Genomic DNA, 113647 nt, shown 5'->3' with positions numbered 1-113647 from the left:
AGCGGGTGCCGCTCCTCGGCCCGAGCTGAGCCGGACCCGCGCCCGGCCCCGTACACGCGTCGGCCCCCGCCCTGTCATGGGCGGGGGCCGACGTGCGGGACGCTCAGGTCACCGGTTCGGGACCGGGGCCCGGCGGGGGCAGCGGGCCGGGCTGCGGGAAGGGGTCCGGGGGCGGCGTCGGCGCCGGCGGGTCCGGCTCGGGCTGGGGCGGCGCGGGCGGAACGGGGTCCGGGCCGCCGGGTCCGGGGACGGGCCCCGGCAGCGGCCCAGGACCGGGAGCGGGGCCGGGCCCGGGCGGGGGCGTGGGGCTCGGAGGGACGGGATCGTTCGGGGGCGTGCTCATGAACCCTCCTGACGGTTCGACGCGGTCTCGCTGTCGACCCGCGCCTACCCGCGTCCGGAGCGATCACTCACCCTGCGGGCCCGACCGCGCTCCTGCGGTCACCCGCTCTCCGAGTCCGGCCGCGTTCCCGCGGTCACCCGCCCTCCGAGTCCGGTCGTGCTTTCGTGGTCACTCGGCCTCCGGGCTCGGCCGTGCCTTCACGATCACTCTCCCCGGAGTCGGGTCGTGTTCCTCCGCCGCGTCCGCTCGGGTGCCACTCGGTGAGCAGGATGGTGGCGTCGTCGCGCAGTTTGTGGCCCTGGTGCTGCCGCAGTCCCTGGACCAGGCGCCGGAGCGCCTCGGGGGCGGGGGCGCCGGCCGCCGTGGCGCGGATGACGGTGTCGGCCAGCCGCTCCTCGCCGTAGAAGTCGCCTCCGGGCGAGCGCGCCTCGGTGACGCCGTCGCTGTAGAGGAGGATCCGGTCGCCGGGCTGGAGGCGCGCGGTGTGCTCGGTGGGCGGCGTGTCCCTGAGGAAGCCCCAGCCGAGCGGCAGATCGGGTTCCCGGTCGAGGACGTGCGGGAGGACCCTTCCGTGGCGGATCAGCAGGGGCGGCGGGTGTCCGCAGTTGATCCAGGTCAGCCGTCCGTCGGAGGTGTCCAGATGGGCGACGACGGCGGTCATGAGGCGGTCGGTGAACCAGGTGTCCAGGATCTGGTCGATCGAGGTGACGATGTCGGTCAGCGAACCGCCGGACCGGCGGGCCGCCCGGCAGGCGGCGAGCCCGGCCGCGCTGGCTCCGCCGGAGGCGAGGTCGTGGCCCATGGAGTCGATGACGGTCAGGTGCAGGCCGCCGTCGTCCAGGGTGTGGTCGAAGGTGTCGCCGCCGATGTCGTAGGCCGGTTCGAGGACCGCCGAGGAGGTGACCTCCGACGTGCCGATGGTCCGCGGCGGCAGGAAGGCCCACAGGAGTTCGGCCTGCACCGTCATCGCCCGCGCGCGTTCCGTCTCGACCAGCAGGTCGCTGTGGGAGGACTTCGACACCACGAGCAGGGCGGCGACCCCGGCGAGCGCCTCGACGCGTCCGAGCAGGGCGTCGTCCAGGGCGGACGCCGCCACCATCAGGACGCCGATGCGTTCGACCCCGTCGATCATCGGCAGCCAGGCGGTGGCCCCGTCCCTGGACCGCTGCGCCTGTTGCGTGCGGTAGGCGAGGCCCGCCAGCGAGGTGTCGACGTCGAGTGTCGGCCGGTCGACGGCGTCCGGCTGGGGCAGCGGGATCAGCCGGATCTGCTGGAGGTCGGTGACATACATGGCCGTCGCCCGGAGCCCCATGCGGCGGCCCGCGTCCTGGACGAGACCCGCGAGTTCCCGTACGGACCGCAGGTGGGAGCTGGCCAGCAGATCGCCCAGGGCGTCCTCGTACGTCGACACACGACCTCCGCGGCTCTTCCCCGGCGTGGAGCGGCCCATCCTCCCCGGTGCCCCCGGGGTGGCTCCCAGGCTACGCAGGCCCTCCGGTGATCGCACTCCTCACGCGCGCGTGCGTACGGACGCGTTCCCTCGGTCCCGGTCCGCCGAGGGGAGCTTCTCGCCGGGCCGGGACGGGGGACGGCGCGCACCCTGGGAAAAGGAAAACTCCAGGCGGATGGGATGCCGACCTGTGGGAAAGAGGACGCCATGGCTGAGGACGAGATACCCGACAATGACCGGCGGACCAGAAGACGCGAGACGCCCGAGGAACGGGCGGACCGGCGCTGGACCGAACTCATCCAGGAGATCAGGGTCGCCCAGACCGGCGTACAGATCCTCCTGGGCTTCCTGCTCACCGTGGTGTTCACGCCACATTTCCAGGGACTGGAGCAGACCGACAAGACGATCTACATCGTCACCGTCGTGCTCGGCTCGCTGGCCACCGGCGCCCTCATCGGCCCCGTGGCCTTCCACCGCATCGTGTCGGGGCGCCGCATCAAGCCCCAGGCGGTCGTCTGGGCTTCCCGGCTGACGTTCCTCGGCCTCATCCTGCTCCTCGCGACGCTGATCTCGGCGCTCTTCCTGATCCTGCGCGTGGCCACGCACGACGGCTACGTTCCGTGGCTGGTGTCCGGGGTCTTCGCCTGGTACCTGGTCTGCTGGTTCCTCCTTCCGCTGTGGGCGCGGTTCCGCTACACGAACGGGGACGACAACGGGGACGACGCGTCGTCCGACCGGTGAGACGGTGTCCGGGCGGGGTGGCGAGCCGGTTTCCCCCGTCCGGACCGGAGGAGGGCCGCGATCGGGTGGTTGGGCGGGCCGGTGCGTCAGGGAGCGGAGGGCACGGGTCAGGAATAGGCGCATGAGTACCTCTCTGCGACATCGACTGCGCGGCCCGGCCGTCGCCTGCCTCGCCGCGTCCTGCGCCCTTCTGCTCGCCGCCTGCGGCTCCGAGCAGAAGGAGACCACCACCACGTCCGCCCGCATCGCGCCGGCCCAGACCGAGGGCACCGCCTCCCCGTCGGGCTCCCCTTCCGCTTCCCCTTCCGCCTCCCCGTCGGGGTCCGCGTCGCCGCGGCTCACCGACGACCAGGCCGAACGCCAGCGGCTCGTCCCGGCCACGAAGGTCACCTGGGACAAGGCCACGCAGGCCGCCGTGGCCGCCGTCCCCCAGAGCAAGCTGGTCGAGACCGAGCTCACCTGGGCGCCGCCGAACGCCACCGCGAGCGGCAGCGCCACCGCAACCGCCACCGCCTCCGCTTCCCCCTCCGTCAGTGCCGACGCGTCCGCCAGCGCGAGCCCGTCGGCGGGCGCGGGCGGGCGTACGCCCGCGTGGCACACGAGCGTCGCCACGTCGGACGGCACCCTCCACGACGTCTGGGTCGACGGCGTCAGCGGCAAGGTCATCAGCGACAAGCCGGACGCGGACCAGGACGCCGAGGACAAGCAGGAACTGGCCGACCGGCTGAAGCGGGCCACCGTGACGCCGGAGCAGGCGGTCCAGACGGCCACCCAGGACAACAAGGGCACCGTGACGGCCGTGGAACTGGACGACGACGCCTGGTCGGTGGACGTGGTCGACACCGGCAACTGGGACAAGACGACGTACGAGGTCTCCACGACCGAGCGCCGAGTCCTCCGTCAGGAAGTCGACCGCGACTGACCGTTCGTCCCGGCCCGTTTCCTTCCGTCCTTCTCCTTCCGCCCGTTCCGGCCCGTCCGGCCGGAACGGGCACCACCTCCGGTCTCCGGTCACCGGTCACCGGTCACCGGTCACCGAGGGAAAACCTCCTCCGATTTCCAGCTTTCCGGCATGTCATGCGCCGTCCGGCGAATTGCCTTCGATCGTGTACAAAACCCGGCTTCTGTACACCGATGGCACCTCGGCACCCCGATAGTGGATCAACAGCCGGGCACGTGTCCCGGCGTCATCCTCATCCTCACCGAAAGCCGGGTGCATCCCCATGCCCACCACCGAGGCCACCGACCGTGTGCAGCTCGTGTTCTCCCTCTTCGACGCCGACGGGAACGGATTCCTGGAGCCGGCCGACTTCGAACTGATGGGGAACCGGACCGTCGCGGCGCTGCCGGCGGCCGACGAGAAGGCCGGGACGAGGCTGCTCCGCGCCTTCCGCCGGTACGGGGACACGCTCCTGTCCGAGCTGGACGCCGACGGCGACGGGCGGATCAGCCCCGAGGAGTTCACCGCCGTCGTGCTCGACCCGCAGCGGTTCGACGCCGCCGTCGACGAGTTCGCCGAGGCGCTGTCCGCGATGGGCGACGTGCACGGCGACGGCTTCGTCGCCCGCCCCGACTTCCTCGCCCTGATGACCGCCATCGGCTTCGACCGCCCCAACATCGAGGCGCTGTTCGAGGCCTTCGGCCCGGTGGACGGCGACCGCGTCCCGGTGGCCACCTGGGCGGACGGGATCCGCGACTACTACCGCCCCGAGAAGGCCGGCATCGCCGGTGACCACCTCGTCCCCGGCGCCTCCCGATGACCGGGGAGGTCGGGCAAGGGGCCGCGGGAGCCTCGCCGTCAGGCCGCGTCCGGCCCGCGATCGGCCTGGCCGTGGGCCACGGCACGGGCCCGGAACTGGCGGACGTCTTCGAGCGCGTACTGAACGCCTTCGCCTCCGGCCGCCCGGACGGCGCGTGCGGCCCGGGCGCGGGCGGCCCGGGCGTGGACGTGATCCGCTCGCCGCGCCTGTACCACTCCTACGTCTCGCTCCGCCGGGGCCACGACGTCGCCGCCACGCAGCGGCTGACCGCCGAGGACGCCGAGCACTACGAGGCGTGGTGCCGGGAGTTGGCCGGGCGCGGCACCACGGCGGTCTTCCGCACCGCGATCAACGCCCAGTCGCTGTACCTCGTCCGGCGCCGCCTGCGCGCCGTGAAGGTCGACCTGCTGACGGCCGACGGACGGTCGCTGCTGCTGGTCCGGGACCAAGCCCAGGGCTTCTACACCGGCGAGAACACGCACACCCCGGGCGAGGTCACCCGCACCCTGACCTTCAGTCACGAGATCACCGGCGCGGTCGTCGAGCACGCCCTGGAGCGGGCTCGGCGCACCTGGCCGGACAGGCGGATCGGCCGGATCGTCATGGCGTACAAGTTCCATCTGCTCGACGGCGCGTTCGACGCGTGGGTGGCCGACCTGTCCGAGCGGCTCGGGGTGCGGATCGAGGTGTTCCAGCCGGACACGGTCAATCGCAACCTGCTCGCCCACGGGCTGCCCGACCGCACCCTGCTGATCGCCGGGAACGAGTGGGCCGACATCATGCACGTCATGCTCCTCGACCGGTACGGCTCCGACCGGCAGGAGAACCGCTGCACGGAGAACGTCTGTCTCGACCCGGCGCTGCGGGGCCTGGTGGAGTACCAGACCGTGCACGGGTCGGCCGACGACCTGGCGGGCCGGGACCTGGTGAACCCGGTGGCCACGGTCCGGGCCGCCGCGCTCGTCGCCGAGCACCACGCCGGGTGTCCCGGTGTCGTGGCGGCCACGGAGGCCGCCCTCGCGGTCCTCGACGAGCGGGGCGTGCGCACCCCCGACCTCGGCGGCCGGCACTCCACGAGCGACGTGGTCGACGCGCTGATCGACACGCTCGACGTGCCCGGGGCGGGCAGTGTCCCCCGGGACGCGGTCCTGGTGGGCGGCCCGTGACCGGGTCGGCGCGCACGGCCCTGGTCGTGGTGGACCTGCAGAACGACTTCTGCGCGAGTCCCCTGGCCAGGGCCCGGTTCCGCGGCGATCCCGCGATCCTGGACGCCGTCGTCTCCTCGGCCGCCGGAGCGGTCGAGGAGGCCCGGGGCCGGGGCGTGGAGGTGGTGTTCGTCCGGTTCGCCGGCGACCCCTCCCACCAGGGGGCGAGCTGGCGGCTGCGGGACCGGGCCCGGGGCAGGCCGCCGAAGTGTCTGGAGGGCACCTGGGGCGCGGAGTTCCACCGCGTCCTGCCCGCCGCCGGAGAGGCCGTCTTCACCAAGCGGGCCTGCTTCGACGCCTTCCTCGCGGCGGGCTTCGAGGAGCACCTGCGCGTCCGGGGCATCGAACACCTGGTGTTCGCGGGCCTGTTCGCGGACGTGTGCGTGGACTCCACGGCCCGCACCGCGTTCCAGAAGGGCTTCCACGTCACCGTACTGGCGGACTGCACCACGTCCCTGCACCTGCCGTACGAGGAGGTTCTTTCGTTCATGCGCGTCCTCTACGGCGCCCGTACCCCCGCATCGGACGACCCGTCCGCGTGGGCCGTTCCCGAGGCGGAGCCTCGGCCTCAGGAAGAGGAGGAGACGTGCGCACCGCAGCCTGTCCGCCTCCGGGGGTGACGGCGGGGGTGGGCCGCACCGCCCTCCTGGTGGCCGCCGCCCGTGCCGTGGAGACCCATCGTCCCGACGCCCTCGCCCGCGATCCGTTCGCCGCCGCCTTCGTCCGGGCGGCGCCGGACGCCACCGACTGGCCGCTCCATCCCGACGAGGTCCCCGGCGGTGCCTCGGACCCGCTGTGGGGCAGGCTCGGCCGGTACTTCGGGCTGAGGACCCGCGTCCTGGACGATCACCTGCTGGCGTCCGCCCGGTCGGGTGTGCGCCAGGTGGTGCTCCTCGGTGCGGGGCTCGACTCCCGGGCCTTCCGGCTCGACTGGCCCGCCGGGACCGTCGTCCACGAGATCGACTCGGCCGACGTGCTGGGTTTCAAGCAGTCGGTGCTCGACGGCATCGGGGCCGAGCCGGTCGCCGAACGCCGCCCGTGCGCCGCCGACCTCCGGGGCGACTGGACGGAAGCGTTGCTCGGTTCCGGAGCCGGTGGCGGTTCCGGAGCCGGATTCGACCCGTCCGTCCCGACCGCCTGGCTCGCCGAGGGCCTGTTGCTCTATCTCCCCGCCGAGGCCGAGCGGCGGCTGATGGACGACGTGGACCGGCTCAGCGCCGCCGGCAGCACGCTGGCGTACGAGGTCAAGGAGGTGACTGCCGAGTCGGGGCGGGTGCGGAGCGGCCCCGTCTACACGACGACGCGCGAGCGGATCGGCATCGACCTGCCGGGCCTCTTCGCCGCGGGGCCGCGTCCCGACTCGGCCGGGTCCCTCGCCGCCCGTGGCTGGCAGGTGGCCGTGCACCGCCCGTACGACTTCACCGCGCTCCACGGCCGGGGCCCGCTTCCGGAACCGGACGATGCCCTGGAGGCCAACCGCTGGATCTTCGCCACGGCCGATCGTCCCGCCCCGGGGCGGGGACGTCCCTCACGGGATTGAAGGGACCGAGCCGCACCCCGGAGGGCCCGTACTGTTGGTGTGATCATCACCAGGACGAGGATTCACGGGGGCACGCGTGACCATCCACCGACCGGGGCTTCCGGAGGACCTTCCGCCGGGCGAGGCGCTGTGGGGCCGGTGGGCGCTGCTCGCGGCCATCGGCGCGACCACCGCGGAGGAGCGGCGCGCGAGCGGCTACCGCACCGGTCTCTGGGTCGACGCCGAGGGGCTCCACCACGACGACTCCGGCTGCACCTGGTGGACCATGTCCCGGAGGGGCGAGGGCCGCTTCGTGCTCTACGGCGAGGACGAGTCGAGCGGGGTGAAGTGGCACAGGACGCCGATCGACATGCTCGCGGGCGGGCCGGACTGGCTCCCGTACGACGAACTGCGCGACCTGATCGAGGGGGACGAGCTGGGTTGTGTCTACTGGTACGAGGACGGGGTCTGGGCCCGCGCGCCGTACCCCGAGGGCCTTGGGGACGACGGTCTGGACTGCGGCATGAGCGGATTCGTCGACCGGGCGCAGGTGCTGGGAGAGCTGTCGGACCACCTCGACGGCACGGACGGCGACGGGACGGGCGCGGCGGGTTTCCTGGCGGACGCCGAGGCGCACCGGCTGCGGCCGGAGCTTCTGCTCGCACGCTTGCGGCCCGCCCGTCACGACGACGCGCCGCTCGATCTGCCCGCCGTGGCCAGGGCCCTCGACCTGGCGGGCCTCACCGTCGCCCCCTGACGGCACGGGCCGGAGCCGTGGCGCTCAGTCCGCCCGGGGCAGCAGGGGGCCGAGCGGGCCGAGGTCGAGGTTGAGGTCCTGGAGCGTGTAGCCGTGCTCGGCGCAGAGGTCGGACAGGGCGTCGTGCAGGGCCATCAGGGTGGCGCCCAGCTCCTCCTCCTGGTCGTCGGTGAGGTCGCCCGCGTCGACGCGCCGCAGGGCCTGTCGCTCGATGAGCTGGCGCAGGAGTTCCACGACGGTGAGGACGAGTTTGAGCAGGTCCTCCTCGACCGATTCGTGGTCGGTCCGGAGGCGGCGCGCGGGGCGCGGAGGGCCGTCGGCCGGGGTGGGCGGGGCCTGGAGGAGGCGGAAGGCGTCGTTCAGGGCGGTGCCCGCCCGGTCCAGGGGCGCGGACGCCTCCGGAGATCGGAATGTCTCCAGCGACCGGGGCGCCTCCGGAGACCGGGACGTCTTCCGGGGCCGCTCGGGAGGGGGGCTCCGTTCCTCCGGTGCCGGGATCGCCTCGTCGCTCACGCCTCCTCCCGATGCACCGGTGCCAGGGGGTCCGCCGCCGAGTCGACGGACACGATCAGGGCGCGGAGGGAAACGCGGACGAGGTCGATGTCCGCGATCGACAGGACGATGTCGCCGGAGAGCACCACTCCCCCGCTGAGCAGCCTGTCGAGCAGGTCGACCAGGGCGACCTGCCGGCCGGGCAGCGACTCGGTGGGCCGGGAGACGGTCACGGCGCACGCCCCTGCCCTGTCCCTCCGGTCTCCCCGGCCTCTCCGGTCTCCCCGATGGCTTCGGGCGCGGGCGGCGGTGACGGCGTGGCGAAGGAGTAGGGGGCCCACGGGCCGGTCACCTCGACGCGTACGCCGTCGAGGCCCTCCACCGCGGCGGTGAGCGCCGTACGGAACTCCTCGGCGCGGTCGTACGGGACGAGGTAGGCGTCGTTGAGGACGTTCTCCTCCGGGCCCGCCAGAGCCCCGCGCTGGGCGGGGTGGCGCACGCGGTGCGTGCTGAACCGGGAGGCCAGGGCCTCGACGCGGTCGGCGGCCTCCTGGGCGTGCCGGTAGCGGACCTCCTGGGCGCTGTGCTGGGCCCGGCGGCTTCGCAGATAGGCCTTGCCGGGGGTGAGGGAGCTGTCGGCGGCGCTGCCTTCGCGGGGATCAGGGGGGCCGGTGGGGCTGAGGTAGAGCTTGACGCCGAACTCGCTCCGGTCGCGGAGGAGAGCGATCCGTTCGGCGAAGACCCGGCGCTGGGCGGCGAGGGCGCGGCGGGCACGGTCGTCGTTCTGGTAGACGGTCGCCAGGCGCAGCGGGAGGACGGTGTCGTGACGGGCGACGGTCTGGACGACCTCGTGGTGGGCGCGGGCGACGCCCTCCAGCCACTCCAGGTCCTCGAAGCGGGCCTTCAGCGTCCGCTCGTCGAACTCGTCCGGCGCGACCCGGCTGACGACGAACGCGACGGGATCGGATGCGGAGGCGGGTCCGGCACCGGGCTCGCCCAGGAGGGACACGGGAGCGCCCGACACCCCTCGGAGATCCTTGAGGGACGCGCGCACCTCCCGCGTGTCCGGAGCCGCGGCGTACACGTAGGTGAGGTCTCCGGGGCCGTTCATCTGCTGCGCTTCCGTGGTGTCCTCGCTCCCGTCCCACGGCGGGGAGCCGCTTCCTCGTCCGGCTCCTCCACGTCCTCGACGACCTCCCCGGTCACGGGTCTTTCGCGCCTCAGCGCCTCCAGTTCCGCGCGCAGCCTGCGGTTCTCCTCCGCCAGCGGGCCGCCGGTGTGCTTGGAGGAGAGCGAGGGGTCGTGCTCCCACCAATCGATGCCCATCTCCTTCGCCTTGTCCACGGAGGCGACCAGGATCCGCAGTTTGATCGTCAGCAGTTCGATGTCGAGCAGGTTGATGCGGATGTCCCCGGCGATGACGATGCCCTTGTCGAGCACCCGCTCCAGGATGTCCGCGAGGTTGGCGGAGGAACTCGGACCGTACGGCGACGGCGCCGCCCGGGAGGGGACGGATCCGAACCGGTCGGGCAGGGGGTCAGACACGGCGGCCTCGATTCCGGGTCACGGCAGCCCCCTCCGGTAGGCGTCGATCTCGTCCAGCCGGTCGAGCAACCCGTCCTCGTACCGGTCGAAGGTCTCCTGGTCGATCTCCCCCCGTACGAGCCGGCCCTCCAGCTCCCTGAGCTCCCGCCAGACGGGGGCCGGGTCGTAGTACTCCTCCTCGGCCTCCTCCACGACCCTCCGGGCGATCCAGACGGCGCCGCGCACCGGGGCGACGGGAAGCGTGAGCAGCTGCGTCAGCAATCCCATCCTCCACGTCTCCTTCCTTGTCCGTCCCCGTCTCCGTTTTCCGCTACTGGACGAAGCTGTACGGAGGCAGGGGGCCGCTCAGGCGGAACTCCACTCCGTCCCCGAGCTGCCGGACGAGACCCGCCTGCGCCGAGAGGAACTCCTCCTTCCGGTCGTCGGAGATCAGCAGCGAGAGGTTGAGGAAGTCGTCGCCGGACGCCGGCCGGACGTTGTGCTCCCTGGCGTACGGGACGAGCGCGTCGGCCAGTCCGGCCGCGAGCGCGTCCTGCCGTTCCTGCACCTGCGCGGCGACCATCCGGCCGAGGGTCAGCGGGAGCTGGGGGTCCGGGTCCCCGGCGCGGATCCGTTCGTTGAGCTCCCGGGTCTCGGGGGTCTCCCGCAGGATCTGCCGCAGGAGCTCCTCCTCGTTCTGGGAGGCCCTCACGTGGTACTCGGCGCAGCCGTCGAGCCGTTCCAGGTTGGCGAGGTAGCCGTCCGCGTCCTCGCGGAGCGCTTGCTCGACCGTCGCCTCGTCGGCGGCGGTGTAACCGAACTGGAGGGGCAGGACGGGGCCGCCCTCCATGAGGCGTTCCTGCACCTCCTGGTGGATCAGCAGGTCGCGCCGCTTGGGCCGGATCTCCTCGGAGACGTCGCTGACCACGGCGTACAGCGGTCCGGACGCGAGGGCGCGCACGGGGGACGGCTCGGCTCCGACGCCGGTCATGTCCTCGACGGCGAGGGGGTGGTCCTTCCCCGTGATCGCGTAGACGTAGAGGGCCATCGGTCACTCCTTCTCCCGGCGCGCCGCACGTCGGGCGGGAGGCCGCCGGCGTCGGGGTGCGGGCTCCTCCTCCGCTTCCTCCTCCTCGTCCGGCTTGTCGTCGTCGCGGGACTTCCCGGTCAGGGACTCGGTGACGGCGTCGACCGCCCCGCTGAGGGCTCCCTTGGACTTGCCGTGGGCCCCGCCCTCCATCATTCCGCCGACGACCTCGGGGAGCTGCGCCGGAGCCTTGCGGCCGGATTCGAGGTCGAGCCGGTTGCAGGCCTCGGCGAAGCGCAGGTAGGTGTCCACGCTGGCCACCACGATCCGGGCGTCGATCTTGAGGATCTCGATCCCCACCAGCGAGACGCGGACGAAGACGTCGATCACGAGGCCCCGGTCCAGGATGAGCTCCAGGACGTCGTAGAGGGTGCCCGAGGAGCCTCCGCCCCCGCCCTTGCCGACGGCGCTGCCGCCGCCCTGCGGCACCATCGTCATGGTGCCTCCCTTCACGGCCGAACCGTTCTCAGAACGGCCGATCGATCATCCCGCGGCTGTAGCGGCGGGTGCGTTCGAAGGAGATCAACGCGCCTTCCTCGTCGAGTGAGACCTTGTAACTGGCCAGCACGCTGGTCGTGTCGGGGATGCGTTCCAGCTCCACCACTTCCACCTGCGCCTCCCACCCCGAATCGGTGGGTTTGAGCGAGGAGACCGACTCGGGCGGTCTGCCGAGGAGCTTCGCCAGCTGCTCGGCGGCCGAGCTCATGGCCGAACCCGCGTCGACGGCTTTCGCCCTGCGCGGCGCGGGTCTGCGCCGGGCGGGCGGACGCTCCCGCCGCTCGTCGTCGGCGCGCGGGGCGGGCCGCCGGGGGCGGTCCGGATCTGCTGAGGCCATGTGGCACTTCCAGAAGACGTACAGCCGGTTACGGCTAGAATTTCATGATATAGGGACAAATGCCATGCCCGGGAGAGCAGGCTCGTTCCCCACCGCCCGAACGGGGCGTCCTTCACGGGGGCACAGCGGAGGTGCGGCCCGGTACGGAGAGTTCCGTACGGGGCGACGGCGAGGCCGCGGACGCCCGGTGAAGGGACAGAGGTCATGGAGGACACGTCCAAGATCGCCCTGGCGGCCGCAGTGGCCGGGGGCTACGTACTGGGACGGACGAAGAAGGGGCGCCTCGCGTTCACCGTGGCGACCTACCTGGCGGGGCGGCGCTTCGGCCTCGAACCCCGGCAGCTCATGACGGAGGGCCTGAGCAAGCTCAAGGAGATCCCCCAGGTCGCGGAGATGGGCGACCAGCTGCGGGGCGAGGCCCTGGACGCCGGCCGTCAGGCGCTCAGGTCGGCGGCCGACCGCAAGCTCTCCGACCTCGCCGACTCGCTCCACGAACGGACGCTGGCGATCGGCAGTGGCGGGAAGTCGGACGACGAGGACGAGGACGGGCGCTACGAGGACGAGGAGGAGCAAGAGGACTACGAGGACGAGGAGTCGGAGCCCGAGGAGGAGGACGAGGAAGAGGACGCGTGGGAGGAGGAAGAGGAACCGGAAGAGGAAGAACCGGAGGAGGACGAGGAGGAGCCGGAGGAGGACGAGGCCGAGCAGGAGGAGTCACGGCCGCGCCGCTCCTCGCGTTCGTCGTCCCGGACGGGCAGCACGTCCCGGGCACGCGGTACGGCCGCGTCCGCCGGGAAGAGCGCGCCCGCCAAGAAGGCGGCGGCGAGGAAGCCGGCCGCGAAGAAGACCGCCCCTGCGAAGAAGACCGCTTCCGCCGGGAAGGGCGCCACCGCCAAGAAGGCCGCTCCCGCGAAGAAGAGCGCTCCCGCCAAGAAGACGACGGCGCGCAAGACGACGGCGAAGAAGACCGCACCCGGGAAGACCGCGGCCAAGAAGACCACGGCACGCAAGCCGGCGGCGAAGAAGACCGCCTCGAAGAAGACGGCCGCGCGCAAGCCGTCGGCGCGGAGGTAGGTCATGGCATCCGAGAACCGCACGTCCGGCAAGGAGTCGGGCTCCGGGATGGACCGGCTGCTCGGCGAACTCGGCGACTACCTCTCCGCCCAGACCGGTCAACTGGCCGAGAAGGCCACGGACAAGCTCGGGGACGTCACCGGCCAACTCCAGGACGTGGCCGACAACGGCGGCAGCCTCGCGGACATCGGCGGGCGCATGATCCAGGGGGACTCCCCCGTCAAGGCGATGGTGGGGCATTCCCTCGGCGGCCTGAAGGACAAGGTCACCGACGCCGCGTCGAACCTGTTCGGCAAGGGGAAGGGCAAGCGCAAGAGCGGGACCCAGAAGATCACCAGCATCGTCGAGACGATCGACGTGGGCGCGCCGATCCGGAGGGTGTACGACCACTGGGCCCAGTACGAGGACTTCAGCGGTTTCACGAAGGGCGTGCGCAACGTCTCCCAGGGCGACGAGACCTCCAGCGACTGGAAGGTCAAGGTGGGTCCCTCCACCCGGAGCTGGAAGGCGACGGTGCAGGAGCAGGTGCCGGACGATCACATCATCTGGACCTCGGACGGCGCCAAGGGGTCGACCCGGGGCTGCGTCAGCTTCCACGAGCTGGGCCCGTCGCTCACCCGGGTCCTGGTCACCGTCGAGTACTACCCCTCCGGTTTCTTCGAGAAGACGGGCAACGTCTGGCGCGCCCAGGGCCGTCGGCTGCGCCTCGACCTGAAGCACTTCCGCCGTCACGTGACCCTCACCGACGACGAGCCGGAGGGCTGGCGCGGCGAGATCCGCGACGGCGAGGTGGTCCGCACGCACGAGGAAGCCCTGGAGGAGGAGCAGGAAGAAGAGGACCAGGAGCCGGACGAGTTCGACGAGGAGGAAGAGGAAGAGGGGGAGGGGGAGCCCGAGGAGGAGTACGAGGAGGGCGGAGAGTACGAGCCCGGGGAAGAGGACGAGGAGGAGTACGAGGACGAGGACGTCGAGCCCGGCCAGGAGTACGACGAGGGCTACGAAGAAGGGGACGAGGACGAGGAAGGGGAGGAAGCCGACTACGAGTCCGCCGGCCGGGGACGGCGCGGGCGCTGATCCTCCCGGCCCCCCGGACCCCCCGGACGCGAACGGGCCCGCCGCACCCCCTTGTGAGGGGGCGCGGCGGGCCGTCGTCGGCCGGTTCCGGTTACTCCACGATCTTCAGGAGCTTGTTGGCGGTGCCGGGAGAGGCGTTGCCGATCTTGTCGGCGCTGGCGCCGCCGACCAGGGCCTCGGCGACCTGGGCCGGGGTGGCGTCGGGGTGGCCGGCGAGGTAGACGGCTGCGGCGCCGACGACGTGCGGGGTGGCCATGGACGTACCGGAGATGGTCTTGGTTCCGGTGTCGCTGTCGTTCCAGGCGGAGGTGATGTCCGAGCCGGGGGCGTAGATGTCCACGACGGCGCCGAAGTTGGAGAAGCTGGACTGCTGGTCGTCCTTGGTGGAGGAGGCGACGGTGATCGCCTCGGCCACGCGGGACGGGGAGCCCTGGCCGGCGTCGGAGGACTCGTTGCCGGCGGCGACGCCGAAGGTGACGCCGGAGGCGATGGCCTTCTTGACCGCTTCGTCGAGGGCCGGGTCGGCGCTGCCGCCCAGGCTCATGTTGGCGACGGACGGGCCCTGGTGGTTCTCGGTGACCCAATCGATGCCGGCGATGACCTGCTCGGTGGTGCCCGAGCCGTTGTCGTCGAGGACGCGGACGGCCACGATCTTCGCCTTCTTGGCGACGCCGTGGGCGCTTCCGGCGATGGTGCCGGCGACGTGGGTGCCGTGGCCGTTGCCGTCCTGGGCGGTGTTGTCGTTGTCGATGGCGTCGAAGCCGTCGGAGGCGCGGCCGCCGAAGTCGCCGTGGCTGACGCGGACGCCGGTGTCGATGACGTACGCGGTGACGCCCTCGCCCGCGGCGTCGGGGTAGGTGTACTTCTGGTCGCCCGCGGTGTCCGCCTGGTCGACCCGGTCCAGGCCCCAGGACGGCGGGTTCTCCTGGGTCTCGTTGATGCTGAAGGTCCGGTTCTGGACGACCTTCGCGACGGACGGGTCGGCGGCGAGGCGCTTGGCCTCGGTCTCGGTGAGGCTGTTGACGGAGAATCCGTTGACCTCGGAGTCGTAGCTGCGGCGCAGCGTGCCGCCGTACTCCTTCGCCAGCTCGGTCTTGCCGGCCTTGTCGGTCTTCTCGTCGAGCAGGACGACGTAGCTGCCCGCCACGGCGTTCTCCGCGCCGAGGCCGTAGACGGTTCCCTCCGCGGGGGTGGGGGCCGCGCCGGCGAACGGGCCGGCGGCGACGGTCACTCCGGCCGCAGCGGCGATCGCGGTCGTGACGGCGATGATCCTGAACTTGCGGGCACGCTTGTGAGTTGCCATGAAAGAGGGCTCTCCTCGTCAGGATTTGTGGGGGGTTGGGCCACCGGAAGGAAACTCTCCGGCGGCTCGCTCGAAACCCTGACCGATTGACGAGTGCAAATCAACGGGCCTTCACAGAGCTATGACTTTCTCAACAAGGTTTCTTAAAAAGTGAAGGGACAAGTCGTCACAACTCGCCCGCACAGGTCGACGCTCCTTGTTCATGCGACGACAACGAGCGGTTTCGGAAAGGCCGTTGAGGGCCCCCATGCCTGAACGACTCCGTTTCGTACGCCTCCGGTCGGGCTCGGCGTCGCAAAGTCCCCGCACACGCGCAGTGCGGCCGGGAGTCGCCCACCACCGCACAGCCGCCCCCCGGTCCCGTACTCGAAGCGTTCGGGCGGGGACATTCCTCTTTCGGCCATGTGGACGGCGAGGCACGACCCCCGCGCCGCAGGGATCGGTGTACCCGGCACGAACGCCCATTCGCCCGTCCATGCGGTTCGCGCCGCGTCCGAAACACATGTGTTCGACACGCGCGGCGGTCTCGTTGAACCTGACGACACCCCACCTCCTCGCTTCCGGAGGCCGCCATGCGTCCCGTACCGATCCCCCCGACTCCCCCGCCCGCCATCCCTCTCGGCCGCCGCGCCGCCGACACCTTCCCCCCGGTGCGTCCGGAGACGAGGGGGACGGCATGAGCCACGGCGACAGCCCTCCGGGAACGGCCTCGGCAGAGGGCACCTCGGCCTCCGAGCAGCTCCTCTTCGGCGGCGAACTCACCTACGACTACGGCTGGGGCGCCCACAACGGCGCCTGGCTCGAGCTCAGCCTCCGCTCCATGGCCGCCTCGCTGCCCCGGCAGGTCGCGGTCGCCGTCCGGCTGGCCCGCCGGGCGGATCCACGGGCCCTCACCACCGTCGCCGTCGGCGAGGTCGTGCGCGGCATCGCCCAGGCCGTCTCCCTGATCGCGGTCAACGCCCTGCTCGTCGAGCTGCTCGCCCCCGGCGACATCACCGGCCGGCTGCGGGCGGCGCTGCCGTCGCTGGTCCTGGTGGCCGTCCTCGCGGTCGTCGGGTCGGCCTGCAAGTCGGCGTCGACCGCCGCGACCGGGGTCCTGGAGCCGAAGGTCCAGCGGGCGGCGACCGAGCGCTACCTCGGCCTGGTGGCCCGGGTGGAGCTGGAGGCGATCGAGGACGACGTCTTCCACAAGCTGATGGACTCCGCCCAGTGGGGAGCCGAGTCGGCCCGGCGGATGGTCGTCTACTGCACCGCCGTCGTCACCTCCGCGATCTCCCTGGTCGCCGCGGCCGGCGTCCTGACCGTGCTGCACCCCGCGCTGCTGCCCCTGCTGATCTGCATGGCGCTGCCGAGCGCCTGGGGATCGCTGACGATGGCCCGTCACCGGTACGTCAGCTGGCACCGCTTCGTACAGCACGTGCGGGCCGGCCAGCTCATCAGCCGGCTCCTGATCGACCAGCAGGCGGCGGCCGAGGTCCGCGTCCACGGCGTGGCGCCGTTCCTCCTGAAGCACTATCGGCAGATGGCGGAGACCAGCGAGCGCGAGCAGACCCGGCTCGCCTGGATCGGCGCCCGCACGGGCCTGTTCTCGGACTCGGCGCGGGGGATCGCGACCGTCGCCACGTACGGCGTCCTCGGGCTGCTGCTGTGGAACGGGCGGATGGACCTGGCCGTGGCCGGTACGGCCGTACTGGCGATCCGCACCGGATCGGCGAGCATCACCGACCTCGTCCTGCGCGTCACCGAGGTCCAGGAGGAGGCCCTGTTCGTCGCCGACCTGGAGACCCTGTGCGACGAGGCCGTACGGCGCGCCATCCCCGCCGGCGGGCGCGACCTGCCCGAGCGGTTCGACGAGATCCGGTTCGAGAAGGTGACCTTCACCTATCCCGGCGCGGACAAGCCGTCCCTGCACGAGGTGGACCTGGTCATCCCCCGGGGCCGGACGGTCGCTCTCGTGGGCCGCAACGGCAGCGGCAAGTCGACCCTCGTCCGGCTGCTGAGCGGGGCGCGGCTCCCCGACGCGGGCCGGGTCCTCTGGGGAGGCGTCGACACGGCCGAGGCCGACCGCGCGCAGGTCTTCGACCGTGTCGCGATGGTCGCCCAGGACTTCTACCGCTGGCCCTTCACCGCGCGCGTCAACGTGGGCATCGGCCGTCCGGGGACCGCGATGGACGACACCGCGATCGGGGCCGCGGCCGGGTACGCGGGGGCGGACGAGGTCGTCGGGAGCCTTCCGCGCGGTCTGGACACCCTGCTCGCGCGCGGCTACAAGGGCGGGCAGGAGATCTCCGGCGGCCAGTGGCAGAAGATCGGTCTCGCCCGCGCCCGGTACCGCGACGGGGCCGTCCTGATCGTGGACGAGCCCACGAGCGCGCTCGACCCGGCGGCCGAGCAGCGGGTCTTCGACCAGATCCACCGGCTGGCCGGCACCGGGCAGACCACGGTCCTGATCACCCACCGCCTGCACAGCGTGCGCCACGCGGACCTGATCTACGTCCTCGACGAGGGCCGGGTCGTCGAGCAGGGGACCTTCGAGCGGCTCATGGACCCGGCGACGGGCACGGGCGCGTTCCGGACGGCGTACGAGCTGCAGGCCCGTCAGTTCACGTCCCCGTCGGTGCCGGCGCAGCCCGCCCCGGCGGCGGACGGCGCGGGCGGGTCCGCCGCCCCGCTCGGCGAGGGGACGGCACCGTCGTGACGCCCGCTCCCTCCGAGGCCTGGACCTCCCGGGTGACCTTCCTGCTCCGCGACGCCTTCGGCATCGTGCCCGTCGCCGTCGAGACGGGCCCGGCGGGGACCGACACCCTGAACTTCGTCGTCACGGGTGACGACGGACGGCGCTGGTTCGTGAAGACCTCCCCGCACGGCGCGGACGTGTCGGAGGCCGAGGGCGCCGCCGCGCTCGCCGCGTACGCGGGGCGGTGCGGGGTGCCGGTCGCCGCCGCCCGGCCCACGGTGGGCGGGGACCGGTTCGTCGCCGCGCACCGGGGCACGGCCGTGTCGGTGACGGAGTACGTCCCCGAGGCGGTGACGGCGGACGGGCGGCTGGACGGCGGGCTGTGGGAGGAGGTCGGCGATGTGGTCGGCCGGCTGCACCACGGCCTGGCCCGGCACGCGTTCGGGCCGCCGGAGCCTGGGCCGAGGGACAAGACCGTCGACCTCGCGCGCAACCCGGCGCGGCTCGCCGACCTCGTCCGCCGGTACGAGGCCGCTCCCCCGGCCACGGAGTTCGAACGGTGGGCGGTACGGACGGCCCGCGAGAAGCTGGCCCGGCTCCCGGAGGTCGAACGGCTCCTGGAGAAGGTCCCGCCGAGGATGCTGACGCAGCTGGTGCACGGGGACCTGTCGGGTCCGAACCTCCTGCTGAAGGACCGGCGGGTGGCCGCGCTGATCGACTTCCGTCCGCCGGGCCGGCGGGGGCCGGTGTGGGAACTGGGCCGGCTGGCGCTCGACCCCCGCACGGTCCTCTCGCAGCCGGACTGGCCGGACGGCCTGGGCCGGCTCGCCGCCGCCTACCACGCGCGGTACCCGGCGGTGGGGGTGGAGGAACTGGTGTGCGTGGCGCGGGTGGCCGCCGTCGCCCTCGCGCTGTCGGTGTATCCGCTGAACACGGTCGTGGCCGGTCTCGGCCCGGCCACCGACTCCCTGGAGTGGTACGCCCGGGACCGGCACCGGGCCGCCGCCGTGCTGCGGGAGCGGCTGGACGAGGCCGAGGAACTCCTGCGCGAACATCTCCGGCCCACCGCCCCGGCGGGCGGACCACGATGACCACGGTCTCCCCTCTCCCGAACTCCGCGAGGTTCTGACATGCCACTCGTTCTTTTCCACCTCGGTGACCTGCTGGCCGGGTACCTGGAGCGGTATCCCGACGAACGGGGCGCCCTGGGGGCGCTGTGGGACGCGCTCGACGAGGGCGGCGATCCGGCGAGCCGCGTCGCCTTCCCCGGGGGTCTCACGTGCAGCGCGGTCGTGGTCGACCGCGAGCGGCGGGTCCTGCACGTCCACCACCGGGAAACCGGGCGGCTGTTCCTCCCGGGCAGCCGGGTCGAGGACTTCGACGGGACGCTGTCGGCCGCCGCTCTGCGGACGGCCGGGGAGGAGACGGGGCTCCCGGCCTCCTCCCTCACGCCGATGCCGGATTTCGAGGCCGGGCCGATCGACATCGACGTCGCCCCCGCTCCCGCCGGAGAAGAACCGGCCCACCCGCGATACGACTTCCGCTTCGCCTTCCGGCTCGCCGAGGACGCCCCGGAGCCCGTCCTGGGGTCCGGGGAGGCCGACGGAACGTGCTGGCTGCCCTTCGACCGGGTGGCCTCGCCCGGGCTGCGGGCCAAACTGAACGGCTCGGGTACGGCCGAAGGGGTCGTCCCGCCGTCCCCCTTCCCGTCCGGGAGCGTGCCGCAGATCGTCGGGGTCCATCTCTGGCTGGAGCGCGACGGAAAGGTGCTGCTCGGTCTGCGGCACCCGGACTCGGCGTACGCGGGGGCCCTGTGGCACTTCCTCGCCGGGCACTGCGAGGCGGAGTCGGCGACCGCCTGTCTCGCCCGTGAGGCGCACGAGGAGGCCGGGCTCGTGATCGACCCGGCCGACCTGGACCTCGTGCACGTCGTCCACCTGCTGCACCGGCCCGGGGTCCCGCCGCGCGTCCAGTTGTTCTTCCGCGCCTGCCACTGGGAGGGCGTCCCGGAACTGCGCGAGCCCGACAAGTGCGTCGCCTGGCGGTGGTGGGACCCCAAGGACCTTCCCGACGCCCTCGTTCCGTACGCCCGCGCGGCGATCGAAGGAATCGGGGCAGGCCGTCTCTACACCGAGGCGGGGTGGCCGCGTTGACCGGCGGTCGTACCGCTCCCGCGATCTCCGGACGGCGGAAAGGCGTCATGCACCCGATCCGGTCACCCGCGCACGGGACCTCGGGCCCGGTGCGGAGTTCACCCTCTATGCTTCTACACGCATGTAGACAAGAGAGCGTCGCAGCTCAAGTGCTGCGTCGCGCCCGTGACATGAAGGAGTGAACGCCCGATGGTGTTCAAGCGTCTGCTCGGCTCGCTCGGCGTGGGGGGTCCCTCGGTGGACACCGTGCTCGATCCGGGCGCGGTGGCGCCGGGCGGTGTCCTCGGTGGGCAGGTCCACCTCCAGGGGGGTGACGCCGATTTCACCGTCGAGCACATCACCCTGGAGCTGGTGGCCCGGGTGGAGGCCGAGCACGAGGAGGGGGAGTCGGAGGGCACGGTCGTGTTCCACCGGCACGTGGTCGGCGGGGACTTCCGCCTCGCGGAGCACGAGCGGCGCAGCGTGCCCTTCTCTTTCCCGCTGCCGTGGGAGACCCCGATCACCGAGCTGTACGGGCAGGGCCTGGGCATCGTCCTCGGGGTGCGCACCGAGCTCGGGATCGCCGGAGCGCGGGACAAGGGCGACCTGGATCCGCTCGCGGTGCGCCCGCTGCCCGTCCAGGAGGCGATCCTGGAGGCCTTCGGCCAGTTGGGGTTCGGCTTCAAGTCGGCCGACCTGGAGCTGGGCCGCATCAACGGCACCGGGCAGCAGCTGCCCTTCTACCAGGAGATCGAGATCACCCCGGCCCCCCGGTACGCGCATCAGGTCAACGAGATCGAGTTGACGTTCCTGGCCGGACCGGCCGGTCTGGAGGTCGTCCTGGAGGCCGACAAGCGCGGCGGCCCCTTCTCCGGGGGCCACGACGTGCTCACCCGGTTCACCGTGGGCCACCACGAGGTCGAGGGGGTCGACTGGAACGCCCGGGTCGAGGAGTGGATCGGCGGCCTCGTGGACCACCACGCCTCGTACCGCCCCCAGGACTCGTACCTCGATCACGGGCACGGGCACGACCACGGGCACCGCTCGGGGCCCGGCGTGGGCACCGCGGTCGCGGCCGGCGCGGCCGGGCTGGCCGTCGGGGTGGTCGGCGGCATGGTCGCCGCCGAAGTCGTGGACGAAGTGGGCGACTTCTTCGAGGGTGACGACGAGGACGAGGGCGACGAGGAGTAGAACCCTCCACCGCCGGGGGCTCGGGGCAGCATACGGTCACGAGCCCCCGGCGGGACCGGGAGCGCACACGGGCACACGGGCACATACCGTAATTTTCTACACTGCTGTAGATTTCTAGGCACTGGTACTCGATGATCCGGGGCCGGGCCCGGCCCGGTCCCGTACGAAGGGATGCGGCATGGGTGTGAGCCTGGCCAAGGGTGGCAACGTCTCGCTGAGCAAGGAGGCCCCGGGACTGACCGCGGTCGTGGTCGGTCTGGGCTGGGACGTGCGGACGACCACCGGCTCCGACTACGACCTCGACGCCAGCGCGCTGCTCCTGAACGAGGCCGGCAAGGTCGTCTCCGACCGGCACTTCGTCTTCTACAACAACCTCACCAGCCCCGACGGTTCGGTCGAGCACACCGGCGACAACCTCACGGGCGAGGGCGACGGCGACGACGAGAGCGTCAAGGTCGCCCTGTCCGCCGTTCCCGCCGAGATCCAGCGGATCGTCTTCCCGGTCTCGATCCACGACGCCGCGAACCGCGGCCAGAGCTTCGGCCAGGTCCGCAACGCCTTCATCCGCGTCGTCAACCAGGCCGACGGCGCCGAACTCGCCCGCTACGACCTCTCCGAGGACGCCGCCACCGAGACGGCCATGGTCTTCGGCGAGCTCTACCGGCACGGCGCCGAGTGGAAGTTCCGCGCGGTGGGCCAGGGATACGCCTCCGGCCTCGCCGGCATCGCGGCCGACTTCGGCGTGAACGTCTGACCCTCGCCCGCCCACCGCCTCACGCCCGCACCCACGCCCCTCGCCTCACCGAAGAGGACACGGACACCATGTTCGGCATCAGCGAAATCGCCATTCTGCTCATCGTCGTCATCCTGCTTCTCGGCGCCAAGAAGCTCCCCGACCTCGCCCGTTCGATGGGCAAGTCGGCCCGGATCCTCAAGAGCGAGGCCGCCGCGATGAAGGCCGAGGAGACACCTCCGTCCACGACCGAGGGGCCGACGGTGATCACGGGGATCGTCCACCCCGCCCCGGGCGACACCACCCGTCCCCCGGCGGGCCCCGCCGGCCCCGACGCGCCCCGCGCCTGAGCCGGCAGCCGGGCAGGCACCCCGACAGACACCGCCCCGACGCCGTACGGAAGGCAGCCTCCCCTCCATGAGCATCATCAGCTGGATCGTCCTCGGACTCCTGGCCGGAGCCATCGCCAAGATCCTCCTGCCGGGCCGCGACCCGGGCGGGTTCATCGGCACCACCCTCATCGGCATCGCCGGTGCCTTCCTCGGCGGCTGGCTCTCCGCCCGGTTCCTCGACCGGCCGATAGAGAACCAGTTCTTCGACCTGGCCACCTGGGGCGCCGCCATCGCCGGGTCGTTCGTCCTCCTGGTCGCGTACCGGCTGCTGTTCGGCAACTCCCGCGACTGACCCGGCGGCGGGGAGCGCCGCGCGGACGGCGTTGTCACACCCCCGCCGTACAGTCCGTCGCATGAGCGTTTCCCTGTACTACAACGCACACCGCGCGACGCCGCTGACCGAGGCCGAGTCGGCCTCCGTCGCGCGCGTCGCCGCCGCGCACCTGGCGTCGTTCCCGTACGACGACGAGGAGAGCCTGTACCTGTACGACGGCTCCACGGGCGGGCCCGGCGAGATCCTCGCCGGGTCCACCAAGATGCCGACGGACCCGGGCCGCCTGCTGCCGGTGATCGCCCACGTCCTGGACTCCGTGACGGAGCTGCGCCGGGCCCTCCCGGACGCGGAGTGGCACGTGCACCTGGACGACGGCGACGTCCCCTGGGACGAGGCCGAGGGGTACGCCCTGCCCGGGATGCGCGACGCGGACCTGATCGCGGAGCTCGCGGCGGTCCACGACACCGACGGGTAGGGCGGCGCGTGCCAGCGAACCGTCAGCGGTGTGCCAGCGGGAGACGTGCCCGGCGGTGAGCGGAGGGCGGTGGAATGGTCCCGTACCGGTACCCACGAGGTCACCGGCCGCGGCGATCCGCCCTGACCCATCGGGAGGCACCATGAACAAGGACCTGAGCACCCTCGCGGACGAGATCCTGGAGCTGGAGGCCGAGACCTTCGAGATCTCGGACTACTCGGACGCCAGCGAGGTCGTGCTGGCCGGCTGCACCAGCACCAGCTCCACCTCGACCTCCAGCTCCACCTGCAGCACCACCTCCTGCTCCGCCTGACCCACGGTCGGGGCGGCAGCGTCCGCCGGCCCGTGGCCGGCGCGGACCGCGCCCGGTCGGCGCCCTTCTCCGCGAGGAGAGGCGCGCCGGCCGGGCGTTCGCCATGCCCTCGTGGCCCTTCCCCCGCCGCCCCGGCCGGGTGCGCGTGAATACCGCGACAACGCCCGGGAAACGCCGTACAGATGCCAAATCGCCTATGAGGTGGGCGAGTTCGTCCGGAAGGCGACGGGGCCTCCCCCACCAGTGACGCTGCCGCCGCGCGCCCCGTCCCGCGCTCCCTCCGTGCCCCTCCGGCATTTCACGGCCCCCCCTTGACCGTGCGATCTACGCAGGTAGACACTCACCACTGCCACACGGCCGAACCACGCGTGAAGACGGCTTCACAGGCGCTCCGTCCTGCCTGCGGCCGTAAAGCGCGTTTCCCGGAAGTGCCGTGGCACATGCCGTTCCGGTAGGGGTTCAACCGTCAACGGAGGGAACTCAGTGCGCTTCCAGTTGCTCGGTCCGCTCAGCATCACCGACGGGCGTGACGTGGTGGTCCTCCCGCCGGCCAAACCGACGTCGCTGCTCGCCGCGCTCCTGGTCCGCCCCGGCGAGGTGGTGCCGACGTCCCGCCTCCGGCAGGCCGTCTGGGGCGAGGAGCAGCCGGCGACGGCGAAGGCGGCCCTGCAGAGCTGCGTCCTGCGGCTGCGGCGGCTCTTCGCGAAGTACGACATCGAGGACCAGGCGGTGGTCGCGGTCGCCGGCGGTTACCTCCTCCCGGCCGACGGGGACACCCTCGACCTGCTGCACTTCCGCCGTCTGACCGCCCGGGCCGAGGGGGCCGGGGAGGACGAACTCCCCCTGCTGCGCAGGGCCCTCGACCTGTGGCGGGGCCCCCTCCTCACCAACGTCCCCTCCGAGCTCCTGCACCGCGACGAGGTGCCCCGGCTGGTCGAGGAGCGGTTACGCGTCCTGGAGCGCGTCTGCGAGATCCAGCTGGCCAGGGGCCGATGTCGCGACGTCCTGGTGGACCTGTGGGAGGCGACCCGGGCCCGCCCCCAGCACGAGGGGCTCGCCGCCCAGTTGATGCGGGCGCTCTACCGGGCGGGGCGGCAGAACGAGGCACTGGCCGAGTACCGGAGGATCAGGACGCACCTCCGGGAGGAGCTCGGCGTCGACCCCGGCACGGAACTGCAAGAACTGGAACTGGCCATTCTGCGCGGCGACGAGCCCCGGGGGCCGGTTCAGGACACCGCGTCGCCCGCGTCCCTGTCGCTCGCACCCGCACCGCCCGCGTCCGTACCGCTCGCACCCGCACCGCACGCGTCCGCGCCGCTCGCACCCCCCTCACCCGCACCCTCCGCACCCGCACCCGCACCGCCCGCGCCGGCGCCGCCCGCCGAGAACGGCCACCCGGGGCCGCGCCTCCCCCACGTCCCCGGCTTCACCGGCCGCACCCGGGAGACCGCCGCCCTGGTGAGCCATCTGAGCGGGGACCGGCAGGGCGGCTCCGCCCCGGTGCTGGCGGTGGTCTCGGGCGGTCCGGGCATGGGCAAGACCGCGCTGGCCCTGCACGCCGCGCACCTGGTGGCCGACCGGTACCCGGCGGGCGCCGCGCTGCTGTCGCTGAGCGGGCCCGACGGCACGCCCCGGTCCGCCGACGAGGCCGCCGCGGAACTGCGGGCGCTCCTTCCCTCCGCGGCCTCCCCCGGCACCCCGCCCGGCGCGTCCCTGGTGATACTCGACGACGTCGTGCACCCCGACCAGGTGCGGCGGTTCCTCGACGTCACCGACTGCGGCGCCGTCGTCGTCACCAGCCGCATGGGCCTGGCCGCCCTGGTCGCCACGCACGGACCGGCGGTGCTCCAGCTCGGCGCCCTGACGCCGCCGGAGTCCCGCGCGCTCCTGACCGCCGTCCTGGGAGAGGAGCGGGTGGCGGCCGAGACCGCCGCCGCGCACGCCCTCACGGAGGCCTGCGGGCACGTGCCGCTCGCCCTGCGAATCGTCGCGGCCCGGCTGCTCACCCGGCCGAGGATGCGCCTGGCCGACCACTCCGCGTGGCTGCTGCGGGACCTGCCCGCCCGGCTCGCGCTGCCCGACGACCCCCGGATGTCCGTGCCGCTCGCCCTCGACGGGGCCCTGCGCCGGCTGCCCGCCCCGCTCGCCGACGCACACCTGCGGCTGGCGCGCCTCGACGGGCGGATCACGGCGCCGGACGCGGCCGGGGCCCTCTCCGTCCCCGAGACGGACGCCGAGGAGGTGCTCGAACGGCTCCTCGACACGGGGCTCATCGAGGAGGACCAGCCCGGCGCCCTCCGGATGAACCCGCTGTTCCGCGCCCACGCGCTGCACCGTTCCGGCCGCGCCGGCGGCGTCCCCCAGGCCGTCGTCGCCACGGTCCGGCACGCGCTGCCGTCCGGGGCCACCTGACCGCCGCCCCGCCCCCGCCCCGCTCCACCCCACCCCGCTCCACTCCACTCCATGACGGAGAGCGGCTACCCGGCCCGTCCTCCGCGCCCCCGTACGTCCCGCCTTTCAGTTCCGCGCGGCCCACGAGGTCCCGACCCGGAGGTGCGTTTCCCCCATGCCCACGACGCCGTACGAGGAGACCGCCGGCACCCGGCCCAGGGTGCGCCGCGACGTGCTGTTCACCGAGACGCCCAAGGGCGTGATCTTCCACAACGCCGACGGCGGTTTCCAGGTCGCGTCTCCTTCCGCCTACCGGTTCGCCACCCTCCTCGTGCCCCACCTGGACGGCGGCCGGACCGTGGCGGAGATCTGCGAGGGCTTCAAGGAGCCGCAGAAGGCGATGGTGGGCAGCCTGGTCAAGGCGCTGTACGCCCGGGGCTTCGCCCGGCCCGTACCGGACCGGGCCGAGGGGGAGGCGTCCGTGGACCCGGCGGTCGCCGCCCGGTTCGCGCCGCAGATCGCGTACGTCGACCACTACGCCGACGGCGCCGAGGGCCGGTTCGCCGCCTTCCGGAACACCCGCGTCGCCGTGCTCGGCGAGGGCCCGGCCGCCCGCTGGTGCGCGCTCTCCCTGATCCGCAACGGCTGCGCCTCCGTCGGCGTCGAGGCCGCCCTCGCCGAAGGGCCCGCCACGGCGGCGGAGTTCGGCGCGCTCCGGGCGGAGGCGGAGGAGCTCACCGCCGGGGGCAGTCCGGCGGAGGTGGCGGTGCTGCCGGACGCCGGCTCCGGAGCGGTCGGCTGGGACGCGTACGCGGGGTACGACGTGGTGGTGGCCGCCGCGGGCCGTGACGCCTTCGGAACGTCGGTCGCCCTGCTGCGGCAGGGCGTCCCGGAGGGCCGTCTCCTGCTTCCCGCCTGGATCTTCGGCGGGCGGGTGGTGGTCGGGCCGACCGGTACGCCGGACGCCGAGGGCTGTGTGGCCTGCGCGGCCCTGCGGCTCGGCGCGACGGGGGACGCGGCGGTGGCGGCCGACCTCTGGAGCGGCCTCGCCCTGAACGGGCCCGCCTCGCACGGGGGTTCCGGGACCGCTCCGCGCGGCCCGCTCGCCGCGATGGTCGGCAATCTGCTCGGGTACGAGGTGTTCCGGCTGGTCACGGAGGCGCTGCCGGCCGAGACGCGGGGGCAGGTGCTGCTCCAGGACACGGCCTCCTTCGACGTCCTGGCGGAGCGGCTGCTGCCCCATCCGCGCTGCCCGTTCTGCCGGACGCAGGCCGCCCCGGCCGAGCCCGTCGACCTCGCGGAGGCCGCCGGGCGGTCCGTCTTCCGGCCGGTGGTCGCCGCCGCTCCCGAGGACGGCGCGACCGAGGGCCCGCTCGCGGACCTCGACCGCCGCTCGCTCGCGGTCCGGCCGTCCGTCGGGGTCTTCACCCGGTACGCGGACGAGCCGGTGACCCAGACCCCGCTGAAGGTCGGCGCCGTGGAGGTCGGCCTCGGCGCGGCCGGGACGCGGACCGTCGTCGCCTTCGACGTCCAGCACACGGCGGGCGCCCGGCTGCGGGCGCTCGACGCCGCCGCCGCGGTGTACGCCGAGCACGTCGTCCCCACCGTCCCCGTGGGGGCGGGTTCCCCCTCGGGTCACGAGCAGGCGCCCCACCGGGTGGATCCGGACGCGCTGACCACGGCCACCGGTGCCGGTGGCGATCCGGTGGCCTCCTGGGTCCTGGCCACGTCGCTCCTGACCAAGGAGCCGGTCCGGGTGCCGGCCGGTGCGGTCCGTCCCTTCGGGCCGGACAATCCGGACCGCCGCTTCGAGCCGTCCCGTGCCGGGGCGGGCGCGGGTCCCGGTCTGCCGGAGGCCTCGGCGGCCGGTCTGCTGTCCGCGCTCGCCCACGACGCGCTGCGGCGGTCCGTACGGGGGGCGGGGCGTACGGCGGTGATTCCCCCGGCCGTGTTCGACGAGGCCCCCGAGACCCGTTTCCTGCTGCGGTCCGCCGGGCACCTGGGCCTGGACGTCGAGCTCCTCGACCTCGGGGAGGAGGAGCACACGGGGGTGTCCGTCGTCCTCGCCAGGACCCGGACGACGGGGCCGGACGGACCGGGCGGGTGGGCGGTCGGCGCCGCCCTGGCCCGGGCCGACGCGGCCACCGACGCCCTGCGCGACCTGCTCGGCGCGGCCCAACTCGCCGCGGAGGGCGCCCTCGGCGCGGAGGACGCGTCCGGCGCGAAGCGCGCACCCGACACCGGCGACCCGCTCCTCGCGGACCTCGACCCGGCCCTGGTCCCGGTGACCGCCGACGCCCCCGCGCCCGCGCTCCCCGCCGTGACCTGGGCGGACGTACTGGAACGGCTCGCCGCCTCCGGCCGGGACGCCCTCGTCGTGCCCACGCACGCCGCCGACCTGCCCGCCGCGGGCATCCACACCGTCCGGGTCCTGCTCACCAGGGCGGCCGGCGATGACCGCTGAGCTCGCCGAGGCCCCGGTCGACGGGACCGGGGAACCGAGACGCGAGGCGTGCCGCCTCTTCGCCGAGGACCTGCGCCGCGCCCTGGCGGAGCTGCCGTCCGCGCCCGGCCGCCCGGTCCCGGACCTCGCCGTCTCGGCGCTGGGCGTACGGGACGCCTTCCGGGTGCGGCGGGAGGAGGCGGCCGCGCGCCCCGCGCTCCCCGTCCACCTGTACGGCGGTCAGGCGCTGGTCGGCCCCTGGCCCGTGGCGGACCGGCCCGGCTGCGGCACCTGTCTGGAGCGCCGCTGGCAGGGCGTGCGCTCGGTGGGGCTGCGGGAAGGGCTCGAACTGCGCGGCGGCACCCGGGAGGCGGGTCCCTGGCCGTACCGGACGCCGTTCGCCGCGCGGGCCGTCGCCGCCCTGGTCGCCGGGCTCGCCGCCGCTCCCCCGGACGGCCGGGCGCCCTTCCCGGACGTGTGGCTGGTGGACCTGGAGCGGCTGACCGTACGGCACCATCCGCTGGTGCCGGAACCGGACTGTCCCGGCTGCGGCGTCCCGGAGCCGGTGACGGCGGAGGCGGCGGCGCTCGTCCTGCGGCCCGCGCCCCCGTACCGGCCGGGCGCCGGGCGGGTGCGGCCGGTGGAGGCGTACGGCCTCCCGGTGGACGCGTTCGCCAACCCGCACTGGGGCGCGGTGGGTCCGTCGGTGGTGTGCGACGTGACCTCGCCGACCACCTCGGCCACCGTCGGCTGCTTCTCCAGCCGCTCCGGGGAGTACCTGCGGGAGACGTTCTGGGGCGGCCACGCCGACGCGTACCGCGCCAGCACCCTGATCGGCGTCCTGGAGGGGCTGGAGCGCTTCGCGGGGATGCGGGCACGGGGGCGCGCCGTCACCCTGACCGCGACCCTGGACGAGCTGGGGCCGACCGCCGTCGACCCCCGGGAGACCGGTCTCTACGCGGAGGAGTTCCACCGGGCCAACCCGTGGGTGCCGCCGTTCGCCCCGGACCGTCCCGTCCCGTGGGTGTGGGGCTGGTCGCTGCGGGACGGGATCCCCCGTCCCGTGCCCGAGGTGCTCGCGTACTACCACAAGCCGGGGATCGAGCACCGGTTCGTGCAGGAGAGCTCCAACGGCTGCTCCTCCGGGGGCAGTCTGGAGGAGGCCGTGCTCGGCGGCCTGATGGAGGTCCTGGAGCGGGACGCCTTCCTGCTCGCCTGGCACGGGAGGCAGCCGCTCCCCGAGATCGACCCGGCGACCAGCGCCGACCCGCACACCCGGGTCATGGTGGAGCGGATGGCCCTGTACGGCTACCGGGCCCGGTTCTTCGACACCCGGATCACCTTCCCCGTACCCGTGGTGACGGGCGTGGCCGAGCGGTTCGACGGGGGTCCGGCCCGGATGTGCTTCGGGGCCGGGGCGTCCCTCGACCCGGAGGCGGCGCTCGCCGCGGCGCTGTGCGAGATCGCCACCGACTCGGTGCAGCTCCTCCAGCGGTTCGAGCGGAACGAGGCCGGATACCGGGCCATGGCCGAGGACTTCGGGCGGATCACCAGCCTGCACGACCATCCGCTGGTGTACGCGGTGCCGGAGATGGGCCGCCACGCCGACTTCCTGCTCCGCAGGCCCTCGCCCCCGGAGCCGGTGGCCGTGGCCGGGCTGCGTCCGCCCGGGTTCGACCGGACGGGGGCGGACGTGCGGGACGACCTGCTCGTGGCGGTGGAGGCCGTGACCGCCGCCGGGTTCGACGTGGTGGTCGTCGACCAGACCGCGCCCGAGCAGCGGGCCCTGGGGTTGCACACCGTGAAGGTGCTCGTGCCCGGTCTGCTGCCGCTGGACTTCGGCTGGACGCGGCAGCGCGCCCGGCACATGCCCCGCACGCGGACCGCGCTGCGCGAGGCGGGCCTGCGGCCGGACGACCTGACCGCGACCGATCTGAACCCGGGCCCGCACCCCTTCCCGTGACGCCCCGACGGGCAAGGCCATCCGACCGGGCGAGTACGCCCGACGCCCGGGGAAACCCGGAGAAAGGGGGATCCCATGGGGTACGCCCATGAGTACGCGCACGCCGTCCTGCACCGGGGCCGCGTTCCGATGGAGCCCACCGACCACGTCGTGAACTGGGCCGACGGCCCGCGCCGGGGCAAGTTCCACCCGGACGCGGAGGCGTTCGCGCTGCCGGACACCGAGGACCTCGCGGACGTCCCGGTCGCGCCCGGTCTGCTGCCCGGCGCCGCCGGGGTCCCCGCGCCCGGGGCGCATCCGGGGTTCGGCCTCCCGCTGCTTTCCGCGATGCTGAAGGACTCGTACGGGCTGACCGGCCGCCGTCTCGGCGTGCAGGCCAACACCGATCTGGCCGGGCTGCCGTTCTACCCCCACGCCAACTGGTCGCGCGGCACGGCCGGCGGCGGCGGGCTCTACCCGGTGAGCGTCCACTGGGCGTCGGGCCCCTCCGGCCCCCTCGTCCCGGGCCTGCACTACTACGACGTCCAGCGGCACGCCCTGCAACGGCTGCTGACCGGCGACGTCACGGGCCGGGTGCGCGAGGCGCTGGGTCCGGACGCTCCCGACGGGGCCCTCGACACCGACCAGTACCTGATCCTCGGCGTCAAGTACTGGCAGAACTCGTTCAAGTACAACAGCTTCTGCTTCCACGTGGTCTGCACCGACCTCGGGACCCTGGCGCAGACCTGGCGGATCTGGGCCGCCGCCCGGGGACTGCGGCTCGCGCCCGTGCTGTGGTTCGACGAGCCCGCCCTGAACGGGCTGCTCGGGGTGCCGGGCGAGGAGGAGGCGGTGTTCGCGGTCGTGCCGCTGCACTGGGACGGGCCCCGGGCGGCGCACGCGGAGACCGCGCGCACGGACCCGCGTCACCGGCCCGCCGTGCGGCACCGGGACACCGAGCGCTCCCGTACCCTCCTCGACTTCCCGCAGGTGGGCGCGATGCACCGGGCGACCCTGGAGAGGGCCGCCGCACGACCCGCCCCGGGCGCGCTGGCCGCCGCCGCGGCCCGTACGGACGCGGCTCCCGCGAACACGGACGGCGGGGGCGCGCGGATCCCGCTGCCCGCACCGGCCTTCCCGGACACCGGGGTGCGCCGGGCCCTGCGGGAGCGGCGTTCCAGTTTCGGCCGGTTCGACGCGCGCCGGGAGGTGTCCGCCGGGCACCTGTCGGCGGTCCTGGCGGCCTGCGCCGGGACCCGGCTGGCCGGTGACACCGATCCGGCCGGGGAGCACCGGCTCGCCCGGCTCTACGCCTTCGTCAACCACGTGGAGGGGATCGGGCCGGGCGCGTACGCGTACGACCCCGACCGGGGCGACCTGCGTCCGGTCGTCACCGGGCCGCAGGGCGCGTTCCTCCAGGAGAACTACTTCCTGGCCAACTACAACCTGGAGCAGGCCGGAGCGGTCCTGGTGCCCACCGTGCGGACCACCGCCGTCCTGGACGCCGTCGGCGACCGGGGCTACCGGCTCGCCGTCGCCACCGCCGGGGCCGTCGCCCAGGGCTTCTACCTGGCGGCCTCGGCCCTGGGCCTGGGCGCGGGCGTGGCGCTGGGCTTCGACAACGTCTCGTACGCCGAGCGGCTCGGGCTCGCGGACGGCGACGAGGCACCGCTGCTCATCATGGCCCTCGGTCACGAACGGCCCGGGCCCGCCGACTTCCGCCACGAGATCGCCTGACGGCCCCGGAGGATTCCCCATGACACGCACAGAGTCCGGCGTCACGGACGCCCGGGACGGGACCGGGGCCGCCTGGGAGCCCGGCAGGCGCTTCGTGCTCCGCGCGGCCGGCCTTCCGGTCGAGACGGTCCACGGGCTGCGCTGCCCCGCCACCCGCCGCTGGGCCGACGCCGTCCTGGACGAGGAGGAGCGCCTGGCCGCCGAGGGGGCGCGGCTCAGCGACCTCCTGCACGCCCTGGTCGGGGCGACCGCCGCGCCCGGGGACGGTGACGCCGGAGCGCGTCGCGCGCTGCTCGACCTGCGGCGGCGGATCTTCAACAACCGGCTGCCGGCCGACCCCGGCGCCGCCGTGCGCCTGGTGACGGGGCTCGATCCGGAGACCGGCGGGCGGACCGCGCGGTGGCTGCGGGACCGGGCGCGGCTCGCGGAGCTGACGGCCGGCGGCGCGGAGCTGCTCGACGGCGAACTCCGTGAGAGCCGGGGCGCGTTGCGGCGCGCGCTGTCCGAGGAGCGGCTGCGCCACGGCCTGCTGCTCGCCTCGCCCGCCCTCGACGCGCGCCTCGACGCCTATCTGCGGGACACGAGCCCCCGGCCGGGCAACCGGCTGCGCAAGATCGAGCGTTCGGCGCTCACCTACCTCTACCGCACGGCCTGCAAGACCAGCCCCTTCAGCACCTTCACCGGCGTCGGCCTCGCCTCCTTCTCGGGCGATCCGGCGGACGACCGCGCCGGTCTGCGCGTGGACGGGGAGTGGGTGAGCCACGTGCGGCTCAACGTGGTCGTGCTGACCCGGCTGACCGAGCTGATCACCGACGACCCGGAGCGCCGCCGGGACCTGCCGGTGGTCCTCTCGCAGGGCTGGGAGCGGGACGCCGACCGCATCCGGTACGTGCGCCACGTGACGACGGCGGGCGACGACGGGGCCGCCGTCACCTTCGACGCGGTCCGCGACCGGCTGTTCTTCCTGCGCGGCAGCGGCACCCTGGACCGGCTCCTGGAGTGGCTCGGCGGCGGGGACGGGAAGGTGCGCCACCGGGACCTGGTGGACTGGCTGGAGGCCGAGCACGGGGCCGGCCGCGAGGAGTGCGAGCGGTACGCGTCGGCCCTCCTGAACGTCGGCATGGTGCAGGTCCCGGTGCTCCGCACGGACGTGCACGGCGGCGATCCGCTGCGCTCCTACCAGGACGCCCTGCGTTCCCTCGGCGTGCCGTGGGCCGACCGGCTCGCGGACCTCCTCGACGGCCCGGCCGACTGCCTCGCCCGCTACCCCGGGGCGGGCACCGACGAGCGGCGCGCCCTGCTGGGCACGCTGCGGAGCCGGCTCCAGGACGTCCAGCGGGAGCTGGGGGCGGCCGATCCGTCCCTGCCGCAGACGCTGGTGTACGAGGACGTCGGCGCGGGTGACGGCCTGGTCTGCGGGCCCGGCGTGCTGGGCGGGGAGACCGGCCGGGCGCTGCGGGCCGTCGAGGGGGTGCTGCCGCTCTTCGACCTGACGCTCCCCCAGCGGATCACGCTGCTCGGCTTCTTCGTCGCCCGGTACGGGCGGGGCGGCCGCTGCGACGACCTGCTGGGCCTGGTCCACGACTTCCACGAGGACTTCTTCGACCAGTACGTGTCCTTCACCTCCCGGCGGGTCCCCTTCGGGGAGGACGGCGCGTACCGGCCGGAGGAGAACTGGCTGGGACAGGAGGAGATGCGGACCCTCGACCGGGCCCGCCGCCGCTTCCACGAGGGGATGCGGGCCCTGTGGGAGCGGGACGCGACGGACCGGGACGTGGCGGAGGTCGAGCTGCCGGGCGGGCTGCTCGCGGAGACGGCCGGGGAACTCGCCCCGCTCACCGGGCACTTCGTCCCGCAGAGCCATCACCTCCAGCTCTCCCGGCCCGCCGGCGGCCGGCCGCTCGTCGTGCTCAACAAGTCGTACGGCGGTCTCGCCTTCCCCTTCAGCCGCTTCACCCACCTGTACGAGGGCGCCGGGGCGACCGGGGCCGGGCTGTCCGGCGCCCTGCGCGAGGAGACGGCGGCGCGGCGGCCGGAGGGGGCGGTGTTCGCGGAGGTCACCGGGGGTCCGGTCAGCAGCAACCTGAACCTGCACGGGCGGCTGACCGACCACCAGATCGTCTGTCCGGGCGAGACCAGCACCGTGCCCGAGGAGGCCCGGATCCACCTGGACGACCTGTACGTCGAGCACGACGAGGCGGCCGAGCGGCTGGTGCTCCGCTCCCGGCGCCTCGGCCGCGAGGTCGTGCCGGTCTACCTCGGCTACCTCGTGCCGATCGCGCTCCCCGACATCCCCCGCACCCTGCTCCTGCTCTCCCCCAGCACCATGGCCCCCTTCGACGTGTGGGCGGGCGTGCCCGAGGGCACGGCCGTGGCCGGGGTGACCCGCAGGCCCCGGATCCGGCACGGGGACGTGGTGGTGGGCCGGCGGAGCTGGACCGCGCTCGCGGAGGTCCTGCCGGTCCGCCGCCCGGGGTCGGGCGAGGAGGAGCACTATCTGGACTGGCAGCGGTGGCGGCGGTCCCACGGCCTGCCCGACCGCTGTTTCGCCACGGTCTCCCGGGCGGACCGGGGGCCGGTCGGGGCCAAGCCGGCCCACGTCGACTTCGACAGTCCGCTCTCCCTGGCCGCGTTCGACGCCCTGGTGGAGCGGAAGCCCGGCGTCCGGGTGGTGTTCCAGGAGATGCTGCCCGCCGAGGACGGGCTCCACGTCGTCTCGGAGCGCGGCCGGCACGTGGCCGAACTGGCCGTGGAGACCTTCACCACCCGCCGGGCCCCTGAAAACCGTTCCGCCCCTCGATCCCTTCCCGTTCCGTCGTCCGGCCCGGAGGTCGTCCCGTCATGCCCGAACTGACCGAGCCCGCGGCCTTCCGCCCGGCCCCGGAGGGGACCGGCCCCTCCCCCTGGCTGGCGCTGCACGTCTTCTACGCCGCCAACCCCCGGCCGCTCCTCGTCGACTGCGTCCGCCCGCTGGTCGACGGGCTCACCGGGGACGGCCTGCTGGCCGGGCACTTCTTCATCACCTACTGGCTGGAGGGGCCGCACGTGCGGCTGCGGCTCCGCCCGAGCGGCCCTGCGGCCGAGGCCGAGGTGCGGCGGCGCGCCGAGGAGGCGATCCAGGGCTTCCTGCGATCCCGTCCCGCCCTCTACGAGGTCGACTCGGGCTTCCTCAAGGACTTCTACGACTCGCTCTTCGACATCGAGTTCCCGGGCGAGGACCGGGCCCGGTACATGGGCCCGGACGGGCGGATGAACCTGCGGCCGAACAACTCCTTCTCGTACGAGGTGTACGCCCCCGAGTACGCCAAGTACGGCGGCCCCGCCGGGGTGGAGCTCGCCGAGTGGCACTTCCGGCACTCCAGCGACCTGGTCCTGGAGGCGTACCGGAGCATGAACCTGCACCTGCGGACGGTGCTGCTCGGGACGTCCGCGCAGCTCATGATGGTGATGGCGAGCTGCTTCCTCCCGGAGGAGGAGCGGCTCGCGGACTACCTCGACTCGTACTACGCCTTCTGGCACCGGCTGTTCCCGGGGACCGGTTTCATCGGGTCCGCCGAGTACGAGCGCACGTACGAGCGGATGGCGCCCTCGCTCGGGGTCCGGTTCGCGCGGATCCGGGAGGCGGTGGCGGGCGGCGATCCGTCCGGGCTCCCGGCGTTCCTGCGCCGCTGGGCCGAGCACTGCCTGGAGCTGCGGGAGCGGGTGGTGGACCTCGCCGGGCGCGGCGAGCTCGCCTTCCCCGTCCGGGAGGGACCGGCCCGCGAGGACACCGGGCAGGAGCGCGCCGAGGACCCGGACGCGGCTCCCCTGGTGCCCGTCACGCACGTGCCGGCGGTGCTGCCCCGGCTCCTCTCGCCGTACATGCACATGACGAACAACCGGCTGCACGTGACGATCCGGGACGAGGCGTACCTGTCGTTCGTCCTGGGCAGGGTCCTGCGGGAGCCCGACCACGGGAAGCAGGACGTCTCTTGAGCGCCGTCGACCGGACGAGCAACGACCGCTCCGCCGGGGGCCGTTCCGCCGCGCGCGCCTACCGGCCCCTGCTGCGGCCTGGCGTGCTGGTCGGTCCGGCGGTGCTGCGCGGACCGCGCACCGTGCACCTCGTCAAGCACCCGGTGAGCGGCGCCGCGTTCGAGGTGGGACCCAAGGAGCACTTCGTCATCGGCCTGCTGGACGGCACCCGGGACGTGGACGACGTGGTGGCCGCGTACGCCGAGCGGTTCCGGCTCCGGCTGCCCGAGGAGCAGTGGACGCGGCTGCTGGGCCTGCTCGGCGCCCGGGGGCTGCTCGCCGGGGCGCCGGACCCCGCGCCGCCCGAGCCGCCGCCCGCCCGTACCGGCACCTTCTGGAAGGGCAGTCGGCGGACCGTGGCCGACGCGCACGCGACCGCCGGACACCTGCACCGGCTGCTGTCGCCGCTGCTGCGGCCGTGGGTCCAACTCCCGCTGTTGACAGCCTCTTTGGTGATGATCTTTGCCGTGTTCGCGGATCCCGCCGCGCTCCTCGACGGGCTCTCGGCCCTGCTCTCGCGCCCCCTGGTCCTCGTCCCGTTCGCCGTCCTGCTCTGGTTCAGCGTCTGTCTGCACGAGCTCGCGCACGGCGTGGCGGCCCGGCACTACGGCGGGGTGGTCACCGAGATCGGGCTGCGCTGGCGGTTCCCGGCGATGATGATGTACTGCACGGTCGACAACTACCCCTTCCTGCCGGGGCGCCGGGCGAAGCTGGTGGTCGCGGCGGCCGGTGCCCACGTCAATCTGGTGCTCCTGCTGCCCGTCGCGCTCTGGTGGGCGCTCCTGGACGCGGCGGACCCGGCGCGGCCGGTGCTCACCGGAATGCTCTTCGCGGGGATCGTGCAGGCGCTCGGGAACCTGGTCCCGCTGCCGCCGCTCGACGGCTACCGGATCCTCAGCCACCTCCTGGGCGTCACGCACCTCGCCCCGGAGACCCGGACCTATCTGGCGCTGCGCCGGCGGGGACGGGGGGCGGTCGCCGCCTATCCGCCGCGCGCCCGCCGCATCCACACGTCCTACGCGGTCGCGTCGGCCGCCCTGGTGCTGCTCGCCGTCGGCGGCACCTGCGCGGCCGTCGTCCTGCTGCTGTTCCGATGACGCGCCCGCCCGCCCCGAAGGCGAAAGACCCGCAACCCACGAATGAGGTACCCGTATGAGCTCCTCCCCCACCACCGACCCCGCCGGGTCGCCCCCTGCGGCCGTCGAGGTCACCGACGTGTCCAAGGTCTACGGCGACCGGAAGGCCGTCGACGGGGTGTCCCTGAGCATCCGGCGCGGCGAGTTCTTCGGACTGCTCGGGCCCAACGGGGCGGGCAAGTCCACCCTGGTGGAGATCATGGAAGGGCTGCGCAGGGCGGACTCCGGCACCGTCTCGGTGTTCGGCGAGTCGCCCTGGCCGCGCAACACCGCCCTGCTGCCGCGCATGGGCGTGCAGACCCAGTCCTCGGCGTTCTTCGTGCGGCAGACCGTCCACGAGCACCTGCGGACCGTCGCCGCGCTGTTCGGGGCGGACCGTGCGGCCGTCGACGCCACCCTGGAGTCGGTGGGGCTCGGCGGGCGGCACGGCGTCCGGGTGGACGACCTCTCCGGCGGGCAGCGGCAGCGGCTCGCCATCGCCTCGGCGCTGGTCCACGGCCCCGAGCTGATCTTCCTGGACGAGCCGACGGCCGCGCTCGACCCGGAGGGCCGGCGCGACCTGTGGGAGGTGCTGCGGGGCCTGAAGGCGGCGGGCCGGACCATCGTGTACACCACGCACCACCTGGACGAGGCGGAGGCGCTCTGCGACCGCGTCGGCATCCTGGTGGCCGGCCGGCTGGTCGTCACCGACGCGCCGCAGCACCTGATCGGCACCTTCGGCGCGAGCAGCCGGCTGCTCGTCCCGCTCGGCCGGATCGACGAGGAGCGGGCCCGGTCGCTGCCCGGCGTGGACGGCGTGACCGTGCGGGGCGGGCACCTCGTCCTGGAGACCCGTGCCACCGGCAAGGTGCTCTCCGCCCTCGACGCCGTGTCGGGCCTCGACGGCGTGCAGACCCGTACGCCCAGCCTCGAGGACGTCTACCTCGACCTCACCGCCCGGCGGGACCCCCTCGCCCCGAACACCCAGGAGCAGCAGGCATGAGCGCCTACTCCGCGCTGACCGCGGCGGGCTACCGCGCCCAGGTCCGGGACAAGACGACGGTCTTCTTCACCTTCGCCTTCCCGCTGCTCTTCCTCGTCGTCTTCGGGCTCGTGTTCCGGGGCAAGGCGGTCGAGGAGAGCGGGTTCTCGTACCTGTCGTACACCGCGTCCGGGGTGCTGTCCTGGGGCGTCGCGAACGCCGCCGTGTTCGGCATCGCGTTCACCCTGATGCAGTGGCGCTCGGACGACATCCTGCGGATGATCCGGATGTCGCCCGCGCCGCTGTCCTCCGTCATCGGGTCCCGGTACGTCCTCGCGCTCGGCGTGGGGCTCGTACAGTCGGTGCTGTTCGTCGGAGTGGCGATGCTCCCCGGGTTCGGGCTCGTGCCCGCCTCCCGGTGGCCGCTCCTGATCCCGGTCCTGGTCCTGGGCATCACGACCTTCCTGCTGCTCGGGGTGATCATCGGCAGCATCGCCGACACCCCGGAGTCGGTCGCGGGCATCGCCAACTTCCTGATCCTGCCGATGGCGTTCCTCTCCGGCTCGTTCTTCCCGCTCGATTCCATGCCGGAGTGGCTGCGGAACGTGTCGCGGGTGCTGCCGCTGCGCTACCTCAACGACGCGGTGTCGGCCGCCCTGACGGGCCGCGGCGACCTCTCCGACATCGGGGTGGGGTGTGCGGGGCTCGTCGTGTTCGGCGTGCTCTTCGGGGCCGTGGCGGTGCGCTTCTTCCGCTGGACGAAGACCTCATGACCGCCGTCGCCCTCCCGCACCCGCTGGCGGGGGCCCGGGACGCCCTCCAGGACTTCCTGGACGGCCGGTTCGGCGCCGGCGCGCCCCGGGTCGTACCGGTGGGGGCCGTCGGCGCCGGGGGCGGCCGGGCCCCGGACCCGTGGGCCGCCGACCGGCCGGCGGCGCTCGTCCACCTCAGCGCCTCCGCGGTGCTCCTCGGCCCCTGGGGAGGCGACGGGAGCGCGCCCGCCTGCGGCCGCTGCCTGGCCCTGCGGTGGCAGCGGCTGCGCAGCCGGAGCGAGCGGGACGCGCTGGAGACCGGCGGTCCCGACGGGCCCCGTCCGGCCGCCGCCTGGCCGCCGCTCACCGGGCACGTCCACGACACGGTGGCCGCGCTGTGCGAGGCGCTGCTGCGCGGGCCGCTTCCGGTGCCGCCCGCCGCGCACCCGGCGGACCGCGCCCTGCCGCAGGTCACCCGGGTCGACCTGGCGAGCCTGCTCGTCCGGACGTATCCGCTGCTCGCGGACCCGCTCTGCCCGGACTGCGGGCCGGGAGGGGACGACGGCGTCCCGGCGCCCGGCCTCGTCCCGCGCCCCAAGCCGGATCCGGACGGCTACCGGCTGCGGTCGGCCTTCGCGTACCCGCTCCCGGTCGAGGCCCTGGCCAATCCGGTCTGCGGCGCGCTCGGGGCCGGGACCTGGACGGACGTCACCTCGTCGACGACCGCCCCGGTGGCCGGAAGCGTCTTCGTCCGGGGGTACGCGGGGCTCCACGACGTGACCTGGAGCGGGCAGGAGAACTCCTTCGCGACCAGCCGCCGGCTGGCGTTCCTGGAGGGCCTTGAACGGTACGCGGGCACCCGGCGGCGCACCGGCCGGGCGCCGGTCGTCGCCCCGTACGACGCGCTGGGGGACGAGGCGGTCGATCCGGCGGTGTGCGGTCTGTACGCCCCGGAGACGTACCGGGACGACCCCATGGTCAGGCCCTTCGACCCGGCCCGGCCCATCCCCTGGGAGCGGGGCCGGTCGCTGCGGGACGGGCGGTCCGTCCTGGTGCCGTCGCGGCTGGTCTACTACAGCATTCCGACGGCCGACGACGACTTCGTCTTCGAGTGCTCCAACGGCTGCGCCATCGGCGGCTGCCTGGAGGAGGCGGTCCTGGGCGGCCTGCTCGAACTCGTCGAGCGGGACTCCTTCCTGAACGGCTGGTACGGGGCGGCCCGGCTGCCCCGGATCGACCTGGCGACGGTCGGCGGCCCCACGGTCGCCGCCATGGTGGAGCGGGCCGCGCTCCAGGGCTACGACGTGCACGCCTTCGACAACCGGATCGACCTCGCGATCCCGGCGGTCACGGTGGTCGGGGTGCGCCGGGACGGCGGTCCGGGCACGCTGTCCTTCGCGGCGGCGGCCTCGCTGGACCCGCGGTCGGCCGTCGAGGGCGCCCTGTCGGAGGTGCTGAGCTACCTCCCGCACCTGGCCCGCCAGACGGCCGGGCGCCGGGCCGAACTGGAGGCGATGGCCGACGACTTCTCCCTCGTACGGCACCTCAAGGACCATCCGCAGCTCTACGGGCTGCCCCGGATGGCCGCGTACGCGCGCGCGTACCTGGAGCCGTCGGAGGCCCGCCCGTTCGACGAGGTGTACGCGGGGTGGGAGAGCGGCGGGCGGCCCCGCACCGGGGACCTGCGGGACGACGTGGGCGTGGTCGTGGACGAGCTGGTCCGGGCCGGGCACGACGTCGTGGTGGTCGACCAGACCACGCCCGAGCAGGAGCGGACCGGGCTGCGGACGGTCGCCACGGTGGTGCCGGGGCTGCTGCCGATCGACTTCGGCTGGAACCGGCAGCGGGCCCTGCTGATGCCCCGGCTGCGCACGGCGCTCCACCGGGGCGGGCACCGGTCCCGCGACCTGACGGACACGGAGCTGCTGCGGGCTCCGCATCCGTTTCCGTGATGCGCCGGTCCGGTCGCCGGGCAGGCCCTACCGGGCTATGCCGTGGGAGCGGGCCGTGGCGGTGACGGAGGCCCGGGACAGCTTCACCGCCCTGCCTCGGGCGGTCTCGAACACCGTCTTCGGGTCTCCTTCCCTGCGCCAGGGCTCGGCACCGCACCACGGGCCGATCAGGCGGAACTGCTCCAGGGCGGGCCCGTACATCCTCGACCGGAGCATGTAGTGCGCGAGGAGGTGGCGCAGGGCGGGCAGGCGCTCGTCGTCGGGGTCGGCCTCGGCGAGGGAGGCCGCGACCCGCTTCAGGTGCCCCCTCACCACGGGCGTGAAGGAGAGCGCGGCGGCCGGACGGCCCGCCAGCTCCTCCAGGGCGTGCACGTACATGCCGGGGAGCGGGCTGCCCTGAGGGGCCTTGCGCACCGCCTTGCGGGCGAAGCGCATCATCAGCCTGTCGTTGCCGTACCACTTGGCGCACCAGTACTGGAGGGCCTGCCAGTGCCCCTCGTAGTGGTGCGGCGCCCGGGCGACGAGACCGTCCCAGAGCGGCCGGAACCGGGCGCGGCGGTACTGGGCGCCCCGGGCGGCGGTGACCATGACGACCCAGGGTCCCGGGTTCGCGGGGTCGAGCAGCGCGGCCCGCCGCGCCTCCTCGATCGCGGCCGGGAGCATGGCGCGGAAGCTTTCCATCCGGTCCTTGGAGACCTTGTAGGCGTACTCGCTGCCGCGGATCTCCCAGGCCTGCTGGACCATGATCCGGGCGTGGAGGGTCGCCGCGTCGCAGTTGCCGGGCTCGGCCGCGCGCCACGCGTCCAGCCAGGCGTCGTCCTCGCGGGCGACCTCCCGGAGGAGTTCGGTGCGGGACCAGCGCTCGTCCCAGTCGTCGCCCGCCGCGCGGACGTAGGCCTCGGCAGCCCGCCAGTTCCCGTCCCACGCCGCGTCGGCCACGGCCTGCCGCTCCTGGCGCCGGTGCGGCGGCGAAGGCGGGCCGGGACGGCTCGGGTCGAGCTGTTCGCGGGGGGCGAGTCCGTAGTCGGAGGCGACGAAGTGTTTGCGGGCCCAGCGGTCGGCCAGGTCGGGAATGACGAAGAGGAAGTAGACCGCGCAGAGGACGACGCAGAGGACAACGATATGGAAGATCGGCACGGCTGCGAATGATCCCCCACTCGGTCACTCTCTGCAATAGCCAAGGCCAACAATAAGGCGAGGTCAGGAGCGGGGCGCGGAGGAATCGGCGGCCCGCATCCGTCCGCGTGTTTTCCCCTGGAGCCGTCGGGCAGGCGCGTTCGTGCCAGTAATTCTGGCCGACTCCTCCGCCCCCTACGGAACGGATACGGGTGATCCCCATGACCACGGCACGCGAGATGATGACGCCGGACGCGACCTGTGTGAAGGCGAGCGAGACCGTGCGCGACGCCGCGCGGAAGATGGCCGAACTCGGGGTCGGGGCGCTGCCGATCTGCGGCGCCGACGAGAAGCTCAAGGGCATGGTGACGGACCGCGACATCGTTTTGAAGGTGGTGGCCGAGGGCCTCGACCCGGCGGAGTGCCGGGTGGGCGACCTCGCCCGGGACGAGATCGTCTACGTGCGGGCCGACGCGGATGCGGACGAGGTCCTCGACGTCATGAGCGAGCACAAGATCCGGCGCGTGCCCGTCATCGACAGCCACGTCCTCGTCGGGATCATCGCCCAGGCCGACGTGGCCCGCGCCCTGCCCGACCGCAAGGTCGGCGACCTGGTCGGGGCCGTCTCCGCCGACTGACCGGAGGAGGCCGCGGCCCCGGGGCCTGTGGCAGGCTGACGGCGTGACGTCGGAGACCGCGCAGCACCTCGCCCCGGACGACGGCGGTGACGGCGGGACCGCCACCGCCGACGCGTCGGCCGCCGAGTTCACCGCCCACCGGCCCAGGATGTTCGGCCTGGCCTACCGGATGCTCGGCTCCGCCGAGGAGGCGGAGGACACCGTGCAGGACGCCTACCTCCGCTGGAGCGGGGCCGACCGCGCGGCCATCGCCCACCCGGCGGCCTGGCTCGCCACGGTCGTCACCCGCCTCAGCCTCAACCGGCTCGCCTCGGCCCGCGCGAAGCGCGAGGAGTACGCGGGGCCCTGGCTGCCCGAACCTGTCTTCACCCGCGACGGCGCGCTCGGCCCCCTGGAGTCCGCCGAGCGGCGCGACGCCGTCTCGACGGCCCTGCTCGTCCTCCTCGAACGGCTCACCCCGACGGAGCGGGCCGTCTACGTGCTGCGCGAGGCCTTCGCCTACAGCCATCGTGAGATCGCCGGGGTCCTCGAACTGGGCGAGGCCAACTGCCGTCAGGTGTACGGAAGGGCGGTCCGGCGCCTGGAACGGCCCGAGGCCCGTTTCGCGCCGGCGCAGGAGCAGCGGCACCGGCTCGTGGAGTCCTTCGTCGGCGCCGCCCGCGAGGGCGATCTGGCCGGTCTGGAGCGGCTGCTCGCCGAGGACGTCGTCTGGTGGAGCGACGGCGGCGGCAAGGTCTCGGCGGCCCGGCGTCCGGTCGTCGGCCGGGACGCCGTGCTGCGCTTCCTCGCGGGCGTCGCGCGGCGCACGGAGGAGGGCACGGAGACCGCGCTCGCCGAGGTCAACGGGGCGCCCGCGCTGGTGAGCCACCGGGAGGGGACGCTCCTCGCCGTCGCCACCTTCGACCTGCGCGACGGCGCCATCGGCGGCGTGCGGGTCGTGATGAACCCGGACAAGCTCGCCTTCGCGCAGCGGCAGCTCGCCGCAGGAAGCCCGTGGGAGTGAGATCCTTCGGGGCCGGTTGTCACATTCCCGGGGGCTCGCCGGTTCTCAGCTGACGACGCGCGCTCCACCCGGGAGCGCGCACCCTGCGGAGGGAAGACGCACGATGACCACGATCCTGGTGACCGGGGGTACGGGAACGCTCGGACGGCTCGTCGCCGAGCGCCTGCGCGGAGACGGCGCCGAGGTGCGGGTGCTGAGCCGCCACGCCCAGCCGTACGCGGTGGACCTGCGCGAGGGCACGGGCCTGGACGCGGCCGTCGAGGGCGTGGACACGGTGGTGCACTGCGCGAGCACGCTGCGCGGGGGCGACGACCTGGCGGCGCGCCATCTGATCGAGGCCTCGCGCCGGGCCGGGGTCCGGCACCTGGTCTACATCTCGATCGTCGGCGTCGACCGCGTGCCGCTCGGCTACTACCGGACGAAGCTCGCCGTCGAGAAGATGATCGAGGGGTCCGGGCTCGGCTGGAGCGTGCTGCGGACCACGCAGTTCCACGACCTGGTGGTGGAGGTCCTGCGCAACGCGGCCCGGCTGCCGGTCGTGCCGGTCCCCGCCGGCGTCTCGGACCAGCCGATCGAGGTGGCCGAGGTCGCCGCCCGGCTCGCCGGACTCGCGGCCGGGGAGCCCGCGGGCCAGGTGCCGGACATGGGCGGGCCCGAGGTGCTTCCGTTCGCGGAGCTGGCCCGGACGTATCTGCGCGCGATCGGCCAGCACCGCCGCCTGGTGAACGTGCCGCTGGCCGGGAAGGCCTACCGGGGGTTCCGGGCGGGCGGGCACCTGACGCCGGAGCGGGCCGTGGGCAAGGTGACGTTCGAGGAGTTCCTGGCGAAGCGGCTCCCTCCGCGCCCCTGACGCGCGCCATGACCGGATCCTGACCCACCCGGTCGTACGCATCTGCGCATTCGGACGAACGGGCCGCCGGGCGACCGGCGGCCCGTTCGTCCGCCCGGGGGCGGAGCCGGGCGGTCGGCCGTCCAAGGCCGACAGCCGTGGCAGGCGCCGCGAGGCCGATCCACCGCCGTCGCGTTTTTGGTATGGACCTGCCAAGTCAATGCCGCTACCGTAACGGCCGACGCTCTCTGAGAGCGCTCTCAAGCGTTCGATCCCCCACACCAGGAGGCTTCGTGAAACGCACCACCCCCCTGGGCGCCGCCATCGCGGCCCTGTTGCTGACCCTCGGTCTCGGCGCCGCCCACGCCGGGGCCGCGCACGCCGCCCCGCTCCCCGAGCCACGCCCGTCCTCCGCCCCGGCGGCCTCGGACGGCCTGCTCGACGCCCTGCAGCGGGACCTCGGCCTGACCCCGGCGCAGGCCGAGGCGCGGCTGCGCGCCGAGAAGGCCGCGACGGACGTCGAGAAGGCCGCCCGGCAGACGGCCGGAAGCGCGTACGGAGGCGCCTGGTTCGACGCCTCCTCGGGGCGGCTCGTCGTCGCCCTGACCGACCGGGCCGAGGAGGCCGGGGTGCGGGCGCTCGGCGCCGACACCCGGGTGGTCCGCCACAGCGCCGCCGCCCTGGACCGGGCCAAGGCCCGCCTCGACGCGCTCTCCGCGCCGAAGGGCGTGGCCGGCTGGCACGTCGACCCGAAGACGAACAGCGTCGCCGTCACGGTCGTCCGGGCCGAGCGGGACGCCCCCGCCGTGCGCGCCTTCGTCGAGAAGGCGCGGGCGAACGGGCCCGTCACCGTCGCCGAGGCGGCCACCGCGCCCCGTACGTACGCGGCGGGCACCGTCGGCGGCGACCCGTACTACACCGGCAACGTGCGCTGTTCGATCGGCTTCTCCGTGCACGGCGGGTTCGTGACGGCCGGTCACTGCGGCCGGGCCGGGGCCGCGGTGCGCGGCTGGGACGGCTCCGCCATGGGCACTTTCCAGGGCTCCTCATTCCCCGGTGACGACTACGCGTACGTGAGCATCCACAGCGGCTGGTGGACCGTGCCCGTCGTCCTCGGCTGGGGCGTCACCTCCGACCGGCTGGTGCGCGGTTCCGCCGAGGCGCCCGTGGGCGCGTCGATCTGCCGCTCCGGCTCCACCACGAAGTGGCACTGCGGCACCGTCCTCGGCAAGAACCAGACGGTCAACTACAGCCAGGGCGCCGTCCACCAGATGACGAAGACCAGCGTCTGCGCGGAGGGCGGCGACTCCGGCGGCGCGTTCATCAGCGGCGACCAGGCCCAGGGCGTCACCTCCGGCGGCTGGGGCAACTGCTCCTCCGGCGGCGAGACGTGGTTCCAGCCCGTGAACGAGATCCTCGGGCGCTACGGCCTCACCCTGCACACCGCCTGACGGGAGCCGGTGCGCGGCCGTTCCCGGCGGCCGCGCACCGGCGCTCCCGCGCGCCCGGGTCCACCCATCCCGGTCCGCCCCGGTCCGTCCTCCCCGGTCCGGGCGGCGCCGCTCTCCCGGTGCCCGGTACCCTGGACCCGCGACCGTCCCCGGACCGTCGCGCGGCGGTGGGGCCCGCCGTACCCGAACCGCGGCACGCGCTGCCGCCAACGGTCCCTACTCGTGACCCGTCCCCGCTCGTATCCGCGCGCGGGGCACCACGCGTAGGGAGAGGTATGCGTTCCGACGAATCCCCGCAGGGCGCGGCCGGCGAACCGGACGGCCCGGAACCGAACGGCTCCGAGCCGGTCGACCCCGACGTCACCCCGGCGGACGTCCGCCGGTGGCGCGAGTCCCGGCGTTCGCGCCACGGCATCCTCGCAGTGATCGCGGCGGGCGGCTCGCTCGGCGCCCTGGCCCGCTTCGGGGCGTCGCTGCTGTGGCCCACGCCCGCGGGCGCCTTCCCCTGGACGACGCTGACGGTGAACGCCGTCGGGTGTCTGGTGATCGGCGTCTTCCTGGTCGCCGTCACCGAGGTCTTCACGGCCCACCCCCTCCTGCGCCCGTTCTTCGGGACCGGGTTCCTGGGCGGGTTCACCACCTTCTCCACGTACTGCGTGGACATCGAACGCCTCGTCGACGCGGGCCGCACCGCCACCGCGCTCGTCTACCTCGCGGCGACCGCGGTCGCCGCGATGGCGGCGGTGTCCGCCGGCGCGTTCGGCACGCGCCGGCTCCTGTCGCACCGGAGCGCGTCATGACCTTCCGCACCCGTCCGGCGGTCCGGCCGGCCGGTCCCGTCGACCGCACCGGGGAGGGCCCGCGGTGAACGACTTCCTCCTGGTGGCCGCCGGCGGCGCCGTCGGCGCGCCCCTGCGCTATCTGACCGACCGCGCCGTCCAGGCCCGCCACGACACCGTCTTCCCGTGGGGCACCTTCACCGTGAACGTCGTGGGCTCCCTGGTCCTCGGCCTGCTCACGGGCGCCGCGCTGTCGGGGGCGGCCGGGCACACCGTGCAACTGCTGCTTGGAACCGGGTTGTGCGGCGCGCTGACGACGTACTCAACGTTCTCCTACGAGACGCTGCGGCTCGCGGAGACCGGCGCGCGGTTCTTCGCCGTGGCGAACGTCGTCGTCTCCGTCGTCGCCGGGCTCGGCGCGGTCTTCGTCGGCCTCGCCCTCGCCCGGGTCCTCTTCCCCTGACCCGGCCGCCGGGACCGGACCAGGAGAAGGGGGCGCCTCCTAGCGGCCCTGGAGCGCCTTGACGTTGTCGCCGAAGGTCCAGCCCTTCGAGCCGTCCCAGTTCGCCGACCAGGTCATCAGGCCTTTGAGGGCGCCCTTGTAGTGGTTCCAGGCCTGGGCCACGGCCGACGGGGCCATGTGGCCGCCGCCCGCGCCGGGCTGGGCGGGCAGGCCGGGGACCTGCTTGTCGTACGGGACCTTGATCGTGGTGCCCTGGATGACCAGGCCCTTGTTCAGGCAGTCGGTCTGCGCGACGAACCCGGCGACGGTGCCGGCGGAGTAGGAGTCGCCCGCGCAGCCGTACATGCTGCCGTTGTAGTACTGCATGTTGAGCCACCACAGGCGCCCGTTGTCCGCGTACTTCTTGATGACCGGCAGGTACGCGCCCCAGATCGAGCCGTAGACCACGCTGCCGCCGGTGACGTACGCGGTCTCCGGGGCCATCGTCAGGCCGAAGCCGGCGGGCATCCGGGCGAGGACGCCGTCGATGATGCGGATCAGGTTGGCCTGGGAGGTGGAGAGGGTGGCGATGGAGCCGCTGCCGACCAGGCCGGTCTCGATGTCGATGTCGATGCCGTCGAAGTTGTACTTCTTCAGGATGGGCACGATGGTGTCGACGAAGCGGTCGGCGACGGCGGTGGAGTTCAGGTCGATGCCCGCCGTGGCACCGCCGATCGACATCAGGATCGTCGCCCCGGCCGCCTTGGCGCGACACATCTCGGCGGGGGTGGCGACGCGGACGGTGCTGTCCATGCCGTCCTCCCACAGGACCGTCCCGTCCGAACGGATCACGGGGAAGGCGGCGTTGATGACGTTGTAGCCGTGGGCGGCGAAGCGCGGGTCGTCGATGGGGGCCCAGCCGAAGGGCGGGTGGACGCCGTTGGCCGCGCCGTCCCAGTTCTCCCAGTACCCCTGGAGGACCTTTCCGGCGGGCTTCGGCTTGAGGGCGCAGGTGTCGGCGGCGGCGTCCGCGGCGGACACGGCGGTGCGTACGGGCTTCGCGCCTTCGGCGGCGGCGGGTGCGGCGAGGCCGGCGGCCGCGAGCAGGGCGGCGAGGCCCGCTCCGAGGACGCGGGTGATCCGAGAGCCTGACATGCGTGCTCCTTGGGACGTGGGGGGATGGGTCCTGGGGAATGGCGCGCGCTCCAGCAGACCGTAGGTTGGTCCAGACCATTCGTCAACCACTGCCGCACATAAGGGAATTGGCGTTCACCCCCGCATCGGAGGACACGGGGCCGGCCGCCTCGGAGTTCCGGCCGGGTGGGTCCACAGGGAGGGCGCGCGCCCGCGAGGCGTACACCCGCAAGGATGAGACGTCGCAGGTCACCGCTCCACCTGCGCCCTTCGGGCGAGGGGGCGTAGGACAGTGGGCGGACGATCCGCCGGGCTCTTTCGAGCAGGGAAAACCAAGGGAACCAGATGGGCCGTCGCCTGATGCTCCGCTGCCGTCACGTCCTCCTCCTCGTGGCGCTCGTCGTCGCGACGGCGGTCGCGCCCGGCGCGCTCTCCCCCGGGGGCGGGGCCGTGTCCGCCGCCGCGCCCGCCTTCGACACGGCGCCCGCGCGGGCGAGTCTGGAGCGCCTGCTGTCCTCGCGGGCCCAGCAGTTCGTCCTGGTGCCCGTCGAGCGGCCGGAGTCCGGCGACTGGTTCGCGGTCTCCGGCGGGGCGGGCCGGATCCAGGTGCGGGGCACCTCGCCGGCCACGCTGCTCGCCGGGGCGGGCTGGTACCTGGAGCGGGTCGCCGGGGTCGACATCGGATGGCCCGGCGACAGCCTCGGCCGGCTGCCCGCCGTGCTCCCCGGGGTCCCCGGGACCCTGACCCGGTCGGCGAACGTGCCCCACCGCTACGCCCTGAACGACACCGACGAGGGCTACTCGGGCGCCTACCGGGACTTCGACGCGTACCGCCGCGACATCGACCTGATGGCGCTGCACGGCGTGAACGAGGTCTTCGTGCCCACGGGGGCCGAGTACCCGTACCACCGGGCGCTCCAGGAGTTCGGCTACGACGCCGCCGAGCTGCGGCGCTGGATCCCCGCCCCCGCCCACCAGGCCTGGTGGCTGCTGCAGAACATGTCGGGCTTCGCGGGCCCGGTCTCCGAGCGGCTGATCGAGGACCGCGCCGCGCTCGGCGGCCGGATCGCACGGCAGCTGCGCTCGCTCGGGATGACCCCCGTGCTCCCCGGCTTCTTCGGCACCGTGCCGCCGGGGTTCGCCGCGCGGAACCCGGGGGCGGTCACCGTCCCGCAGGGCAAGTGGGTCGGGTTCGACCGGCCCGACTGGCTGGACCCGACCGGCCCGGTCTTCGACCGGCTCGCCGCCGCCTACTACCGGGTCCAGCGGGAGCGGTTCGGCAACAGCGCCATGTTCAAGATGGACCTGCTGCACGAGGGCGGCACCCCCGGCCCGGTCGACGTCGGCGCGGCCGCCGGGGCCGTCCAGCGGGCCCTGGAGACCGCGCGCCCCGGCGCCACCTGGGTCATGCTCGGCTGGCAGAAGAACCCGACCGCCGCGTTCCTGAGCGGGGTGGACCGCGACCGGGTCCTGATCGTCGACGGCCTCTCCGACCGCTACGACGGCCTCGACCGCGAGGCCGAGTGGGGCGGCACGCCCTACGCCTTCGGCTCGATCGCCAACTTCGGCGGTCACACCAGCATCGGTGCCAACGCCGGCGTCTGGGGCGAGCGCTTCCACGCGTGGCTGACCAGGCCCGACTCCGCGCTGCGCGGCATCGCCTACCTGCCGGAGGCCACCGGCGGGAACCCCGCCGGGTTCGACCTGTTCACCGAACTCGCCTGGGAGCCGGGCCCCGTCGACCAGCGGGCCTGGTTCGCCGCGTACGCGGACCGGCGCTACGGCGGGGCCGACCCGCACGCGGCCGCCGCCTGGGAGCAGTTGCGCCTGGGCCCGTACGGCATGGCGCCGGGGACGTGGAGCGAGCCGCAGGACGGCCTCTTCACCGCGCGGCCGAGCCTCACGGCGACCAGGACCGCCCGCTGGAGCCCGGCCTTCTCGCGGTACGACGCGGCCACCGTGGAGCGGGCGCTGTCGGAGCTGCTGCGGGTCGCGCCCGCGCTGCGGACCACGGACGCCTACCGGTACGACCTCGTGGACGTGGCGCGCCAGGCGCTCACCAACCGCGCCCGGGTGCTGCTGCCCCGGATCAGGAGCGCGTACGAGACGAAGGACCTGGAGCGGTTCCGGACGCTGGTGCGCGAGTGGAACGCGGACACGGAGCTGCTCGGGCGGCTGGTCGGCTCCGACCGGCGGTTCCTCCTCGGCCCGTGGCTGGAGGACGCCCGCGCCTGGGGCTCCGACCCGGCCGAGCGCGACCGCCTGGAGTACGACGCCCGCTCGATCCTGACCACCTGGGCCGACCGGGGGCCGAGCGAGACGGGGCTGCGGGACTACGCCAACCGCGAGTGGGACGGGCTCGTCCGGGACGTCTACGCGCCGCGCTGGGCCGCGTACTTCGCGGGTCTGGACACCGCCCTGGTCACCGGCACCGCGCCGGTCGCCGTCGACTGGTTCGCGCGGGACGACGCCTGGGCCCGGGAGCACCGGAGCTACCCGACCGAGCCGACCGGCGACCCCTACGCGCTCGCGGAGGAGGTGCGGGCGGCCCTGGCGGCGGCGTCCACGGCCTGAAGGACTCCTCCCGGCACCGGATCGCGGCCCGTCCGCGTAGGCTTCGACCCGTACGACGGACGGGGCAGGGGGCGAGGCGCATGTCGGAGGAGACGGCCCGGAGGTGGGGGTCGACCCTCGATTCGGTCGTGGTGTACGCGCAGGGCGCGGTCTGCCGCCGGCTGGCCCGGGGCACCGTGCCCCCGGACGGCCGGGTGCGGGTCGCGGGACTGCCCCGCACCCTGGATCCGGGCTCGCTGCGGGCCCGGATCCTGGGTCCCGCCGGCGTCCGGGTCACCGAGGCCCGGGTGACGGTCGCGGCCGCGCCGCTCGACGGCGACGCGCCCGACGAACTGCGGCGCGAGGTCGAACGGCTGCGTGACGCGCACGCGGCGGTCGAGGCGCGCCGGGACCGGCAGCGGACCCTGATCGAGGAGGTCAAGGGGCTGCACCCGGTCCCTCCGGCCCGCAAGCGCGAGGACCCGCACCGCCGGACCGCGGTCGACGCCTGGCTGGACCTCGCCGACTTCGTCGACGAGCGGCTGGCCCGTCTGCACGCGGGGCTCGGGGAGGTCGAGGAGGAGCTGCGCCGCGCCGAGCACGCGCTCTCCGTCGCCGCCGACCGGCTCGCCCGGGCCTCCACCGACGCCCCCTCGTCGCACGTCGAGACCACCGTCTCCGCCCTCCTGACCCTCGACGGCGCGGCCGGCGGAGAGGCTCCGGCGGAAGTGGAACTGGAGCTGGAGTACGGGGTGCCGGGCGCCGTCTGGGTACCGGCCTACCGCCTCTCGCACCGCCGGGGCGACGACGGAGGACAGCTCGTGCTGCGCGCCTCGGTCGCCCAGCGCACCGGCGAGGACTGGACCGGGGTGCGCCTCGCCCTGGCCACCGCCGACCTGCGGCGCCGCACCGACCTGCCCCGGCTGCGTTCGGTACGGATCGGGCGCCGGCAGGCGGCCCCCGCGCCGTCCGGCTGGCGCGAGCCCCCGGCGGGCCTCGACGACCTCTTCGCCGGGTACGAGGCGGCCGGGCCCCGGCCCGTCCCGGCCTCCTCCCTGCCCGGCGGTGCCGTGGCGGGCTCCGCGGCCGTGCCGGTCGCGGCCGGTCCGGTCCCGCCGCCGCCCCCGGCTCCCGCGCCCCCGGCCTTCGCCGGGCCGCCGGCCCTCACCGGCGCGCCCCCGCCGCCCGGCGCCGCGTACGGCTTCGCCCCCGAGGCCCACGGCGGGGCTCCGGGAGCGGCGCCGCAGGGCTACGGCGGGGCGCCGGGACCGGCCCCCCAGGCCTACGGCGGCGCACCGGGGTCCGCGCCGGGGTCCGCCCGGCGTGCCATGGCGCCCGCGGCCCCCGGCGCACCCGCAACCGCGCCCGCCCCGCCGCCGCTGCCGTCCGGTCCGCCGAGGCCGAGCGGCGACGAGCTGGACTACGCCTCCCTCGTCCTGTCCGGCCCCGACGACCGGGGGGCGCGCCGGGGACGGCTGTTCCCCGACTCCTCCTTCGACGCGGTGGCGACCGAGTACCGCCGCCGTGCCGAGGGGGTGGCCGCGCTGCCGCTGCCCCGGCACGCCGTGCGCCCCCGCGAGTCGGCGGGGTCGTTCGACCACCGCTTCGACGCCGCCGCCCGCGCCGACGTCCCGTCGGACGGTACCTGGCACACCGTCACGGTCGGCGAGATCCCGGTCGGCCTGCGCACCGAGTACCTCTGCGTGCCGTCCGTGGAGGAGACCGTGTACGCGACGCTCGTGGTCTCCAACGCCACCGGCCAGGCCCTCCTGGCCGGCCCGGTGGAGGTCACCGTCGACGACGAGTTCCTGCTGACGGCCGCGCTCCCGACGCTCGCCCCGGGCGGGGTGCGGTGGCTGGGCCTGGGCCCGGCCGAGGCGATCCGGGTGAAGCGCGGCAGCCATCTACGGGAGTCGACCGCGGGCCTGCGCAACAACGTCACCGTGCTCGACCACCAGGTGCGCGTGGAGCTGGTGAACCGCCTCGCCGGGCCCGCCGTCGTGGAGGTCCGCGAGCGGGTGCCGGTCACCTCCGAGTCCGACGTGCGGATCGAGGAGCGGGCCGGCTGGGCGGTGCCCGGGGACGGACCCGAGGAGCACGCGCCGGGCACCCGCGTCCGGCGGGTCGAACTCCCCGCCGGGGGCACCGCCGTCCTCGAAGGCGGCTACGAGATCCGCATCCCGGCCGGCAAGGCCCTGGTCGACGGCAACCGCAGGAGCTGACCCCCACCATGACCACGGAACCCCGACCGATCGCCCTTCCCGTCACCGCCGTCACCTGTCTGGAGGACCGCGCCCACGTCGAGCGGACCGCCGATCTCGACCTGGCGGCCGGCGTCCAGCGCCTGCGCCTCGGCCCGATCGGCGCACTGGCCGTCGACCGCACCCTCCACGCCGAGCTGACCTCCGACCGCCCGGCGACCGTGCTCGGCACGCGGATCGTCCGCACCTGGACGCCGCGCGGCCCGGTCCCCTCCCCCGGCGACGACTCCCCCCTCCGGCTGCGCCTGCACGCCCTGGACCGGGAGCGGGATGCCGTGGAGCGGGAGCGCGACCGGCTGCTCGCCCGGCTCGACCTGCTCGGCCGGCTCGCCGCCGACCTGCTGCGGGAGATCCGCGAGGGCGTCGGCTCCGGGGAGAGCGAGGGCGAGCGCTGGGGCCGGGAGCTGGACCGCGTGGACGCCGAGCGCGACACGTACGCCGAGCGGCTCCGAGCCGTCGGCGTCCGGCTGACCTCGCTCGAAACCGAGTACGACACGACCTTGCGGGCCATGGCCGAGGCCGAGGAGGAGCCCGCCGAGCTGGTCGCCCACGTGGAGCTGACCGTGGAGGCCGCGGAGGCCGGGCCCGCCCGGCTGCGGCTCGGTCACCTCACCCCGTGCGCGCTGTGGCGGCCCGCCTACCGGGCCGTGCTCGACGGCGGCTCCCTGACCCTAGAGACCGAGGCGGTGGTCTGGCAGCGCACCGGCGAGGACTGGTCGGACGTGCGGCTGACGCTGTCGACGGCCCGCTCGGCGCTCGCCACCGAACCGCCGGGCCTGGTCGAGGACCGGCTGACGCTCAGGGACCGCTCCGCCGCCGAGCGGCGCACGGTCGACGTCGAGGTGCGCGAGGAGGCGATCGGGGACCTCGGGCCGGCGCCGGTGCTCGGCCTGCCGGGGGTCGACGACGGCGGCGAGGCGCGCGTCCTGAACGCCCCCTCGGCGGTCTCCGTGCGCGGCGACGGGCGCGCGCACCGGGTGTCGCTCTCCGTCTTCACGACGGACGCGGGCGGCGAGTACGCCTGCTCCCCCGAACTGTCCCCGCTGGTCACCCAGGTGGTGCGGTTCGACAACCGGTCCGGTCACGCCCTGCTGGCGGGGCCGGTGGACCTGGTGCGCGGCAGCGGCTTCACCGGTCGCGGCACGCTGGACTTCACCGCCCCCGGCGCCCCGGCGGAACTCGCCTACGGCAGCCGGGACGACATCCGGGTCGTCCGGTACGCCGAGGAGTCCCACGACACCACGGGGCTCACCCAGCGGACCGTGGTCACCCACACGGTCCGGCTGCACCTGTCGCGGTTCTCCGCCCCGGGCGAGGAGGGCGAGCGGGTGGTGGCCCTGCGGGAGCGGATTCCCGTCTCCGAGGTCTCGGCGGTGGAGGTGCGGCTGCGCGAGGAGTCCTGCTCCCCGGCACCGGCCTCGGTGGACGCGGAGGGCGTCGTCCGCTGGGACGTCCCGCTGCCCCCGGGCGGCCGCCGGACGGTCACCCTGGTGTACGAGGTGTCGGCGGCCGCGAAGGTCGTGGGGCTCTGAGGGCGGGCGGCGCCGGCCCCGTGTCGCGGAGGGTCGCCCCGGGGTGACTCCTCGTGGCCGTGGACGTACTTGCGCAGGTTGCTTCCTCATGCCTGATGCACTGCGGCCTCTTCCGGTGCAGACTGTGCAGCAGATGGCGTCACACCCTGTCTGGAGGCCGAAAGAGTGAACGGCGGGAGCGACAGGCGGCGCCTGACCAGCCGCGCCTCGGCCGGGAGCAATCCGTCGGCCCACCACCCGGCCGGCGCGGGCGCGCGGTTCCGCAGGAGCAGGGGTCTGCTGCCGCCCGACCGGTTCACCACCCGCAGTCAGTTGGCGTGGCTGAATTCCGCCACCTCCAGGATCGGCACGACCCTGGATCTGGAGCGCACCGCGCAGGAACTGGCGGAGTTCACGGTGCCCCGGTTCGCCGACGGCGCCGCCGTGGACGTCCTGGAGAGCGTCCTGCGCGGCGAGGAGGGGGCCCGGTGGACGGGGGAGGGCATCCCGCTGCTGCGGGCCACGGCGCTGTGCGCCATCGAGGAGCTCTCCTCCCTGGAGCCGACCCCGGTGGGCGAGACCTACGTCCAGACCGAGGAGCGGCACGAGACGCTGCTGCACCGGTACTGCCTGCGGCAGGGCAAGCCGGTCCTGCTGAGCCGGATGCGGGGAGACGACTTCTCCCGCGTCGCGCCGACGGCGAGCGCGGCGGCGCAGATGCGCGCCGCCGGGGTGCACAGCTATCTGGCCGTGCCGCTGATCGCCCGCGGACTGCTGCTCGGGAGCGCCGACTTCGTGCGCGGGCGCGGGACGCCGCCGTTCTCCTCCACCGACCTGGCCCTGGCGGAGCAACTCGCCTCGAAGGCCGCCGTCTTCATCGACAACGCGCGGCTCTACGGGCGCGAGCGCGAGCACGTGGTCTCGTTGCAGCGCAGTCTGCTGCCGCGCGCGACCCCGGTGACGCCGGGGCTGCGGCTGCACTCGGAGTACGCGCCCTCGACGGCCGGCCACGGGGTGGGCGGCGACTGGTACGACGTGATGGCGCTGCCCGGCGGGCGGACGGCCCTGGTGGTGGGGGACGTGATGGGGCACGGGCTGCCCGCCGCCGCCACGATGGGCCGGCTGCGGGCCGTCGCCCGCACCCTGATGACCCTGGACATGGCCCCGGAGCGGGTCCTGGCGCGGCTCGACCTGGCCACCCGAGACCTGGAAGACGAGCAGGTCGCCACGTGTCTGTGCGCGGTCTACGACCCGGCGGACTCCAGCTACACGCTGGCCAGCGCCGGGCACCTGCCGCCGCTGCTGCTCGACGGGCGGGGTGCGGCCGACTTCGTGGACGTGCCGGCGGGCGCGCCCCTGGGGGCGGGCGTGATCCCGTACGACCCGATCCGGCTGAAGGTGCCCGACGGCGGTCATCTGGTGATGTACACGGACGGGCTCATCAAGACCCGGACCGAGGACCTGGACGAGCAGCTGGACCGGCTGCGGTCGGCCGCGCTCGGCCTCACTCCGGGGGCCCTGGAGGCGGGCGGTCTGGTGGAGCGCGCCCCGGCCGGGGCCGAGCGGTTCGACGAGGCGGTGCTGCTGGTCGCGACGGACTCCCCGTCCCCGCGCGACGACCTGCGGGTGTGGGAGCTGCCGAAGGACGGGCGGGCGGCCTCCGTCGCCCGGAACCTGGTCACCGGCCAGCTCGCCGCGTGGGGCCTGGACGAGCTCGCGGACGTCTGCGAGCTGGTGGTCTCCGAGCTCGTGGGCAACGCGCTGCGGTACGGCAACGGGCCGGGCGAGCTGCGGCTGTGGCGCGGCGAGCGGCTGGTCGTGGAGGTCTCGGACACGGGTCCCGACCTGCCGCAGATCCAGCACGCGGACCTCAGCGACGAGGGCGGGCGGGGGCTCCAGCTCATCAACATGCTCTGTCGCCGCTGGGGTTCCTGTCGCACCGTCACCGGCAAGGTGGTCTGGGCGGAGCAGAACGTGCCGGTCGCCCAGGAGTCGTAGCAGAACAGGGCAGAGTACCAGCGCGGCGCCGTTCCCGTACGAAGTACGCATACTCTCCACACACGCGCGAACACATGGGGTAGTCATGGAGGCCAGGAGGGAACACCTTGGTCTTCAGTCTGCGACGCCGGCGGAAGCCGGCACCCGTCGGCGTCTGTCCGTTCACGTCCGACACCGTCCCCGGCCCGGAAGGGCCCCCGCGAGCGCCGGAGGCGCCGCCGCACGTCACCGACCGGCGGGAGGCGGAGAGCTTCGTCCGGCAGTTCCACCAGGAGGAGCCGCGGGCGGGTGACGCGGAGCGCCGGGTCCGCGAGGTCCTCGCCGAGATCGACCGGACCGGCACCTACGAACACACCCCGGACGAGCTGGCCTTCGGCGCCCGGGTCGCGTGGCGCAACGCGGCCCGCTGCATCGGCAGGCTCTACTGGCGCAGCCTCGTGGTGCGCGACCTGCGGCACGTCGCCTCGGCCGACGGGGTCGCCGACGCCTGCTTCGAGCACCTGCGGCTGGCCGGCAACGACGGGCGGATCCGTCCGGTGATCTCTGTCTTCGCGCCGGACCGGCCCGGCCGCCCCGGGCCCCGGATCGTCAACGACCAGCTGGTGCGCTACGCGGGGCACCGCACCCCGGAGGGGAGCTGGGTCGGCGATCCGCGCGGCGCGGAGCCGACCGCGCGCGCCCGCGAGCTGGGGTGGAAGCGGACCGACGACCCCTTCCAGATACTGCCGTTGATGGTGCGGGAGCGCCCGGACGCGCGGCCGGAGTGGTACGAGCTGCCGGACGGGTGCGTCATGGAGGTGCCGCTGCGGCATCCGGACCACCCGTGGTTCGCGGAACTGGGCCTGCGCTGGTACGCGGTGCCGGCGATCAGCGACATGCCGCTGGAGATCGGCGGGGTGCGCTATCCGGCGGCGCCGTTCAACGGCTGGTACATGGGGGTGGAGATCGGCGCCCGGAACCTCGCCGACACCGACCGCTACGACCTGCTGCCGGTGGTCGCCGAACGCCTGGGCCTCGACCGCTCGTCGGAGCGGACGCTGTGGCGGGACCGGGCGCTGGTCGAGCTGAACGTGGCGGTGCTGCACTCCTTCGAGGAGGCCGGGGTGACGATGGCGGACCACCACACCGAGTCCGAGCGGTTCCTCCGGCACATCGACCGGGAGACCCGGCACGGCAGGCCGACCCCCGCCGACTGGAGCTGGATCGTCCCGCCCGTCTCCGGCTCGGCCACCCCGGTGTTCCACCGCTACTACGACCCGGTGGACGACTCGCTGCGGCCCGCGTTCGTGGCGCGCGAGCGGTAGGCCGGGCGCCGGCCGTAAATCGGAGGCCGCGGCCCGGCGGCTCCGTCTAAGGTGCGGCGACGGCGGGTGAAGGGGAGACGTGGAACAGCGGGTGCGGGTGCACAGGGTCGGTCTGGACGGGCGCGAGGTCCGGGTGGTGCGGTCGGACCCCGGGCCGGACGCGACGGGGCCGGCGCTGCGCGACGACGGGCACTGGCTGTCGATGTACGCGGACCGGGACGGCGCCGAGCGGCTCGCCGCCCTGTGGGCGCTGGCCGCCCGGTCCGCCAGGTCGCTGGTGTACCTGCCCCTCCGGGGCAATCCGGCGCCCCACGACGGCGCCGGCGAGGTCGAACCGGTCGCCCTCGACCTGGTGCTGGTCCATCACAGCCTGCAGTTTCCGACCTCGGCGTGGAAGGGGGTCAGGGCGCGGCTCGGTGCGGGCGTGCCCGGCACCGTGTCCCTGCCGGACGACGACCTCCCGGACGAGGGCTCCGTCGACCACGAGCGGCGGCGCCACCGGACGTACCGCGACCACCTCGCCTTCGACATCGCCGCGCACACCCTGTTCGTCGTCGGTAGCTCCCTCGCGTTCCGCGAAGAGGGCGCCGCACTGCGCCGGTTCGTCGAGCGGGCTCCTTCCCACGCGCGGCGCCACCCGGAGTCGGGGCACTTCTGCGTGGAGTTCGTTCCGGGCCCGTGGGGCCGGGAGCGGACGCGTCGGCACGTGCCCGGCAGTCTGCACGTCGAGTACCTCGGCGGCTGACGGCCTGATGGCCCGACAGGGAGCGGACGCGGTCCGGCCCTTCGATGAACCCTGAGTAAATTCGATCACTCTTGATTGCATAAATGGGGCAGTTGAACCTTTATCTGGGTACCGATCCGATCAAGCCAGTTCCTAACTGATCAACAACGCCTCTATAGTGCCGTCGTTGCGACTCCCTTCCCGCGTGCCCGTTCTCGAGAGTCTGGTTGATGTCGGCGCCGTCCACCCCCTTCCGCCCTGCCCTGCTCGCCTCGTTGCTGACAGCCGCCGCAGGTGGTGCGCTCGCCGCGGCGGCGACCGCCGCGGCGCCGGCCGGGGTCCGTCCCGCGCTCGCCTGGTTCGCCGTCTGCTGCGGCCTGCTGCTCGCCGCCTCGGCCTTCGCCGTCACCTGGTACGGGCGCACCTCGCGCGCCCTCGGCCGCCGGGTCGAGACGCTCACCGCCGAACTCGCCTCCCGCGAGGCGTACGCCACCGCGGCCGCGGCCTCCGCCGAGCGGGAGACCGCGGCCCTGAGGGAGCGGTACGCGGCGGAGACCGCGGCCGCCGAGGCGGCCCGTGCCGCCCGGACCGAGGAACTGGTCCGGGCCCACACGGCCGAGACGGCGGAGCTGACCCGGACCCGGGCCGCCGACGTCGCGCGCTTGGAGGAGAGGCTGCGCCGCGCCGAGTCCGGCCGGTCCGCCGCCATGGCCGCCGCCGCCAACGCCGCCGGCCGTATGCAGGCGCTCGCCACCAGCATGTTGGCCGACCTGCGGGAGATGGAGCACCGGCACGCCGACGAGGACGTCCTGACCGACCTCCTCCACCTCGACCACCGCACCGCCCAGGCCGGCCGGCTCGCCGACTCCATCGCCGTGCTGACCGGAGCGCGCTCCGGCCGCCGCTGGGCCCGCCCGATCGTCATGGAGTCGATCCTGCGCGGCGCCATAGGCCGGATCGGCGGCTACCAGCGGGTGCGGCTGCACTCCAGCAGCGACGCGGCCGTCGCGGGCCACGCCGCCGAGGGCGTCATGCACGCCCTGGCCGAACTCATGGACAACGCCGCGAACTTCTCGCCGCCCACCGCCGAGGTCCACGTCTACGTGGAGGAGGTCCCCGCCGGCGTCATCATCGCGGTGGAGGACAGCGGCCTGGTGATGAGCGACGTCCAGCTGCGCCGTGCCGAGGCCGCCGTGAGCGCGGAGAACCAGGACCTGGCCGGTCTGTCCGGCACCCGGCTCGGCCTGGCCGTCGTCGGCCGGCTGGCCCGCAAGCACGGTCTGACCGTGTCGTTCCGCCCCTCGGCGCGCGGCGGCACCGGCGCCCTGCTGATGCTGCCGCAGGACCTGATCAGCCACGTGCCCGCGGAGACGCCGGCCGCGCCCGCCGCCGTCCTGCCCCCGGTGTCCGCCCGCGGCCTGTCCGCGCCCGCGCCCGACCGGGCACCGGCCGAGGCCCCGGCGCCGGCCCCCGCCGGTGCGCGGGTCCGGGAGCCCGAGACCGTGCACGAGCCCGACACCGCCCGGGAGACCGCCGGTGAGGGCACCGGCGAGCACCCGCAGTTCGGCGAGAGCGGTCTGCCGCGCCGCCGTCGCGGCCGGGCCCTCGCCGCCGCCCACCCGGAGGGTCCCGACGCCGCCGCGAAGCCGCGCGCGGCGGGCCCGCGCAGCGGCGCGGCGGCCGGGGCGGCGTCCCGCTTCGGCACCTTCCGCCGGGCCGTCCGCGCCGCCGAACGGTCCGACGCCGGCACCGAAGCCGACGCCTCCCCGGCGTCCGACACCTCTCCGGCGGCGGACGGCTCCCCCGCCGCCCCGCCCGCCCCGTCCGACCAGGCCGGCCGGACGTCCGCCCCCCGGACGTCGCCGTCCTCGAACTCCCCGCACCCGGAAGGCACCCCGTAAATGACCGGCACCACCACCGACGAGAAGCTCAGCTGGCTCCTGGAGGGCCTGCTTGAACGCACCCCGGGCACCCGACACGCCCTGGTGCTCTCCCGTGACGGCCTCAAGCTCTGCCGTACCCCCGAGCTCTCCGTCGACCAGGCGGACCAGCTCGCCGCGATCGCCGCCGGCATCCAGAGCCTGTCGCACGGTGCGTCCGTGGAGTTCGGCGACGGCACGGGCGGCGTCCGTTCCGCGATGGCCGAGTTCTATGGCGGCATCCTGTTCATCGTGGAGGCCGGCGAGGGCGCCCACCTCGCCCTCGTCGCCGACGAGGACGCCGACGCCGGGCTCGTCGGCCACAACATGTCCGAACTGGTCGAGCAACTGGGCGAGTACCTGGTCGCGAGGCCCCGGGGATGAGCCGATCCAGGCCGGGCAGGGACGACTCCCCCGACCGGCTCTACACCCTGACCGGCGGCCGCAGCCGTGCCGGGTCCGACGCCTTCGACCTGGTGACCCTCGTGGTCGCCGAGAGCGACCCGGTCCCCGGGATGCAGTCCGAGCACGCCGCGATCCTGCGCATGTGCCGCTTCCCCACGGCGGTGGTGGAGGTGGCGGCCGGACTCGGCCTGCCGGTGTCGATCACCCGGATCCTGCTGGCCGACCTCCACGACACCGGCCGGATCAGCGCACGGCACCCCCGCGCGTCGTACCGCCTTCCCGATCACGACATCCTGGAGCAGGTGCTCGTTGGACTCCGTAACCTCTGAACAGCGCCAGACCCTGCACAGCACCGCCGACAACGGACTGAAGATCGTCGTCGTCGGCGGTTTCGGCGTCGGCAAGACCACCCTGGTGCGCTCGGTCAGCGAGATCCGTCCGCTGAACACCGAGGAGACCATGACGCAGGCGGGCGAGGGCGTCGACGACACCGTCGGCGTCGCCGCGAAGACGGCCACCACCGTGGCCTTCGACTTCGGCCGGATCTCGCTGGACGCCCACAACATCCTCTATCTGTTCGGGGCACCCGGCCAGGAGCGGTTCTGGTTCCTCTGGGACCGGCTGTTCTCCGGGACGCTCGGCGCGGTCGTGCTCGTCGACACGCGCCGGCTCGCCGACTCCTGGTACGCGATCGACCGCCTGGAGCACCACGGCACGCCGTTCGTCGTCGCCTGCAACGACTTCGGCGGCCCCGCTCACACGACCGAGCAGATCCGCGAGGCCCTCGACCTCTCCGACGGGGTCCCGCTGGTCTTCTGCGACGCCCGGTCCCGCGAGTCCAGCAAGCAGGTCCTGATCACGCTCGTCGAGCACCTGCAGTCCGTCGTCGCCCAGGACCCGACGCCGCAGCCCATCCCGGAGCCCGCCCCGTGACCTGCCCCGTGCCCCACTCCGAGCCCCGGCCCGTCCCACTGGGCGGGCCCCGGTTCCAGACCGACCCCACCGAGCTGTACCGGCAGATGCGCCGCGAGCACGGGACGGTCGCCCCGGTCGTCCTGGACGGGGACGTGCCCGCCTGGCTGGTCCTCGGCTACCGCGAGCTGCACCAGGTCACCAGCGACCCGGTCCTCTTCTCGCGCGACTCCGACCTGTGGAACCAGTGGGACCGCATCCCGGCGGACTGGCCCCTGCTGCCCATGATCGGCCGCAAGCAGCCGTCCATCCTCTACACGGTCGGCGAGCGGCACCGCGAGCGCGCGGAGGTCGTCTCCGGCGCCCTGGAGGCGATCGACCCGTTCGTCCTGAGGCAGCGCGCCGAGCGGTTCGCCGACGAGCTGATCGACGGGCTGTGCGGCAAGGGCTCCTGCGACATCATCGCCGAGTACGCGATGCTGCTGCCGGTCCGGGTCCTCGCCAGCGTCTACGGCTTCGCCGACGAGCAGGGCCCCGGGCTCGTCAAGGCCCTGAACGACATGATCAACGGCCAGGAGGGCGCCCTGGAGGGCCAGCGCCACCTGGGCGAGTCCATGTTCGGGCTGCTCACCGCCAAGGCGGCGGCGCCGGGCGACGACGTCGCCTCGCGGATGCTCGGCAACACGGCCGGCTTCACGGTCGAGGAGGTCGCCCAGGACCTCATGGTGATGCTGGCCGCCGGCCACCAGCCGACCGCCGACTGGATCGGCAACTCGCTGCGCCTGATGCTCACCGACGACCGGTTCGCGGCCTCGCTGTCCGGCGGCCGGCACAGCGTCGGCGAGGCGATGAACGAGGTGCTGTGGGAGGACACCCCCACCCAGAACGTCGCCGGGCGCTGGGCCTCGCGCGACACCCACCTCGGTGGGCGCCGGATCGGCGGCGGCGACCTGCTGCTGCTCGGCCTGGCCGCCGCCAACTCCGACCCGCACGTGCGGACCGACTCCGGCGCGCTCACCGGCGGCAACAACGCCTACCTGTCCTTCGGGCACGGCGAGCACCGCTGCCCGTTCCCCGCGCAGGAGGTCGCCGAGACCATCGCCCGGACGGGCATCGAGGTGCTGCTCGACCGGCTGCCGGACGTGGACCTCGCGGTGCCCCCGGAGGACCTCGCCCGCCGCCCCTCCCCCTGGCTGCGCGGCCTGACCGCGCTTCCCGTGACCTACACCCCGACCCCCGCCCTTGGAGCCCTAGGATGAGCTGCCCGTACGACCACACCGCCGCGTCCGGCACCGGCGTCATCGACCTGGACCCGTTCGTCGGCGACCTCGACGGCGAGAGCGCCCGGCTGCGCGCCGCGGGGCCGCTGGCCCGGGTCGTCCTGCCGGGCGGGGTGCCCTGCTTCGCCGTCACCCACCACGCGGAGGCCCGGAAGCTGCTCACGGACCCCCGGCTGGTCAAGGACATCGATGTCTGGGGCGCCTGGCAGCGCGGCGAGATACCCCTGGACTGGCCGCTGATCGGTCTGGCCAACCCCGGCAAGTCGATGCTGACGGTGGACGGCGAGGAGCACCGGCGGCTGCGCGGTCTGGTCGCGCAGGCGCTGACCGCGCGCCGGGTGGAGCGGCTGCGCGCCGGCATCGAGGCCCTGACCACGGAGATGCTGGACCGGCTCGCCGAGCGCCCGGCGGGCGAGACCGTGGACCTGAAGGCGGAGTTCGCGTACCCGCTGCCGATGAACGTGGTCTGCGAGCTGATGGGCGTGGACCGGGCCGACCAGCCGCGGATGAAGGAGCTGTTCGACAAGTTCTTCTCGACGCAGACCCCGCCCGAGGAGGTGCCGCAGATGATGGCGGACCTGGGCGCCCTGTTCTCGGGGATCGTGGCGGGCAAGAAGGAGGCGCCCGGCGACGACCTGACCAGCGCGCTGATCGAGGCGTCGGAGGACGGCGACCGGCTCACCACGGAGGAGATCACCAACACCCTCCAGCTGATGGTGGCCGCCGGTCACGAGACGACCATCAGCCTGATCGTGAACGCCGTGGTCGCCCTGAGCACCCACCCCGAGCAGCGCGACCTGGTGCTCAAGGGCGAGGTGCCGTGGGAGAACGTGATCGAGGAGACCCTGCGCTGGTCGACGCCGACCTCGCACGTCCTGATCCGGTTCGCCGCCGAGGACATCGAGGTCGGCGACCGGGTCCTGCCCAAGGGCGAGGGGCTCATCGTGTCGTTCGGCGCGATCGGCCGGGACGAGGCCCAGTTCGGTCCGACGGCGGGCGACTTCGACGTGACCCGCACGCCGAACCGGCACATCTCCTTCGGCCACGGCCCGCACGTCTGCCCGGGTGCGGCGCTGTCCCGCCTGGAGGCGTCGGTGGCGCTGCCCGCGCTGTACGCGCGCTTCCCCGAGCTGCGTCTGGCCGTACCGCGCGAGGAGCTGCGCAACAAGCCGGTCGTCACCCAGAACGACCTCTTCGACCTGCCGGTCGTCCTGGCCTGACGCCGTCCGCGCGTGCGTGCGCGCGGAAGACCGCGAAAGACGCGGAAGAACCGGGCCCCGTTCTGAGTAGCCGTACTCATGCCGGGGCCCGGTTCCGTCGGAACCATGGCCCCAGGGTGTGCACCGGTTCTCGTGCACCGGTCCGGAGGGGGGCGGCATGGGCAAGGTCGTGGGCGCGTTCGTGGTGGCGGGTCTCGCGGTCGGGGTGCTGGTCCTGGCGTACGCGGTGGGGGCGCCGCCCGGGGCGGTGCTCGCCGTCGGGGCGGGCGTCCTCGGGCTGCTCTGGCTCCTGCTGCTCCTGACGGCGCCGTGGAACCTGTACTTCCGGGCGCACGCGGTCCTCGCGGAGATCGCGGTCAGCCGTGAGAAGGGCCTCGTGGTCTCCGGGGAGCGGGACGTCGAGGCGCGGCGGATCGCGCGCGTGATGCTGCGGGTCGCCGTCGCCGGGCACGTGGCCACGGCGGCCGGTGTGCTCGCCGTCGCCCTCGCGACCGGCCGGGAGGCGGCGTACTGGTGCGCCGGGTTCTTCCTGCTCAGTACGGCCTTCCGGCCGGCCGGGGCGTACTTCGGGCAACTGCGCGGCAGGCTGGGCACGTTGCTCCGGGAGGTGACGTACCCGAGGGACGACGTGGTGGCGCTGCGGGAGCGGGTCGCCGCGCTCGAAGCGGGTGCCTCGGTGCTCCAGGACAAGGCGGAGGAGCAGTACCGGGCCCTGGCCGAGCTGCGCAGGACCGTGGACGCGGTCGGGCTCTCCGCGCACGAGCGCGCCGAGCGGACGGACCGGGGCGTCGCGGCCCTGGCCCGCGAGTTCGAGGCGACGGTGAACCGGCTCACCGACAACGAGGAGATCATCACCGGTCTGAAGGCGTTCCTGCGGCTGCTGCGCGCCACCGACCTCACCGCAGGACCCGCTTCCGGGCCCGTCTCCGGCCCGGGTGACGCCCCCGTCTGACCGGGGGCCCGCTTCACCCGCTTGCCGGTCCCCGGGTTGCGACTAATGTCGATATGTAGGCCATGTGTGCCCCCCGCGTTCCCGTGCTCGCGAGGCGCGGGAGAGGGGGCGTACGGAAGGAGCCTTCCATGAGCCGTACATTGCGGGGCGCGATCGCCCTCGCCGGGGCCGCGGCCCTCTCCCTGGGCGCGGTGGCGACGACCGGAGCGGCGCAGCCGGCCGCGGCGCAGGACGAGGTCAGGATCGGGCTGCTCCTCCCGGAGAGCAAGACGACCCGGTACGAGAAGTTCGACCGCCCCTACATCGAGGCGAAGATCAAGGAGCTGGCGCCCGGAGCGCAGATCGACTACTACAACGCCGCCGAGAGCGCCACCACCCAGCAACAGCAGGTGAACACCGCGCTCGCCAAGGGCGACAAGGTCCTCATCCTGGACGCCGTGGACGCCAAGTCGATCCAGTCCTCCGTGCAGAAGGCCCACGACGCGGGCGTCAAGGTCGTGGCGTACGACCGCCTCGCGCAGGGCCCGGTCGACGCGTACGTCTCGTACGACAACCGCAAGGTGGGCGAGCTCCAGGGCAGGGCGCTCCTCGACGCGCTCGGCGACAAGGCGGGCAGCGGGCAGATCGTGATGCACAACGGGTCGCCGACGGACCCGAACGCCGCCGAGTTCAAGGCGGGCGCGCACGCGGTCCTGGACGGCAAGGTGAAGATCGGCAAGGAGTACGACACGCCGAACTGGGACCCGAACAACGCCAACCAGCAGATGTCCGGTGCCATCAGCGCGCTGGGCAAGGAGAACATCGTCGGCGTCTACTCGGCCAACGACGGACTGGCCGCCGGCATCGCCACCGCCCTGAAGGCGGCGGGCATGAACGTGCCGCTGACCGGCCAGGACGCCCAGCTCGACGCCATCCAGCGGATCCTGCTCGGCACGCAGACCATCACGGTCGAGAAGCCGTACAAGCCGGAGGCGGACATCGCCGCCACCATGGCGGTCAACCTGGCCGAGGGCAAGCCGATCCCCTCCGACCTGACGCCCACCACCGTCACCAGCGGCAGCGGCCAGAAGGTCCCCGCCTCGCTGCTGACCCCGGTCGTGGTCGACAAGTCGAACATCAAGGACACCGTCGTCAAGGACGGGCTCTACACGGTCCAGGAGATCTGCACCCCGACCTACGCGGCCGCCTGCGAGGAGGCCGGTCTCCAGTAGTCGCGAGCCGTCCGCCCCCGCCGGGGCGGACGGACGGAGGAGGCGGTTCCCTTGCCGGAGTCACCCGTGCTCACCCTGCGGGGGGTCTCCAAACGGTTCGGCGCGGTCCAGGCCCTGAAGGACTTCGACCTGGAGGTCCACCCGGGCGAGGTCGTCGCGCTCGTCGGGGACAACGGCGCGGGCAAGTCCACCGCCGTCAAGGCGATCGCCGGGGTCAACCCGCCCGACGAGGGCGTCATCGCCTGGGAGGGCCGGCCGGTCTCCCTCACCCGGCCCCACGACGCCCAGGACCTCGGGATCGCGACCGTCTACCAGGACCTCGCGCTCTGCGACAACCTGGACGTGGTCGCCAACCTGTTCCTCGGCCGCGAGCTGCGCAGGTTCGGGATCCTGGACGAGGTCCGGATGGACCGGCGGGCGCGCGAGCTGCTCGACACCCTGTCGATCCGCATCCCGAGCGTCCGCATCCCCGTGGCGTCCCTCTCCGGCGGGCAGCGCCAGACGGTGGCGATCGCCCGTTCCCTGATCGGGGACCCGAAGGTGGTGATCCTGGACGAGCCGACCGCCGCCCTGGGGGTGGAGCAGACCGCCGAGGTCCTCGACCTGGTGGAGCGGCTGCGCGACCGGGGCCTGGGGACCATCCTGATCAGCCACAACATGGTGGACGTGATGGCGGTCGCGGACCGGATCGCCGTGATGCGCCTCGGCCGGAACAACGGCTTCTTCGACCGGCGCTCGACGACCACCGAGGAGATCGTCTCCGCCATCACGGGGGCCACCGACAGCGCCGTGACCCGGCGCCGGGACCGCAAGCGGGAGGAGCCGTGAAACGGGACCGACTCTCCGGGAACGCCGGCGGAGCCGCCGACAACGCCTCCCAGGAACCGGCCCCCGGCTCCGTGCCCGCCGTGGACACCCGCCTCCTGGTGCGCGAGGAGGGCCTCAAGGGGTACGTCGGGGAGTTCCGGCGCAAGCTGCGCGGCGGGGAACTGGGATCGCTGCCCGTCGTCCTCGCCGTGATCGTCATCTGGACGGTGTTCGGCAGCCTGGACAGCACGTTCCTCTCCGCGCAGAACCTGTCCGACCTCAGCCAGCAGATCGTCGGGACCGGCATGATCGCGGTCGGGATCGTCTTCGTGCTGCTGCTCGGCGAGATCGACCTCTCGGTCGGCTCGGTGAGCGGTCTGTGCGCCGCGCTCTTCGCCGTGCTCAACGTCCTGAACGGCATGAACGAGTGGCTGGCGCTGCTTGTCGCGGTGGCGGGCGGCGCGGCCGTCGGGCTGATCCACGGGTTCTTCTTCGCCAAGGTGGGCGTGCCGGCCTTCGTCGTCACCCTGGCGGGCAACCTCGCCTGGAACGGGCTGATGCTCCAGGTGCTGGGCACGAGCGGCACGGTCAACATCCCGGCCGAGAGCGTCGTCGCGGAGCTGTACTCGACCGTCTTCCACAGCCCGGTCGCCGCCTACGCGACCGCGGCCGTCGGGGTCGGGCTCTTCCTGGCGGCCTCGCTCCTGGACGCCCGGCGGCGGCGGACGGCCGGGGTGCCGTCCCGGCCGGTCGCCGAGATCGTGCTGCGCACGCTCGTCCTCGCGGCGCTCGCGTTCGCCGGCGCGTACGTCCTGAACCGGTACCAGGGGCTGCCGCTGGCACTCCTGATCTTCCTGGTCCTGCTGGTGGTCCTGGACTTCGTGCTGCGGCGCACCACGTACGGCCGGCGGGTCTTCGCGGTGGGCGGCAACGTCGAGGGCGCGCGCCGGGCGGGCATCGGCGTGGCGCTCGTCCGGATGTCGGTGTTCTCGATCGCCGGGACCATGGCGGCGATCGGAGGCCTCTTCCTCGCCGGGCAGATCCAGTCCGCGAGCCAGACCTCCGGCGGCGGCAATCTGCTGATGAACGTGATCGCCGCGGCCGTCATCGGCGGGACGAGCCTGTTCGGCGGGCGCGGCTCGGTCTGGTCGGCGCTGCTCGGTGCCCTGGTGATCGGGTCCATCCAGTCGGGCATGAACATCATGGGCGTGAGCAACGCCGTCCAGTTCATGATCACGGGGTCGGTGCTGCTGGCCGCCGTGGTCGTGGACTCGCTGTCCCGCAGGAGCCAGAAGGCGGCGGGCCGCGCCTGATCCGGCGGCGCCGGGCTCCCCGCCTCTCGCCTCCCGCCCTCCGCCCTCCGCCTCCCGCTTTCCGCTTTCCGTCAGGAGCCGTCGCGGCCCGGCGCGCCGGGTCCGTCCTGGCCCGGCTCTCCCGGCCCGATCCGCAGTTCGAAGTCCCCGGAGTACTTCTCGTGTCCGGCGATCACGGCGAGTTCGACGGCCTCCTCCCCCATCTCGCCGCGGACGATGAGCGGGTCCTTGCGCAGGTCCCGCATGAGCGCCACGCACATCCCGATCATGACGAGCACGAACGGCGCGGCCACCAGGATGGTGAGGTTCTGCAGGCCCGCGAGCGCGTCGCCCTGGCCGTCGCCGATGAGGAGCATGATCGCGGCGACCGCGCCGGTCACCACGCCCCAGAAGACCACCACGGGCCGGGTGGGCTCGAAGGAGCCGCGCTGCGAGAGCGTCCCCATGACGATGGAGGCGGCGTCCGCGCCGGACACGAAGAAGATCCCGACGAGGATCATCACGAGGAGGCTCATGGCCCCGGCGATCGGGAACTCCTGGAGGACGCCGAAGAGCTGCCCCTCGGGGGTGCTCTCGCCCGCCAGCTCGCCCTGCTCGCTGAGCTTCATCGCCGTTCCGCCGAAGATGGCGAACCAGATCAGGCTGACGGTGCTGGGGACCAGGATGACCCCGCCGACGAACTGCCGGATGGTGCGGCCCCGGCTGATGCGGGCGATGAACATGCCGACGAAGGGCGTCCAGGAGATCCACCACGCCCAGTAGAAGACGGTCCAGCTGCCCAGCCAGTCGTGGATGTCGTCCCCGCTGGTCGCCTCGGTGCGCCCGGCCAGTTGCGGCAGGTCGCCGATGTAGGCGGCGATCGAGGTGGGCAGCAGGTCGAGCACGATGATGGTGGGGCCCGCCACGAAGACGAAGACGGCGAGGATCGCCGCGAGCACCATGTTGATGTTGGAGAGCCACTGGATGCCCCTCTCCACGCCGGAGACGGCGGAGAGGACGAAGGCCACAGTGAGGACCGCGATGATGGCGACGAGCAGTCCGGTGCCGGCCTTCTCCATCCAGTTCAGCTCCTGGAAGCCGCTGCCGATCTGGAGCGCGCCGAGGCCGAGGGAGGCGGCGGAGCCGAAGAGGGTGGCGAAGATGGCCAGGATGTCGATGACGCGGCCGGGACCGCCGTACGCCCGCTTCTCGCCCATCAGCGGGACGAAGACGGCGCTGATGGTCTGGCGGCGGCCGCGCCGGAAGCTGGAGTAGGCGATGGCGAGGCCGACGACGGCGTAGATCGCCCAGGGGTGGAGCGTCCAGTGGAAGAGCGTGGTGGCCATGGCGGTCTGCATCCGCTCGGCCGAGTCGACGGGGTGGGTGCCGGGCGGCGGGGTGCCGTAGTGGGCGAGCGGTTCGCTCACGCCGTAGAACATCAGGCCGATGCCCATGCCGGCGCTGAACATCATGGCGATCCACGACACGGTCCGGAACTCGGGGCCCTCGTCCTCCCGGCCGAGGGTGATCCGGCCGTAGCGGCTGATGGCGAGCCACAGCGCGAAGACGACGAATCCGGAGGCGGCGAGCATGAACGCCCAGCCGCCGTCGCGGATCAGCCCGTCGAGGAGGGAGCTGGAGACGTCCTCCAGGCTCTCGGTGGCCGTGGCTCCCCAGACGACGAAGGCCACGGTGAGGACGGCGGTGACCCCGAACACGATCCGGTCGGTGCGGGCGTGGTGGCGACGGTCGGAGCGGATGAGGAGGGTGGGCAGCACCGGCAGCCCCCGACTCCTCGCCCGTGCGGCGCCCTTCCGGCGGCCTTCCGGCCTCTCTTCTTCCTGCGACACAGGCGGCACCTTTCACGGCATTACGGGACAAACATCATGATGTCTCCGTAAGGCAGTACCACAGGTGCGGCCCGACCCGGCGGACCAACAGGCCCCCGGCGCCCCTCCTTTCCCGGGCCGGCGTCCTCCCGGTACGAGGCCTCAGGCCGCCGCGTCCTCGAACACCGTGGTCTCGGCGAAGAGTTCCCCCACCCAGTGGGCGCTGGCCTCGGAGCAACCGGTGGTCGGAGTGCCGGGGAAGAGGCGGAACCACGAGGCCGCCCGGCCGAGGGCGGCGAGGCGGGTGGCGAGCGCCGCGGCCCGGCGCAGCTCAGGGAGGGAGGGCCCCAGGTCGGTCCAGGGCTCCAGATAGGCGTCGCGCAGCCGCTCCGCGTGCTCGGGTCCGTACCGTTCGAGGACGGCGCGGGCGGGGACGAGGAGGCTGCCGAAGGGGTGGCCGACGGCGGCGTCGCCCCAGTCGAAGAAGGTGAAGCGGCCGGTGGCGGGGGCGAGGACCTGGCCGTCGTGCAGGTCGCAGTGGTCGAGCGAGTCCGGCACGCCGTACGCGTCGAGCTCCGCGCACCAGTCGAGCAGACGGGGGCGCCCGGCCGCGAGGTCGCGGCGGGCGGCCGGGTCCAGGGTGGGGTTGTCCGCGACGAGGGCGTCGAAGAGGGCGGGCAGCCGGGCGGTGCGGGCGTCGGGCACGCCGAGCGCGGTCATGCGGTCCGCGTACGGGGTCAGCGCCCGCTGCATGTGCGCGTACTGGGCGAGGGCCCGCGCCCAGGAGTCCGGTCCGGCGTCGCCCGCGTCCAGGACGTTCCGGAAGAGGGGGCCGCCGTCGGGGAGCAGGGACCACGCCCGTTCGGTGTCGACGGCCAGCGGGGTCACGACGTGGCCGGGCACCCATCGCGCGAGGGCGTCGCCGAGCGGGGCCTCGAAGGCGTTGTCCGGCGCGCCCGCCTTGAACCAGACCGCGTCGCGCTCGCCGGGCCCGGTGCGGAAGCGCACGAGGATCGACCAGGGGCGGACCCTGACCTCGCGGATCCCGGTCTCGCGCAGGCCGTGCCGGTCGAGCGCCCGCTCGGCCCACGCGAGGGCGGCCGTGCGCCAGTCCTCTTCCTCCCAGGGGGTGACCGCGTCCGCGAACCGCCCCCGGTCGACCGACATGGGGATCGCGGACGTCGTGGACGGTGCGGACGTCGTGGAGGTCTCTTGTCGCATCGGTCGATCCCATCACCGGGCCGGGCGGGGCGCACTCGAATATCCGGGGCCCGACGTATCCTCGCCCCGGACGCGCCCGACGGGGGGCCGCGGGGACGGAAGAGGCGGACAGGGTGACGGACAAGGCGGCGGAACCGGGCAGGGCCGGTTCGCCCTCCCTCGGCGCGCAGGCACGGGAGGCCGTCCTCCGGCGGATCGTCGACCGGCGGTACGAGCAGGGCGCCCGCCTGGTGGAGCGGGAGGTCGCCGAGGAGCTCGGCATGTCCCGCGTACCGGTGCGCGAGGCGCTGCGCGCCCTGGTCGCCGAGGGGCTCCTGGAGCTGCTCCCGCACAGCGGCGTGCGCGTGCGCCGGCTGGAACGCGCCGACGTGGAGCACCTGTACGAGGTGTGGGAGCCGCTCGCGGTCCAGGCGTCGCGGCTCGCGGCGCGGGCCGTGGCGTCGGGCGGCGGCGAGGGGCTGGCCGCCCTGGAGGCGGCGCTCCATCAGGCCGAGTCGGCGGCCGCGGCGGACGAGGGGGCCCGGGAGGTGGCGGCGCACACGGCGTTCCACGAGGAGATCGTGGCGCTGTCGGGGAACCCGCTGCTCGCCCGCACGATGGAGCAGCTGAGCCGGCAGCTGCGGCTGCTGTTCGGGCTGCGCGAGGAGCCCGCGCACATGCGGGCCCAGCACGCCGAGATGTACCGGCACATCGCCGCGGGCGATCCGGAGGCGGCGGCGGCGAGCACGCTGCTGCACGTGCGCGACAGCAGGTCCGTCGCGCTGCGCTCGCTCTTCGGTTCCTGAAGTATTTGTATACCAACACCGGTCGAAGTAGGCGAGCCCTGCACTTCAGCACTTGAACAACCCGGCTTTTCGGGAGCTCTCGACCACCTTCCTTGTTCACCCCCGGCAGCTTGGTATACAAACCAGGGAACCGACGCCCACCGCCGAAGGAGCCCCCATGCAGCCGTCCCCGTCTTCCCCCGGCGCGCTCTCCCGCCGCACGATGCTGGCCGGGGCCGCCGCTCTGGCCGGGGCCACGGCGGCCGCCACGGCCGTTCCGGCCCAGGCCGCCACCACCGCCACCGGGGGCGGGGCCGAGGCCGCCGCCACCGCCGCGTCTCCCTCCGCGTCCCCCGCCTCGGGGCGCCGCCCGAAGGCCGTGGTCTTCCGTGACGTGCGCCCGTTCGGCGCGGCAAGGGCTACGGACCTGGTGGTCGTCGACGGCCGGATCTCGGCCGGTCCGGCGCCGCGCGGCGCGAAGGTCGTCGAGGGCGGCGGCCGCATCGCCCTGCCGTCCCTCGTGGACGCCCACATCCACCCCGACAAGACGACCTGGGGCGGCTCCTGGGTGTCGCGGAAGCCGGCGGGCGGCATCGCGGACTACGTCGCCCAGGACGTGGAGCTGTTCCGCGCCCAGCGCCGTCCCGTCGCGGAACGCGCGTACGGCCTGATGAGCCGTGCCGTCGCCCGGGGCACCCGGGCGATGCGCGCCCACGCCGACGTGGCCCCGGCCTACGGCCTGGCGGGCGCGGAGGGCGTCGCGGAGGCGCGCGAGCGGCTGCGGCACGCCCTCGACGTCCAGATCGTGGCCTTCCCGCAGCACGGCGTGGTCCGCACCCCGGGCACGGCGGCGCTCCTGGAGCGCGCGGCGCGCGAGGGCCTGGTGGACATGATCGGCGGGATCGACCCGATCGGTTTCGACCGCGCCCTCGACGAGCAGCTCGACCTCGTCTTCGGCATCGCGGACCGGCACGGCGTGGGCGTGGACATCCACCTCCACGACCGGGGCGAGACGGGCCTGAAGGCCCTGCGCGGGATCATCGACCGCACCCGGGTCCTCTCCCTCGCCGGCAAGGTGACCGTCAGCCACGTCTTCTGCCTGCCCGGCCTGTCGGACCGCGAACTCGGCTCCGTCGCGGCCGACCTGGGCGAGCAGGACATCGCCCTCACCACGGTCGCGCCGTCCGACTCCCTGGTCCTCCCGATCGCCCGGCTGCGCGAGCACGGGGTGCGGGTCGGCCTCGGCTCGGACGGCGTGCGCGACTCCTGGAGCCCGTTCGGCAACGCCGACATGCTGCACCGCGCCCACATCCTCGGCTGGGTGACGGACGTGCGGCTCGACGACGAACTGGCCGAGTGCTACCGGGTCGCGACCCACGGCGGCGCGGACGTCATGGGCCTCGCCCACGCGGACCTCGCGCCGGGCGCCCCGGCCGACTTCGTGCTCGTGCGGGGCGAGTGCCTGCCGCAGGTGGTCGTCGACATGCCCCGCCGGGACGTGGTCGTCCACGGCGGGGCGGTCGTGGCGCGCGACGGGGAGTTCCTCGACTGAGGCCGTCCCCGGGCGGGCCCTACAGGTACGGGCGGGTGATCAGTTCCATCGCGTGGCCCGCGGGGTCCTTGAAGTAGACCCCGCGGCCGCCGTGGTCGGTGTTCGTCTCGCCCGGCCGCCGCATCTGCGGGTCGGCCCAGTGCTCGACGCCCTGCTCGCACAGGCGCGCGTAGGCCCGGTCGAACAGCTCGTCGTCGATCAGGAACGCGTAGTGCTGCATCTGGATCTCCACCGGGGGCTCGGCGAACTGGATCAGTACGCCGTCGGGGAGCTGCACGTTGACGAAGGGGCCCCAGGAGGGCGCTTCGGGGAGTTCGAGGAGCTCCCGGAAGAAGCGCGCCGACTCGTGCCGGTCCTTGGCCGCGACGATGGTGTGGTTGAACGTGACTGACATGGGGATGACCTCGCTCTTGTTCGACGGGAAGGGGACGCTCGGTGCTCGCGCGCCGGGCGGTCCTCGTGCCGAACGGAGGGGATGCGTCGTGCGCATCCGCCGAGCCGTCAGTCGTCCACCGGGTCGCCCGTCCGTGTGTGGCGTAGAGCCGGTCCGGTGTTCACGTCGCAGGACGGTACGTGATCGATACGGGCCGGGGCAAGGCCGTTCAGGAGGATCGGGCGCGCGTACTCGAGGGAGTCGGGTACGCGCGCGCGTCCTCCGGCGTCCGGACCGGACCCGGCGGGCGGGGCGGTCAGCCGTTCGGCAGGATGACCGCGCGTCCGTCGACGCGCCCCTCGTGCAGCCGCTCGTAGGCCTTCGGCGCGTCGTCCAGGGCGTAGGTCTCCACGTGGACGTCGACGGCGCCGGCGCGGGCCAGGTCGAGCACCTCGATCAGCTCGGCCCGGGTGCCCCAGTACGGGGAGGCCACGGAGACCTCGTACGCCGGGGAGCCGAAGCCGACGGGCAGGGCGCCCCCGCCGAGGCCGACGATCGTGACGTCGCCCTCGATCGCGGCCATCGCACCCGCCGAGGTCACCGTGGGCTGCGCTCCCACGAAGTCGAGGACGACTTCGGCGCCCCGGCCTCCGGTCAGTTCGCGGACGGCGCCGGCCGCAGAGGCGTCGGAGAGCACTGCCTCGTGCGCGCCGACGGCGCGGGCGAGGGCGAGCTTCTCCTCGGTGACGTCCAGGGCGACGACCCGGGCCGCGGTCATGGCCCGCAGCAGCTGGATGGCGACGTGGCCGAGCCCGCCCGTGCCGATGACGACGGCGGTGCTGCCGGGCACGAGCTTCGGCAGGGACCGCTTGACGGCGTGGTACGGGGTGAGGCCCGCGTCCGTGAGCGGCGCGGCCCGCACGGGGTCGAGGCCGCCGAGCGGGACGAGGTGGCGGGTGCTGTCGACGACCATGTACTCGGCGATGGCGCCGGGGGCGCCGAGGCCGGGCGGCCTGATGCCCAGCTCCGCCGCCCGCAGACAGTAGTTCTCCTTGCCCTGCGCGCACATGGAGCAGGCGCCGCAGCCCCAGGGGCCGTAGACGGCGACCGCGTCCCCGACGGCGAACCCCTCGGCGCCCGCGCCCAGCGCCTCGACGGTGCCGACGCCCTCGTGCCCGAGGGTCAGCGGCAGCGGGAAGGGCAGCTGGTCGGCGGACCAGCTCATGACGGCGATGTCGGAGTGGCAGACGCCGGCGGCGGTGACCTTGAGGAGCACCTGGCCGGGGCCGGGCTCCGGGTCGGGGACGGTGACGACCTCGGGCGGGGCGCCCACCGCGCGGTACTGGAGTGCCTTCATGACGGGGTGTCCTTCGCTCTCGCTCTTTCCGGTGGCTCAGCGGGCGGCGTAGGCGCCGTCGACGAGGTGGTAGCTGCCGTGCACGAACGACGCCCGCTCCGAGAGCAGGAACGCGACGAGCTCGGCGACCTCCTCCGCACGGCCCAGCCGGCCCGCGGGGTGCAGGGCGACGAGGGCGTCGTACGCCTCCCGGCCGATTCCGGCGAGGAGGGGGGTGTCGACGTAGCCGGGGCCGACGGCGTTGATACGTACCCCCTGGGAGGCGTATTCGAGTGCCGCCGTCTTGGTGAGGCCGACGACCCCGTGCTTGGCCGCGACGTAGGCGGCGCTGCCGGCGGAGCCGTTGGTGCCGAGGATGGAGGACATGTTCACGACGGCGCCGCCGCCGGAGGCGACGACGGCCGGGAGTTCGTGGCGCAGGGAGTGGAAGACGCCGTCGAGGTTGGTGGAGACGACGCGCCGCCACTCCTCGGCGGGGGTCTCGCCGATCGGGACGCGGGCGCCGGCGACGCCCGCGTTGTTGACCGCGAGGTGCAGGCCGTCGAGGGCGGCGACGGTGGCCTCGACGCCCTCCCGGACGGAGGCGTCGTCGGTGACGTCCATGCGGACGGCGAGGGCGCGGGCGCCCTGTCCGGTCAGCTCGGCGACCGCGGCGGCCGCCTTCTCGGCGTCGTAGTCCGCGACGGCCACGGCGGCGCCGCCGCGGGCGAGGCGGTGGGCGACGGCCAGGCCGATGCCGGAGGCGCCGCCGGTGACGAGAGCGGTCCGGCCGGCGAACTCCTGGGGGTCGGGGGTGGAGGGGTGCGTCATGGGGGTTCCTCGGGGGTGTGCGCGGTCCGGTCGGGGTCGGCCCTCGGGGCGGGTCGGGCCGGACGGGTGGGATGGGGGGTCGGTGGTGGCGCCGGTGGACCGGACGCGGGGTCAGGTCCCGGCGGGCGGGGGTTCGGTCGCGAGCAGGGCGAAGGCCTCCTCGACGAGGGCGGGCAGCGCGGTCCGGGGGCCGTCGAGGACCCAGGCGCGCGTGGCCGCCATGAGCGCGGCGGCGCCGGCGCCCACGGCGACGGCCGGCCGCAGGTCGCGCTCGGGATCGGCGCCCACGCGGTGCGCGACCAGGCGCACCGAGGCCGCCTCGCCCTCCAGGAGGACCCGCCGGAGCACGGCCCGCAGTGGCGCCTCGCGTTCGGCGAGGCGGAACAACTCGCGCACCCCGTCGCGGCGGTGCCAGGCCGGGACCGCCGGGTCGGCGAGCCAGATCCGCAGGGCCGCCCGGTAGGCGGTGAGCGGGGCCTCCGTCCCGGGGCGGGCGGCGAGCGCCTCGTTGATCCGGGCGCAGTCGGCGCGGATGCCGTCGACGACGGCCTCCTCCTTGGAGGCGAAGTAGCGGCTGAAGGTGCGCCGGGAGACGCCGACCGCGTCGGTGACGTCCTCGACGGAGACTCCGCTTGGCCCGCGCTCCAGGACGAGCCGCAGCGCGGCCTCGCCGAGCGCTTCCCGGGTCCGCGTCCCCTTCGGGCCGCGCCGCGGGCTCCGGCGCTCTCGTTCCGTGCTCATACTTGCACCGTACACCCATTAATGTCTCAGTGAGACATTCCCCCGCGCTCACCCCTCCACCTGCCAGGACGCGGCGAAACACTGTGGAGCGAGGTGACGACTTGTCGCCATCATGTGACTCTCCGTGGTTACCCCGGGTGGGGCGAGGGCAGACCGTACGGGGGCCGATGGACGCCCCTGCGACGAGAGGAGCGAGCCGTGCTGTCCGACTTCTTCGACCGACTGCTGCGCCGTGGCGCGGGTTCCGGTTCCGGCACGGGGCCGCCCCCGGGGGCCGGAACGACGACGGGGGCGGGGGTGCCCGGGCAGGCGCGGCCGTCCCGGAACCTCGTCCTGGACGCCGACTTCTCCTCCGCCGAGCAGTGGGTGGCCGGCCGCTCCTGGGCGTATCCCCACGGCGGCCCGACCAACCCGGGCGACAACAAGCTCGACCACCTCACGGACGATCCCGCGTACAGCCGGAGCGGGGTCTTCCGGGCGACCCCCCGGCCCGACGGCCGCTGGACCGCGGGACTGCTCACCACCGAGGGCAGCGCCGAGGGGTTCCTGGTGCGCACGGGCGACGTCCTGGAGGCCCGGGTGCGGCTGCCGGTGGAGATCGGCGCCTGGCCGGCGATCTGGACCTGGCGCGACGGCGGCCAGGAGATCGACGTCTTCGAGTACCACCCCGACAACCCGGACCTGCTCGAACTGTCGAACCGGGTCCGGGGGCGCCACCACTACTTCCGGGACCCGGCCGTCCGTCCGGGGGCGTGGATCGACTTCCGGGTCGAGTTCGGCGCGCGCTCGGTGGTGTGGTGGGTGAACGGCGCGCGGGCCTTCGACGACCGCCGGGGAGTGGGCCGCTCCTGGCGCGCGTACCTGATCGTGAACCTCTCGGTCTGCGCGGGCCGCTACCACCCGGCGCCCGAGGCGGGTACGGCGGAGATGTCGTACGAGGTGACGGAGCTGCGCGTGTACCGCGGCTGACCGGGCCCGGGCCGCGTGGTTCTCCGTACGGCGGGAAGGGGGGTGTCGACGCGCGCGACGGCGGGGGAAGCGTCGTGGGGACAACGGGTGTTGCGTAGGCTCGAACAGAGCGTTCCGCGCACCCGCACCGTGCCGCCCGTACGACGAGGAGGACCCCCATGACCACCGCCGAAGAGGGACGGCAGCGGCTCGACGCGGCCAGTGTGCTCAACGCGAAGAGGACGCTCCTCCAGCTGCTCGCCCGGGCCGGCGTCTGGTCGGGCGACGCGGAGGAGATGATCGGGTTCGTCGAGGCGGGCGCCCTGGCCCTCGCGTACGAGGAGATCGGCGGGGCCGTCCGGAGCGCTCCGGACGGGAAGGGCGAGGCCTATGCCGCCGGTTGGCTCGACGGCGCCCGGAGCGTGGCGGACGAGCTCGGCGGTGTCGCCGAGCGGGCCCTGCGACAGGCCCTCGCCGCCGACCCCACCGCCGACTCCCCCGACGACCGGCCGCCCGTCGGACGCACGGAGATGGAGCGGACCAAGGTGGCGGTCACCCCGATCTACCTCTCCTTCACCGACGTCTCCGACCTCGATCCGGAGGTCACCGAGCAGGTGCTCGGGGCCGTCCTGCGCACGATGAGCTCCCGTCAGCGCTCCCGGTACGCGGGGCGGTTGGCGGAGTTCGCCACGACCCACCGGGAGCGGCTGGAGCGGCTGTACGCGGAGTACGGGCCGGGCAGTGCCATCGCGATCCACGGGCGCTACACCCTCGTCCACTCCCCCACCAGCGTCGCCGTCCTGGAGCGGCTGGCGGCGGCGCCCGCCGCGCTGTACGAGGAGTGGGACGCCGCCGAGTTGCCGCCCGCGTGGCTGGACGGCCTGACGAAGGCCTGGGGCGCGCCGGCCTGACGTCCTCCCACCGCCTTCCGCCCGCCGCTCCGAGAGGGGCGGGCGGATCTTGGGTGAACGTTTCTTCTCGGCCAGCCGCCTACCGCTGGTCGCTAGTCGCTAGTCGCGGAAAGGGTCGGGATACCTGGCGGAGAAAGGTTCCTCCGGACGGTCGGGCCGCGTCGGCGCCTCCCGGCGCGCGTCGGTCCAGATGGCCTCGATGCCGAGGGGGCGGGTCATGTCGTCGGACCGCCAGGAGGGCGGGAAGCCCGCCGTCTCCCGCGTGCGCGCGGGGTGCGGGGAATTCCGCGGGACATCGCGCTGGATGCCGCCGAGGCGCCGCTCGAAATCGGCCTGCAAACGGTTCATCGTGTCGAGGAAGTCCTCGAGAGGAATGGTTCCTTCATACATGCGTTCCTCCTGTTGCCCACGGCGAAGGTCATCACATTCGAATAAAAAGGGCACTGCTGATGACACATCCCCTCAACGACACCCTCGCTCGGAGGGAACGCGGCATTCGGGTGACTCGCGCCCCGGGAAAAATCGGTTCTTCACAGATCGGAGGCGTGCCGGCGCGCGTCAGCCGGCCGGTTCCGCACGGAAGGCGATCATGGCGGTGTCGTCACGGTGGTCGGAGAGGTCCTGCAGGAGGCGGAGCAGGTCGGGCAGGTCCTCCTCGCGGTGGAGCGCGGCCGCCCGCAGCAGGCACCGCTGCCCGGTGTCGAGGGAGGTGCCGGGGGTCTCGATGAGCCCGTCGGTGTACTGCAGGAGCGTGTCGCCGGGGGCGAGGCCGTGCGTGTGGGTGGTCCGGGGGAAACCGGGGGCGACGCAGAGCGGCGGGTCCTCGCCGCTGCCGTCGAGGAAGCGGGGCTCGCCCCGCGCGGGGATCAGCAGGGGCGGCGGGTGCCCGGCGTTGGACCAGGTCATCCGCCAGGTGCCGTCGGGCCGCCGGCGCAGATGGGTGTGGACGACGGTGGTGAAGGAGCCGGCGTCGAGGCCTTCGGCGGCGTCGTCGAGCATCCCGAGGACGGCCGCGGGCGTGCAGTCGGGGCCCTTGTTCCAGGCGAGGGCGCGAAGCATACTGCGCATCTGCCCCATGACGGTGGCGGCGCCGAGGTCGTGTCCGGCGACGTCCCCGATGTCGAGGACGAGGGTGCCGTCGGGGAGCGTGATGGCGTCGTACCAGTCGCCGCCGATCTCGTTGGCCGGGCTGGCCGGCTGGTAGCGGGCGGCCAGGCTCGCCCCGGGCACCGCGGGCGGGCGGGTGAGCTGGGCGCGCTGGAGGCTCAGGGCGGTGCGGCGGGCCCGCTGGAGGTCGAGGACCTTGCGGATGGGCCGCTGCGCGTGGTGCAGGACCTCGCGCAGCAGCTCGACGTCGGCGGGTTCGGGGGCGGGGGTGTCGCCGCTGGTGGCGGCGGTGGCGTAACCGAGGACGATGTCGTCGACGACCAGGGGGACGAGGGTCATGCTCGTCGCGCCGGAGGCGGTGAGCCACCGCTCGGTGACCTCAGGCACCAGGCCGGGCGGGATCCGGCCGTCCGCCGGCAGCCGGAACGTCCTCGGCTCGCGGCTCTCCAGGACCTCCCGCATGACCGGGGTGACCGTGACGCTCTGCCCCATCGGCGCGGGCGCGGGCGGGAGTCCGGGGCGGGTGGCGGAGGCGACCCGCCGGGCCGTGACCGTCGCGTGCTCCGGGAGCGGCCACTCCTCGTGGGAGAGGAGCAGGATCACACAGGCGTCGGTGAGGTCGGGGACGACCGAGTCCGCCACCGCGGCGAAGGCCGTGTCCAGGCCGCCGCCCGACGCCTGCGCCACCCGGGCGAGGAGGTGCTCGCGCAGCTCCGCGCCCCAGGCGTCCTCGACGTCGACGGTGGCGGCGATCCACTCCTCCGCCCGTCCGTCCCGCACGATGGGGACGCAGCGCGTGGCCATGTGGCGGTAGGAGCCGTCGGCCGTCCGGAGCCGGAAGGTGTTCTGGTAGATCTCGGGGGGACGCCGGGCCTGTGCCCGGTGCCAGGCGTCGACGAGCGCCTGCCGGTCCCGGGGATGGATGTGGGCGTACATCTCCTCGCCCTCGCCGTGCGGCAGGGGGGCGCCGGTCAGCTTCTCCCAGCCGGGGACGATCTCCTCGACGTGGCCGTCCGCGCGCACCACCCACACCATCTGGGAGACGGCCGTCACCAGGGCCTCGAAGCGCTGGAGCGCACGGGTCTCGGCGGTGGTCTCCAGGATCACGACCAGGACGCCGTCGCCGACCGGGGTGGCGACGGGGGTGCAGGAGGTGACGAAGTAGCGGACCTCCTCCGGGCCGCCGGGGACGGGCAGCAGCGAGTCGGTGAGCTGGCGGGGGCGCCCGGTGGCGAGGACGTCGTCCAGGACCGCCAGGAAGCGCGCGGCGCTCGGTTCCGGGTAGGCCTCGTGGGCGGGCCTGCGGAGGGGGCGGTCGCCGAGCATCCTCCGGTACGCCGCGTTGACGTAGATCAGCAGGTGCTCGGGTCCGCCGAAGAGGGCGACCGCCGCGACGGTCGCGTCGAACAGCTTCGGGTCGAGGGCCCTCGCGGGGCTCATCGCCCCTCCGCCCCCGTCCGGGCCGGCGGGGGATCAGGCCGCCCGTCGGTCCGCCGGTGATCCGGTGCGATCATCCTGTGAGCCTTTCGTCCTTCCGGCACGCGAACCCCTGCATCCTCCAGGGGACCGTGCCGCGGTGGCCCGCGCCACACGGGCGGCTACCCCGTTCGTGTGCGCCCCGAACGCCGCCCGCCCCCTTCCCTTCCGGCTCCCCCGTGAAGATCGACGCCCCCTAGTGTTCGAGCACGAAAGCGAATAGGTTAGGCTCACCTAACAAGCGTTCGCGACCGTCGCCGCCTCTGCGTGATCACGTCCGGAGAGGCATGGGCGCGGCGTCGCACACCTCTGCCCGGAGACAAGGAACCGTCATGCCTTCTGTGTTCACCCCTCTTCGCCGCCGCGCCCTCGTGGCGGGGGCCGCCGCGGTCTCGCTCGGCCTCATGGTGACCGGATGCGGTTCGGACGAGAAAAAGGACGGCGCGGCGGGTTCGGCGTCCGAGGCTCCGGCGGGCGCGTTCCCCGTCACCATCAAGAGCGCCCTCGGCGACGCCGTCATCAAGGACAAGCCGAAGCGCGTCGTCACCCTCGGCCAGGGCTCCGCGGAGACCGCCATCGCCCTCGGCAACGTCCCGGTGGGCATCGAGGAGTACCCGTGGGGCAGCGACAAGACCGGCTACCTCCCCTGGATCCACGAGGCCGTGACGAAGTCCGGCGGCACGCTCCCCAAGCAGTTCAAGGGCGGTGAGGAGCTCGACATCGAGGCCATCACCGAGCTGGAGCCCGACGTCATCCTCGCCCCGTGGTCCGGCCTCACGCAGAAGCAGTACGACGTCCTCAAGGACATCGCGCCGACCGTCGCCTACCCCGAGAAGGCGTGGAGCACCAACTGGGACCAGCAGATCGAGATCATCGCCAAGGCGCTCGGTCAGCCGGAGAAGGCCAAGGAGCTGGAGTCGAAGATCGACAAGCAGCTCGCCGACGCGGCCGCCTCCCGCCCCAACTACAAGAACGTCACGTTCTCGTACATCTACAACACCGGCCCCGGCACCCTCGGCGTCTTCAAGCCCGAGGAGCAGCGCGTCGCGATGGTCTCCAAGCTCGGCCTCAAGGTCGACCCGGTCGTGAACGAGTTCAAGGAGACCGAGGGCACGGACTCCGCCCTGATCGGCCTGGAGAACGCCAACAAGCTCGCGAAGAGCGACATCGCCTTCACCTTCTACATGGACGAGAAGTCCCGCAAGACGGTCGAGGCCCAGCCCCTGTACGCGGCCATCCCCGCCGTGAAGAAGGGCGCGCTGGTCTACAGCCACGACACGCCGTTCGTCACCGCCTCCTCGATGATCAACCCGCTGACGGTGCCGTACAGCATCGAGCGCTACCTGCCGATGATCGACAAGGCCGTCGCCAAGGCCGGAAAGTAACCACGGATTCCGGCGTGACCACACTCTCCCGGACCGTCCAGGGCCCCGCCGCACGTCGGCGGGGCCCTGCCCGGTACCTAGCAGCAGCCGTCCTGTGCCTGGTCCTGCTCGCCCTGGCCCTGCTGGCCAGCGTGATGTTCGGCAGCAAGCCGACGTCCCCGGCCGACGTCCTGCGGGTCGTCACCGGCGGCGGCGACGAGTACCTCCGCACCGTCGTTGAGAGCCGCTACCCGCGCACCGCCCTCGGCGTGCTCGCGGGTCTCTGCCTCGGGATCGCCGGCACCCTGATGCAGGGCATCACCCGCAACCCGCTCGCCGAGCCGGGCCTCCTCGGCATCAACGCGGGCGCGTCCGCGAGCATCGTCGCCGCCACCGCGTTCCTCGGCGCGTCCGGGCAGCGGGAGACCATCTGGTGGGCCCTCGTCGGCGCCCTGGTGACCGGCGTCCTCGTCCATCTCATCGGCACGGCCGGCGGGGGTGCCAGCCCGGTGCGGCTGGTGCTGGCCGGCGCGGTGCTCTCCGCGGTCCTCGCCGCGTTCATCCAGGCCGTCGCGCTGTCCCGGCCGAAGGTCTTCGACACGTACCGCTACTGGGTGGTGGGCTCGCTCGGCGGGCGCGGTTTCGACGCCCTCTGGGCCGTGCTGCCGTTCGCCGCGGCCGGGCTGCTCCTGGCCGTCGTCCTCGCCCCCGGGCTCAACGCCATGGCGATGGGCGACGACAAGGCCGCCTCGCTCGGCATCAGCCCCGCCCGGGTCAAGGGCGCCGGGCTGCTCGCCGCGACGCTGCTCAGCGCGGCGGCCACGGCGGCGGTCGGCCCCATCGCCTTCGTCGGGCTCGCCGTCCCGCACCTGGTCCGGGGCCTGGTGGGCGCCGACTTCCGGATGCAGATCCTGTTCACCGCGCTCGCGGGCCCCACGCTGCTGCTCTTCGCGGACGTCGTCGGCCGGGTCCTGCTGCGCCCCGAGGAGCTGATGGTCGGCGTCGTCACCGCGTTCGTGGGCGCGCCCGCGCTGCTCTTCGCGGTCCGTCGCATGAGGGGGGCGGCATGAAGACCACCGACCGGACCGAAACGCCGGCCGAGGTCCGGGCCGGGGACCCGGCCGTGACGCTCCCGCGTCCGGCGGGGCGCGTCCTGGTGCGGCTCGGCCCCCGGGTCGCGATCCCCGTGCGCCGCTCCTCGCTGGTCGCCGCCGCGCTGTCGGTGCTGCTGCTCCTGGCGGCGGCCGTGGCGACGCTCTCGATGGGCCGGCTGGGCATCCACCCGGCCGACCTGCCGTCGGCGCTCATGGGCGAGGCGACGGGCAAGAACGCCTTCGTCCTCAACCGGCTGCGCGGCCCCCGGCTCGTGGTGGCCGTCGCCACCGGCGCGGCCTTCGGCCTGTCCGGGGCGCTGTTCCAGTCGGTCACCCGCAATCCGCTGGGCAGCCCCGACGTGATCGGGCTCAGCGCCGGGTCCGGCGCGGGCGCGGCCGCCGCCGCGCTCTTCTTCCCCGACACCGTCCCGGTCTCCGTCGGCGCCCTGGTCGGCGCGGTCGCCGCCATGGCGCTCGTGTACGTCTCCACCGGGACCGGGTTCCGCAACCCCGGGCGCCTGGTCGTGGCGGGCATCGGCGTGGCCGCCATGTCGACGGCCCTGACCCAGTACGTGGTGTACGCCGTCGAGCGCGACAAGGCGAGCGCCCTGACCGCGTACATCAACGGCAGTCTCTCCGCCCGCTCCTGGGACGACGCGACGGTCATCTGGACGGTGCTGCTCGTCTGTCTGCCGCTCGCGGCGCTCCTCGCGCGGCCGCTGAGCATCGGCGAGATGGGCGACGACCTCTCCACCGGTCTGGGCGCGCGCCCAGACCGGACCGCGACGGCGGCGGTCGCCCTGTCGATCGTCCTGTCGGCGGGCGCGGTCAGCGTGGCCGGTCCGATCGCCTTCGTCTCGCTGACGGCGCCGCAGATCGCCAAGCGGGTCACCCGCAGCGGCGGGCCGCAGCTCGTCATGTCGGCCCTGCTCGGCGCCCTGCTCCTGGTCCTCGCGGACCTCGCGGCCCAGCAGTTGCCGTTCTTCGACGACCTGCCGGTCGGTCTGTACACGATGGCCGTCGGCGGGGTGTACCTGGGCTATCTGCTGCTGCGGGAGTGGAAGCGGCCCGTCTGAGGCGGATGACGGAAACGGGGAGGGGGAGGACCGTCCGGTGGTCCTCCCCCTCCCCGTTTCCGTCATCCGGTGAACGGCTCGCCGACGCGCAGGTTCCAGCGCCCGCTCCGGCCGCTGAGGTGGACGGCGGTCAGGGGGCGGACGTCCAGGCGCCGGGCGGTCGCGTCCGGCACCCCGAGGGCGTGGACCGTCGCGGCGCGGACGACGTCGGGCTCGACGACGGCGGTGACGCGTCCCGATCCCTCCCCGAGCGCGTCGAGCCAGGCCCCGACCCGGACGCGCAGGTCGCGGAGGGACTCCCCGCCGTGCGGCGCGGCCTCCGGGTCGGACAGCCAGGCGGCGAGCCCGGACTCCTCGGCGGCGGCGACGTCTTCGAGGGTCCTTCCCCGCCACCGGCCCATGGCGCAGCCGGCCAGGCCGGGCACCGGCTCGGCCCGCAGGCCGAGGGCCCGGGCGGTGCCGAGGCAGCGCGCGGACGGCGAGGCGTACGCGCGTGTGGAGGGGTCCACGGCGGCCGCGAGGGCTTCGGCGCGGGCGCGTCCCGCCGGGTCGAGGGGGCCGTCGTCGTCGAACCGGACCTCGCGCAGCGCGTCGTTCGTGGCGGGCGGGACGAGGGTCAGCCGGACTGTCATCGGGGTCCTTCTCGGTCGGCGCCGGCACGGGGCGGCGGAGCGGTCCCCCGTACGGTACGGGCCACGGGGAAGCGGGTGTTCGGCCCGGGGGCGCACGGAAGGTGATCCAGACCTCACGCCCTTAACAATGTCCACGTCACGCGGTACCGTCAGGCGACATTTGAACAGCGTGACGACGGCGAGACGGAAGTCCGGTGGGAACCCGGCACGGTCGCGCCACTGTGTGCCGAGGCCTTCCCGGGCAGGGGAGGCCACGGCGAGTCAGACCCGTGGACCGTCGTCCTGCACCACCGTTCGGGACGCGCGTTCCCGCAGGAGGTTTCATCATGGCCGAGGCTGCCGTCTCCGCTTCCGTTTCCACCCCTTCCGTCGCCGTACCGGCTCCGCTGCCCGTGCGGGCCGTGCTGCCCTGGGCCTTCTTCGTCGGCCTCCTCGCGCTGATCGCGCTGTACTTCGTGGGCGCCGAGCAGGGTGCCACCTCCCTCTTCGCGGGTTCCGACGTGCACGAGTGGGTGCACGACGGGCGCCACCTGCTCGGCTTCCCCTGCCACTGAGAGGCGACGAGCACATGCATGCCTCGACTGTGAGAACCCTGCTGGTCCGCGGCATGATCGCGGGCCTGATAGCCGGTCTGTTCGCCTTCGCCGTGGCCTACGTCGGCGGTGAGCCCTCCGTGAACGGCTCCATCGCCGTGGAGGAGGCCCAGGCCGCCCAGGAGGCGGCCCACGCCGGGCACGGCGGCGCGGAGGCCGAGGAAGAGGAGGAGGTGGTCAGCCGCTCCGCGCAGTCCACCTTCGGCCTGGCCACCGGCGTCCTCGTCTACGGAGTGGCGCTGGGCGGCGTCGCCGCGCTCGCCTTCTCCTTCGCGCTCGGCCGCATCGGCCGGTTCAGCCCGCGGGCCACCGCGGCGCTGACAGCCGCCGCGGCCTTCACCACCGTCTACCTGGTGCCGTTCCTGAAGTATCCGGCGACCCCGCCGGCCGTCGGCAACCCCGACACCATCGGGAAGCGCACCACCCTGTTCTTCCTGATGATCCTGCTCAGCGTGCTGCTCGGCGTCGGCGCGGTGATCCTCGGTCGCCGTCTGGCGCCACGCCTGGGCAACTGGAACGCGAGCCTGGCCGCCGGCTTCGGCTTCCTGCTCGTGACGGGCATCGCCTTCGCGGTCCTGCCGGCGAACGACGACGCCGTCAAGGCGGGCTTCCCGGCCAAGCTGCTGTGGGAGTTCCGGCTGGCCTCGCTCGGCGTCCAGGTCGTGCTGTGGGTGGTGTTCGCCGTCGTCTTCGGCTACCTCGCCCAGAAGGCGCTGGCCGCCCGTGCGTCCGACGCGGAGGCTCCGGCCCGGGTCGGGGCTCCGGCCGCCGGCTGACCGGCCGCCCCGTACGGAACCGCCCCGCGTGCCAGGAGCACGCGGGGCGGTTCCGTGTGCGGGCGTTCCGGCCGGTCACCGCCGGCCGGTGCGTCCGGTCCCCGCGCACAGCCAGTGGTCGCCCGTCGTGGTCCATCCGGTCAGCCGCCGGGCGCGTCCGCCGTCCGCCGTGCCGTCGGCGGCGAAGAAACCTCCGTCGGCGACCAGCCGGAGGCCGGCCAGGGCCGGTGCCAGGAGGGCGGCCACCGGGGCGGGGTGACGGGCCGTCTCCTCCGGCATCCGGGCCAGCACCCCGGCCGCCGTCGCCGCGTCGCAGCGGGACAGGTGGAACAGCATCTGCCGCCAGGCGTACGCCGCGTCCTTCACCGTGCCGAGCGGGCGCGGCTCGCGCCGGGCCCGGTCCGTCAGGCGGCACACCGTGACGAAGCAGCGGCGGGCCGCTTCCGCCCAGCCGGAGGCGGGTGCGACGCCGACGCGGTGGACCAGGGTGGCGAGGTTGTGGGTGGTGAGGATCTGGGACTGCTCGATCACCGCGCCGTTCCTCGCCACGGTGTGGGAGGCGTGCCCGCCGGCCCGCTCGTGGCACAGCGCGGCGAACTCGGACGCGTCCCGGGCGGCGCGCCGCCGGGAGGTCCCCCGGCCGTCCTCGTCGGAGAGCACGTAGACGGCCGCGTAGTCGATGCCGTAGTACCGCGCGTACAGCGATCCTTCGAGCAGTTCCCCGGCCACCGCGGCGGCCGCCTGGAACTTCGGGCTGAAGGTGCCCGTGAAGATGTCGGCGGCCAGCTCCTCGACCAGGGGCGCGTCCAGACCGGCCCGGCGGGCCAGGACGGCGAGTTCGCGGACGAGCGGGTTGGGCAGCAGGGTGCCGGGGAAGCCGTCGACGGCGACCTCGGCGAGGTGCCGCAGCGTCGCGTGCGCGGAGTTCCGTACGCGCGCGTCGGTGCGGTGCTGTGCCGACACCGCGCGGACCCAGGGCAGTTCGTCGGGCCGGACCTGCCGCTCCAGGTCGAGCAGCAGCAGCGAGCGGCGCTCGCGGAACGCCCGGTAGTTCGCGGCCATGAGCGCGCGCAGCGGCGCGTCCCGGTAGGCCCGGGTCGTCTCGGCGGCGACGAGCTGGGGCACGAGCTCGGCCATGACCTCGGCGGAGGGGATCACGCCGAGCTCCACCAGGACGGGCAGGGGCGCGCTCCGCGCCCTTTCGACCACGCGGCGGATCGCGGGCGGTACGGCCGTCCCGGCGGGCAGGCCGGTACGGCGCTGCTCGGCCCCGGTCACCGGGACGAGAAGCGCGTCCGGATCGGTCGCGCCGGCGTCCTGCGGGAGGCCGGACATCCGGTCGGCGACGAGACGGGCGAGGGCGTGGTGGGAGGGCAGCGCGGCCTGGGCCGCCTGGGCGCTCCGTACCGCCGTGTGCCGCTCCGCACCGGGCAGGCCCCGCTTGCGGACCATCGAGGCGACGGCGTGCCGGAGGAGTCCGAGGCGCCGCGCGTCGAGCGGGCGGCCGGCGACGGTCTCCTCCAGGGCCCCGCGCAGGATCCCGAGGTTGCCCTTGGGGTCGCGGTGTCCGCCGCAGCGGGTGTGCTCGCGGGCCAGGGCCCGGTAGCGGTCGAGGAGGGCGGCGCCGCGCGCGTGCCACCCGTCGCCGGGGTCGCGGTCGAGAACCCGGTGGCCGGGGCCGGCCGTCTCCAGCCAGTGCCCGAGCAGTTCGTCGGCGAAGGGGTGCCAGACGCGGAGCGCCTCGCGCTGGGTCTCGACGGCGTCGTTCGGGCCCCGGCGGGCCAGGGCGGCGGCCGTCTGCGCGACGGTGCGGCGGTGCACGGCGCCGGTGTCGGGCGCCGGGGCCGCGGACGGGCGCGGGGTGAAGCGCAGCGTGCCGGCGAACGGGCTCAGTTCCCGGACGAGTTCGAGGGCCGCCTCGGTCTCCCCCGCGCGCACCAGCCAGGCCACCGTGAGCAGCGCGGCCTCCTCGGGGACGGTCACCTCGTAGCGGGCGCCGTCGAGGAGCGCCCACAGCTCCGCGAGGCCCTCCTCGGTGAGGCAGTGGGCGAAGAGGGCCTCCCGGTCCTCCGGTACGCCGGCCTTCCGCGCCGCCTCGGCCTCGTACGGCAGGAGGGGGCCGCCGGCCCTGGCGCCGCCCGTGGCGAAGCCGCCGTGCAGCACCTCCGGGGTCACCCAGGCGGGCAGCCCCCGGACGGGGGTGCGCGAGCCGATCCGCAGCGTGCCGTCGGCCATTCCGGAGAGCACCCGGCGCCAGCCGCGGACCCGTTCCCCGGCACGCTCTCGCGTGGCGGGGTCCTCGTGGGTGAGGGCGGTGGTGAAGGCGCGGGTCAGTCGGCCCTCGGCGTAGGAGGCGGAAGGGATCTGCGGCTGCTTGTCAGCGTGGGTGTCCATAAGCCGACGTGGCGGGTTCCGCCCCCGCGCCCTCCGGGTCCCGAGCCCGGCGCTCTGCTGCTGAGCTACACGTCGTAGGGCACTGACGGTAGTGAGGGCGCCGGGAAGGGGGCAACGAGATTTTTCCGGGGCGTGCCGCAGAGGCGGCCGGGCCGGGCCGGGCCGTCCTGCGGCCGGAGCCGGACGCATTCTGCTTGGGAGCGCTCTCAGAAGGTGGGGGCTACAGATATCCTGAACCGGACGAGAACGCGCACCGCACCCGTGCGCGCCGCACGATCCGGTACACCGCCCGGCCGACGCAGTCGAGGAGCGCCCGCCTTGCCCGAGCAGACCACGGGGCCCCGCCCCACGCTGGAAGCCGTCGCCGCGCGCGCCGGCGTGTCCCGCGCCACGGCCTCCCGGGTCGTCAACGGGGGCGCGGGCGTGCGCGCTCCCCTGGTCGACAAGGTCCGCAGGGCCGTCGAGGAGCTCGGGTACGTCCCCAACCACGCGGCCCGCACCCTGGTCACCCGGCGCAACGGCGCCGTGGCCGTGATCATCGCGGAGCCCGAGTTCCGGATCTTCTCGGACCCGTTCTTCGAGCAGCAGGTGCGCGGCATCAGCCGGGAACTGACCGCGCACGACTCGCAGTTGGTGCTGCTGTGGGTGGAGGGCCCCGGGGACCACGAGCGGATCGCCCGCTATCTCGGCGGGGGGCACGTGGACGGCGCGCTCGCGTTCTCGCTGCACAGCGACGACGCCCTGCCGGCCGTGATCGAGGGGGCGCGGATCCCGGTGGTCGTCGGCGGCCGGCCGGCCCCCGGGAGCGGTCCGGCCGTGCCCTTCGTCGACTGCGACAACCGGGGCGGCGCCCGGGAGGCGGTGCGGCACCTGGTGGGCCTCGGGCGGCGGACCATCGCCCACATCTCCGGTCCGGCCGACCAGACTTCGGCGATCGACCGGCTGCACGGCTACCGGGACGTCCTCCACGACGCCGATCCGGAGCTGCTGTGCGCGGGCGCCTTCACCGAGGAGAGCGGCGCGCGGGCCATGGCGGAGCTGCTCGACCGGCGGCCGGACGTGGACGGGGTGTTCGTCGCCAACGACCTGATGGCGTCGGGCGCGCTGCGCACCCTGCGGGAGCGCGGGGCACGGGTCCCGGAGGACGTGGCGGTCGTCGGCTTCGACGACATGGCCTCGGTGGTCGACCGGACCTCCCCCGCCCTGACCACCGTGCACCAGGACATCGAGGGCATGGGCCGGCTGATGGTGAAGCTGCTGATGCGGCTGCTCGACGGGACCGGGCCCGAGATCCCGGGCTCCGTGATCACCCCGACCTCGCTGGTCCGCCGCGCCTCCGCCTGACCCCCGTACGGGAGACGGCGGGCCCGGGTGTGTCACCCGGGCCCGCCGCCGTACTCCCCTACGGGATCAGCCGCAGGTGATCAGTCGTACGGGATGACCACCACGGACCGGTCCGTGCCCGTCTGGAGCCGCGCGTCGCCGTTGCCGATCGCGCTCCAGACCTCCAGGCGGACCGTTCCGCCGCGCAGGTTGCCGAGCGTGCCGGTGGCGGACTTCAGGCCCCGGGACTGGGCGTACTCCTCCCAGCCCGTCACCGGGTCGGTCGCGAAGTAGTGGTACGTCTCCGTGCGGTCGAAGGTGCCGTCGCCGGTGAGGTCGTAGCTGATCCGGGCCTGCTGGCCGAGGCCGACCGACGCGCCGGCGTCCACCTGGAGCCGGAAGGCGGTCGAACCGCCGGCCCGGAGCGTGCCGTTGACGTTCTTGACGACGTAGACGAGCGGCTTGTTCGGGGTGCCGTCGTGGTTGCCGCCCTGCGCGGAGGCGAGGGTGTCGCTGCCCGCCGCGGCCCCGGTGGCCGTGGTGAGCGTGCCGCCGGTGCGGAGCTGGAAGGTGTTCCCGGAGCCGGGCTCCGGCTCGGGGTCGGGACCGGGGCCCGCCGTGCCGTTGCCGGTGGCGGTGGAACGCGCCGGTACAGAGAGGGACTTGCCGTCGGAGAAGGTGACCGTGCGGGCGGTCGAGCCGTGGTTGTGGGCCACGTAGGTGCGCGTGGTGCCCTTGGCGAAGACGGCGGAGGTGGGAATCGATCCGGTGACGGTGGTGTCGGGGGCGCCGAGCGCGTCGAGCGCGGTGATCCAGTGGTACGTGTGGGCCTTGGACTCGCCCGCCTCCGGGGTGTAGCCGGCGTTCCCGGCGTCCCACTTGGCCTTGGCGGCGCCGGGGTCGGCGAGGGCCTGGAACTCCCAGAGGATGTCGCGCCACTCGACGGCCGGGCCGCCGTTCTCGCGCTCCATCTCGGCGATGTTGCGCCGGATGGCGTCCTTGCGGCCGCCGAGGTGGAGCGAGCCGCCGCTGGTCACGGGCAGGACGTTGATGCCGTGGATCTCCTCGGGGTTGGCGGTCCACCAGGTGGAGTAGGCGCCGCCGCTGCCCCAGACCATGCCGACGGTGTCGTGCTGGAAGGAGCCGGGGAAGACCTGCTGGTCGGCGTCGAACCAGTACTGGGCGATGGCCTCGCCCTCGGTGGTCAGGAGGTAGGTGCCGAGGTCGCGCAGGGCGGTGTCGCCGGTGGCCGCGCCCCACAGGACGAGGGCGGCGCTGAGGTTGGTCGACTCGGAGGACGACTCCTGGTTGTTTCCGGCGGCGAAGCCCTGGTGGCCGCTGGCCCAGCTGTGTCCGGCGTAGACGTCGAAGCCGCGCAGGAAGGGGAAGGCGCTGTCGGTGCGGCTGGGGTTGGCGGTGTCGCGGACCAGGGTTTTGACCATGGTCCCCCAGGCGGAGTCGGCGGCCCAGTTCGGGTCGTACTGGGCGACGATCGCGGCGGCGTACACGTAGTAGCCGTAGTGGAAGTGGTGGTCGTTGAGCTCGGTGTCGCTGCCGTAGGAGGCCGGGTAGCCGGTGAGGGTCTTCCAGACCTTGTCGTACGAGAACTCGGTGGCGCCGCCGGCCGTGAACCACTCCTGGAGGCGGCCCTTGATGAGGCCGAGGAGCTTGTCGCGGACCGCGCCCTCGCCGATCTGGTCGGCGAGCGGCACGAGCTGGGCGAGCTTGCCGAGGGCCTTGCCCGTCCAGTACGTGTCGACGGCTCCGGAGAACGGGTCGGAGGAGTTCGCGACCTCGTTCAGGTAGCCGCGCAGCCGGGCCGTGTCGATCCCGCTGCCGGGCAGGCCCGGGAGGGTGGCGGCGGCCTTCTGGGCGGTGGTGAAGGAGGCCGCCTCGCGGACCTTCATGGTGCCCCGGGGCGAGACGTAGGTGTACGGGGTCAGCGGGTCGGTGGTGTGCAGCCACTGGTGGCGGTAGAGCGCCTGGAGGGTGCCGCGCTCGGTGCCCTCCTTGGCCTCGGTGGTGAGGCTGTAGGTGGCGCGGACGGTGCCGGCGTCGTAGCTCCAGCCGACCGCGGAGCCGGTGACGAAGCTGTAGGCGTACTTGCGGTACGTGGCGAGCGCGTCGGTGGAGGGCAGGACGGCGACGGAGAAGTAGTCCTTGCCGCCGAGGCCCGCGGTGATGGTGGAGCCGGAGACGTTCCAGTCGGTGCCGCTCGGCGAGAAGAGGGCGTAGTGGTGGCCGGCGACGGTGATGCCGAGGACGTTGCCCTGGTCGGAGAAGACCGTGGGGGCCTGGGCGGTGGTGATCCGGGCGTCGCCGCCGGTGCCCTTGGCGTACACGAAGGGCAGGCCGTGGCCGATGGTGGTGCGCAGGGTGCGGGCGCCGTCGGACCAGTAGGGGGTGACGGTCCAGTCGGACCAGGCGTCGGCCTTGGTGTCGGGCGAGTTCAGGCCGGTGAGGCCGAGGGTGAGGTCGCGCTTGTGGGCGAACTCGTACTGGCGCCCGTCGCCCACGATCGCGGGACTGGTGGGGTAGCCGACCTCCAGGCCGCCGGAGACGGCCTGGTAGGTGAGCGGGTGGCCGTACATGGGGGTGGAGTACGGGTTGTCCCCGTAGCGCTGGAAGGCGAGCGAGGACCACCAGTCGTTGGTGGGGACGGGCTTGCCCTGGGCGGCGGCGGTGACCTTGGGGGTGACCGGGGCGCCGGTGTTGGTGGTGGGTCCGGAGGTACCGGCGGGGCGGGTGTCGGAGTAGCTTCCGGCGCCCGCCGGGACGGTGGCCGCGGCCGCGGGGACGGCGGCGGGGCCGAGTCCCACGGCGGCGAGGGCGGAGACCAGGACCAGCGCTGCGGCGGGCCGGGTGCGGGGGGATGGCATGAAGGGGCACCTCATGTCGTCTGCGGCGGATGGAGCTCGGGGGTGGAGCTTCGAGGGGGTGGAGCTCGGGTGGCGCTCGTGGAGGGCGGACGGAGCCGCCCGGACGGGGGCGGATGGAGCTCGGACGGGGGGTGCGCGGAGTGGGGAGGACCGTGTTCGGGAGTCCGGAAGTCCGGCCTCCAGAATGGCTGAGAGCGCTCTCAGAGTGACGGAAACGTAAAACCCTCGAAACGAGCGTGTCAAGAGGTTGAACGCGGGCGGGAGTTGAGGTTTCCCCTCGTCCGTTACGCCTTCGAGTCTTGACGGATGCACCGCGGCACGGGCACGCTCCCCACGCACGCTTGAGAGCGCTCTCAACCGCTCTCGCTCGTTCCGGAGCCAAGGGAGGCTTCCCATGCCCATCGCCCGAGCCGCCAAGAGAGCCGTCGTCCGCCTGGGTGCGGTCACGCTCGCCGGGGCCCTGCTCGCCGCCTGCGGCGGATCGACGGACGACTCGTCCTCGGACAGCGCGGGAGGGAAGGTCACGATCACCGTCGACCTCTTCGGCTCCTTCGGATACAAGGAGGCCGGGCTCTACACGGAGTACGAGAAGCTCCACCCCGGCGTCACCATCAAGCAGACGGACACCGAGGACGAGGCCGACTACTGGAAGTCCCTCCAGACCCGGCTCGCGGGCAACGCCGGCCTCGCCGACGTGCAGGGCATCGAGGTGGGCCGCATCGCCTCCGTCGCCCAGCAGCAGGCCGAGCGGTTCGAGGACCTGAAGAGGTACGGCGCGGACTCCCTGAAGGACCAGTTCGCCCCGGCCAAGTGGGCGGCCGCCACCGGCAAGGGCGGCGAGGTCCTCGGCCTGGGCACGGACGTCGGCCCGGAGGCCATGTGCTACCGCACGGACCTGTTCAAGCAGGCCGGGCTGCCCACCGACCGCGAGGAGCTCGCGAAGAAGTGGGCCACCTGGGACGGCTACCTGGCCCTCGGCAAGCAGTACAAGGCGAAGGCCCCCGCCAAGAGCGCCTGGCTCGACAGCGTCGGCAGCCTCTACTCGATCATGATCGGCCAGGAGAAGGAGCGCTACTACGACGCCTCCGGGAAGCTGATCTGGGAGCAGAACCCCGCCCTGCGCTCCGCCTGGGACCACGCCGTCCAGGCCGCGAACGACGGTCTGAGCGCCAAGCTCGACCAGTGGTCCCCGCAGTGGAACCAGGCCTTCTCGGCCGGCTCCTTCGCCACCATGCCGTGCCCCGCCTGGATGCTCGGCTACATCAAGGGCCAGGCCGGTGAGGCCGGCAAGGGCAAGTGGGACGTCGCCAAGCTGCCCGGCGGCGCCGGCAACTGGGGCGGCTCCTACCTGGCCGTGCCGAAGGCCGCGAAGCACAAGAAGGAGGCGTACGAGCTGATCAAGTGGCTCACCGCCCCCGAGCAGCAGACCAAGCTCTTCCAGAAGCAGGGCAACTTCCCCTCCGCCACCGGCGCGATCGAGAAGGTCGCCGACGCGAAGGACGCGTTCTTCTCGGACGCCCCCATCGGCAAGATCTTCGGTGACGCGGCGAAGGAGGCCCCGGTCCAGGTCCTCGGCGTCCACGACCAGAACATCGCCCAGCAGATCACCAACGCGCTGAGCGAGGTCGAGCGCAAGGGCACCTCCCCGGAGAAGGCCTGGTCGAACGCCAAGAAGGGCGTCGAGAACACCATCGGCTGATCCGTGCCGCCGGACGGACCCCCGCACCGGGGGTCCGTCCGCCCCCGCCTCCCCCGCTCCGACCCACCGAAGGGCCGCACCGTGACCCTCACCGCACCCGAGACACCGGCCCGGCCGAAGCCGGCCGCGCCGCCCCGGCGCCCCGGACCCGCCCGGCGGACCTGGCAGAAGGTCTCCCCGTACGCCTACATCACCCCGTTCTTCACCCTGTTCGCCGCCTTCGGCCTCTTCCCGCTGATCTACACGGCCTTCGTCTCGCTGTACCGGGTGGAGCTCCAGACGCCCGGCGACATGGAGTGGCGCGGGCTCGGCAACTACACCGCGCTCTTCGGTGACGAGTACTTCTGGGTCTCGCTGCGCAACACCTTCACCATCGGCGTGCTCTCCACCGTGCCGCAGCTGATCATCGCCCTCGGCCTGGCGCACCTGCTGAACTACCGGATGCGCGGCCGCACCTTCCTGCGCACGGCGGTGCTGCTGCCGTACGCGACCTCGGTCGCCGCCGCCACCCTCGTCTTCGCCCAGCTCTTCGGGCGGGACTTCGGCCTGATCAACTACGCGCTCGGGCTCGTCGGCATCGACCCGGTCGACTGGCAGAACGGCACGGTGGCCTCGCAGATCGCCGTGTCGACGGTCGTCGTCTGGCGCTGGACCGGCTACAACGCGCTGATCTACCTGGCCGGTATGCAGTCGATCCCGGACGAGCTGTACGAGGCGGCCGCGATGGACGGGGCCTCGCGGTGGCGCCAGTTCTTCCACGTCACGCTGCCCGGACTGCGGCCCACCATCCTCTTCACCGTCATCGTCTCCACGATCGGCGCGACCCAGCTGTTCGGCGAGCCGCTGCTGCTCGAAGGATCGATCTCGGGCGGCATCTCGCACCAGTACCAGACGCTCGGGCTCTACATGTACGAGCAGGGCTGGGGCTTCTTCCACCTGGGCCGGGCCGCCGCCATCGCCTGGGTGATGTTCCTGCTCATCGTGGTGCTGGTCGGGGTCAACGCCCTGATCGTGCGCCGCCGTTCCCGCAAGGAGGCCGGCCGATGACCGCGCCGATCGCCCCGGCGGCGCCCGCCGCTCCCCCGGTCGCCCCGCCCGCCCCGGAGCCCGGCCGGACGCCGCGCCGGGGGGCCGCCCGGGCGGGCCGCACCCTGCACGCGGGACCGCTCGCGTACGGCATCCTGATCGTCGCCGTGCTGTTCTCGGCGTTCCCGTTCTACTGGACGATCGTCGCCGCCAGCCGCTCCAACGCCGATCTGGCGAAGGTCCCGCCGACGCTGCTCCCCGGGCCGAACCTGATCAAGAACTTCGAGGCGGTCCTCGAAGAGGCCGACATCGGCAAGGCGCTGCTCAACTCGTTCATCGTCTCCGGCTCGATCACCCTCGGCACCGTCCTGTGCTGCACCCTGGCCGGGTTCGCCTTCGCCAAGCTGCGCTTCAGGGGCCGGGGCGCGCTGCTCGCGGTCACCGTCGGCACCATGATGATCCCGCCGCAGCTGGGCGTGATCCCGCTGTTCATGCTGATCGCCGAGCTGGGCTGGGTGAACCAGCTCCAGTCGGTGATCCTGCCGGGCCTGGTCTCCGCGTTCGGCGTGTTCTTCATGCGCCAGTACCTGGTGCAGTCGCTGCCGGACGAGCTGATCGAGGCGGCCCGGGTGGACGGCGCGTCCACCGCCAGGATCTTCTGGTCGATCGTCGTGCCGATCGCCCGGCCCGGCATGGCCGTACTCGGCCTGCTGACCTTCATGGCCTCGTGGAACGACTTCTTCTGGCCCGTCGTCGCCCTGACCTCCTCCGAGCCCACCGTCCAGGTCGCCCTGCGCCAGCTCGGCGGCGGGTACGTCCACGACCAGTCCGTGATCATGGCGGGCACGCTGCTCGGCACCCTGCCGGTGCTGCTCGTCTTCGGCCTGCTCGGCCGGCAGATCGTCGGCGGCATCATGCAGGGCGCCGTCAAGGGCTGACCGCCTCCGCCCCTCTCCTCCCCACCCCTCCCCGCCGAACGTCTCACCCCAGGGAGTTCCCACCCCATGACCGCGCTCGACGCCCGCACCGACCCGACGACCACGCTCCGCTTCCCCGAGGGCTTCCGCTGGGGCACCGCCACGGCCGCCTACCAGATCGAGGGGGCGGCGGCCGAGGACGGCCGCACGCCGTCCATCTGGGACACCTTCAGCCGTACGCCGGGCAAGGTCCGCAACGGCGACACCGGCGACATCGCCGCCGACCACTACCACCGGCTCGACGAGGACGTCGCCCTGATGCGGCGGCTCGGCGTGACCGACTACCGCTTCTCGATCGCCTGGCCCCGGGTCCAGCCCACCGGGCGCGGCCCGGCCGTGCGCAAGGGCCTGGACTTCTACCGGCGGCTCGCCGACTCCCTCCTGGAGGCCGGGATCCGGCCCGTGGCGACCCTCTACCACTGGGACCTGCCGCAGGAGCTGGAGGACGCGGGCGGCTGGCCGCACCGGGAGACCGCACACCGCTTCGCCGAGTACGCCGGGATCATGGCGGACGCGCTCGGCGACCGGGTGGCGACCTGGACCACGCTCAACGAGCCGTGGTGCGCCGCCTTCCTGGGCTACGGCAACGGCGTGCACGCCCCGGGCCGCACCGACGACCTGGCCGCGCTGCGCGCCGCCCACCACCTGAACCTGGCGCACGGCCTGGGGGCGCGGGCGCTGCGCGGCGCGCTGCCCGGGTCGGCGGAGGTCTCCCTGACCCTCAACCTGCACGCCGTACGGGCCCTCACGCAGTCCCCCGAGGACCTGGACGCGGCCCGCCGGATCGACGCCGTCGGCAACCGGATCTTCCTGGACCCGGTCTTCCACGGGCGGCTCCCGGAGGACCTGGTCCGCGACACGGCCTCGGTCACGGACTGGTCGTTCGTGCGGGACGGCGACCTGGAGGCGGCGGCCGCGCCGATCGACTCCCTCGGCATCAACTACTACTCCCCGTCCGTCGTCGCGGCGGGCTCCTCCGAGTCGCCGGCGCCGTGGGCGGGCGCGGAGCGGCACGTCCGGTTCCTGCCGGCGCCGGGGCCGCGCACGGCCATGGACTGGCCGGTGGACGCGAACGGCCTGCACGAGCTGCTGATCCGGCTGCGGGACGAACTGCCGGGCGTGCCTCTGGTGATCACGGAGAACGGGGCGGCGTACGACGACTACGCCGACCCGTCGGGGAACGTGAAGGACCCGGAGCGGGTGGCCTATCTGCACGCGCACCTGGCGGCGGTGCACCGCGCCCTGGAGGACGGGGCGGACGTGCGGGGCTACTTCCTGTGGTCGCTCCTGGACAACTTCGAGTGGGCGTACGGCTACAGCAAGCGGTTCGGCATCGTCCACGTGGACTTCGCGACGCAGCGGCGGACGCTGAAGGACAGCGCCCGCTGGTACGCGGAGGTGATCGCCCGGGGCGGCCTCGCGGAGGCGTGAGGGGCCCGACACGGCAAGGAGGGGGTGCCGCGGCACCCCCTCGGAGCCGCGGCACCCCCGGTCACCGCGCGGACGGGCCCCGCGTCACACGCGCTGCCACAGGGCCGGGACCTTGGACGGCTCCCAGCCGGTCTGGGCCTGGTGGCCCTGGAGGCAGCGGTAGGTGGCGCCGCCGTAGGTCACGGTGTCACCGGCCTTGTAGACCTTGCCGGCCGCCCAGGTGCCGCCCGGCTCGGGCTCGCCCGGACCGGGGCCAGGACCCGGGTCGGTGGTGGTCTTCAGGGTCAGGCCGTAGTTCTGGAGGATCGGGTTCAGCGGCTGGAAGAAGGTCGTGCCGCCGCTGGAGCAGTTGCCGGAGCCGCCCGAGGTCACGCCCTGGGCCTGGCTGCCGGAGATGTACGAGCCGCCGGAGTCGCCGGGCTCGGCGCAGACGGTCGTGCGGGTGACGCCCGAGATGGTGCCCTCGGGGTAGGTGACGCTGGTGTTGTGCTGCTGCACGGTGCCGCAGTGCCAGCCGGTGGTCGAGCCGGAGCGGCACACGGAGGAGCCGACGGGCTGGAGGACGGAGCCGGTCACCTGGACGTTGGCGCCGCCCGAGCCCTTCACGTACGGGGTGGCGGTCCAGTTGGAGTTGGTGGCGACCCAGGCCATGTCGCTGCCGGGGAAGACGGAGGCCTGGAAGCTGCCCTGGGCGACCTGGTTGAAGCCGCTGGTGGAGGTGCCGGCCCGGCCGCAGTGGCCGGCCGTGGCGAAGCCCTGGGTGGTGCCCTTGGTGATCGGGAAGCCGACGGAACAGCGCCCGCTGCCGTTCATGTAGTACGCGTCGCCGCCCCGGAGGTCGTACAGCGGGCGGGGCGCCTCGGCGGTGCGGACCACCTTCACCAGGTCGCGGGGGACGCCGGTGGCCGCGAGGAGCCGCGCGCCGGCTCCGGCCCGTGCCTCCTCGACGACGAGGACGTTGGCGCGGACGTCGACGTACCGGACGGGCGCCTCGGCGGTGGCGGCCCGGTCCAGGGTCTCCTTGGCCCGCTCCAGGGCGGTCAGGGCGTGCGTCACGACCTTGGCGTGCGCGCCCGAGGCGCGGATCGCGGGCGCGTCGGCGGCGCGGGTGGTGGCCACGGTCAGGGTGCCGGACTCGGCACCGTCCACCCAGGCTCCGGCGAAGGCGCCGCCCAGGTCCAGGCGGAGTCCGGCGGCCCTGGCCCCGGCCTCGGCCTCGTTGGCGAGGCGGTTCTCGGCCTGGGCTCGGGTGAGGCCCAGGTCGCGCTGCAGGGCGCGGAGGAGTTCGGGCTGCGCGGAGGCGGCGCCGAGGGCGTCGGCGGCCGTTCTGACGGTGGGGACGCGGTCCTCGCCGTGCGGGGCCGCGGTGGCGGAACCGGCCTGGAGGCCGGCCAGTGCCAGGCCGGCGGCGGCCAGCACGGTACACGCCGTGCGGGCGTGTCGTCGGAGCATGGGGAGTCTCCTCGGTTGGCGGTGGGGGATCTGCTGAAACCGTAGGGATCCCGCCGGGGAGACGGCAGTTGCCAGTCGGCCCCTGCCACGGCGTTATGGGCGGGTGCCGAAGGGGGTGGGGACGTGGGGGTGTTCGGACGCGGGCGTTCGGGCGCGCGTCAGCGCGGGGTGTTCTCGCGGGGCGTCGGGGCCGGGGCCGGGGCCGTCGTGCGGCCGGCGCTGCGGGCGAGGGCCTCCTCGTGGGCGGCCCGGGTGTGGTGCAGGACGGCGGCGGCCCGGCCGGCGGCGCGGCCCTCGGGGTGCCAGCCGAGCAGGTGCCGCCACACCAGCGGCGCGCCCGCGAGGGGTCTGGTCACCAGGCCGGGGGTGACGGGGAAGGTGGCCCGGCAGAGGCCGACGGCCCGGCCGACCTGGACCAGGTGCACGCAGGAGGCGGTGTCCGTCTCGTACACGCAGGCCGGGGTGAACCCGGCCCGTACGCACGCGGCGGCGAAGCAGTCGCCGAAACAGCCGTCGCCCGGCACGTCGGTCCAGGCCTCCGCCGCCAGTTCGGCCAGGTCGATCTCGGTGCGGGGCGCCAGCGGGTGGTCGGCGGCCAGCATCACGTACACCGGATCGCGGGCCACCTCCGTCCAGGCGAGCCGGCCCGCCTCGGGCGGTCCGCTCTCGCCGCAGACCCCGACGAGGGCGAAGTCGAGCCGGCCCGCGACCACCCCACCGGCGATCTCGCGCTCCGACCAGGAGGTGTACGTGGTGACCGGCGCCCCGGGGTCGGTGCGGGCGATCCGGTCGACGAGGCCGCCGAGCAGCGGGCCGTGCGTGCCGCCGAGCCGGTAGCCCTCCGCCCCGTCCCGGGCGAACCGCACGGCCTCCTCCTGGAGTTCGCACACGGCGGGCAGCACCACGCGGGCGCGTTCCAGGACGAGGTCGCCGAGCGCCGTGGTCCGCACGCCCTCCCGGCCCCGCTCGAACAGCTCCCCGCCCAGGGCCCGTTCGATCCGCTTGAGCTGGGCGCTGAGGGCGGGCTGCGCGAGGCCGAGCGCGGTGGCGGCGCGGGTCAGACTCCCCGCGTCCGCGATGGCCCGGATCGTCTTGAGGTGCCTCAGCTCCAAGTCCATACGGAGAGCTTGGCGTCCCGCGCCCGGGAGGTCCAGACCAGCGACGGGCCGCGGGGGGCGGGAACCGGGGGGAACGCGTGATCGTCTTGAGGGGCGAAAAGGGCGGCCGACCGGAAGACCGGCGGCCGCGAGGGCACGGAAGCAGGAGGTACTGGGTGACGGTCACGCTCGCGGAGGAGATCATGCTGTTGTCGCTGGACGACGCGTCCGGGGCCGCGCAGGAGAAGCAGTCCGCCTCGTGGGCCGTCGCCGGCGGCATCCTGCTCGACCTCGTCCTGGCCGGGCGCGTGGCGGTCGAGGGGGGACGCCTCCGGGTGACGGACCCGACGCCCACGGGCGTTCCGCTGCTCGACGAGCGGCTGCGGCGGATCGCCGAGTGGGCGGGGCGGAAGAGCCGGGTCCCGAAGGTCACCGAGTGGCTGACGAAGGACCACCCCAAGGCCGTGCGGGCGACGGTCGACAGCCTGTGCGGACGGGGGCTCGTCCGGGCCGAACAGCACAAGGTCCTGGGGCTCTTCCCCGTCACCCGCTACCCGGAGGCGGACGGCTCCGTGGAGCGGGAGCTGCGGGACAGGCTGCGGGCCATGGTCCTCGGCGGCGCCCGGCCCGACACGCGCACGGCGGGCCTCCTCGCCCTCGTGCACGGCGCGAAGCTGCACCGCGTGGCCTTCCCCGAGGTGCCGCGCAAGGAGATCGCCCCGCGCCTGGAGGAGATCGCGGCCGGTCAGTGGGCGTCCGAGGACGTGCGCCGCGCGATCCGCGACATGCAGGCGGCGATGACGGTGATCCTGGCGGCCACGGTGGTCACGATGACGGGCTGAGCCCTTCCCGCGTCCCCTTTCCTCTTTCTCCTCGCGGTTCCGACCGGACGGGGCCCGGGGCGAGCCCCCACGGCTCGCCCCGGGTCCGGCCCGGTCGGATCCCGCCCCCGCGCGTCCGGGCGGGCCCCGGACGCCGTGCGCCGGGAAGCGCTCCGGTGCCGCCCCACGCCTCGGCACCCGCCACGACGGCGGCCCACGGCCCTCCGGTACGCGTCGGCGGTCACGCCGGGACGGTCGGTCACACCGGCCCGGCCTGCCGGCCCGGGTCACTCTGCCGTCCGCCGCTCACGTCCCGCTGTCGTTCCGCTAACGCCCGCGCACGGGTCTCAGCGCTTCTGCTCCTTCTTCCAGGGGCCGACGCCGAGCTTCCCCGTCGTGCCCAGGTCGAGTTCGGGGATCACCATCACCGGGGCGGCGCCGGGCTTCGCCCACACGCGCGCGTAGGGGGCGGCCACGGGGCCTTCGGTCCCGCTGTCGACGGTGTTGCGCCAGACCAGGCCGGCCCGGGCGCGCTCGCCCGGCGCGAGGACCAGCTGCTCGGGCGGACCGTCGGCCCCGGTGCCGCTCGCGATCGCGTCGCCGCCCTCCAGGACCGCCACGCCGTCGACCCGCTCGCGGGCCTCGTCGAGGGGCTCGACGCGGGGGTGGCCCTTGAGCCGGTACGGCCGGGTGCCGCAGTTCTCCAGGTGGAGGCCGACGACGCGCAGCCCCATGGCGGCGTCGCCCTCGTCGGCGTACACGCGCACGCCCGTGGGCGGGCAGGCTCCCCCTTCGGAGGAGGCCTCGGCCGCCGGGACGCCGCGCACCGTGAGGACGCTCAGGGTCACCCGTCCCGCCGCGTCCGAGGAGACGCCGGCGGCGGTGGCGTCATCGGCGGTGACGGTGCGGCGCACGGTCCGGCCCGGGGCGACGGCCTCGACCGTGTCCTTCACGTTCGTCAGCCCCCGGCCCGTGTCCGCGTCCTGGAAGCCGAGGGTGACGGTGTAGGTGAGGGGCTCGGTCCCCCGATTGGTGACGGCGTACGTGCCGCAGGGGCGGGCCCGGTCGGCGCCGGGGCCCGTCCCCGTACCGATGACCACGACCTCGTCGCCGTCCGGCGTCCCCGGCGTGGTGGGCGATCCGGCTCCGCAGTCCCGGGCGGCGGAGGGGGTGGCGGACGCGGCGGCGCCTTGCCGTTCGGTTCCGCAGGCCGTGAGCAGCAGGAGACAGGCGGCGGGGAGGGCCAGGGCGGGGAGAGGGGTGCGGCGCATGGGGAGAGTGGATCAGCACCGGACCGCTCCGACCGTGACGGAAGCCACCCTTCCGGTAACAGGCCTGTCACAGGGGCGCGAGGCCCGCCGTGTGCTTGATCTCCTCCAGGATCCGGGCCGCCTCCACGAGGACAGTGCCGTGCACGGGCCACTCCCCCTCGCGGCCGGGGCGGTCGGAGCGGGCCGTGGCCGTCACCTCCGCGTAGCGGCGCTCGGCGTCCTCGACGCGGCGGCGGAGCCGGTCGGGGTCGTCCGGTCCCCGGGGCGGGGCGAGGAGTTCGAGCCCTTCGGCGGTGGCGTGCAGCAGGTCGGCATAGGAGGCGGCGAAGTCCGCCGAGACGGACGCCTCGAAGGGGCGCCGCGACTCGGAGGGGTTTCGGGGCTCGTACGTCAGTGCGCGGGCGATGGAGCGGACGTGCGTGCCGACGCGCTCGATCATGCCGACGGTCTCGTGGCAGCGCCGGAGCGACTCCTGTGCGCTGTCCCAGGGGCGGCGGGGGTTGAGCCTGGCGTTCTCCTGCTCCCTGTCGAGCGCCGCGCGCGCCCGTGCCGCCTGTGCGGCGAGTTCCTCGCAGCGGCGCGGCCAGTCCTCCTCCCGTACGTCCTCGTCCTCGCCCCCGGTCTTCGCCTCGGCGGTCCGGGCCAGGTCGCGCAGGAGGGTCTGCGCGCGGACGGTCAACTCCTCGACCCTGTGCCGGGCCGTGGCCGTGTGCGGGGAGGGCGCGAAGGCGAAGTGGGCGGCGAGGCCGCAGCACACCCCGATGGTGGCGGACGCGACCAGGGGGCCGATGTAGTCGATCCGTCCGCCGCCGCCCACGAACGCGAAGAGGGCCACCACCGGCACCTGGGTGCCCTGGCCGCCGAGGAGGTGGAGGCGGGCGACCACGAGGGCGACGAGGGCCAGGACGCCGAGGGTCCAGGCGTGGACGCCGACGGTGCTGCCGAATCCCGCCGCCACGGCCGTGCCGATCGCCATGGCCGCGAGGTACTGGGCCGAGTCCCACATCGAGCGGTAGACCGTGGACTGGAGGGCGAGGAGCGCCGTGAACGGGGCGAACGCCGTGACGTTCGCGGGCAGCAGCCAGGAGGAGAGGCACCAGGCGACGGTGGCGGCGGCCGCGCCCTTGGCCTGGAGCAGAAGGCCGTCGCGCGCCTCGCCGGGCCCTCGTACCGCGTCCGTGAGGGAGGTGCGGGCGGTGTGCCACCGGTTCCGGCACCAGTCGCCCGCCCTGCTCTTCGCTCCGGTCATGCCTCTCCCGTCCTCCGTCACCGCTCGTGTCCGCCGCGCCTACCCGCCGCCCGGGGATGTACGTGCGCGTCCCGTGGCGCCGGGGGAAGAAACGGCCGTTCCGGGCATCGTGCGCTCCGGACGTGGAAGACGCGGAGGTGTCGGCGACCGTTCGCACCGGAGGAGGCCCCCGTGTCCCGCACCCCGGAATCCCGTATCCCGGAATCCCGTGTCCCGGAGTCCGTGTACGCCCGCGTCGGGGAGGAGGTGGCCGCCCGGGCGGACCGCCTCTGGGACGTGAGCCTCGCGCTGCACCGCGAACCCGAGACGGCATACGAGGAGCACGGGGCGTCCCGGCTCCTCGCGGACGAGCTCGAACGGGAGGGCTTCCGGGTGGAGCGCGGCGTGGCGGGCCTGCCGACCGCCTTCGTCGGACGGTCGGGCGGAGAAGGCGGGGGTCCCCGGGTCGCGCTCCTGATGGAGTACGACGCGCTGCCGCTGCTCGGCCACGCCTGCGGGCACAACCTGATCGCGGCGGCCGGCCTCGGCGCGGCGCTCGCCGCGCGGGCGGCCCTGGGCGGGGAGGCCGGGGGGACGCTGCTCGCCGTCGGGGCTCCGGCGGAGGAGCGCGGCGGCGGGAAGGTGACGGAGGTGGAGGCGGGCCTGTTCGAGGGGGTGGACGCGGCGCTGATGTTCCATCCCGGCGTGTACGACTGGGCGTGGGCGCCGCTGACCGCCAGCGCGCAGATCCGGGTGGGGTTCCACGGGCGGGCCGCGCACCCGACGGGCAACCCCACGGAGGGGATCGACGCGCTGGGGGCCCTGATCCAGCTGTTCAACGCGCTGGGCGTGCTGCACAAGCGGCTGCCGTCCGGATCGCACGTCCAGGGGATCGTGACGGAGGGGGGCCGGGCCACGAACATCGTCCCCGCGTACGCGGAGGGCCTCTTCGGGCTGCGCGGCGGGACCACGGCCGCCCTGGAGGAGCTGGTGGAGGAGCTGCGCACCTGCGCCCGGGGCGTGGCGCTGGCCACCGGTACGACGGTGGAGGTGACGGACGTGGGCGGCCGGTACGAGCACTTCCGTGACAACGACGTGCTGTCCGGGCTCTTCGCCGGGCACCTGGAGCGGGCGGGCGTCCGGCTGTCGGAGCCCGTGGCGGGCGTGTACCTGGGGTCGTCGGACATCGGGAACGTCAGTACGCGCGTGCCCGCGATCCATCCGTTCGTCGCGATCACGGGCCCGGACGCCTCGGACCACACGACGGAGTTCGCGGAGGCGGCGGCCGGGCCCCGGGCGCGGCGGGTGATGCTCGCGGCGGCCGAGGCGCTCGCCTGCACGGCGGTGGACGTCCTACTGCGGGCGGACGTGCCGGAGCGGGCCTGGGACCGCTTCCGGGAGAAGGCCGCCGCCGGGCTGTGACCCCGGCGGGGGCCCGGGGCCCGGCGGTCAGTCCTCGACGGTCACGCGTACGGCCTTGACCTCCGGGTCGGCCGCGTCCGGCACGACCATCCCGGCCTCGACGCCGCTGCGCAGGTACCGCAGGACCTCGGCGTTGAGCCGCTCGCCGGGCAGGGCGGCGGGGATGCCGGGCGGGTAGGGCGTGAGCATCTCGGCGGCCACCCGGCCGACGGCCTTCTCCAGGGGCACCTGTTCGGTCCGCCCGAAGAAGGCGTCGCGCGGGAGGATCGCCTGCTCCAGGCGCAGATCGGCCGGGTCGGGGACCTCCACCCGGGGCGCGGGGCGCAGTTCGTCGGCGTGCGCGGCCGCGTCGCGCAGGGCGTCGAGCAGGAGCTGGGCGCTGTGGATGTCGTCCGCGTGGGTGAGCTGGGCGCTGGTGCGGCGGTGGTCGGACAGGTGCAGGTTGACGTGGTGGCGCTCGCGGATCCAGTCGGCGACGCGGTAGCCGGTGGTGTCGAGGCCGGTGATGTCGACGATGACCTGGAGGGGGTCGAGGTCGGCGGCGCGGCCGGGTCCGCAGAAGTCGTCGCGGCCGTGGACGCGCAGGCCCGCGATGCCGTCGATCCGCGTCCGGACCGTCTTGGCCAGGGAGAGCGCGTCGTCGTAGAGGGCGTGGCCGTGCTGGGCCATCTGACGGCGCCAGCCGTCGAGGGCCGCGTAGACGAGGACGGAGGGGCTGGTGGTGCCGAGGAGGTCCTCGCGGTTCTTGAGGACCTCGGGCTCGATCAGGTCGCCCTGGAGGTGGAAGACCGAGCCCTGTTCGAGGCCGGAGCCCATCTTGTGGACGGAGGTGACGCAGATGTCCGCGCCGGCGTCCATGGCCCAGGTCGGCAGGTCCGGGTGGAACGGCAGGTGGGCGCCCCAGGCCTCGTCGACGACGAGCGGCACGCCGTGCTCGTGGCAGACGTCGGCGATGGCGGCCAGGTCGGAGCAGGTGCCGTACGGGGTCGGCGTCGTGACCAGGGCGCCCCGGGCGTCCGGGTGCTCGGCGAAGGCGGCGCGGAAGGCGTCGGCGGACGGCGGGTGCGCGAGGTGGAGTTCGGCGTCCCACTGGGGGTCCACCCAGACCGGCACGATCCCGGCGAGCACGAGGCCGGACACCACGGACTTGTGGGCGTCCCGTCCCACGAGCAGCTTCTCGTGGGGGCCGGCGACGGACAGCATGGCGGCCTTGACGGAGAGCGAGCTGCCGCAGGTCGAGAAGAAGGTGTGCTCCGCGCCGACCGCGTCGGCCATCAGCTCCTGCGCCTTCGCCAGGACGCCCTTGGACGACCTGCGGTCGTCGAGACCGCTGGTGGCCAGCACGTCGGACCGGAAGACGGCGTCCCCGAGGACCGCGCGCACACGGGCGTCCGCGCCGCGTCCCTGCTTGTGGCCGGGCGGGGTGAAGGGGGTCTGGTTCTCCGCGTGGTACGCGGCCAGGGCGTCGAGCACGGGTGCTTGTGAGTGGTCCATGCTGCTTCGACTGCCCCGGGGAAAAGGACAAAAACCCCAGGTGGCGTGGACGGAGGGTGTCCGCACCATGACTCTTCGGAAGGCATGATCCCCGGTCGGCCGGGCACTCGCGATACGGAGCGGGTCGCCGCGCGCCCCGTACCGAGGGGTGCACGGGCACCTGCTCCCTGTCTTGGAGGAGTCTGCAGTGAGTGATGCACATGAGGTCGAGGAGGGCTGCGAGGCCCCGGACGCGCCGGGGGCGGCGGGGGCACGGCGGACGGGTGCGACATGTGCGGTCTGAGCGGTGAGATACGTTTCGACGACCGCCGGCCCGACGTGGCCGCGGTGGAGCGCATGACCGACCATCTGGCGGCCCGTGGCCCCGACGGCCGGGGCATCTGGTCGCAGGGCCCGGTGGCCCTGGGGCACCGCCGCCTCAAGATCATCGACCTGTCCGAGCGCGGCGCCCAGCCGATGGCGGACGCCGAGGCCCGGCTGACGGGCGTGTTCAACGGCTGCGTGTACAACTACCAGGAGCTCCGGCGGGAGCTGGAGACCCTGGGACACCGGTTCTTCTCCACCTCCGACACCGAGGTGGTCCTCAAGGCGTACCACCAGTGGGGCGTCGACTGCGTCGACCGCTTCAAGGGCATGTTCGCCTTCGTCATCGTGGAGAACGACACCGGCCGGGTCGTGCTCGGCCGCGACCGGCTGGGCATCAAGCCGCTGTACCTGTCCCACGCGCCCGGCCGGCTGCGCTTCGCCTCCACCCTGCCCGCGCTGCTCGCGGGCGGCGGCGTGGACACGTCCCTGGACCCGGTGGCCCTGCACCAGTACCTGAGCTGGCACGCCACGGTGGCGGCCCCGCGGACCGTCCTCAACGGGGTGCGGAAGCTGCCGCCCGCCACGGTGCGCGTGGTGGAGCCGGACGGCTCGTACCGCGACCGGGTCTACTGGCAGCCGTCGTACACCCGCCGCGCCGAGCACGCGGGCATGGACGCGGGCGACTGGCGCGACGCGGTCCTGGACGCGCTGCGGACGGCGGTGCGCCGCCGGATGGTCGCCGACGTGCCGGTCGGCGTGCTGCTCTCCGGCGGCCTCGACTCGTCCCTGATCGTCGGGCTCCTCGCCGAGGAGGGCCAGAAGGACCTGGCCACGTTCAGCGTGGGCTTCGAGGCGGAGGGCGGCGAGGAGGGCGACGAGTTCTACTATTCGGACCTGGTCGCCCGCCGCTACGACACCGCGCACCACCAGCTGATGGTCCCATCGGACCGCGTCTCGACCGCCCTGGACAGCGCGGTCCTGGCCATGAGCGAGCCGATGATCAGCCATGACGTGGTCGCGTTCCACCTGCTGTCGGAGCTGGTCTCCAAGGAGGTGAGCGTCGTCCAGAGCGGGCAGGGCGCCGACGAGGTGTTCGCCGGCTACCGCTGGTACCCGGACCTGGCCTCCGTGCCGCGCGAGGGGGAGCCGGAGCGGTACGCGGAGGTGTACTTCGACCGCCCGCACGCCGACTTCGCCCGGATCCTCCAGCCGCACCTGCTGACCGGCCGCGACGAGTCCGGCCTGTTCGTCCACGAGCACATGGCGGCGCCGGGGGCCGAGACCGCGCTCGACGCGGCGCTGCGGCTCGACACCCACGTCATGCTCGTCGACGACCCGGTCAAGCGCGTGGACAACATGACCATGGACTGGGGCCTGGAGGCCCGGGTGCCGTTCCTGGACCACGAGCTGGTCGAGCTGGCGGCGGCCTGCCCGCCGGAGCTGAAGCTGGCCCAGGGCGGCAAGGGCGTCCTGAAGGACGCGGGCCGCAAGCTGCTGCCGCGCGAGGTCGTGGACCGGCCCAAGGGGTACTTCCCGGTGCCGGCGATCCGCCACATGGCGGGACCCGTCCTCGAACGGGTGCGTCAGGCGCTGTCGGCGCCGGAGGCACGCGCGCGGGGCGTCTTCCGGGACGAGTACGTCGCCGAGCTGCTCTCCGCCCCCGACCACCACCGGACGAAGCGAGGAGCGAACGCCCTGTGGCACGTAGCGTTGCTGGAGATATGGCTGCAGACGCACGGGATCGAGTGAGCGGACCGATGTCGGCGGCGCCCGTACCGGTGCCGCTGGCCGACGCGGCCGGGGCCCGCGACACGCCCCGGCCGCTGGTCGCGCACGGCTGCTGGTACCCGTCCGTGGACCCCACGGGCGAGTGGGTGGCGTTCATCTGCGACCGGACGGGCGTCCCCCAGCTGTGGACCGGGGCGGTGAACGGCCCGGAGATCCACCTCCTCGACGCGGACCCCGATCCGGTCACGGAGGTGGCCTGGTCCCCCGACGGGCGGTGGATCGCCTACACGGTCGCGCCCGGGGGCGGCGAGCACACCCGCGTCCTGTGCGTACGGCCGGACGGCACCGGCCGCCGGATCGTGGCGGGCGCGGACGCGGGCAGCTCCGCGTACCTGGGCTGCTGGACGCGCGACGGCTCGGCCGTGGCGGTCACGGTGGCCGAGCCGCCGCCCCCGGCGGGCCTCGCCCTGCGCCGGGAGCCGGCCGTCCCGGACCCCGGGACGGCGTTCACGGACCTGCCCCCGGGCTGGGCGGAGCGCGACGGCCCGGCCACGCTGCTGGGAGGCGCCGGGCACGGCGAGGTGGGCCCGGGCCTCGGGGAGGACGTACGGCCGGACGGCAGCGGGAGCGGGCCGGACGGCGGGGCACCGGACCGGCTCACCGCGTATCTGGTCGATCCCGACGGGCTCGGGTCGCCCGTGCTCGTCGCCGCCGAGTCGGGGGCCGCGACGCTGCGGGTGTGCGACGTCGGCGAGGACGGCCGGTTCGCCCTGGTGCGCCGGGGTCCGCGCGGCCGACGGGAGGCGGTGGTGGTGCGCACCGCCGACCTCGCGGCCCGGTCCGTCCTGCGGGTCGGCGACGGGGACCCGTGGATCGGCCGGTTCTCGGGGGACGGCCGCACCCTGTGGCTGCGCAGCGACCACGAGCGGCAGTTCGCGGCGCTCCTCGCGGCGTCCCTCGACGAGGACGGCGGGCGCGTCGGCCTGTCCGTGGTGGCCGAGCGGGAGGGCAGCGACCTGGAACTCCTCGCGTTCGCCGAGGACGGGCGCACGGCCGCGCTCGCGTGGAACGTGCGGGGCGCGAGCGAGCTGGAGACCCTGAGCCTGGCCACGGCGGCCCGGCCCCGGGAGGTGCCGCTGCCGCACGAGGTGGTCACCCGGATCACCCGGGCCGGGCCGGGCGGCGGCATGGTCCTCTCCCTGTCGGGCTCGCAGCGCCGCCCCGGCGTGTGGTGGGCGTCCCCGGGCGCGCTGTCGGCGCGCACGCCCTGGTCGTCGCGGGACGAGGACGCCGTGCCTCCGGGCCGGCCGCCCGTGCGGCCCGTACCGCTGCGGCCGGTGGCCCGCGACGGGCTGCACCTGGGCGGCTGGTACTACCGGGCGCCCGGGCGCGACGCCGGACGACCGGCCCCGTGCGTGATCCATCTGCACGGCGGGCCGGAGGAGCAGGAGCGGCCCGTGTTCGACCCGCTCTACCACGAGCTGCTCGGCCGGGGCCTGGACGTCTTCGCGCCCGACGTGCGCGGCTCGTCCGGCTGGGGCAGGTCGTTCGTGGACGCCGACCTCGGTACGGGGCGGTTCGCGGCGATCGACGACGTGGCCGACTGCGCGGCGCACGTGGTCCTGGACGGCCTGGCCGATCCGACGCGCCTCGCGGTGATGGGGCGCTCGTACGGCGGCTATCTGACGATGGCGTCCCTCGTGTGGCACCCGGAGCTGTTCCGCACCGGGGTCGCGGTGTGCGGGATGTCGGACCTCGCGACGTTCTTCGCGGGGACGGAGCCGTGGATCGCCGAGTCGGCGGCGCACAAGTACGGCCATCCGGTGCGCGACCGGGAGCTGCTGCGCGCGCTGTCCCCGATGAGCCGGGTCGACGAGCTGCGGGTCCCACTGCTCGCGGTGCACGGCGAGCACGACACGAACGTGCCGCCGGGCGAGTCGGAGCAGATGGTGCGGGCCGCGCGGGAGCGGGGCCTCCCGGCGGAGATGCTCACGCTGCGCGACGAGGGGCACGAGTTCCGGCGGGCGGACAACCGGCGGCTGTTCCGCCGGGCCGCCGCCGACTGGATGCAGCGGCACCTGGGCCGCTGAGCGGCGCGTTCCCTCACCGTCCGCGATCGGGCGGTCGCACGCGTGTGACCTGCGGAAAGCGGTGAGCGCAGGACCGATTTCCGCCGCCGATCGGGGGTAGTCGGAGGACATGATCACTATTGGGGTCGAGGAAGAGTACCTGCTGCTCGATCCGGACACATGCCTTCCGGTGCCGCTCGGTGACCAGGTGCGGGCGTCCGCCGGACTGCAACCGATCGTCGAGGGCTCCGAGGTCCAGTCGGAGCTGCTCCAGGCCCAGGTGGAGGTCGCCACGCCCGTCTGCACCGACCTGGAGGAGGTCGGCGGCCACCTGCTGCGCCTGCGGCACGCGCTCGGCATGGCGGCGGAGAAGCACGGCTGTCTGCTCGCCGCCTGCGCGACGGCCCCCTATCGGGAGACGGCGCCCGTGCCGGTCACCCGGAAGGCCCGCTACCTCGCGATGTCCTCCCAGGCCCCGCAGCTCGTGGCCGAGCAGTTGGTCAACGGGATGCACGTGCACGCTGCCGTGCCGGACCGGGAGATGGGCGTCGCCGTCCTGAGCCGCATCCGGGTCTGGCTGCCGGTCCTGGTGGCCATGTCCGCGAACTCGCCCCTGTGGGACGGCGGCGACACCGGGTTCGCGAGCTGGCGGACGGTGATCTTCGGCCGGTGGCCGGTCAGCGGCCCACCGCCGCGCTTCACCTCGCTCGCGGACCACGAGGAGCGCGTCCAGGCGCTCCTCGACACCGGCATCATCACCGACACCGGCCAGCTGTACTGGCAGGCCCGCCTCTCCGACCGGTACCCCACGGTCGAGGTGCGGTGCGCCGACGTCCAGCTGCGCGCCGACGAGGCGGTCATGTTCGCCGGGATCGTCCGCGCGCTGGTCGCCACCGCGATCGACGAGGAGAAGGCCGGGGTCCCGCTCCCCGACTGCTCGTCCGAACTCCTCCAGGCGTCCAACTGGCACGCCGCCCGGCACGGTCTGAGCGGCCTCCTGGTCGACCCGGAAGGGCGGTCGCGCCGGGCGGGCGACGTGCTGTGCTCGCTGCTCGACCACATCAGGCCCGCCCTGGACGAGTCCGGCGACACCCGCGAGGTGTCCTCCCTGCTGCACCGGCTGCTCCAGGAGGGCACCTCGGCGGACCGCCAGCGCCGCGCCCTGGCCGAGGGCGGCCTGCCGGACCTGGTCAAACTGATCACCACGGAGACGGTCGCTCCCTGATCACGGCGAAGCCCTTCCCCTCCTCCGGCTCATCCCCGGAGGAGGGGAAGGGCTTCGCCGTCGCGCGGTTCGCGGCGCTGTTCGAGCCAGAAGAGGTAGCCGCGCAGGTAGTCCTCCAGCCCGTCGTCGATGTGGGCGACGAAGTCCCGGTGCCCCCGGGCCGCGTCGTGGTAGTGCGGGAGGTAGGCCGGGTCGGCGTTGAACCCCCAGTGGGGGTGGGCGTCCGCTCCCCAGTCGGCGGCGATGGCGACGGCCCACTCCCGGACGCGGCCCCGGTCCCGCCACCGGTCACGGACCGCCTCCACCGTCCAGTGGTCGTCGCCGTCCCAGTTGTAGCCCCGGTACAGCTCCAGCCGGCAGCCGTGGACCAGGTTCTCGGTCTGGTACGCGTCGACCGGCTGGCGGTAGACGAACTCGAAGCCGAAGCCGCCGCCCAGGTCGTCGTCGTAGGCGATGTGGTCCGGAGCCTCCCTGCGCCCGAGGGCCAGGCTGTCGGTCTCGGCGGCGTAGAACGGCCCGGGCACGTTGCGCCGGTTCCGCTGCTCCCACACCCCCGTGAAGAGTTCTTCCGCCTTCTCCCCGACGTCCTCGACCACTCGGCGGGCCGTCGGCAGCGGATTCCGGTATCCGGTCACGGCCCCATCCTGCACGGCGGCGCCGGACCCGGGCGACGGGCCCCCGGGGAAAACACGTGTCGGCGCGGGGCGCGGTCGTCCTGCCGTGGGCCCGTGCACCGGCGACGCGGACGTGACAGGCGCCCC

99 protein-coding genes, 1 tRNA gene and 1 riboswitch (1 of these 101 only partly in view) are annotated in these 113647 nt (G+C 74.0%); of the genes, 70 read left to right on the top strand and 30 right to left on the bottom strand.

All coding sequences use genetic code 11. From position 1 onward, the window contains the following. A protein-coding gene (locus tag ACIQD7_RS25265; RefSeq protein ID WP_402444445.1) for a glutathione S-transferase family protein crosses the window boundary here: on the top strand, positions 1-29 show its final stretch. It extends 964 nt beyond the left edge of the window; only the last 29 of its 993 coding nucleotides appear in the window; its start codon lies off the left edge, out of view; the stop codon is at positions 27-29. Between the two features lie 447 nt (positions 30-476). On the opposite strand, the gene ACIQD7_RS25260 is transcribed toward ACIQD7_RS25265, so the two are convergent. Next, complete coding sequence (locus ACIQD7_RS25260) at positions 477-1754, bottom strand: PP2C family protein-serine/threonine phosphatase (protein ID WP_402444443.1); 1278 nt, start codon at positions 1752-1754, stop codon at positions 477-479. 246 nt (positions 1755-2000) lie between these two features. Between ACIQD7_RS25260 and ACIQD7_RS25255 the strand changes: the two genes are divergently transcribed. From ACIQD7_RS25255 to ACIQD7_RS25225, 7 genes are all read left to right on the top strand, one after another. After that, on the top strand, positions 2001-2534 hold the full coding sequence (locus ACIQD7_RS25255) for a DUF6328 family protein (protein WP_402444441.1): 534 nt from the start codon (positions 2001-2003) through the stop codon (positions 2532-2534). Positions 2535-2655: 121 nt separating this feature from the next. Further along, entirely contained in the window at positions 2656-3456 is an 801-nt protein-coding gene (locus tag ACIQD7_RS25250) for a PepSY domain-containing protein (RefSeq protein ID WP_402444439.1), read from the top strand. A gap of 301 nt (positions 3457-3757) precedes the next feature. Further along, positions 3758-4294 (top strand): EF-hand domain-containing protein, encoded by a 537-nt coding sequence (locus tag ACIQD7_RS25245; protein ID WP_402444437.1) that lies wholly within the window; start codon positions 3758-3760, stop codon positions 4292-4294. Continuing rightward, a complete protein-coding gene (locus tag ACIQD7_RS25240; protein ID WP_402444435.1) occupies positions 4291-5460 on the top strand; it encodes an isocitrate/isopropylmalate family dehydrogenase in 1170 nt (389 codons plus the stop codon). The genes ACIQD7_RS25245 and ACIQD7_RS25240 overlap by 4 nt, the downstream gene beginning before the upstream one ends. Next, complete coding sequence (locus ACIQD7_RS25235) at positions 5457-6119, top strand: cysteine hydrolase family protein (RefSeq protein WP_402444434.1); 663 nt, start codon at positions 5457-5459, stop codon at positions 6117-6119. The genes ACIQD7_RS25240 and ACIQD7_RS25235 overlap by 4 nt, the downstream gene beginning before the upstream one ends. Then, positions 6086-7039 carry an SAM-dependent methyltransferase gene (locus tag ACIQD7_RS25230; RefSeq protein ID WP_402444432.1) on the top strand — a complete coding sequence of 318 codons (954 nt, stop codon included), beginning with the start codon at positions 6086-6088 and terminating at the stop codon, positions 7037-7039. Before ACIQD7_RS25235 ends, ACIQD7_RS25230 begins: the two co-directional genes overlap by 34 nt. Positions 7040-7115: 76 nt before the next feature. Next, positions 7116-7775, top strand: a complete 660-nt coding sequence (locus tag ACIQD7_RS25225) for a hypothetical protein (RefSeq protein ID WP_402444430.1) — start codon at positions 7116-7118, stop codon at positions 7773-7775. Positions 7776-7799: 24 nt separating this feature from the next. Here ACIQD7_RS25225 and ACIQD7_RS25220 read toward each other — a convergent pair whose 3' ends face one another. The 8 genes from ACIQD7_RS25220 to ACIQD7_RS25185 form a co-directional block, all read right to left on the bottom strand. Further along, entirely contained in the window at positions 7800-8159 is a 360-nt protein-coding gene (locus ACIQD7_RS25220; RefSeq protein WP_402444596.1) for a gas vesicle protein K, read from the bottom strand. A gap of 125 nt (positions 8160-8284) precedes the next feature. Beyond that, a complete protein-coding gene (locus ACIQD7_RS25215) occupies positions 8285-8500 on the bottom strand; it encodes a gas vesicle protein (RefSeq protein WP_402444428.1) in 216 nt (71 codons plus the stop codon). Beyond that, positions 8497-9378, bottom strand: coding sequence for a GvpL/GvpF family gas vesicle protein (locus ACIQD7_RS25210; protein ID WP_402444426.1), 882 nt, complete (start codon positions 9376-9378; stop codon positions 8497-8499). Before ACIQD7_RS25210 ends, ACIQD7_RS25215 begins: the two co-directional genes overlap by 4 nt. Next, a complete protein-coding gene (locus tag ACIQD7_RS25205) occupies positions 9375-9812 on the bottom strand; it encodes a gas vesicle protein (RefSeq protein ID WP_402444425.1) in 438 nt (145 codons plus the stop codon). The genes ACIQD7_RS25210 and ACIQD7_RS25205 overlap by 4 nt, the downstream gene beginning before the upstream one ends. An 18-nt stretch (positions 9813-9830) precedes the next feature. Further along, positions 9831-10079 carry a gas vesicle protein GvpG gene (locus ACIQD7_RS25200; RefSeq protein ID WP_121830905.1) on the bottom strand — a complete coding sequence of 83 codons (249 nt, stop codon included), beginning with the start codon at positions 10077-10079 and terminating at the stop codon, positions 9831-9833. A 43-nt stretch (positions 10080-10122) separates the two neighbouring features. After that, a complete protein-coding gene (locus ACIQD7_RS25195) occupies positions 10123-10839 on the bottom strand; it encodes a GvpL/GvpF family gas vesicle protein (protein ID WP_402444422.1) in 717 nt (238 codons plus the stop codon). A 3-nt stretch (positions 10840-10842) separates the two neighbouring features. Next, positions 10843-11316 (bottom strand): gas vesicle structural protein GvpA, encoded by a 474-nt coding sequence (locus tag ACIQD7_RS25190; protein ID WP_402444419.1) that lies wholly within the window; start codon positions 11314-11316, stop codon positions 10843-10845. A 28-nt stretch (positions 11317-11344) separates the two neighbouring features. Continuing rightward, complete coding sequence (locus tag ACIQD7_RS25185) at positions 11345-11713, bottom strand: gas vesicle protein (protein WP_161371614.1); 369 nt, start codon at positions 11711-11713, stop codon at positions 11345-11347. Positions 11714-11917: 204 nt separating this feature from the next. Here ACIQD7_RS25185 and ACIQD7_RS25180 point away from each other — a divergent pair, with 204 nt between their 5' ends. Both ACIQD7_RS25180 and ACIQD7_RS25175 read left to right on the top strand, forming a co-directional pair. Continuing rightward, positions 11918-12787, top strand: a complete 870-nt coding sequence (locus tag ACIQD7_RS25180; protein ID WP_402444417.1) for a histone protein — start codon at positions 11918-11920, stop codon at positions 12785-12787. A 3-nt stretch (positions 12788-12790) separates the two neighbouring features. After that, the gene (locus ACIQD7_RS25175; RefSeq protein WP_161371616.1) at positions 12791-13861 is read left to right on the top strand and encodes an SRPBCC family protein; all 1071 of its coding nucleotides are present in this window, start codon (positions 12791-12793) and stop codon (positions 13859-13861) included. A gap of 91 nt (positions 13862-13952) precedes the next feature. Here the strand turns inward: ACIQD7_RS25175 and ACIQD7_RS25170 are convergent, their stop codons facing one another. Next, positions 13953-15164, bottom strand: coding sequence for a S8 family peptidase (locus tag ACIQD7_RS25170; RefSeq protein ID WP_121830911.1), 1212 nt, complete (start codon positions 15162-15164; stop codon positions 13953-13955). 676 nt (positions 15165-15840) lie between these two features. Between ACIQD7_RS25170 and ACIQD7_RS25165 the strand changes: the two genes are divergently transcribed. The 19 genes from ACIQD7_RS25165 to ACIQD7_RS25075 all read left to right on the top strand — a co-directional run bounded on the left by ACIQD7_RS25165 (position 15841) and on the right by ACIQD7_RS25075 (position 40679). Then, positions 15841-17862 (top strand): ABC transporter ATP-binding protein, encoded by a 2022-nt coding sequence (locus ACIQD7_RS25165; RefSeq protein WP_402444415.1) that lies wholly within the window; start codon positions 15841-15843, stop codon positions 17860-17862. Further along, positions 17859-18932 (top strand): phosphotransferase family protein, encoded by a 1074-nt coding sequence (locus ACIQD7_RS25160; protein WP_402444413.1) that lies wholly within the window; start codon positions 17859-17861, stop codon positions 18930-18932. The genes ACIQD7_RS25165 and ACIQD7_RS25160 overlap by 4 nt, the downstream gene beginning before the upstream one ends. Positions 18933-18971: 39 nt before the next feature. Continuing rightward, positions 18972-19994 (top strand): NUDIX domain-containing protein, encoded by a 1023-nt coding sequence (locus ACIQD7_RS25155; protein ID WP_402444411.1) that lies wholly within the window; start codon positions 18972-18974, stop codon positions 19992-19994. A 189-nt stretch (positions 19995-20183) separates the two neighbouring features. Continuing rightward, the gene (locus ACIQD7_RS25150) at positions 20184-21164 is read left to right on the top strand and encodes a sporulation protein (RefSeq protein ID WP_402444409.1); all 981 of its coding nucleotides are present in this window, start codon (positions 20184-20186) and stop codon (positions 21162-21164) included. Between the two features lie 178 nt (positions 21165-21342). After that, positions 21343-21918, top strand: a complete 576-nt coding sequence (locus ACIQD7_RS25145) for a TerD family protein (protein WP_121830916.1) — start codon at positions 21343-21345, stop codon at positions 21916-21918. Positions 21919-21986: 68 nt separating this feature from the next. Further along, complete coding sequence (gene tatA, locus ACIQD7_RS25140; RefSeq protein ID WP_402444407.1) at positions 21987-22247, top strand: Sec-independent protein translocase subunit TatA; 261 nt, start codon at positions 21987-21989, stop codon at positions 22245-22247. A gap of 67 nt (positions 22248-22314) precedes the next feature. Next, a complete protein-coding gene (locus ACIQD7_RS25135) occupies positions 22315-22581 on the top strand; it encodes a GlsB/YeaQ/YmgE family stress response membrane protein (protein ID WP_121830918.1) in 267 nt (88 codons plus the stop codon). 61 nt (positions 22582-22642) lie between these two features. Then, on the top strand, positions 22643-23038 hold the full coding sequence (locus ACIQD7_RS25130; protein WP_402444405.1) for a hypothetical protein: 396 nt from the start codon (positions 22643-22645) through the stop codon (positions 23036-23038). 142 nt (positions 23039-23180) lie between these two features. Then, positions 23181-23351 (top strand): thiazolylpeptide-type bacteriocin, encoded by a 171-nt coding sequence (locus tag ACIQD7_RS25125; RefSeq protein WP_031128743.1) that lies wholly within the window; start codon positions 23181-23183, stop codon positions 23349-23351. A gap of 483 nt (positions 23352-23834) precedes the next feature. Beyond that, positions 23835-25763, top strand: coding sequence for a BTAD domain-containing putative transcriptional regulator (locus ACIQD7_RS25120; RefSeq protein ID WP_402444403.1), 1929 nt, complete (start codon positions 23835-23837; stop codon positions 25761-25763). Between the two features lie 154 nt (positions 25764-25917). Next, entirely contained in the window at positions 25918-28206 is a 2289-nt protein-coding gene (locus tag ACIQD7_RS25115) for a TOMM precursor leader peptide-binding protein (protein ID WP_402444401.1), read from the top strand. Continuing rightward, entirely contained in the window at positions 28196-30148 is a 1953-nt protein-coding gene (locus ACIQD7_RS25110; protein WP_402444400.1) for a TOMM precursor leader peptide-binding protein, read from the top strand. The genes ACIQD7_RS25115 and ACIQD7_RS25110 overlap by 11 nt, the downstream gene beginning before the upstream one ends. A gap of 75 nt (positions 30149-30223) precedes the next feature. Further along, a complete protein-coding gene (locus tag ACIQD7_RS25105; RefSeq protein ID WP_402444398.1) occupies positions 30224-31864 on the top strand; it encodes a nitroreductase family protein in 1641 nt (546 codons plus the stop codon). A 19-nt stretch (positions 31865-31883) separates the two neighbouring features. Continuing rightward, a complete protein-coding gene (locus ACIQD7_RS25100; protein WP_402444397.1) occupies positions 31884-34718 on the top strand; it encodes a lantibiotic dehydratase in 2835 nt (944 codons plus the stop codon). After that, complete coding sequence (locus tag ACIQD7_RS25095; RefSeq protein ID WP_402444395.1) at positions 34706-35839, top strand: lantibiotic dehydratase C-terminal domain-containing protein; 1134 nt, start codon at positions 34706-34708, stop codon at positions 35837-35839. Before ACIQD7_RS25100 ends, ACIQD7_RS25095 begins: the two co-directional genes overlap by 13 nt. Further along, positions 35836-36975 (top strand): metalloprotease, encoded by a 1140-nt coding sequence (locus ACIQD7_RS25090; protein ID WP_402444393.1) that lies wholly within the window; start codon positions 35836-35838, stop codon positions 36973-36975. The genes ACIQD7_RS25095 and ACIQD7_RS25090 overlap by 4 nt, the downstream gene beginning before the upstream one ends. A 55-nt stretch (positions 36976-37030) precedes the next feature. Continuing rightward, positions 37031-37996 (top strand): ATP-binding cassette domain-containing protein, encoded by a 966-nt coding sequence (locus ACIQD7_RS25085; protein ID WP_402444390.1) that lies wholly within the window; start codon positions 37031-37033, stop codon positions 37994-37996. Further along, positions 37993-38748 carry an ABC transporter permease gene (locus tag ACIQD7_RS25080; RefSeq protein WP_402444388.1) on the top strand — a complete coding sequence of 252 codons (756 nt, stop codon included), beginning with the start codon at positions 37993-37995 and terminating at the stop codon, positions 38746-38748. The genes ACIQD7_RS25085 and ACIQD7_RS25080 overlap by 4 nt, the downstream gene beginning before the upstream one ends. Beyond that, positions 38745-40679 (top strand): TOMM precursor leader peptide-binding protein, encoded by a 1935-nt coding sequence (locus ACIQD7_RS25075; RefSeq protein WP_402444387.1) that lies wholly within the window; start codon positions 38745-38747, stop codon positions 40677-40679. The genes ACIQD7_RS25080 and ACIQD7_RS25075 overlap by 4 nt, the downstream gene beginning before the upstream one ends. Positions 40680-40706: 27 nt before the next feature. Here ACIQD7_RS25075 and ACIQD7_RS25070 read toward each other — a convergent pair whose 3' ends face one another. Then, entirely contained in the window at positions 40707-41816 is a 1110-nt protein-coding gene (locus ACIQD7_RS25070) for a hypothetical protein (protein WP_402444385.1), read from the bottom strand. 200 nt (positions 41817-42016) lie between these two features. Between ACIQD7_RS25070 and ACIQD7_RS25065 the strand changes: the two genes are divergently transcribed. The 6 genes from ACIQD7_RS25065 (at position 42017) to crcB (ACIQD7_RS25040) (ending at position 46958) form a co-directional block, all read left to right on the top strand. Next, the gene (locus ACIQD7_RS25065) at positions 42017-42433 is read left to right on the top strand and encodes a CBS domain-containing protein (RefSeq protein WP_121832250.1); all 417 of its coding nucleotides are present in this window, start codon (positions 42017-42019) and stop codon (positions 42431-42433) included. A gap of 43 nt (positions 42434-42476) precedes the next feature. Next, complete coding sequence (locus tag ACIQD7_RS25060) at positions 42477-43436, top strand: RNA polymerase sigma-70 factor (protein WP_402444383.1); 960 nt, start codon at positions 42477-42479, stop codon at positions 43434-43436. 103 nt (positions 43437-43539) lie between these two features. Continuing rightward, the gene (locus tag ACIQD7_RS25055) at positions 43540-44286 is read left to right on the top strand and encodes an SDR family oxidoreductase (protein WP_402444381.1); all 747 of its coding nucleotides are present in this window, start codon (positions 43540-43542) and stop codon (positions 44284-44286) included. Positions 44287-44558: 272 nt separating this feature from the next. Then, positions 44559-45716: an alpha-lytic protease prodomain-containing protein gene (locus tag ACIQD7_RS25050; RefSeq protein ID WP_402444379.1), complete on the top strand. Its 1158-nt coding sequence runs from the start codon at positions 44559-44561 to the stop codon at positions 45714-45716. 275 nt (positions 45717-45991) lie between these two features. Then, a complete protein-coding gene (crcB, locus tag ACIQD7_RS25045; RefSeq protein WP_402444377.1) occupies positions 45992-46516 on the top strand; it encodes a fluoride efflux transporter CrcB in 525 nt (174 codons plus the stop codon). A 64-nt stretch (positions 46517-46580) separates the two neighbouring features. Then, complete coding sequence (gene crcB, locus ACIQD7_RS25040) at positions 46581-46958, top strand: fluoride efflux transporter CrcB (protein ID WP_351972508.1); 378 nt, start codon at positions 46581-46583, stop codon at positions 46956-46958. Between the two features lie 39 nt (positions 46959-46997). Here the strand turns inward: crcB (ACIQD7_RS25040) and ACIQD7_RS25035 are convergent, their stop codons facing one another. Next, positions 46998-48092 carry a chitinase gene (locus tag ACIQD7_RS25035; RefSeq protein ID WP_402444375.1) on the bottom strand — a complete coding sequence of 365 codons (1095 nt, stop codon included), beginning with the start codon at positions 48090-48092 and terminating at the stop codon, positions 46998-47000. A 324-nt stretch (positions 48093-48416) separates the two neighbouring features. On the opposite strand from ACIQD7_RS25035, the gene ACIQD7_RS25030 reads away from it, so the two are divergent. The 16 genes from ACIQD7_RS25030 to ACIQD7_RS24955 all read left to right on the top strand — a co-directional run bounded on the left by ACIQD7_RS25030 (position 48417) and on the right by ACIQD7_RS24955 (position 68441). Then, positions 48417-50645 (top strand): alpha-N-acetylglucosaminidase, encoded by a 2229-nt coding sequence (locus ACIQD7_RS25030; protein WP_402444373.1) that lies wholly within the window; start codon positions 48417-48419, stop codon positions 50643-50645. An 80-nt stretch (positions 50646-50725) separates the two neighbouring features. Then, complete coding sequence (locus tag ACIQD7_RS25025) at positions 50726-52846, top strand: DUF4139 domain-containing protein (protein ID WP_402444371.1); 2121 nt, start codon at positions 50726-50728, stop codon at positions 52844-52846. A gap of 8 nt (positions 52847-52854) precedes the next feature. Continuing rightward, positions 52855-54417 carry a DUF4139 domain-containing protein gene (locus tag ACIQD7_RS25020; RefSeq protein WP_402444369.1) on the top strand — a complete coding sequence of 521 codons (1563 nt, stop codon included), beginning with the start codon at positions 52855-52857 and terminating at the stop codon, positions 54415-54417. A 165-nt stretch (positions 54418-54582) separates the two neighbouring features. After that, positions 54583-56394 carry a SpoIIE family protein phosphatase gene (locus ACIQD7_RS25015; RefSeq protein WP_402444368.1) on the top strand — a complete coding sequence of 604 codons (1812 nt, stop codon included), beginning with the start codon at positions 54583-54585 and terminating at the stop codon, positions 56392-56394. Positions 56395-56501: 107 nt separating this feature from the next. Next, positions 56502-57698, top strand: a complete 1197-nt coding sequence (locus ACIQD7_RS25010; RefSeq protein WP_402444366.1) for a nitric oxide synthase oxygenase — start codon at positions 56502-56504, stop codon at positions 57696-57698. 79 nt (positions 57699-57777) lie between these two features. Further along, entirely contained in the window at positions 57778-58443 is a 666-nt protein-coding gene (locus ACIQD7_RS25005) for a hypothetical protein (RefSeq protein ID WP_402444364.1), read from the top strand. Positions 58444-58652: 209 nt separating this feature from the next. Continuing rightward, positions 58653-60323 carry an ATP-binding protein gene (locus ACIQD7_RS25000; protein ID WP_402444362.1) on the top strand — a complete coding sequence of 557 codons (1671 nt, stop codon included), beginning with the start codon at positions 58653-58655 and terminating at the stop codon, positions 60321-60323. Beyond that, complete coding sequence (locus ACIQD7_RS24995; RefSeq protein ID WP_030690508.1) at positions 60324-60725, top strand: roadblock/LC7 domain-containing protein; 402 nt, start codon at positions 60324-60326, stop codon at positions 60723-60725. After that, entirely contained in the window at positions 60722-61075 is a 354-nt protein-coding gene (locus ACIQD7_RS24990; RefSeq protein WP_121830521.1) for a DUF742 domain-containing protein, read from the top strand. The genes ACIQD7_RS24995 and ACIQD7_RS24990 overlap by 4 nt, the downstream gene beginning before the upstream one ends. After that, on the top strand, positions 61056-61679 hold the full coding sequence (locus ACIQD7_RS24985; protein ID WP_121830520.1) for an ATP/GTP-binding protein: 624 nt from the start codon (positions 61056-61058) through the stop codon (positions 61677-61679). Before ACIQD7_RS24990 ends, ACIQD7_RS24985 begins: the two co-directional genes overlap by 20 nt. Then, the gene (locus tag ACIQD7_RS24980) at positions 61676-62917 is read left to right on the top strand and encodes a cytochrome P450 (protein ID WP_402444359.1); all 1242 of its coding nucleotides are present in this window, start codon (positions 61676-61678) and stop codon (positions 62915-62917) included. The genes ACIQD7_RS24985 and ACIQD7_RS24980 overlap by 4 nt, the downstream gene beginning before the upstream one ends. Next, positions 62914-64158 (top strand): cytochrome P450, encoded by a 1245-nt coding sequence (locus ACIQD7_RS24975; RefSeq protein ID WP_121830519.1) that lies wholly within the window; start codon positions 62914-62916, stop codon positions 64156-64158. The genes ACIQD7_RS24980 and ACIQD7_RS24975 overlap by 4 nt, the downstream gene beginning before the upstream one ends. A 157-nt stretch (positions 64159-64315) precedes the next feature. Beyond that, positions 64316-65110: a hypothetical protein gene (locus ACIQD7_RS24970; RefSeq protein WP_402444357.1), complete on the top strand. Its 795-nt coding sequence runs from the start codon at positions 64316-64318 to the stop codon at positions 65108-65110. 128 nt (positions 65111-65238) lie between these two features. Further along, positions 65239-66321, top strand: coding sequence for a sugar ABC transporter substrate-binding protein (locus ACIQD7_RS24965; protein ID WP_121830517.1), 1083 nt, complete (start codon positions 65239-65241; stop codon positions 66319-66321). A gap of 51 nt (positions 66322-66372) precedes the next feature. Next, positions 66373-67149: an ATP-binding cassette domain-containing protein gene (locus tag ACIQD7_RS24960; protein ID WP_121830516.1), complete on the top strand. Its 777-nt coding sequence runs from the start codon at positions 66373-66375 to the stop codon at positions 67147-67149. Further along, positions 67146-68441 carry a sugar ABC transporter permease gene (locus ACIQD7_RS24955; protein WP_402444354.1) on the top strand — a complete coding sequence of 432 codons (1296 nt, stop codon included), beginning with the start codon at positions 67146-67148 and terminating at the stop codon, positions 68439-68441. The genes ACIQD7_RS24960 and ACIQD7_RS24955 overlap by 4 nt, the downstream gene beginning before the upstream one ends. A 71-nt stretch (positions 68442-68512) precedes the next feature. On the opposite strand, the gene ACIQD7_RS24950 is transcribed toward ACIQD7_RS24955, so the two are convergent. Further along, positions 68513-70198 carry a BCCT family transporter gene (locus ACIQD7_RS24950; RefSeq protein ID WP_402444352.1) on the bottom strand — a complete coding sequence of 562 codons (1686 nt, stop codon included), beginning with the start codon at positions 70196-70198 and terminating at the stop codon, positions 68513-68515. Between the two features lie 213 nt (positions 70199-70411). After that, positions 70412-71470 (bottom strand): aminoglycoside phosphotransferase family protein, encoded by a 1059-nt coding sequence (locus tag ACIQD7_RS24945; protein ID WP_402444350.1) that lies wholly within the window; start codon positions 71468-71470, stop codon positions 70412-70414. 113 nt (positions 71471-71583) lie between these two features. On the opposite strand from ACIQD7_RS24945, the gene ACIQD7_RS24940 reads away from it, so the two are divergent. Further along, positions 71584-72255, top strand: a complete 672-nt coding sequence (locus ACIQD7_RS24940; RefSeq protein ID WP_402444349.1) for a GntR family transcriptional regulator — start codon at positions 71584-71586, stop codon at positions 72253-72255. A 157-nt stretch (positions 72256-72412) separates the two neighbouring features. Beyond that, on the top strand, positions 72413-73786 hold the full coding sequence (locus tag ACIQD7_RS24935) for an amidohydrolase (protein ID WP_402444347.1): 1374 nt from the start codon (positions 72413-72415) through the stop codon (positions 73784-73786). Positions 73787-73805: 19 nt separating this feature from the next. Here ACIQD7_RS24935 and ACIQD7_RS24930 read toward each other — a convergent pair whose 3' ends face one another. The 4 genes from ACIQD7_RS24930 to ACIQD7_RS24915 form a co-directional block, all read right to left on the bottom strand. Next, on the bottom strand, positions 73806-74180 hold the full coding sequence (locus ACIQD7_RS24930) for a VOC family protein (RefSeq protein ID WP_121830511.1): 375 nt from the start codon (positions 74178-74180) through the stop codon (positions 73806-73808). Between the two features lie 295 nt (positions 74181-74475). Continuing rightward, positions 74476-75516 carry an NAD(P)-dependent alcohol dehydrogenase gene (locus ACIQD7_RS24925; protein WP_402444345.1) on the bottom strand — a complete coding sequence of 347 codons (1041 nt, stop codon included), beginning with the start codon at positions 75514-75516 and terminating at the stop codon, positions 74476-74478. 36 nt (positions 75517-75552) lie between these two features. Beyond that, a complete protein-coding gene (locus ACIQD7_RS24920; RefSeq protein WP_402444343.1) occupies positions 75553-76326 on the bottom strand; it encodes an SDR family NAD(P)-dependent oxidoreductase in 774 nt (257 codons plus the stop codon). 111 nt (positions 76327-76437) lie between these two features. Further along, positions 76438-77067, bottom strand: coding sequence for a TetR/AcrR family transcriptional regulator (locus ACIQD7_RS24915; protein WP_389667393.1), 630 nt, complete (start codon positions 77065-77067; stop codon positions 76438-76440). 297 nt (positions 77068-77364) lie between these two features. On the opposite strand from ACIQD7_RS24915, the gene ACIQD7_RS24910 reads away from it, so the two are divergent. After that, on the top strand, positions 77365-78036 hold the full coding sequence (locus ACIQD7_RS24910; RefSeq protein WP_121830522.1) for a beta-glucanase: 672 nt from the start codon (positions 77365-77367) through the stop codon (positions 78034-78036). A 158-nt stretch (positions 78037-78194) separates the two neighbouring features. Next, complete coding sequence (locus ACIQD7_RS24905) at positions 78195-78926, top strand: hypothetical protein (protein ID WP_402444341.1); 732 nt, start codon at positions 78195-78197, stop codon at positions 78924-78926. 99 nt (positions 78927-79025) lie between these two features. Here ACIQD7_RS24905 and ACIQD7_RS24900 read toward each other — a convergent pair whose 3' ends face one another. Next, on the bottom strand, positions 79026-79316 hold the full coding sequence (locus tag ACIQD7_RS24900) for a hypothetical protein (protein WP_402444339.1): 291 nt from the start codon (positions 79314-79316) through the stop codon (positions 79026-79028). Between the two features lie 168 nt (positions 79317-79484). Further along, positions 79485-81473 (bottom strand): SpoIIE family protein phosphatase, encoded by a 1989-nt coding sequence (locus ACIQD7_RS24895; protein WP_402444337.1) that lies wholly within the window; start codon positions 81471-81473, stop codon positions 79485-79487. A gap of 368 nt (positions 81474-81841) precedes the next feature. On the opposite strand from ACIQD7_RS24895, the gene ACIQD7_RS24890 reads away from it, so the two are divergent. The 3 genes from ACIQD7_RS24890 to ACIQD7_RS24880 are packed head-to-tail and all read left to right on the top strand — an operon-like array spanning position 81842 to position 85043. Further along, positions 81842-82894, top strand: coding sequence for an iron-siderophore ABC transporter substrate-binding protein (locus tag ACIQD7_RS24890; protein WP_402444335.1), 1053 nt, complete (start codon positions 81842-81844; stop codon positions 82892-82894). 14 nt (positions 82895-82908) lie between these two features. After that, positions 82909-83943 (top strand): FecCD family ABC transporter permease, encoded by a 1035-nt coding sequence (locus ACIQD7_RS24885; protein WP_402444333.1) that lies wholly within the window; start codon positions 82909-82911, stop codon positions 83941-83943. After that, complete coding sequence (locus ACIQD7_RS24880; protein ID WP_402444331.1) at positions 83940-85043, top strand: FecCD family ABC transporter permease; 1104 nt, start codon at positions 83940-83942, stop codon at positions 85041-85043. Before ACIQD7_RS24885 ends, ACIQD7_RS24880 begins: the two co-directional genes overlap by 4 nt. A 62-nt stretch (positions 85044-85105) precedes the next feature. Here ACIQD7_RS24880 and ACIQD7_RS24875 read toward each other — a convergent pair whose 3' ends face one another. Further along, on the bottom strand, positions 85106-85675 hold the full coding sequence (locus tag ACIQD7_RS24875) for a histidine phosphatase family protein (protein ID WP_402444329.1): 570 nt from the start codon (positions 85673-85675) through the stop codon (positions 85106-85108). A 185-nt stretch (positions 85676-85860) separates the two neighbouring features. Beyond that, positions 85861-85942, top strand: a riboswitch (cobalamin riboswitch). A 59-nt stretch (positions 85943-86001) separates the two neighbouring features. Here ACIQD7_RS24875 and ACIQD7_RS24870 point away from each other — a divergent pair. Together ACIQD7_RS24870 and ACIQD7_RS24865 are read left to right on the top strand one after the other, a co-directional pair. After that, positions 86002-86229 (top strand): CbtB-domain containing protein, encoded by a 228-nt coding sequence (locus tag ACIQD7_RS24870; RefSeq protein WP_402444327.1) that lies wholly within the window; start codon positions 86002-86004, stop codon positions 86227-86229. 14 nt (positions 86230-86243) lie between these two features. Then, entirely contained in the window at positions 86244-87044 is an 801-nt protein-coding gene (locus ACIQD7_RS24865; RefSeq protein ID WP_402444326.1) for a CbtA family protein, read from the top strand. A 75-nt stretch (positions 87045-87119) separates the two neighbouring features. Here ACIQD7_RS24865 and ACIQD7_RS24860 read toward each other — a convergent pair whose 3' ends face one another. Then, positions 87120-89438 (bottom strand): hypothetical protein, encoded by a 2319-nt coding sequence (locus tag ACIQD7_RS24860; RefSeq protein WP_402444324.1) that lies wholly within the window; start codon positions 89436-89438, stop codon positions 87120-87122. A gap of 3 nt (positions 89439-89441) precedes the next feature. Continuing rightward, positions 89442-89513, bottom strand: a tRNA-Pro gene (locus tag ACIQD7_RS24855). A gap of 243 nt (positions 89514-89756) precedes the next feature. Here ACIQD7_RS24855 and ACIQD7_RS24850 point away from each other — a divergent pair. Beyond that, a complete protein-coding gene (locus ACIQD7_RS24850; RefSeq protein ID WP_402444322.1) occupies positions 89757-90782 on the top strand; it encodes a LacI family DNA-binding transcriptional regulator in 1026 nt (341 codons plus the stop codon). Between the two features lie 80 nt (positions 90783-90862). Here the strand turns inward: ACIQD7_RS24850 and ACIQD7_RS24845 are convergent, their stop codons facing one another. Beyond that, the gene (locus ACIQD7_RS24845; RefSeq protein ID WP_402444320.1) at positions 90863-93640 is read right to left on the bottom strand and encodes a glycosyl hydrolase; all 2778 of its coding nucleotides are present in this window, start codon (positions 93638-93640) and stop codon (positions 90863-90865) included. Between the two features lie 394 nt (positions 93641-94034). On the opposite strand from ACIQD7_RS24845, the gene ACIQD7_RS24840 reads away from it, so the two are divergent. From ACIQD7_RS24840 to ACIQD7_RS24825, 4 genes are all read left to right on the top strand, one after another. Beyond that, positions 94035-95339 (top strand): ABC transporter substrate-binding protein, encoded by a 1305-nt coding sequence (locus ACIQD7_RS24840; protein ID WP_402444318.1) that lies wholly within the window; start codon positions 94035-94037, stop codon positions 95337-95339. A gap of 81 nt (positions 95340-95420) precedes the next feature. Next, positions 95421-96386: a carbohydrate ABC transporter permease gene (locus ACIQD7_RS24835; RefSeq protein WP_402444316.1), complete on the top strand. Its 966-nt coding sequence runs from the start codon at positions 95421-95423 to the stop codon at positions 96384-96386. After that, positions 96383-97303, top strand: a complete 921-nt coding sequence (locus ACIQD7_RS24830; RefSeq protein WP_161372770.1) for a carbohydrate ABC transporter permease — start codon at positions 96383-96385, stop codon at positions 97301-97303. The genes ACIQD7_RS24835 and ACIQD7_RS24830 overlap by 4 nt, the downstream gene beginning before the upstream one ends. A 66-nt stretch (positions 97304-97369) precedes the next feature. Continuing rightward, positions 97370-98773, top strand: a complete 1404-nt coding sequence (locus ACIQD7_RS24825; protein ID WP_402444314.1) for a GH1 family beta-glucosidase — start codon at positions 97370-97372, stop codon at positions 98771-98773. A gap of 84 nt (positions 98774-98857) precedes the next feature. Here the strand turns inward: ACIQD7_RS24825 and ACIQD7_RS24820 are convergent, their stop codons facing one another. Together ACIQD7_RS24820 and ACIQD7_RS24815 are read right to left on the bottom strand one after the other, a co-directional pair. Then, positions 98858-100225, bottom strand: coding sequence for a carbohydrate-binding protein (locus ACIQD7_RS24820; RefSeq protein ID WP_402444312.1), 1368 nt, complete (start codon positions 100223-100225; stop codon positions 98858-98860). A 158-nt stretch (positions 100226-100383) separates the two neighbouring features. Next, on the bottom strand, positions 100384-101343 hold the full coding sequence (locus ACIQD7_RS24815) for a LysR family transcriptional regulator (RefSeq protein ID WP_402444310.1): 960 nt from the start codon (positions 101341-101343) through the stop codon (positions 100384-100386). Positions 101344-101498: 155 nt separating this feature from the next. Between ACIQD7_RS24815 and ACIQD7_RS24810 the strand changes: the two genes are divergently transcribed. After that, the gene (locus ACIQD7_RS24810; RefSeq protein WP_402444308.1) at positions 101499-102164 is read left to right on the top strand and encodes a GPP34 family phosphoprotein; all 666 of its coding nucleotides are present in this window, start codon (positions 101499-101501) and stop codon (positions 102162-102164) included. 326 nt (positions 102165-102490) lie between these two features. Here ACIQD7_RS24810 and ACIQD7_RS24805 read toward each other — a convergent pair whose 3' ends face one another. Both ACIQD7_RS24805 and ACIQD7_RS24800 read right to left on the bottom strand, forming a co-directional pair. Further along, positions 102491-103414 carry a DUF4232 domain-containing protein gene (locus tag ACIQD7_RS24805; protein WP_402444306.1) on the bottom strand — a complete coding sequence of 308 codons (924 nt, stop codon included), beginning with the start codon at positions 103412-103414 and terminating at the stop codon, positions 102491-102493. 67 nt (positions 103415-103481) lie between these two features. Further along, on the bottom strand, positions 103482-104663 hold the full coding sequence (locus ACIQD7_RS24800; protein WP_402444304.1) for an aromatic acid exporter family protein: 1182 nt from the start codon (positions 104661-104663) through the stop codon (positions 103482-103484). 171 nt (positions 104664-104834) lie between these two features. On the opposite strand from ACIQD7_RS24800, the gene ACIQD7_RS24795 reads away from it, so the two are divergent. Further along, positions 104835-106064 (top strand): amidohydrolase, encoded by a 1230-nt coding sequence (locus tag ACIQD7_RS24795; RefSeq protein WP_402444302.1) that lies wholly within the window; start codon positions 104835-104837, stop codon positions 106062-106064. A 27-nt stretch (positions 106065-106091) separates the two neighbouring features. On the opposite strand, the gene ACIQD7_RS24790 is transcribed toward ACIQD7_RS24795, so the two are convergent. After that, positions 106092-107558: an aminotransferase class I/II-fold pyridoxal phosphate-dependent enzyme gene (locus ACIQD7_RS24790; RefSeq protein ID WP_402444301.1), complete on the bottom strand. Its 1467-nt coding sequence runs from the start codon at positions 107556-107558 to the stop codon at positions 106092-106094. 270 nt (positions 107559-107828) lie between these two features. Between ACIQD7_RS24790 and ACIQD7_RS24785 the strand changes: the two genes are divergently transcribed. From ACIQD7_RS24785 to ACIQD7_RS24775, 3 genes are all read left to right on the top strand, one after another. Continuing rightward, positions 107829-109613: an N-acetylglutaminylglutamine amidotransferase gene (locus tag ACIQD7_RS24785; RefSeq protein ID WP_402444299.1), complete on the top strand. Its 1785-nt coding sequence runs from the start codon at positions 107829-107831 to the stop codon at positions 109611-109613. After that, on the top strand, positions 109586-111682 hold the full coding sequence (locus tag ACIQD7_RS24780) for a S9 family peptidase (protein WP_402444297.1): 2097 nt from the start codon (positions 109586-109588) through the stop codon (positions 111680-111682). The genes ACIQD7_RS24785 and ACIQD7_RS24780 overlap by 28 nt, the downstream gene beginning before the upstream one ends. A gap of 109 nt (positions 111683-111791) precedes the next feature. Beyond that, positions 111792-112886: a glutamate--cysteine ligase gene (locus ACIQD7_RS24775; protein WP_121833385.1), complete on the top strand. Its 1095-nt coding sequence runs from the start codon at positions 111792-111794 to the stop codon at positions 112884-112886. Between the two features lie 29 nt (positions 112887-112915). On the opposite strand, the gene ACIQD7_RS24770 is transcribed toward ACIQD7_RS24775, so the two are convergent. Further along, on the bottom strand, positions 112916-113521 hold the full coding sequence (locus ACIQD7_RS24770) for a hypothetical protein (protein ID WP_402444296.1): 606 nt from the start codon (positions 113519-113521) through the stop codon (positions 112916-112918). Positions 113522-113647: the final 126 nt, after the last annotated feature.

The organism is Streptomyces sp. NPDC093071 (assembly GCF_044754545.1).
Taxonomy (GTDB): Bacteria; Actinomycetota; Actinomycetes; order Streptomycetales; family Streptomycetaceae; genus Streptomyces.
This window is presented reverse-complemented; position numbering and strand designations above follow the sequence as displayed.

What these genes read in the sequence shown, in the direction of transcription:
- ACIQD7_RS25255 (WP_402444441.1), top strand. Translation starts at nt 2,001, where the DNA reads ATGGCTGAGGACGAGATACCCGACAATGACCGGCGGACCAGAAGACGC.
- ACIQD7_RS25250 (WP_402444439.1), top strand. Translation starts at nt 2,656, where the DNA reads ATGAGTACCTCTCTGCGACATCGACTGCGCGGCCCGGCCGTCGCCTGC.
- ACIQD7_RS25245 (WP_402444437.1), top strand. Translation starts at nt 3,758, where the DNA reads ATGCCCACCACCGAGGCCACCGACCGTGTGCAGCTCGTGTTCTCCCTC.
- ACIQD7_RS25240 (WP_402444435.1), top strand. Translation starts at nt 4,291, where the DNA reads ATGACCGGGGAGGTCGGGCAAGGGGCCGCGGGAGCCTCGCCGTCAGGC.
- ACIQD7_RS25210 (WP_402444426.1), bottom strand. Translation starts at nt 9,378, where the DNA reads ATGAACGGCCCCGGAGACCTCACCTACGTGTACGCCGCGGCTCCGGAC.
- ACIQD7_RS25200 (WP_121830905.1), bottom strand. Translation starts at nt 10,079, where the DNA reads ATGGGATTGCTGACGCAGCTGCTCACGCTTCCCGTCGCCCCGGTGCGC.
- ACIQD7_RS25195 (WP_402444422.1), bottom strand. Translation starts at nt 10,839, where the DNA reads ATGGCCCTCTACGTCTACGCGATCACGGGGAAGGACCACCCCCTCGCC.
- ACIQD7_RS25190 (WP_402444419.1), bottom strand. Translation starts at nt 11,316, where the DNA reads ATGACGATGGTGCCGCAGGGCGGCGGCAGCGCCGTCGGCAAGGGCGGG.
- ACIQD7_RS25185 (WP_161371614.1), bottom strand. Translation starts at nt 11,713, where the DNA reads ATGGCCTCAGCAGATCCGGACCGCCCCCGGCGGCCCGCCCCGCGCGCC.
- ACIQD7_RS25180 (WP_402444417.1), top strand. Translation starts at nt 11,918, where the DNA reads ATGGAGGACACGTCCAAGATCGCCCTGGCGGCCGCAGTGGCCGGGGGC.
- ACIQD7_RS25175 (WP_161371616.1), top strand. Translation starts at nt 12,791, where the DNA reads ATGGCATCCGAGAACCGCACGTCCGGCAAGGAGTCGGGCTCCGGGATG.
- ACIQD7_RS25170 (WP_121830911.1), bottom strand. Translation starts at nt 15,164, where the DNA reads ATGGCAACTCACAAGCGTGCCCGCAAGTTCAGGATCATCGCCGTCACG.
- ACIQD7_RS25165 (WP_402444415.1), top strand. Translation starts at nt 15,841, where the DNA reads ATGAGCCACGGCGACAGCCCTCCGGGAACGGCCTCGGCAGAGGGCACC.
- ACIQD7_RS25155 (WP_402444411.1), top strand. Translation starts at nt 18,972, where the DNA reads ATGCCACTCGTTCTTTTCCACCTCGGTGACCTGCTGGCCGGGTACCTG.
- ACIQD7_RS25150 (WP_402444409.1), top strand. Translation starts at nt 20,184, where the DNA reads ATGGTGTTCAAGCGTCTGCTCGGCTCGCTCGGCGTGGGGGGTCCCTCG.
- ACIQD7_RS25145 (WP_121830916.1), top strand. Translation starts at nt 21,343, where the DNA reads ATGGGTGTGAGCCTGGCCAAGGGTGGCAACGTCTCGCTGAGCAAGGAG.
- tatA (WP_402444407.1), top strand. Translation starts at nt 21,987, where the DNA reads ATGTTCGGCATCAGCGAAATCGCCATTCTGCTCATCGTCGTCATCCTG.
- ACIQD7_RS25135 (WP_121830918.1), top strand. Translation starts at nt 22,315, where the DNA reads ATGAGCATCATCAGCTGGATCGTCCTCGGACTCCTGGCCGGAGCCATC.
- ACIQD7_RS25130 (WP_402444405.1), top strand. Translation starts at nt 22,643, where the DNA reads ATGAGCGTTTCCCTGTACTACAACGCACACCGCGCGACGCCGCTGACC.
- ACIQD7_RS25125 (WP_031128743.1), top strand. Translation starts at nt 23,181, where the DNA reads ATGAACAAGGACCTGAGCACCCTCGCGGACGAGATCCTGGAGCTGGAG.
- ACIQD7_RS25115 (WP_402444401.1), top strand. Translation starts at nt 25,918, where the DNA reads ATGCCCACGACGCCGTACGAGGAGACCGCCGGCACCCGGCCCAGGGTG.
- ACIQD7_RS25110 (WP_402444400.1), top strand. Translation starts at nt 28,196, where the DNA reads ATGACCGCTGAGCTCGCCGAGGCCCCGGTCGACGGGACCGGGGAACCG.
- ACIQD7_RS25105 (WP_402444398.1), top strand. Translation starts at nt 30,224, where the DNA reads ATGGGGTACGCCCATGAGTACGCGCACGCCGTCCTGCACCGGGGCCGC.
- ACIQD7_RS25100 (WP_402444397.1), top strand. Translation starts at nt 31,884, where the DNA reads ATGACACGCACAGAGTCCGGCGTCACGGACGCCCGGGACGGGACCGGG.
- ACIQD7_RS25095 (WP_402444395.1), top strand. Translation starts at nt 34,706, where the DNA reads ATGCCCGAACTGACCGAGCCCGCGGCCTTCCGCCCGGCCCCGGAGGGG.
- ACIQD7_RS25085 (WP_402444390.1), top strand. Translation starts at nt 37,031, where the DNA reads ATGAGCTCCTCCCCCACCACCGACCCCGCCGGGTCGCCCCCTGCGGCC.
- ACIQD7_RS25080 (WP_402444388.1), top strand. Translation starts at nt 37,993, where the DNA reads ATGAGCGCCTACTCCGCGCTGACCGCGGCGGGCTACCGCGCCCAGGTC.
- ACIQD7_RS25075 (WP_402444387.1), top strand. Translation starts at nt 38,745, where the DNA reads ATGACCGCCGTCGCCCTCCCGCACCCGCTGGCGGGGGCCCGGGACGCC.
- ACIQD7_RS25065 (WP_121832250.1), top strand. Translation starts at nt 42,017, where the DNA reads ATGACCACGGCACGCGAGATGATGACGCCGGACGCGACCTGTGTGAAG.
- ACIQD7_RS25055 (WP_402444381.1), top strand. Translation starts at nt 43,540, where the DNA reads ATGACCACGATCCTGGTGACCGGGGGTACGGGAACGCTCGGACGGCTC.
- crcB (WP_402444377.1), top strand. Translation starts at nt 45,992, where the DNA reads ATGCGTTCCGACGAATCCCCGCAGGGCGCGGCCGGCGAACCGGACGGC.
- ACIQD7_RS25035 (WP_402444375.1), bottom strand. Translation starts at nt 48,092, where the DNA reads ATGTCAGGCTCTCGGATCACCCGCGTCCTCGGAGCGGGCCTCGCCGCC.
- ACIQD7_RS25030 (WP_402444373.1), top strand. Translation starts at nt 48,417, where the DNA reads ATGGGCCGTCGCCTGATGCTCCGCTGCCGTCACGTCCTCCTCCTCGTG.
- ACIQD7_RS25025 (WP_402444371.1), top strand. Translation starts at nt 50,726, where the DNA reads ATGTCGGAGGAGACGGCCCGGAGGTGGGGGTCGACCCTCGATTCGGTC.
- ACIQD7_RS25020 (WP_402444369.1), top strand. Translation starts at nt 52,855, where the DNA reads ATGACCACGGAACCCCGACCGATCGCCCTTCCCGTCACCGCCGTCACC.
- ACIQD7_RS25000 (WP_402444362.1), top strand. Translation starts at nt 58,653, where the DNA reads ATGTCGGCGCCGTCCACCCCCTTCCGCCCTGCCCTGCTCGCCTCGTTG.
- ACIQD7_RS24995 (WP_030690508.1), top strand. Translation starts at nt 60,324, where the DNA reads ATGACCGGCACCACCACCGACGAGAAGCTCAGCTGGCTCCTGGAGGGC.
- ACIQD7_RS24990 (WP_121830521.1), top strand. Translation starts at nt 60,722, where the DNA reads ATGAGCCGATCCAGGCCGGGCAGGGACGACTCCCCCGACCGGCTCTAC.
- ACIQD7_RS24975 (WP_121830519.1), top strand. Translation starts at nt 62,914, where the DNA reads ATGAGCTGCCCGTACGACCACACCGCCGCGTCCGGCACCGGCGTCATC.
- ACIQD7_RS24970 (WP_402444357.1), top strand. Translation starts at nt 64,316, where the DNA reads ATGGGCAAGGTCGTGGGCGCGTTCGTGGTGGCGGGTCTCGCGGTCGGG.
- ACIQD7_RS24965 (WP_121830517.1), top strand. Translation starts at nt 65,239, where the DNA reads ATGAGCCGTACATTGCGGGGCGCGATCGCCCTCGCCGGGGCCGCGGCC.
- ACIQD7_RS24945 (WP_402444350.1), bottom strand. Translation starts at nt 71,470, where the DNA reads ATGCGACAAGAGACCTCCACGACGTCCGCACCGTCCACGACGTCCGCG.
- ACIQD7_RS24935 (WP_402444347.1), top strand. Translation starts at nt 72,413, where the DNA reads ATGCAGCCGTCCCCGTCTTCCCCCGGCGCGCTCTCCCGCCGCACGATG.
- ACIQD7_RS24930 (WP_121830511.1), bottom strand. Translation starts at nt 74,180, where the DNA reads ATGTCAGTCACGTTCAACCACACCATCGTCGCGGCCAAGGACCGGCAC.
- ACIQD7_RS24925 (WP_402444345.1), bottom strand. Translation starts at nt 75,516, where the DNA reads ATGAAGGCACTCCAGTACCGCGCGGTGGGCGCCCCGCCCGAGGTCGTC.
- ACIQD7_RS24920 (WP_402444343.1), bottom strand. Translation starts at nt 76,326, where the DNA reads ATGACGCACCCCTCCACCCCCGACCCCCAGGAGTTCGCCGGCCGGACC.
- ACIQD7_RS24915 (WP_389667393.1), bottom strand. Translation starts at nt 77,067, where the DNA reads ATGAGCACGGAACGAGAGCGCCGGAGCCCGCGGCGCGGCCCGAAGGGG.
- ACIQD7_RS24905 (WP_402444341.1), top strand. Translation starts at nt 78,195, where the DNA reads ATGACCACCGCCGAAGAGGGACGGCAGCGGCTCGACGCGGCCAGTGTG.
- ACIQD7_RS24900 (WP_402444339.1), bottom strand. Translation starts at nt 79,316, where the DNA reads ATGTATGAAGGAACCATTCCTCTCGAGGACTTCCTCGACACGATGAAC.
- ACIQD7_RS24895 (WP_402444337.1), bottom strand. Translation starts at nt 81,473, where the DNA reads ATGAGCCCCGCGAGGGCCCTCGACCCGAAGCTGTTCGACGCGACCGTC.
- ACIQD7_RS24890 (WP_402444335.1), top strand. Translation starts at nt 81,842, where the DNA reads ATGCCTTCTGTGTTCACCCCTCTTCGCCGCCGCGCCCTCGTGGCGGGG.
- ACIQD7_RS24880 (WP_402444331.1), top strand. Translation starts at nt 83,940, where the DNA reads ATGAAGACCACCGACCGGACCGAAACGCCGGCCGAGGTCCGGGCCGGG.
- ACIQD7_RS24875 (WP_402444329.1), bottom strand. Translation starts at nt 85,675, where the DNA reads ATGACAGTCCGGCTGACCCTCGTCCCGCCCGCCACGAACGACGCGCTG.
- ACIQD7_RS24870 (WP_402444327.1), top strand. Translation starts at nt 86,002, where the DNA reads ATGGCCGAGGCTGCCGTCTCCGCTTCCGTTTCCACCCCTTCCGTCGCC.
- ACIQD7_RS24865 (WP_402444326.1), top strand. Translation starts at nt 86,244, where the DNA reads ATGCATGCCTCGACTGTGAGAACCCTGCTGGTCCGCGGCATGATCGCG.
- ACIQD7_RS24860 (WP_402444324.1), bottom strand. Translation starts at nt 89,438, where the DNA reads ATGGACACCCACGCTGACAAGCAGCCGCAGATCCCTTCCGCCTCCTAC.
- ACIQD7_RS24845 (WP_402444320.1), bottom strand. Translation starts at nt 93,640, where the DNA reads ATGCCATCCCCCCGCACCCGGCCCGCCGCAGCGCTGGTCCTGGTCTCC.
- ACIQD7_RS24840 (WP_402444318.1), top strand. Translation starts at nt 94,035, where the DNA reads ATGCCCATCGCCCGAGCCGCCAAGAGAGCCGTCGTCCGCCTGGGTGCG.
- ACIQD7_RS24830 (WP_161372770.1), top strand. Translation starts at nt 96,383, where the DNA reads ATGACCGCGCCGATCGCCCCGGCGGCGCCCGCCGCTCCCCCGGTCGCC.
- ACIQD7_RS24825 (WP_402444314.1), top strand. Translation starts at nt 97,370, where the DNA reads ATGACCGCGCTCGACGCCCGCACCGACCCGACGACCACGCTCCGCTTC.
- ACIQD7_RS24820 (WP_402444312.1), bottom strand. Translation starts at nt 100,225, where the DNA reads ATGCTCCGACGACACGCCCGCACGGCGTGTACCGTGCTGGCCGCCGCC.
- ACIQD7_RS24815 (WP_402444310.1), bottom strand. Translation starts at nt 101,343, where the DNA reads ATGGACTTGGAGCTGAGGCACCTCAAGACGATCCGGGCCATCGCGGAC.
- ACIQD7_RS24805 (WP_402444306.1), bottom strand. Translation starts at nt 103,414, where the DNA reads ATGCGCCGCACCCCTCTCCCCGCCCTGGCCCTCCCCGCCGCCTGTCTC.
- ACIQD7_RS24800 (WP_402444304.1), bottom strand. Translation starts at nt 104,663, where the DNA reads ATGACCGGAGCGAAGAGCAGGGCGGGCGACTGGTGCCGGAACCGGTGG.
- ACIQD7_RS24790 (WP_402444301.1), bottom strand. Translation starts at nt 107,558, where the DNA reads ATGGACCACTCACAAGCACCCGTGCTCGACGCCCTGGCCGCGTACCAC.
- ACIQD7_RS24785 (WP_402444299.1), top strand. Translation starts at nt 107,829, where the DNA reads ATGTGCGGTCTGAGCGGTGAGATACGTTTCGACGACCGCCGGCCCGAC.
- ACIQD7_RS24780 (WP_402444297.1), top strand. Translation starts at nt 109,586, where the DNA reads ATGGCTGCAGACGCACGGGATCGAGTGAGCGGACCGATGTCGGCGGCG.
- ACIQD7_RS24775 (WP_121833385.1), top strand. Translation starts at nt 111,792, where the DNA reads ATGATCACTATTGGGGTCGAGGAAGAGTACCTGCTGCTCGATCCGGAC.